Genomic DNA, 115343 nt, shown 5'->3' with positions numbered 1-115343 from the left:
TACGGAGGTAATGTCGCCAATTTGTTGGGTATGATTACTTAAATCAAGAATAGTTTGTGCAATAAGCTTCATCTTTTCTTCTGAAGCTTTAATCCCTTGAATACTTTGTTCTACTGACTCTGTGCCCAGCTTTCCTTGCTCATAAGTGTTTTTAGCAACTTCCCGCAGGGTTTGTGCTTTAGCCATGGTTTGTTTTGAGCTCTTATCTATTTCTTCCAATGACGCACTGATTTCATTTATAGCTGATGCTTGAGAGGTAATCCCTTCTGCTTGTTCATTTGCTGAAGTGAGTACGGTTCCAACCATAGTGACTATGTCATTGCTGACTTTACTAATTTTTTTGGTGATTGATGCCAACCCATCCGTCATTGAATTTAAATCTTTACCTAGATCTTGTAAGATGTCTTCTTTGTCTATTTCAAGACGCTCTCTAAGATCGCCTGCAGCAACTTTACTGCTATGCAGTCTAAATTTTTTCGATGAGCTGACCAATTTTTCAAATAACTCTCGAGATTCTTCTTCTTTTGTACGAAGAATTTCTTCATTCTTCTTAATCGCTTCTTGCATGGCTTTGAGTGATAAAAGCAATTTTCCTAATTGATCTGCAGATGGAATTTGGATCACGACATCCCGCTCCCCTAAAGCAATTCGTTCCGCTATATCAATTGCCTTATCTACTGGAATTGCGATAGCTCGTCGGGTTGTATAAGGTACAACAAGGGTTAGAACAACGGCTAAAATGAATAACCAATAGGCCGATTTTTTTAAGGAAATTAAGCTGTTATCTATTTTATTAACATTTTTCTCAATTTCACGTGCTAAGTCGCTGAACAATCCACCGGTTCTTTTGCCTGCCTCTTCAGAATAAGGACCATCAATAATATCGATCATTGATTTTTCAAGGGCTCTGGTCTTATTTCTACTGTTTTCTACATTATCTGGATTATTCGGATCTCGAGAAGCATTAAGTATTGAAGCTTGCGCTTGATAAAAAGGCACATACAATTCTTGAAGTTTGGCCCATTCATGCTGGAGCTTTGGATCATCTAATTGGCGCATCACCCGATCCCACTGGCCTCTAACATGATTGATTTCATTCCATAGGTGTGCGAAATAAACTTTATCTTTTGGGTCCCCGGTCATTGCCCAATGTTCAAGAATGTCTTGAGCTTGATAAATTTGACTGTCGAGGATTGGTGGTAAATTTTCACTATGAATTTTATCTGTCAATTCAATCACGCAATTTACTTTGGGTATTAAGAGCATAATTAATATCAATAAAGGCAAACTAAGCGCCATAAATCCTATAACTAATCGGGCACCTACTGTAATGACAAAGCCTCGTTTATTGTTCACATCCATGAACGACTCCTCTCTTCTATAAACTCTTTAAGAATAACAGTAATCATGATGCAATCAGAGAATATATCTCTAAGTTAGTAATCAGTTTTGCTTCCAATTGGGGACCCATCCGATATTAATGCAAGACTTCCCGTATAATGCCTCCAACCACCTCGGCGATTAGAAAGCATCCTGTTAATAAAAGAGCGAACCAAAGTAACCGCTCTTTTGAGGATTTTTTAAAATCAGGAAGTGCGTCCTTACTCATTGATTTCCCTCACCAAAATCACTCATTTAATTGAAATGAAACCCCGTGTAAAAAAATTGATGCAACAATAAGAAAAGTAATTAACGCAAGATAAAACTGCATGGTTTTTTTATTTTTTCTAAATAAGAGTAGGAAACCAATCAATACAACAATTGCGATACCTAAAGAACCTAAAAACCATGCATTGGCAGACATTCTTTATCCTTTTTGAGTTTTATATTATTCATTTTGATGCACATGCCCACCATCACCACCAAATCCGCCATCATAGCCAGGCTGGGCTTCAGAAGACACTTTGGGGGTTGTACAGGAGGTCAACCCATATCCTAAAAAAAGCAACCCAATCAATAAGAAAGTCCTAAATCCAATTGTGTTCATTGACCACTCCTTTTTTCACACCCAATACAATAAAACGAAGACTTTTGCCATCTTAACCTATTGAATCATAGAAAATAGCTCAATCCATATCTGTTCTCACTGATTACTTCCTAGCTTATATTGTCTTAAAAAATGATGCATTTTTAATTTGAAATTTTTTTAACTCATTTCCTGATATTCAGAATGCCCTTGATGCGAATTGAGCAACCGCAACCCATTGGCCACCACAATTAAACTCGCGCCCATATCCGCAAACACGGCCATCCAAAGGGTCGCTAATCCTCCCAGTGCCAAAACAAAAAACACCGCTTTTATTGCAATGGATAAACTAATATTTTGACGAAGGATACGCGCCGTCTTGCGGCTTAAATCAACATATAAGGGAAGCATCGCTAGATTATCATTCATTAACGCAACATCCGCCGTTTCTAAAGCGGTATCAGTACCTTTGCCCATGGCAAAACTAATCGTGGCTTTAGCAAGGGCTGGCGCATCATTGATTCCATCACCGACCATCCCCACAGCCTTATATTGGTCTAAAAGAAGATTCATCGCGTGCAATTTCTCCGTAGGTAAGACATTGGCTTTAACTTCATCAATACCCACTTCCTTGGCAATGGCCTTGGCTGTAATGGCATTATCGCCGGTTAATATCGCCGTTTTGAGTCCTTGCTGATGCAGCGTTGCAATCGCCCATTTGCTCGTAGGACGAAGCGTATCGGCCACCGCAAAAATCGCCAATACTGTAGCGCGATTACTTAATATCACGGTGGTTTTTCCTTCTTCTTCTAAACGTTTGAGTTCATGCTCGATTGCCGCACTACATACCTTATTGTCTTCAGCCAATTGATGGTTTCCCACATAATACAATTCTTGATGAATTAACCCCTGTACTCCTCGCCCTGGGAGTGCACAGAATTCTCCTACCGCAAGTAACTCGGTATCAGGTTGCTCTTGCTGCCAATAGGCAACTAAAGCATCGGCAACAGGATGTTCCGAATGACTATCAAGGCTTGCTGTAAGTAATAAGAGGTATTCTCTGGGTTGGTTTTGGTCATACACAATAAAATCGGTCACTACGGGTTTGCCTTCGGTCAATGTCCCTGTTTTATCTAAAGCGATTAACTTTAATCGATACCCTGTCTCTAAATAACTCCCACCCTTGATAAGGAGTCCATGTTTTGCTGCAGAAGCTAACCCGCTCACCACCGTAACGGGGGTTGAAATCACCAAGGCACAAGGACAGGCAATCACCAACAAAGTCAATGCCTTATAAATCCAATCATAAAAGGGGTAGCCAAGCATCAAAGGAGGAACAAGCGCAATAAAGACTGCAATTAAAACCATAGTTGGGGTGTAATATGTTGCAAACTGGTCGACAAACCGTTGTGTGGGAGCTCGTTCACTTTGCGCCTGCTCAATGGCTTTACCAATTTTAGCAAGCAACGTATCCCCTGAAGCTTTGCTGACTTTGGCGTCAAAAGTACCGTGTTCATTTAAAGTTCCTGCAAATACCGCGTCACCTACTTGCTTGCTCACCGGCATGGACTCCCCAGTAATCGGTGCTTGGTTCACCGTACTCTTTCCCGAAGCCAGTATCCCATCAAGCGGGATACGCTCACCGGGTTTTACTTTAAACACAGCACCGACGTGTACGCTTTCTACAGGCATGCTTTGCCATTGACCCTTCTCTGTTTTAATGCGAGCCACTTCGGGCGCAATTTGCATGAGACTGCGAATGGCAAGACGCGCCTTATCCAGAGAATAACGCTCGATTCGCTCAGCAAGAGCAAATAAAACCGTCACCATAGCCGCCTCTGGCCATTCACCGATTAACACAGCACCAGTGATTGCAATCGCCATCAAACTGTTCATATTCATGGCCTTAGTACGCAACGCAATCAACCCTTTTTTAAAGGTGGGTGGCCCACTCAACACCATAGCCAATAAGGCCAGAACTATGACCCAGACCGATTGTTCCTCTGCCAAGAAATAAGCCACCAATTCGGAAAAAAGCGCCAAGAAACCTGATAAAGCAAGAAGTGGCCAAGACAAATCAGCGCGGGGCTTTTCCTCTCCTTTTTCTGGATGGATACTGCCTTGAACCCGCACACTCATACCTAACGCTTCGATTTGTTTTTGCAACACATCACTCACAGCAAGGCGATGGTGTATGGTCACTTCTTCAGCAATGAAATTAAAATCCATCTGCTCCACTTCAGGAATCGCTTGTAATTGCCGTCTGATTAATTGCTCTTCAGCCGGACAATCCAGTCCCGCAACAAAAAAAGTGGTTAAGGTTAAGGGCGCTGTCATAATGAGTTCCCACATTGGCCACAAAATTTCGCCCCTGCAGCGATAGTAGCACCACAAGTGCATGGAGTATTCTCAAGGCCACTACCACATTGACCACAAAAACGCGCACCATATGCAAGAGAGGCATTACAGCGCGGACAGCTCAATCCTCCTGGCTCGGGATTGGTTGCATAATTGCCATGGCGGCTTTGTTGACCATGATGCGTAGTTCGGTATCCGCCATGATGACCGCTAAGGTAATTTCCAAAAACTCGTTTTAGAAAACTCATGTTAATTCCCCGTCTCTTCAGTAAAGTGTTTGAGCATGTCTGCAAGAATGCAGCGCACATGGGCGTCATAAATGCTGTAGTAAATATGTTTGCCTTCGCGATTGGCGATTAAAAGGCGGGCTGAGCGCAACAAACTCAAATGATGGCTGGTTAGTGGCACGGAAAGTTGCAGTTGCTCCGCCAACTCTGAAACTGATTTTGGACCTTCTAAGCAGACGATAAGAAGCTTGAGACGATTGGCTTCGCCCATCAAATGCAAGATATCGCTTAAGGTGATGATTTGGTCTTGGGTTAACATAGTCAATTAAATAGTTAAATAGGTATTTAACTATAAATATAGCGAAACACCCTATTTTGTCAAATGGAATGCTATTACTGGACTTTGGTGCGTTCACAGGAGCGTGTTTAATAAAAAACAATCCGTTTGACAACATGATTACTGACTTTCTTTGGACCCATTGTTAAGAAAACCTTTTTTGCGTCGCTTATGAAACAGATAATACAAGCCTGGCAACACTAAGAGGGTTAGAAAAGTTGACGAAATAATGCCACCAATGACCACAGTCGCCAAGGGTCGTTGTACCTCAGAGCCCGTACCCGTGGCTAAAGCCATGGGCACAAAACCTAAAGAAGCCACTAAAGCGGTCATCAATACCGGACGAAGCCTTCCCAGGGAACCTTGTAACACTGCATCCTTCAAGTACATTTTTTTCTGCTCGTGCAGTTTATTGATAAAGGTAATCATCACCAAGCCATTGAGGACGGCCACCCCGGAAAGCGCAATAAACCCGACCCCTGCTGAAATGGACAAGGGAATACCTCTTATCCATAACGCAAAAACACCGCCAGTTAACGCCAAAGGAATCCCGCTAAACACCAAGAGCGCATCGCGTACGCGACCAAAACTCATAAACAGCAATAAAAAAATGCCAAGCAAGGTGATGGGAATCACGATTTGCAAACGTTGTGATGCTGATTGCAACTGCTCAAATTGACCACCCCAAGTTACCCAGTAGCCACTGGGAATTGTAACATTTTGGTCGATGCGTTGCTTGGCCTCATTCACAAATGAGCTTAAATCCCGATTGCGGACGTTGGCAGTCACCACCACCCGCCGTTTACCACTTTCCCGGCTGATTTGATTGGGGCTTTCACTGCGCACCATTTTGGCCACTTCACTCAACGGAATAAAATGCCGTTCTCCATCTTTAGCCGGCGGCAATGGAATGAATACTTGACGCAGCACATTAGGATCGGTGCGTAAGCCTTCGGGCAAACGCACCACCAAATCAAAGCGCTTATCTCCTTCAAACAGCTCGCCTCCTTTTTTACCACCCGTGGCAATGACAATGGCATCTTGGACGGTACCAATTTGTAATCCATAACGCGCCAAAGTATCGCGATTGATTGCAACCGTTAAAAGCGGCAAACCACTGACTTGTTCCACTTTCACATCGGCAGCGCCAGGCACTTTTTGTAATTGCGCACTGATGGCCTCAGCGATTTCGCGTAAAGTATTCATGTCATCACCAAATACCTTCACCGCCACATCACTGCGCACTCCAGAAATGAGCTCATTAAAACGCATTTGAATGGGCTGGGTAAATTCATAATTATTTCCGGGAATTTGTTGTACGGCCCGTTCGATTTCTTGCACCAACTCCTGCTTGGTTTTTTTAGGATTCGGCCACTCCTTGCGCGGTTTTAAGATAATAAAGGTATCGGCCACATTAGGCGGCATAGGGTCGGTGGCTACTTCTGCAGTCCCAAGCTTGGCAAAAACGGTTTTTACCTCAGGAAATTGCATCACTCGTTTTTCAACCAAATCCTGCATGACAATGGCCTGTGTTAAACTCGTCCCGGGAATGCGCAGTACCTGCATGGCTATATCCCCTTCATCAAGGCTTGGAATAAATTCCCCACCCATACGAAACGCGATAAAAAGACTCATCATGACTAAAATCATTGCGGCACTGATTACCAATCGACGTGCATGAAAACAACGACGCAAAACCTTTGCATAACCCAAAGCAAGATAATGCACCAACCGGTTTTCTTTTTCCTGGAGATGTCCTCGCAAAAAAATCGCCACAGCCGCGGGAACAAAGGTCAGCGCAAAGAGCATGGAGGCAAGCAGCGCGATAATCACGGTCTGCGCCATCGGTAAAAACATTTTTCCTTCCACACCGGTTAAGGTTAAAATCGGCAAATAAACAACCGTAATGATAAATACCCCAAAGATACTGGGTCTGATGACTTCCGTGGTGGCATAGGCGATGACTTTCAAACGCTCTTCCAAATTTAAGACACGATGCAGGGCATGCTGTTGTTCCCCCAAATGCTTGATGCAGTTTTCAACAATAATCACTGCACCATCAACAATTAAACCAAAATCAAGTGCGCCCAAGCTCATCAAATTGGCGCTGATTTTATTCGTTACCATGCCAGTAATGGTCAGCAACATGGATAGTGGAATCACCATCGCCGTAATGAGCGCAGCACGAATGTTGCCTAAAAACAGAAACAAAATAACGCACACCAGGAGCGCGCCTTCTAAGAGATTGTTTTTGACCGTATTGATGGTAGCATTCACCAGCAAAGTTCGGTTATATACCGTGACCGCTTCCACTCCTTGAGGCAGGGTTTTATTGATTTCTTTCATTTGAGCAGCTACCCGCTCCGATACCGTGCGGCTGTTCTCACCCATCAGCATGAAGACTGTGCCGAGCACCACTTCGTTACTGTTTTCGGTTGCAGCGCCTGTGCGTAATTCTTTGCCCAAGGCGACCTCAGCCACATCACGAATACGAACTGGCGTTCCTTCAAAACTGGCAATGACAATGTTTTCGATATCGGCAATGTTATGCACCTGCCCTGGCACACGAATTAAATTTTGCTCGCCATTAGTTTCAATATAGCCCGCACCCACATTGGAATTATTCCGCGCCAATGCTTCAACCACATCATTTAAGCTTAAATGATAGCGCACGAGCTTGGAGGGCTCGGGCGTGATATGAAATTGTTTTTCATAACCACCAATGGTATTGACCTCAGCCACTCCTTCGACATTGCGTAATTGCGGTTTAATAATCCAATCCTGAATGGTACGCAGTTCGGTGGGATTATACCGTTGACTGGTAGGCACATTGGCTTTATTGGTCACCGTGTACATAAAAATCTCACCAAGGCCCGTTGAAATCGGCCCTAAGGTGGTTTCCACGCCTGGCGGGAGTTTGTCTTTGACTTCCTGCAAACGTTCATTAATGAGTTGGCGTGCAAAATAAATGTTGGTGCCATCTTTAAAAACCACCGTGACTTGCGACAGCCCATAGCGGGATAAAGAACGGGTATAATCCAAGCTGGGCAGCCCACTCATGGCCAATTCAATAGGAAAGGTAATGCGTTGCTCGACCTCAAAAGGAGAATAACCGGAAGCCTCCGTATTAATTTGCACTTGCACGTTGGTAATATCAGGAACCGCATCAATGGGCAAGCGCTGGAAATTATAGACACCAAGAATGGCTATCAGCAACGTGAACAAAAGGACAAACCAGCGATGTTTTAGGGAAAAACGAATAATTTGTTCCAGCATCATTTATCCTTAGTCCTCGTGGCTCGCGCCTTCTTTACCGAGCTCCGCCTTCAGAAAAAAGCTGTTCTTACTGACATAGAGTTGCCCCACATCAAGCCCTGAAACCACCTCCACCCATTGTTCATCCTTTTGGCCTAAAAGAACAGGTGTTGCCTCAAAATAATCACCTTGCTGAACAAAAACCACATCTTTTTTATCCATGCGCTGGATGGCAGATAAAAGTACGGCAACCGGAACCGTTTTTTTGTCAATGGTAATCGCTCCATTCACATACATCCCGGGCAACCAAACACGAGGTTCATTGGAAAGTACCGCACGGGCTAACGTGGTTTGACTGTCTTCAATGCCTAAAGGCGCAATGTAGTAAAGGGTGCTGGCGGACTTTGGTTTTCCCTCATCCCCAGTCACGACGACTTCCATGCCTTGTTTCACTAAGGGAACATCCTTGCGATACAAGGTGAAATCAGCCCATACAGTGGCTAAATTAGCTACCTCATAAATGGGTTTGGTATTTTGCGCAAGTTCTCCATTGGTCGCATATTTTTGCACAATGGTACCAGTAATGGGTGCAGTAATCATGTAGTTTTGTAAGCTTTCATTGCTCTCGATGGTCACTAAAGTCTCACCTTGAGTGACTTCATCGCCTAAATTTTTATTCATGGACTTAATGATGCCTGAATAACGCGCATAAATGGGGGCAAGCGTGTCGCGATTGGGAGCAATCTTCCCCACGACTTTAAGTTGGGTTTTAATCGTTTGGCTTTGGGCCGTAGCCGTTTGAATGTCGGCTGCCTTAAGAATGGCAGGCACGATTTTTACGCGTCCTTCATAGGTCGCATAATGCCAGGTATAGCGTTTACCCTCTAGTTCTAATTGAATCGTGACCTCAAAAGAATGAGGCTTGCGGATCACTTCCTTACTTTGTAAGAAATTCTCGACAGGAATAAAAGTCACCACCTCTTTTTTCTCATTAAATCGGGTTAATTGAACAGTTAAGCGTGCTTTCTCAGGTATGATGGGTTGGCCATTCGTGTAAAGATAGGCGCGAAAACGAGGCGGCATGCCGCGTTCAAAAATTAAAAGCTCAAGGGCGATACCGCCATCTTGAAACAAACGCCCACCCTGAGGCCCCTTTTCCATGGTTTCTTGATGATTGCCTTCTTCCGCTCCATGAGGCTCCTCATCGGCCCATAAAGAAAAAGAGCTTAACCCCAATAAAAGAATCAAAAGGTGTACGCAGTGAATAAATGACTTTGAAAAGGTCATGGACTCTCCTTAGTAGGATTTAACCCTAAAAGCCCGACAAGCTGAATTAAGGCCTTATGATAATCCGCATGGGCTTGTTGGTAATGGCGTTCTTCTTCATACAAAGCGTTTAACGCGGTGGATAACTCAATGTAGGTGTAGCGCCCCATTTGATATCCCTCTTGGGCGAGTTTGATTGACTTGCGTGCCAAGGGGAGCAAGGAATCCGTGATCAAAGTGGCTTCATAGCGACTTTGCTCGGCTTGTAAAAAAAACGTGTAGATGTTTTGACGTACATCAAGGCGTGTACCTTGCAGCTCGTGCGCTGTTTGCGTGTATTGCGCCTCAGCAGTCATGATTTTGCCCTGATTTCGATTATAAACAGGCACTTCGGCAAAAGCGGACGCGACTGCGGCATTGCTGTCATCATCAGAGAAATGACGGCCTCCCAATTGAATGTTTAAATCAGGCCACACCGACTTTTTCACGGCAGTAATGGTGGCGCGTTTGGCTTGGAGTTGTTGCTGCAGTTGCACTAACTGCGGGCTTTGCGGTAATTTTTTAAGTATCACGGCCCAGTTCAATGAAACACCCGGTAGACCTTTATCCACCAAAGGCTTATCAACTCTTAATCCATCGCCTAATAAGCGCGCCAGTTTGGCGCGCTGCAGTAACGCATCGCGTGCTGCTTTATTTTCCTGAATGCGCGCCTCGCCCAAACGCACCTGTGCCAATCGTAAATCCAATTCAGCGCCCGCACCTGCCTTAACCCGGCGCTCGATGGCAGTAACAATATCTTGATTGAGTCGAATGAGTTTCTGGGTGACGTGATGCCATTGGCCCGCATAGAGCGCATCCACATAAGCCACACCTACCGCGCGATAAAGGACTGTTTTTTGTACTTTAATTTGTGCAAGCGACGCTAAATAATCCGCATAAGTGGCTTTTTTCAAATACTGCAGTCGATGCCCTAAGGGAATGGGTTGAGTGACTGACGCCGTGGTTTCTGCGGCTTCATAACTGGAATAACTCCCCGAACCGCCAAAATTTTCCGCAGTCAACGTCAATTGAGGATTAGGGTAAAGGCCGCTTTGGATAAATAAGCCGCGTAGGGCTTCTGCCTTATCCTTTTCTGCTTGCAGTTCGGGGTTGTTGCGATAAGCAATATCTAAGGCTTGTTTGAACGTCAAAGGGGTAGCCGCAAGCACTTCGTTCATCACAAAGTTCATTGCACCACACACCATCAAATAAAATAAATAACGCATTCCCTACCTATCAAGTAATCCATGTCAAACCTTATTGTTCCAGTGTACCTTGATTTAGTGTCTTGATACATCCTATTGCCAAAAAATCAAGAAAAATCGAATGCTAATGCACTGAAATGCTCCATACATGCATTAATGATTGAATGCGCCTTCTTATAAGTTTAATGAATGTACTTTAATGATGTCCATGCCCGTGACCGTGAGGATGGTATCCGCCAAACACTCGCTTATGAGGCGGGTTGTCTTCTGAAGATCCCTTTGTATTAAAAGACGCGCACGAAGCAAACTAATAAAGTAAAGAGACTATGATTAGAGAATATGATTTTTTTCCTAAAATACACTTGTTCATCATTTCCCTTCCTTAAAAAATTTACTTATTTTTTTATTTTTTAGATTATTTTATACAAATTATTATAACTGAAATAAAAAAGGTAGAATCATCCTCTAATGAATACTCATGAAAGTACTGAGCTTGTTTATTTAGTACCAACCAGCGCTTCCGCACTCAGCATAATAATCTGAATTTCTTCCGTAATTTCCTCTTGACGCAATAAATTAAGGTATTCTTTTAATGAATTTTTTTTACTTTCTAAACGATCTAGTGAGCTATTCAACTGAAAAAGCCGTTGATGATTTTCTGCAAAAAACGATTGATAAAAAACCGAATAACACAGAGCTAATAAGTACTGATCCACAAATTCAGCTAAAAACTGCTCATGGGTTAAATTGAGTAGAGGGGGAATGAAACCATGATTTGCATCGTTGGCACAAAACTCTTTGAATGGTTGTACTATTTTAGCTTGAATTTGATTGTGTTCTTCCTCATTGAGGATAATGTCCCACTGCCAGGAATGCAAGGCGATATGTCTTTGGGAGGACACTTTCTCTAAGGTTTGTAACAGATTTAAAATCACTGCCGGAATTTCTTCAATGGCATTAGGTCCATCGAGTATTGCTATCACTCGAGCATCATTCTCCATTTTTAAAGCAAGTTTACGCCCCACCACAATGAGTACTGGATTAAATTCAGCATCGTGCTCTTTTAAAGTATCTAACTGATGCATCACATTATCATTAAAACTGCCACAAAAACCTCTTTCTGAGCCGATGAGAATATAAATCGCCGGATGAGCGCCTTGTTGATTTATGGGAAAAATCGGATAAAAGCTTAAAAAATCACGGTTTACTTCATGAAGTGTTTGCATGGCTTGCTCCTGCAGCGCAAGAACCTTGGTGATTTTATTCATTTCAATGAAACACAGATTTTTCATAGCGCTCATGATGTCACCAATTTCTTCTAGGGTATGAAAATGCTCTTTCAGTTTCGTTCGTTTCGTCATCAAATCATCCGTGGATTAAAGAATGAGCACTAAGCCTTACCCATTTAACCAACTCGTCACCGCACTCTTCCATTGTTCTCGTGAGCTTGCCAAAGATAAATCACTCTTTTTGAGTTCTTGTTCCATTTTTTTAAGCACTTGAGGAATCTCTGCTAAATCCAAGGAGTCCAATAAACCATCATTGTAGGCAATGAGCCAGGCTTGTTGAAATTCAATAGGCAATGGTGAGAGCCTGTCTTGCTTGAGGATTTCTCTTAAAATACGTCCCTTTTGAATCTGTTTTTGCATTTTGGCATCCAGTCGCGCGCCAAAGCGAGTGAAAATTTCCAAATCAAGAAATTGCATGTAATCCAGTTTCATTCTGCCTGCTTCTTTTTTAATTTGTGGATGCTGCGCCTTACCCCCGACTCGCGAAACCGATTTAGTGATATCAATTGCCGGGAGAAAGCCCGAAGAAAAGAGTTTTTCATCAAAGAAGATTTGTCCATCGGTGATGGAAATCAGGTTGGTCGGAATATAAGTTGCAATTTCCCCTTCTTTGGTTTCAATAATCGGCAAAGAGGTCATAGTGCCGCCACCCATCTCGGCAGATAAGCAGGTAGAACGCTCTAACAAGCGTGAGTGCAGATAAAAAATATCCGCAGGAAAGGCTTCGCGTCCAGGCGGCCTGCGCAATAAAAGGGAAAGCTCTCGATAACTGTTCGCATGAGCACTCAAATCATCATAAACCACCAAAGTATCCAAGCTCTTGTTCATCCAGTACTCAGCAATAGCACAGCCTGCAAAAGGAGCAAGATACAGAAGTCCCGGTAAGGCAGTTGCTTGGGCGACCACAACCGTTGTGTAGTCCAAAGCATTTGTTTCCTTTAATAATTGAATGGTATTACTCACTGTAGAGCGCTTTTGACCAATCAATACATAAACACAACGTACATTTTGATTTTTTTGGTTAATGACCACATCAATGGCCAGCGAGCTTTTGCCAAGTCCATTATCCCCGATAATGAGTTCCCGCTGTCCTTTGCCCATGGGAATTAAATTATCAATAATTTTATTGCCCGTATAAAAAGGACGACTCACAAAGTCGCGCTGGATGATGGGTGGAGATAAAATATCCAATAATCCTTGTTCCTCACATTGAGGAACTTCTCCGCCATCTAACGGATTGCCTAAAGGGTCAAGTACTCGCCCAAGTAATCTATCGCCTACAGGGAGACTCAAAGCCCGCTTCAAATGAAACATTGGGGTGCCTGCTTTTAATTTTTTGGTTTGCACTAACATAATTGCACCCACCAAATCTTCCATGAGATGAAAAACCATGGCAATGCAACAACCATCTACTGAAATTAAAATTTCATCGATGGCGGCGGTAGGTAGTCCCTTAATCCAGATAATGCCATCGCCGACCGAAACCACCTGGCCTTGCTCCGAGACTCTGATTTGAAATTGATAATTCTCAATGCGTTGCCGTGCTTTATCAATCAACGACGGGCGATTAGACAAGTCCATTTCTGCTCTCCGTAAAGAATTTGAGTTCATCGCGAAGATTCGCTTGCAAAACTACTGAACCCATTTGAACGATTAATCCTGCGAGCAACGTCGGATTTTCTGTAAAACTTACGGTAAGTTTTTGAGGTACTATGTGTTCCAAGGCTTGAGTGAGACGCTGCCGTTGCTGTTCCTTAATGGGAAAGGCACTTTGGATGCACACATTGTCTTCTTCAGAGACGTTATTCATCGATGACCATTGTTCGATTGGGAAATAAGCAAGGTCCTCAATGGTTTTTGCAATGATTTTCTCTTCGAGACGAGCATCCGCAAAGTCGATGATGAGTTTTGTTGTGAACTTCCCTGCCAAAAGCAAGGCTTCTTGTTCCTGTTTTTTCATAAGGGTGGCGACTCGTTGCCGCTCCTGCGCAAAAGCCTGCTCTTTTTCCTCACTCAATTGGTGTTCAAAACGAAGTTTCTCTTCCGATTGCCATTGCTCTAACTCCTCGCGCAACTTATTTTGCATCGCTGTCTTCTCTTGTTGCCAGTCGGCAAGACGATGTTCATAGGTTGTTTGTAACTGTGTTGCTTCATTGTGCAAGGTTTCAGCCGTTGCTAATTGGTCTTGCACTGTTTTTTTTCTCTCTGCAATCGTTTTTTGGATGGGTGCATACAAAAAGCGCTTTAAAATCCAAATCAGAATCAGAAAATTAATGACTTCTAATGAAAAAGTTGACCAAGACAGTTCCATTTATTTTATCCCTGCTGATTAACAAAATAAGACAATAATGGATTTCTAAAGAGAATAATCAACACAACCACCAAACAATAAATAGCGAGTGATTCAATCATGGCCAAACCAATAAATAAGGTTCGGGTGATGGATTTCTCCGCTTCAGGCTGTCTGGCTAACGCATCCAGTGCCTGACTAATCGCACGCCCCATGGCAAGCGCTGGACCTATGGTTCCGATAGCAATCGCAAGTGCCGCAATCACCGTGGATGCCAAACTAAACCAACTGATACCATTCATGATAACTCTCCTCGGCTTTTAAGTTCATGGGATTGAATTCCTCCAGCAATATAAATCAAAGCCAGCATCCCAAAGATGTAAGCTTGGATAATGGCTTCAATAATATGCAACATGAGGATGGGAATAGGGGCTAAAAATCCGGCAATCATCAGCACAATCAGGGCGGTTAATTGCAAGCTCATGACATTACCGAATAAGCGAACTGCCAAGGCCAGTGTTCGCGAGACTTCGCTGATTAAATGAAACGGCAATAAAAAAGGGGTAGGTTTTAAGTAATGCTTCAAATAGTTTCGCAGCCCTTCAGCACGAATGCCAAACCAATGCACCGATAAAAAAGTCAAAATCGCAAGGGAGGCCGTTACCGACAAATCAGCAGTCGGTGCATAAAATCCCGGAATCACCCCAATTAAGTTGGAAACAAGAATAAAAACCCACAAGGTGGCCACAAAAGGAAAGACCAAATCCACATGTGCTGGCAGGACTTCTTTAATTGCATCATACATGGTGCTCAAAATCCCTTCTAAAATAACCTGCAAAGTACCAGATTTTAAGGATAGCTTTCGCGTTGGAATCCAGGCAAAAAGAAATAAAGCCAGCATAATAAGCCAGGTAGTCAATAGACTTTGGCTGATGTTAAGCCACCCTAGTGAAAAGGCAAAGTGCGCTAAAAATCCTTCTGAGCCCACCGCTATTCCTTAATCATAAGATACACATTAACTGCCCCAACAATCACACCAACAATAATTAAATTGATGGTCCAACTGATAGAATACCCTTTTATTTTTTCATCAAGCCAAACTCCAAGATAAGCTCCGGCAATAATCGGTAATATAAAAACAAAGCCTAAGGTCCCTAAATAAACCGTTTGGGCTAATAAAGTGGATTTACTTTTTTTTGCCTGGTTCATTTTGTGAATACTTCGTTTCACCTGTTGCTCCAGTTCCTTCTTTGGGTCTTTAAATTCCATAACCATTCTGCCGTTTTAATTCCCATAAACGTTTTAACATTGCCTCATCCAAACGATGCAAACTGTCTTTAATGCTTAAAAGATTTTCTTCTTCACGTTGTAATTCTTTTTCAAGTGCACTTTGTATTGCTTGATACTCTTTATGACGCACATAATGCCGTGTCACAATATGAAGTTGATTGTTGTGAAAATAAACCACTGCCCCGGGTAGGGCTAAGTATTCCTTTTCATTCTTCTCATCACGAAACCAAGCCAAGCCAAACGTTAAGCAGGTCATCATGCGCGCATGATTGGCTAAAATCCCGAATTGCCCCGAAGCATCCTCACCCACAAAACTGACTGCCTTATCGATTTTTTCATATTGAGTTGCGCTTTGAAGATGAATTGTAAACAGCTCCATTTCAGTTATGAGCTCCCTTATTCATAGCGCCCATCATGTAACACTCCTCTTCTGAAAAGGCATCGTAATCGCCTTTGATGAAGGATTCACAATCGGTTAAGGTCTGCTCTAATGCAACCGATTGCCCTTCAATACCAGTTTGTTGTTTGGTTACATGAAAAGGTTGCGTCAGGTAACGTTGCAATTTGCGCGCTCTTAACACAATCGCGCGGTCTTGAGACGAAAGCTCTTCAATTCCCATCATGGAAATGATGTCTTCGAGTTCTTGATAACGTGCCAAATGCTCACGCACCGCTTGCGCAATCGCATAATGGCGCGCGCCTAAAATCATTTTATCCATAAATTTACTCTTGGAAGCAAGTGCATCGATGGCAGGATATATGCCTTTGCCTGCTTGTGCACGCGAGAGTACTACAATGGAATCTAAATGAGTCACAATGCCAGTCACAGCGGGATCGCTCATGTCATCGGCTGGTACATACACTGCTTGCACGGAAGTCACTGCACCCTTGGCGGTTGAGGTAATCCGCTCTTCGAGTTCAGCAATCTCCGTCATTAAGGTCGGTTGATAGCCCACACTCGCCGACATTCTGCCTAAAAGTCCTGAAATTTCACTGCCTGCTTGCACAAAACGATACACATTATCAATGAGAAAAAGCACTTCATGAGATAGTGTATCGCGCAAGTATTCGGCATACGTTAATGCCGATAATCCTGTGCGAAAGCGTACTCCGGGTGACTCATCCATTTGCCCAAATATCATTAAGGTCTTATCCATGACGCCTGCGGCTTGCATTTCGTGCCACAATTCATGACCTTCACGAATCCGCTCGCCAACCCCTGCAAAAACAGACGTTCCTTGGTGCAATTGAATGATGGCATGCATCAATTCCATCAGCAGGATGGTTTTTCCAACCCCTGCTCCACCAAACAGTCCGGTTTTACTGCCCCTGACGAAGGGACAAAGTAAATCGATGACCTTAATTCCCGTCTCAAGAATACCTTCCTGTGTCGTTGTCATGTCAATCGAGGTGGGCTTGTTGAGAATGTCACGATATTCTTTAGTTTCTAAGGGCGAACCTCCGTCCAAAGGTTCACCAAAAATGTTTAAGAGTCGCCCAAGACAATCGGGAGAAACCGGAATTTGTAACGGTGCACCTTGGTCATATACAGGCAATCCACGTTGTAGTCCTGTGGCACGATGTAAAGTGATGGCTCTAGCATGATGTTGGTCAAGATGCTGACACACTTCAAGCACATAACTGTCCGTATCAGTGTGGGTTTTAAGTGACTGATACAATGGCGGCAACACATCACAGTATATTTTTACAACAGGCCCATTGACTTCGACAATGCTGCCTACTGGTTTTTCATAGTCTTTGATAACCGTATTATCGTCCATAATCGTTCACTTTGGTTTATGTTGCACCATGTAAAACATCAACCTTACCCTTAATACAATTCCACGCAACAAAAAATAAGAGGTTTTAAAAATGATTGCCTTAAGACGATGGATTAGATTTAAAAATCCATCTCTAGTGACCTCCTCCGTGCCCTCCATGTCCTCCAGTTCCACTGGTGCCACCATAACCTTCTTCAGTTGTCGGTGAATTTTGTTGGGTTTTGTGACATGCGCTTAACAGAGCAGATAGACTGGCCAACATAACGAAGAGAAGTACAACTATCCTTGTATTGTTCATTAATAACCCCAAATTGTTAGAAAATGCTAGTGCGCCTAGCGATGCTTTTAAAACTCTATCATATATTTGAGACTTATCCCAACTGTTTAAAACACCCAGTCTTTGTATCACTTTTCCAAATGATCCAGCGCATAATGGTGCATCATCCAATTCCTGGATGATTCGCAGCAAGTATATCCTGTTGTTTTGCCAGGGTTAATTTTTAATGACAGCACAAGTGATTATGAATTAATATCACCCTGAGAGAATTACCCCAGCTATTTGGAACGTTTAGCGTCCGCCGGTCCCTCCAGGTCTTTTATTATGAACATTAAGATCATGAATATTAGGATTTTTAGTTTCTGAGCAAGAATTTGCCAATACCGTAGCTCCAAAGAGACAAAAAACTGCAATAATTGTTTTGAATAATTTAATCATAATCATTAGCTTCCATGTTAATCAATCTTTAATGAACAGACTTCAAATTAACCAGTACTCTCATTAAATTTATAAGTAAAAAAATGGTTTTAATTAGCATAGCTCAAAAAGATTTACTAAGCATGATATTGTCAAGTTGAGTCATTATCAAATCTATCTGTGTATGACATTAGGCCTTCTTTTATACCAAGTCTAGTACCGCCATAATTCGATGTAAGTCAAACACCTTTATCAACCCCACTATCAATATCAATCCCAGTGGCTTCAAACACATGACCGTGCAAAATGCGTGCGATTAGCCATGGAGTAATGATTGTTTCTTTTTGTAAAAATACTCCTCCTGGTCCACAATAGAATATATTGAATTATTTAAGATAGCGGTGAAACATGGATAAGCAAGATACTGAAGTGCCTTATCAAATTGGGCATGATTTTTTTTCATATCAGATGGATTATTGGCAACGTACTCTTTTATTATTTGATACCTTGCGTGAACGAGCCAACAACATGATGGCACATGAAAAACAAGGACTTCCACCGCTGCTCGATTTTAAATATGAATTGGTCATCGATGGAAGAACACTGGAACCCCACACCAATTATGCGTTAATTAAAATCCTTGAGGCAGGCGATGTGTGTTTTGAGAAATGCTTCGACCCTACTTTGTCTCCAGTGATCATCGTTGATCCCAGAGCAGGTCATGGACCGGGCATTGGTGGCTTCAAACGCGATTCAGAAGTAGGCATTGCCATGCACAGTGGCCATGCCGTCTATTTCGTTATTTTTTATCCTGAGCCCATCCCGCACCAAACACTTGCCGATGTCTTAACTACCTTGCGCCATTTTGTCGAAAAAGTTCAAGCTTGGCATGAAGGCAAATCACCGATTCTTTACGGCAATTGCCAAGCAGGATGGATGCTTGCTTTATTAGCCTCCGATTGTGTGGGCTCGGTTGGCTTGACAGTTATGAACGGCTCACCCGTTTCTTATTGGGCAAACAGCGAAGAAGAGGCCAATCCGATGCAACTTTTAGGCGGACTCTTAGGTGGTGTATGGTCTGCTCGTTTTCTCTCGGATTTAAAAGATGGGACCTTTGATGGGGCCTGGTTGGTCTCTAATTTCGAGCTTTTAAACCCGACCACAGCACTATGGGATAAGTATTATGGTTTATTTGATCACCTTGATGGGGAGCGAGAGCGATTTTTAGAATTTGAGCGTTGGTGGAATGGTTTTTATCAATTTAGCCAAGAAGAGATAACGGCAACAGTGAACAACTTATTTATTGGTGATCAATTAGAGCGTGGTGAAATGCGGATTCATCAAGGATGTGTTTATGACTTAAAACGCATTCAAAGCCCCATTGTGATTTTTGCTTCCCAAGGCGATCAAATCACCCCACCACGACAGGCTCTCCATTGGATAAGAACGATTTACCCCACAACTCAAGCCTTGAAGAAAGCAAAACAGCGCATTGTGTATCTCTTGCATCCCTCCATAGGGCATTTAGGGATTTTTGTATCCGCTAAAGTCGTTCGTCTGCAACATCGCGCCATTTTAGAGCATAGTGCTGCCATCAACCAATTAAAGCCAGGACTCTATGAAATGAGGATTGTGAATCCAACGGGCAATCCTGATTGCAGTAAAGAGCAATATCATGTTCGTTTTGAAGAACGTGACATTACCGAGCTCTGCACCAGTAACGCCACAAAACCGTTTGAAAAGGTTCGGCAAGTCTCTGAGGCCAATGATTTGCTGTACCAAACCCTGCTGCAGCCCCTTGTTCAAAGCATCAGTAATCCTTTTTTATCCTGGTGGCTTGAGAAAACTCATCCCATGCGATTAAGTCGCACCATTTTTTCTGAAAAAATAAATCCGCTCATGAAGATCATTGAATTATTAGGGCAATTCATTCAAGAAAATCGTCAGAAGATACCCGAAACCAATTCTTTTAAAAAAAGTGAACAGGTCCTGGCTGAAATGCTTAGAGGTTCATTGGAATCGGCCAGAACCATGCGTAATGAGTTTATGACGAATTATTTTGAAGTACTCTATAAAGACCCTGATTAAGTCATGGAAGGTTAATTGATAGAGCGTATGGCATCAAACTCATCATCTAAATCATCATTATTGTTCTGGTGCATGACGTCACGAAAGCGCACTTCATCGAGGTGAGTATCATCTCTTCTTGCTTTTTCTTCGCGCTCACGCTGTTCAAAATAATCCCTTATAGGTGTGTTCATCACAATTCCTTTTGCTTCTCTTCTCATTGAATGGGTAACAAAGTGGATGCATCTGCAAAAGATAAACCTGACCTCAATCTTCGAATTATGGTTTCAAATGCACCCAAACAACCTTAATGTAGGAAGATAAAACTCTCATTCGTTGATACCTTACCCTCCATATAATTCACTAAGAAACTCTATCGAGCACTTTGAGCAAGTCATCATCTAATTTTTCCTTCAAGAGAAATTATTCGTCTTTCATCATTTGGCATCCCATCATTCGATGATTCATCATCATTTTTTGACTGTCCATCATCATTTGCATCATCGTTTGCATCATCTTCATGCGTTTTTCCATCATTTCCTGATTGGTTGTTCCGCCCATGGTTTGCATCATCTCCATACCGTGTTGCATCATTGGCATTTGCGCTTGCAGCAAGGTTTTCTTCTCTTCTGGCGTCTTCGCATTCATCAATTTATCATGCATTTCCTGCAATTTTTTCATTTCATCTTGCATTTGTTGCATTTGAGTTGATTGCTGAGTGTTGTTTTGCATCGACTGACCAGACATGCTATTCATGTTCATATCATCCTCTGCATAGAGTGTGGGGGTAACTAAGCTCAACGCAGTAAGGATAGCAAACACATTAAGTTTCAACATAAAACCTCCTTGTCATTTTATTAGATGAGTAACCATACGTCAGAAAAAGTATATACCATTTTTCAATGTATTGTCTCATTTGGATTAGAATGGGGGCATAGCAATTACAAAAATTAAGAATTATACTCTGCTGATGTATGGTTTTCTTCCTCGAGGCATCGCTACAGAAAAGTGAACTCCAGAAGGACGAACCAAGATAATGAAATCCCTCAGAAACTCTTATACACCATGAGTAATGAGACGATAGGCAAGATGATTCCCAATTATGGAGCTCAATGGATATAATGGAACGCAACGGATGCTCAACGAAAGAAAATTGCTTGTAGCAATAGCTCAACGTGAAGAACGAGAACTAATTAAGCCGAGTCAATTGCATACGACTCTGCAAAGCCCATGCACATTCAGATACCGAGTCGTATTGAAGATTACTTCACTCATGATGGTGGCAATGGGAGGAACACCATTCGTACCCGCGCTCGCCCAAATGTCGCCTTCAGAACATGCAGCCCACCATCAAGGGAATAATAACGCGTCCACATTGCCCCCCATTTCAACTACGCCGACAACCTCGAATACCACCATACAACCCTCTGAGCATGCGGCGCATCATAAAGGTGGTGCTGGCGGAAATATGATGGCGCCGTCTTCCGCATCTCCTGGCCCCGCAGGCTGTTGCGGAGAGATGGCAACCGGTGGCAAGCCCTTTTATGCGTCGCTGATGGACTTTCCAGAACTCAGTGATGAAGCGCGAAAATACATTAGAAGTGAAGCCGTTGCTCGTCTCGGTTTAGGGGTACAAATCATTACCGCAATCCAGAATGCACTTCATCGTGCTTTATCAACGAATAACGCTACAGCGGCACAAATTGCTTTACGGCAGGTGCGTCAAGGTCTTTCCTACGCCGTAAGTGGAGCCAGTGCGTTACAAGCCTTAGATGAAGCGCAACCCCCACCTCAAATCGCCATCACTTGGTTTAAACGTGAAATGAACCTTGGCGATAACACAAATAATATGGGGAATGGTGGTTTTCGTGAGTTCTCTGCACTGCACTGGATTGTAATGCTCCTTTTGGTGGCAGCACTGATGATGGCTCTTCTTGTCCAGTGGGCACGACATCGTCGGATTAATTCCTTGATTCAGCGGCTCACACCTGTCGGTGAAACAGCAAAGCCTACTACGAGTAACAGTCCTAAGCCATCCGCATTCGAAGCGCCTCCACAAAAAACAGCACCTCGTGCTCCAATACGATGGTCAGGTATCTTACGCACCACAGCAATCTTCGATGAGGCACCCAACGTTAAAACGTTCCGCCTGATGGATCCCAATCTTGGCCAAATACCGTTCACGTTTTTGCCTGGGCAGTATGCCATCATCACGTCGGTCATTAATGGCCAAAAAGTACGCCGCTGCTATACGATCTCATCATCGCCAGCACAACACGACTACATAGAAATTACTGTGAAACGGGAGCAGTATGGATTGGAATCGCGCCATCTTCACGATGAGGTTCATACCGGTGATTTGCTCGAAATATCGGCACCAGCCGGTGAATTCTTCTTCACCGGTAAAGAGGCCGAAGGCATCGTTCTCATCGCCGGTGGTGTAGGCATCACACCGATGATGAGTGTTTTGCGCTATCTCACCGACCGCTCCTACCCTAAAGACATCCACCTGCTTTATGCCACCAATTCACCTACGGACATCATCTTTCGCGAAGAATGCACCTATCTTGCACGTCGTCATCCCAACGTCAGCGTGGACGTGATTGTGCGAGCTACTGATGGCGCAGACTGGACAGGCCCTATAGGCCTTATCACGTCCGATTTTATCGAAAAGGTGATTCCAGACATTGCCCACCACCGGATCCATCTTTGCGGTCCTGTGCCCATGATGGATGCGGTCAAGGCCGCCCTACTCCAACTAAAAATTCCATCTGAGCAAGTGAAAACAGAGCACTTTGCGCCACCTAAAGGAGGACCGGTATTCACGACGGAACCACCTGTCTTTTCTGCATCTAAGGCGTCAGAGGTTAAGCCAATGTCCCCACCCTCAGCACACGCAACCATCACCTTTTCAAAGTCCAACAAATCGGGAGCACTTACTGCCGATCAATCGGTACTTGAAGCGGCTGAGACACTTGGTGTCTTCATTGACTCTGAATGCCGAGAAGGCATTTGCGGGCGCTGTAAGGTACACCTTCTGGAAGGTGCGGTATCCATGGAGGTGGAAGATTCACTTTCCAAAGAAGAGAAAGCTGCTGGTATCATCCTAGCCTGTCAAGCCAAATCACCTGAAAATCTTGTGGTGGAGGCATAATCATGGCTACTGAAGCCGAAAAAGTCATCGTAGGCGGCCTTTTAAGCACATTAGCACTGATGAGTCCTGTTTTTCTTTTTCATGTTGCCCCAGAATTTCCGGGAAGCTTCACCGGTTTTTTATTCGGCACTGCTGCAGCCGCATTATTTGTGTTGCTCCTAATTTATTCCCTCGTCAAACGACAACCTTGGGTTAAGGAGCATGTTAAGCCCTTTCTTCCTCTGAGCACCCTTTTATCGTTCCACGTCTACGCAGGGACAATTGGCGCACTCCTAGCCCTAATTCACTCAGGGCATAAATTTCAAAGCCCTCTTGGGATTGTACTGATTATGCTGATGCTCACGGTAGTTGCCACGGGATTTGTGGGACGATACTACCTGGCACAAATTGGGCTTGAGTTAAGTGAGAAACAACAGAACCTCACCCTCTTGCGTGACCGTTATGATCGTCTCGTGTACACCACAAACAATTTCGACAATCAAGCTGTGGTTGATCCTTCCGGAGCCTCTTTGGGCCACTTGCTTGGCGCAATTTCAGATCTCGAGTTTTCCATTACAGGACAAGAAATGCTGAAAAAAGCATTTGGACGTTGGCTCGTGGTACACATTGCCACCGCCATGATGATGTATGCTGCCTTAGCCTTGCACATTTGGAGCGGCATCTATTACGGCCTACGGTGGCTCCAATGAAGTCTTTTGCTCTGTTAGGATTGTTCGTTGCAGTTCTTGTCATTCTCTTCGTGACCATTGCCCCTTCCAATCAATTCAATGGGAATCAACTCTCTGTCTGGAATGCCGCCGTCAATCCTGGCCCACTTTCAGCAGCACACGCCTTCTTAAGCAATAAATGCGAAAGTTGCCATGCTCCCAACCGAGGAATTGTGGCAGAGAAATGCATCACGTGCCACGCTTCATCACCCGAACTGTTGATGAATCCTGTCGATTCGTTCCATGCACATCTAAGCGATTGCCGCGGCTGTCATGCCGAACATCAAGGAAACAAGATACGCCCCATCCACATGGATCATGGGCGGCTCGTAAACATTTCTCTAAAATATGTATTGGAAAATGAAGGACCTGCGCAGACCGACTCCCCTCATCCCACCCGATTAGACTGTCATTCGTGCCATGTTTTTCAGGATAAGCACCAGGAATATTTTGGCAAAGAATGCGCTACCTGCCATTCAGAGAAGAGCTGGAAGATTCCCGGCTACTTACATCCTAGCCCCACATCCACCAATTGTGTCGAGTGCCATAAAGCGCCACCAAGTCATCGCATGGAACACTTTGGGATGGTGGATCAGTCGGTTACTGGGGAAAAGGAAGCACGTATTGACCAATGTTATCGGTGTCATCAAACGGACTCCTTCAACGATATAAAAGGCATTGGCTGGTTTAAGATGCACTGACTTTGAGTATCTCGTCTCTATTGATGGTCCATTGAATTTAAGAGACAATAGATAATTATAGGGAACCGAGAGGTATGACGCTTAAAACCTTCTCGAGAAATCAATAATAGGGAGATTCAACCATGATAGAAATCCTACCCAATTGGCATCCTATCTTTGTTCATTTTACCGTAGCTTTATTTACCACCGCTTTTGGTTTCTACCTACTTGCTTATTTGGCTACTTATATACGATTCATTCCCGCAAGAATGGCTTTAGAATTTGAAGTTGTGGGTCGTTGGTGTTTATGGAGTACTGCTATGGTGACTGTATTGACCGTCCTAGCAGGTCTTTATGCCTACAATACCGTCAAACATGATGAGGCAGGCCACATGGCCATGACCGATCATCGTAATTGGGCATTGTCTACGGCTGTTGTCATGTGGTTAGTTGCCATTTGGTCGGTATGGCGACACGCCAAGCAGAAGACATTGACCATCATTTTCCTAATAGCAATGCTTCTGGTGCAAGGTTTACTACTCGCTACAGCCTGGCGTGGCGGCGAGCTTGTTTATCGTCATGGGTTGGGCGTTATATCATTACCCAAGACAGAGGGAGAAAAGCATCACCATCATGGGGACAACCTCATGAACAATGTAGAAAATCCTCTGAAAACCTCTACTCCAAAATAGAAATGTAAACATAACCTAAGAATATGGGAGAATGGATTCGGTGAAAAAAATAATTACCTTACTTTTTAGTGTATTGTTTGTATCCCATGGGTTTGCGGCAAAGCGAGTAATCAATTTGGTTGTGGGATACAAAACAGTTCACTTTGCCGGGAAACCCCGAAAGGCTATTGCGGTGAATAATCAAATTCCCGCACCCACCTTGCATTTTAAAGAAGGGGATCAGGTTACCATCAACGTGACCAATCATCTTGATAAAGGAACATCAATCCACTGGCATGGCATTTTAGTTCCTTGGCAAATGGATGGGGTAGAAAACTTAAGTCAGAAATCAATTCCTCCTGGTGGCGTTTTCCATTATAAGTTCACTATGGAACAAGCCGGAACCTACTGGTATCATGCCCATGAAGGCCTACAAGAACAACAAGGTTTATATGGTGCTTTTCTCATCGACCCCCTCAAAGCACCTAATTATCATTATACTAAAGATTTTGTGGTTGTTTTATCTGACTGGATTAATACAAAACCAGAACAAGTCATGGCGAACCTCAAAAAAGCTGGAGATTACTACACGCCTCGTTTTCCCCTTCAACCTTCGCTGGTAAAATTTATTCATGATTATAAAAAAGGTTCGGCTGAAGAGCGGAAAAGTTTAATCGCAGATTACAAAATGATGCAACAAATGCGTATGAGTATTTATGACATTAGTGATGTCGCCTATGATGCATTTTTACTCAATGGCCAACCCAAAACCAACCCTTGGACTGCACTTGTAAAAAAAGGAGATGTCGTACGGTTACGTTTTATTGGGGCAGGCGGTGGCACCATTTTCCATGTGAAAATTCCTGGAACGACCATGCAAATGGTACATGTACAAGGCAATGATGTGAAACCTTATACAATCGAGGATTTTACAGTAGCACCAGGAGAAACCTATGACGTCTTGGTCAAAATCCAAAAAAATGCACCCTATATTATTTATGCCGAATCATTCGATACCGTAGGCGCTGCTTATGGAGCATTAGTCACTTCAGCCAATCAATTTGTTCTTTACCGTGAGGTCACTCCATTCCCTGAACCATTGCCTGTTACAAGAGAGATGATGGCATTGATGATGGGCAAGATGAACCAAGGCTCATTACCTAGGACAATGAATTCATCGGGTATGACAAAAACAACACTTCATGCTCATACTGCAAAGATGAATTCCAACATGAAGATGAATTCCAACATGAAGATGAATTCCAACATGAAGATGGATTCCAACATGAAGATGAATTCCAACATGAAGATGAATTCCAACATGAAGATGGATTCCAACATGAAGATGGATTCCAACATGAAGATGGATTCCAACATGAAGATGGATTCCAACATGAAGATGAATTCCAACATGAAGATGAATTCCAACATGAAGATGAATTCCAACATGAAGATGGATTCCAACATGAAGATGAATTCCAACATGAAGATGAATTCCAACATGAAGATGGATTCCAACATGAAGATGGATTCCAACATGAAGATGGATTCCAACATGAAGATGGATTCCAACATGAAGATGAATTCCAACATGAAGATGAATTCCAACATGAAGATGAATTCCAACATGAAGATGGATTCCAACATGAAGATGGATTCAGGCATGAAGATGGATTCAGGCATGAAGATGAATTCAGGCATGAAGATGAATTCAGGCATGAAGATGAATTCAGGCACGAAAATGGATTCAGGCATGAAAATGGATCATGCTCAGTCAATGAATATGAGTATGCCCACTGAACCATCCATTATAGGCGACAAACTGTCTCCTCCCAGCTCTTCTTATAAAACCTCAGTAGGAACAAAATACCAAACGATGGTCGCGACGATTAAAACCAATGATCCGAATAAACCTGTGTTCAAGGTGATCAATATGGATTTGTTTGGCTATATGGATCAATTTATTTGGTTTATTAATGGGGTGCCCGCTTATAAAGCACATCCCATCATTTTAGAACCTAATAAACGGTATCGTTTTGTTATCACCAATACATCAATGATGCATCATCCCATGCACATTCACGGCCATTGGTTTATTTTGCGTAAGGAGAATGATGCCTATGATCCCTTGCTGCATACGATTGATGTTCCACCTGGAGCCACCATGACTGCAGATGTGGACACGGATGCAAGCGGTCAATGGTTTTTTCATTGCCATTTCCTCTATCACATGGTGGCGGGCATGTCGCGAATGTTTCAGTATTCTACCTTAATTGAAATCACCAAAGGGGAAAGGAAACCGCAAGACATTGTGAAACAAACCCCCTATTATAATCGTCCCATTGTAAGAGTCGATGAAGCAAGACCCATCGATCTCTCTCTGGCTAAGCATCCCATGGTACATCCTGCAGGATTATGGATGGCTTCACTCATCGATGTAGGAGCAGATCCCTTCCATAATGCGCAACGCCTTAACTATAGAGGCTTATATGGACCAGATTACAATAAATTGGAATTATTCGTCAATGATGCCGAACTGTTTAAGGGAAGACTTGAAAATGCAGACATTGATATTTTTTACTGGCATTTAATCAGCCAATTTTGGGCGATTAAAGGCGGTGCCAATTACACCAATAAACCGGCGAATACACCTTATTGGCAACCAGGGATCGGCCTTGAAGGAATAATGCCTTTTTTTATTGATACCAATCTTAGAGGCTATTACTACAATGGTAGTGCGAAATTAGATCTTGAGTTATCACGCGATACGCAAATCACCAATAATTTTCTCATCAGAGCAGGAATACGAAGCATCATCGCTTCAAAAACGGTGACCCAAGCGGATATCGGCAGTGGATTGAACCAAATGCGTTATATTGTTCGACCTTATTACCGCTTAATGCCAGCCTTAGATCTTTTTGTTGAATACGAGCATGAGCATAGTTATGGAGCATTTAAGACCATTCAAGTCAATCAAGGAGAATCACCGACCCAAGACACGGTAACCTTTGGCCTTGTCTTGTTACTTTAATGAAGGAGAATGATAATAAAAAGTGACGCTTCACGATTCCCTTACTTTTTTCTGTTCCCCTGGCGAAGACAACTGTGCCCAAACCATTCACTAAACCTAAGTATCCAGCAGTGAATCGCATGAAACAATTGAGCCAATAAAGGCTGTATTTCTAAATAGACCCATTATGTATCGTTTCACCTAAACCCTATCAAGTTAGTACCTTGATGAGATCATGAACAGCCTTATGTTTCGATAACATTTTATCCAGCATGCATTCATTACTTACACTATACTGAATAAAAAAAGGAATCATCATGATGAAATTAACATTCCTAGGCGCCATAGAAACAGTAACCGGCTCTAAGTATCTGGTTGAAGCAGACCATAATAAAATCTTAGTAGATTGTGGGTTATTTCAAGGGTATAAGGAGCTTCGCCTTCGCAATTGGGCACCACTACCCATTCACCCCACATCCATTGATGCAGTACTTCTTACCCATGCACACATCGACCATACCGGCTATTTACCTTTACTGGTAAAAAACGGTTTTAGTGGTCCTATTTACTGCACACCCGGAACTAAAGATTTATGTGCTATTCTTTTACCCGACAGCGGCCATCTGCAAGAAGAAGATGCAAGACATGCCAACCAATACGGCTACTCCAAGCACCATCCTGCACACCCTCTTTATACGGTAGAAGATGCCGAATTGGCTTTAAAACAATTTCGCCCCAAATTCTATGACACCATTTTTGCGCCATTTAAAGATATAGAAGTCCAGTTCATTCGGGCAGGCCATATTATTGGTTCATCCTTTGTTCGCATAAAGAACCCTAATGCATCTCTTTTATTTACTGGCGATATGGGAAGACCTCATGACTCGGTCATGCAAGCACCAACCCTCATTGAAGACATTGATTATCTGGTGATTGAATCAACCTATGGCAATCGCCTCCATGACAAAACTCATCCAACAGAGCGCTTAAAAGAAATTATTAATAAAACGGTGCACCGCGGCGGCTCCATCATTATTCCAGCCTTTGCCGTAGCCCGCGCCCAAAGCATACTTCATTACATCGCTTTATTAAAACAAGCCCAATCCATCCCGGATATCCCTGTTTATCTCGATAGTCCCATGGCCATCAATGCGACCCATATTCTGTGCCATCATAAAGAAGACCACCGACTTTCTGAGCAAGAATGCAAAACCCTTTGCGGCACCGCAACGTACATCAGGACCCCTGAAGAATCCAAAGAACTCGATACGAATCGTTTTCCTAAAATCATCATTTCGGCCAGCGGTATGGCAACAGGTGGTCGCATTTTATTTCATTTAAAAACCTATGCTCCTCACCATGAAAATACCATCCTGTTTGCCGGATACCAAGCAGGAGGAACCCGTGGTGCGCGGATGATTCATGGGGAGGACGAAATTAAAATTCACGGGCAGATGGTGCCTGTTAAAGCACAAGTTGAATGCTTAAGCAACCTCTCGGCGCATGCCGATTATGAAGAACTGCTGCACTGGTTAAGCCATTTCCGTAAACCACCTAAGAAAGTATTTATTACCCATGGCGAGCCTGAAGCTGCAGCTTCCTTAAAGACAAAAATAGAACACCAATTGGGCTGGACTTGCATTGTCCCTCACTATCAACACACTGAGACGCTCACGTGAACAACAATCATGCGACCTTAACACTTGCCTATCTAGGTATCGGTTCATCAAAAACGGCCATTATTTACATGCGTGAAGACTGTCATATCTGTCGCTCAGAAGGGTTTGTGGCAGAGGCCCGCGTGCAAGTCACACTTAATAATCGAACCCTCATAGCAACCATCAATACCACCGAAGTGGCTTCCAATTTACTTAAACCCCATGAGGCCAGCCTCTCGCGCTACGCTTGGGATTTACTTGAAGCAAAAGCCGGTGATGCAATTTCCATTGCACACCCCAAACCACTGGATTCATTAAGTGCGATTCGCAGCAAACTTTATGGTCATGAATTAAAAACCCAAGAAATCAAGAACATTGTGGATGACGTGGTGACCGGCCAGCTTTCTGATATTCATATTGCCATGTTCCTTGCAGGCTCTGCAGGGAATCGATTAAATCAACAGGAAATTCTTGATTTAACAAACGCCATGGTGCACACAGGAAAACGGCTGCATTGGCCCTCTCAACTCATTGTAGATAAGCATTGTGTCGGTGGTTTACCGGGTAATCGCACCACCTTAATTGTGGTTCCCATTGTTGCAGCCTTTGGACTCATGATGCCTAAAACTTCATCCAGAGCCATTACTTCACCCGCGGGAACAGCCGATACCATGGAAGTGTTTGCACCTGTTAATCTAGACATTAAAACTATGCAATGGGTTGTTGAACAAGAACATGGGTGTATTGCTTGGGGAGGGGCGATTGCCTTAAGCCCTGCCGATGATTTACTCATTCGTGTTGAACGCTCGATGGACTTGGATAGTGAAGGACAAATGGTTGCCTCAATTCTCTCAAAAAAAATTGCGGCAGGCTCCACTCACATTGTCATTGATATCCCCATTGGCCCCACAGCAAAAGTAAGAACAATGGAACAGGCAAACGTTCTAAAGAACACGTTAGAACATATTGCCCAAGAATTTTCCATTGAACTGACCATTCTTTTTACTGATGGAACTCAACCAGTTGGTCGTGGCATCGGGCCTGCACTTGAAGCAAAAGATGTATTTGCTGTGCTTTCTTGTCACCCAGCGGCACCATACGATTTACGAGAACGCGCATTAACTCTGGCAGGGCATCTACTCGAATTTTCTCCCGAGGTGACACCAGGTTCAGGCAGACAAATCGCAGAATCCCTGTTGAATAGCGGAAAAGCTTTAAAAAAATTTGAGGCAATCTGCCGGGCACAAGGTGGATTTTTTGATATTCCCTCCGCACCACACACTAAAACCATTGTGTCGAAGCAAACAGGCAAAGTTATGAGTATTGATAATCGCTTAATTGCCCGTCTTGCAAAACTCGCAGGAGCCCCTAAATCAAAATCGGCCGGCGTCGAGTTATTAACACGATTAAACTCCTCTGTGGAGAAAGGTCAACCTTTATTCATTGTGCATGCTGAAACTCAAGGTGAGCTTGATTATGCTCTAGCGTTTCATCAACAAGGGCATTCGATTATCCACATTGAGGAAGCAAAATGAAACAACCCCACATTCTTTTTTCTTTATTTGGCAGAGACCATTTCGCTAAAACAATGCATCAACAGCTGGGTTATGAAATAGGTGAATTAACACTTCATCAATTTCCCGATGAAGAAACCGTGGTCAACATCAAGTCAACAGTGAACGACAAAGACGTCATCCTGATTGCTGATTTAACTCATCCGAATTGCAAAATACTTCCTCTTCTTTTTGTTGCTGAAACCGCCCGAGAACTGGGAGCTAAAAAAATAGGACTCATCGCACCCTACCTCGTTTACATGCGCCAAGATAAACGGTTTCAAGTCGGGGACAGTATTACTTCTCTTTATTTTGCCACTTTGATTTCACACTATTTTGATGGGATGATGACCATTGACCCACATCTTCATCGTTGGCATACCTTAAAGGATATTTATTCCATCCCCGCCATTGCACTGCACGCCACTGAGCCTATTGCTGCTTGGATTAAAGCCAATGCACCTGACGCCTTACTCATTGGTCCTGATGCTGAAAGCGCGCAATGGGTTTCAGACATTGCCCAGCGAATTAATGCCCCCTTTTTAGTCCTGGAAAAACAAAGAAAGGGAGATAATTTAGTGGAAATAACCATCCCCAAAATTGACTTATACCAAAACCATACCCCTATCTTGGTGGATGATATTATTTCAACAGCAGCTACCATGATTAAAACAGTCAATCATTTAAAATCACTCCAAATGAATCCTCCTATTTGTATTGGGGTGCATGCCCTGTTTGCAGGAAACGCTTACGAGGACTTACAACAAGCAGGAGTTAAGGAAATCATCACCTGCAATACCATTGCGCATGTCTCTAACGGGATTGATGTAACGAATTTGATGATTCAAGCAATGGATGGCTTATTTAAGGCTTAGGGAGTGGTACTATGTATCCCAAAGCGTCTCATCTGAAGCCATCTTTAAAAACTTCAATTAGCCATAGGGTCTTCTAAGCTACAGCAATCTAAGAACACCAAGAATTATCTTAGAAAAGCGATGAATTTGGTTATTCAAATAGAGAACATTCGAGTATAAAATAATTGAGTAAACCGAATTAATCATCTAATTTTAATAATCAACATAATGTAATGCAGAGTAGGAGACTTGAGTGAATAGTATCATCGATATGGCAATCAAACATTTGTCTCAACGTAACTGCAGTGAACAGGAATTAAGACGCCACCTAGAAAAAGACTTTTCCCATCTGGACGATTTAGATCTGTGCATCGAATCAGCGATTGTCCGTTTACGTGAATTGCATGTAATCAATGACAAACGATTAGCCGAATCGCTTACAGAACGGTATGCTCACAAGGGAAATCGCTATATCAGTCAGATTTTGCGGCAAAAAGGAATTATGGATGAACTCATTACCGAGGTATTAGCAAATCTTGGCGATGAATTTTCTCGTGCTCTGGATGAGGCGCGACAAAAAGGGCGTAGTCTTAATAGAGAAAGTGTTGAACAGGATAAAAACAAATTATTTCGCTTCTTGAGTGGCCGAGGATTTGCTCACGACACCATCAAGTCGGTTATCACACAATTGCAAGAAGAAGGATTTTTTAATTGTTCTGAAGAAGAGACTTATCATACAATAAGTTAATTAAAGCCGTAAGCATACTCTATCAAACAAACTATTGTTCAGCTTGATTTCAATGACAACAACACACTCATAGACGATGTAACAAACATCACGATTATTGATTTGGGTGAAATAGTAATCTCACATCCATTTTTTTTCACTACTAAACTTTTTGGAACAAATAAAAAAACATCATGGACTAACTGATAAAGATGGTACTTATCTGAGGGTTAAGGATGCTTGTTTTAAAAATTATATGAACTTTTTTGAATCCAAAAAGGATTTGTTAGATGCTTTTATGACGGTACAATTATTAAATTGCGTTTATGAGATACCGTACCAATATAGATTTATGTCGGCATGTGTCAAAGAGCAACTTATATCATTCCAGCATTGGAAACTCAGTAATTTATTAAAAGAGTTTATGGCCCGATGTATTGCGATTGCAGGGAATTGTAAGTTTGAATTACGAGGTGTAAGAAAAAACAACTTTATATCACTAATCACCTGGCTTGAGTCAATGTTGGTCTGTAATTTACACCGACCATATTGGGTCATCTCGCCAATTATTTATAAATCCCATTTCGAATCCTGGAAACTGCTCATTTCTTTCAAATAGCTCAAAGAGCTTTATTTTCCAATTAGATTCAGGTGCAATTTTTTCTAATAATTGATCTATGACAAAAGCGATTAATTGAAAACGATAGTTACCATCAATATGAGTTTTAATAGGAGCATTTTTAGGTATTAGCGGAGGAATAACGAGCCATCTATTCCATAATCTCGAATGATGAGCACATAGGTTCCTTGTATAGGTTAAACTTTTTATCCAAGATTCAATTACAGTTGTATGCTGACCTAAAAAAGAAGCAATTTCATTACGCACATCTTTCGATTGGATATTATTAAACATCTTAGAACAGACACCAAAGGAGAGTGCCTCAACCATCATCCAAATTGGTGGAAAATATGGCTTATCATAATTTTTATGATAATGTTGAATAAATAGTTCCTGCTTATTGGTACTAATTGTTTTTATCGCTTTTAGATAATCATCAAAAAAATCTCTTTCTTTATTTGCACCAGCTTTAGCCTTAAAGTGATTTCGCTCTACATACCAAAAAGGATTAAATCGGATACTTGTCACATTGGTTAATGCCGCTCGAAATGCCACCTCTATTTTTTCAATTGCATCAGCAACAAGTAACCTTAGCTCTCTGTCAAATTGATAAAGCTGCCAAACTTGTTCAAATGTGGCGTTTTCTTTAAATTGGCGCGGGCTATTTGCATTGTGAGATTGCTTAAAAGGCAAAAGATATGATGATAAGCGATAATAGCTTACTGTTTCTAATGCACGAACAGCATGTTTTTGATCCTCAATATGCAAACCCTGAGAAATTAAAAACTCTAACTGTTGACTAACAATAAGTGCAGGTTTCGTGTAACTCTTTTCAACCATAAAAAAATAACCCGTCGTGGTGCGCATCGTTGAGAGGCGTGACGGGCATGGTTAATTTATATTATAGCGCAACCACTCTCAAATTCAAATACGCATTTTGTATTTTTATTAGTTCAGGTAATGGGTGATTATACCATTCAGAGTCAGTCTAATCAAAATAATCGACAACAAGACAACCAAATTCTAATATGGCTATGTCACAAAGGGAAATATTGATTGGGACTGCCTGGCGCTGCCTGACACAACAGTGACGAAATCGTGCCATAACAGTGGCCGTTTATAGTGTGTTTGTGGCAGTTCTAGACAGTAATTCGATGATTTGATGCATCGTAAGTTGTTGATTTATAATGTTTCCTATTATTGAGTATCAGGCTTCGAACCAAGGTGTCGGGGGTTCGAGTCCCTCCGAGCGCGCCATATAACCGACTCTTCCCCATTTCCGGGGGCGCTAATCAAGAACACAAAACTTTAACCCTTAACCTGTAATTTTCAAAATTTCTAAACCCATAAACACTTCTTTGAATCAGTTTCATCCTACGATGAAACCCTCGTAGCCTGGTTGCTTGCAACCAGGATCTGGGCCTTGATGTAACTGAAGCAAGCAACTGGGCTACGCTCGCTAGTGACTGGCTTGACTGGTCTTAGTATTAAGCAATGCTTTTTTATTATAATTCCTTAAATGCCATTCTCTCTATTAAAAATAGCTTTTAAGATTGGAAATAATCACAATGTCAAATTTATCTTATTGATTAATAATATTAATTTTTTAAAAGACCCCTATTAGTTGGATATTGGATTTTATAAAAAATATCATCAAGATCAAAATTCCTATCTATAATTTAAACTAATGCAGGTTATTCCATTGGCTGCATCTGAAACGGAGTATTTTTTACACTATTTGAGGTAAAAAATAATGTTACCTTTACACTTACAACCCTATGCAATCATTGTTATTTTACTACTGTCCATGATTTTCTTTATATGGAATAAATGGTCATACACAATTACATCAATATTCGCTCTTTCTGCTGCTGTTATCCTTGGTCTCGTTCCAACCAATAAAGCCTTCTCAGGAATAAACAACCCAGCGGTAATCACATTAGCTAGTATTATGATATGTTCAAGTGTTATTGCTAAATCAAATATACTTAAAATCGCAATTAAGAAATTTGATATTTTTCCTCAATCATTATCACTACAAGTATTATATTTCAGCTTTTTTATTGCTTTTATGTCAGCATTTATAAACGATACAGGTGCATTAGGAATTATGTTACCTGTCAGTGTTTATGCTTCTCTTAAGTATAACCGCTCCCCTTCCTATATTTTAATGCCTATCGCAATGGCCTCACTGATGGGCGGTGCGGTAACTATAATTGGGACAACCTCTAACCTAATTATTTCAAATTACCGTACACAGGCTGTTGGTAAACCATTTACCATGTTTGATTTTAGCCATGTCGGTTTTTTTACTGCTCTTATAGGAGTCCTTTTTATTGGTTTTTTGGGTTGGCGTTTATTACCTAAAAAGAGATTAGAGAAAGGGTCAAACAAACCAATTTATACCATTGAAATTCGTATAGCTCCAAAATCAAAATGGGTAGGGCTTACTTTTAATAGCTTTAAAGAAGAAATCAAGGAATCAGCTGAGATCGTAGGGCTTATAAGAAGAAAAAGAAAATTAGAACCAACAAAAACCACCGAAATTAAATCTGGAGATCGAATTATTATCCAAACGACCCTAGAAAGTTTAGAAGAACTCTCGCATTCTTCGGATATAGTTATATCTAACTTTATAAAAAAAGGGAGAAAAAATAAATCAGAAGGTACTCTAGTTGAAGCCATTATACCCACCAAATCAAATCTTTTAGGCAAAAAAATTAAAGAAACTAATTTAAGAGCACTTTATAAAGTTTCTTTTATTGCGATTTCAAAAGAGGACGGCTCTGAAATTCATAGGATAAGAAACTTAATTATTGAAGCTGGTGATATGGTGCTATTACAGTGTAAAGATCAAAGCGTAATTGATGCACTTCCTTCTTATGGTTTGATTCCAATAGAGCAACCAGCTTTGCATTTAACTATAGGGCTTAAAAATTTTATTCCATTAATAATCTATGCCATTGCAATTTTATTAATCGGAGTTTTATCGATACCAATTCAAATTGGTTTTGCTGCTGCGGCAGTGCTTATGCTATTGATTGAAAAAAATGCACATACCTATGTACTAAAAGAGTTTGATTGGTCCGTTATTATTTTGCTAGTTACGATGATTCCCATTGGAGACGCATTAACACAAACTAACGGTGCTGCACTCTTGGCACAATTGATATCAAAGCTTGCTCTCCACCAATCTATTCTTTGGACAATTGCTCTCTTAATTCTAATTTCCATGATCGTAGCTAATTTTATTCATAATGTCGCTACGGCCGTTCTTATGGCTCCTATCGCTATCAGCCTGGGAACTATTTTAAAAATATCAGTAGATCCATTACTTATGGCTGTAGCCATTGGTGCATCAACTGCTTTAGTAACGCCTATTGGACACCATAATAATCTTTTAGTCATGGGACCTGGAAAGTACAAGTTTTCTGATTTTATGCGCTTGGGATTACCACTTCAAATAATAGTGCTGCTTTTAGCCACTCCGCTGATATATTGGATGTGGTATTTGAAATAAAAAAATGACTTGGCATTTGAGCTATTACATTAATATTCGTATATCTAAGTTTGTTTTTATTTAAAACAAACAAGTTGATTTTCTTCTGTGACCAAAACGTGTCTCAACTGTGTCGGCACTATGCTGTGATAGGCAGTTTCTGGTGAATTTGACGCGTCACAAGATATTGATTTATAACGATTTTAAAACAAAAGCATCAGGCTTCGAACCAAGGTGTCGGAGATTCGAATCCCTCCGAGGGCGGCATTTAAAAGGCTCCTCCCCAAATCCTTGGTAGGTAAAAACAAACTTGGGGTGAGTACCATACCTGGACTGTAGAACTTCAATAGCATGGTCATTGAGCGGAGCAGAAATAGCTTTCTCTCTGAGTTGAACCCTGCTGATACTCAGTGCACTGCAGATTTTTGCAATGGGATAATCATCCAAAAGCCCCTTGACTTGCTCCCATAGATAATCGGGAATTTTACCTTTCCTCAACCGGATGCTTCGCCAGTGAGAATGCTTCTTTGATCAACGTGAGGGTATCAATACCTGTACTTATAGATATAGCCTCTTTAAATTAATAAGGCTATAGGCTAACTAATCGTGCTGTCATTAGTCACGCACGCTTGCCAAAAGCTCAGTCAGCAAGCGGAATTTATTAAAAAATGTTCAAACGACGGGGGTTTTCATTCTGGCAACCAACAATTGGTCAGATGACCTGTCCATGCAACCTTTCTCTAATTAAAAATTAGGTTTATATACTTTTTATGGATTGTGGTTTTTCGCTTTCCTCTAGATCTAGCATCAGTTGATTGAGTTTCTTATCTGTCTCGCAGCGAAAGGTTTCTAACCCAACAATGAGCTGGTTATCGAAAAAATCTTCAACGATAAAGTTGTCCATGCGACTCATGTAACCACTAACAAAATGAGTGAACCCCAAACCTTGCGGTAGATATTGCTCTGGATCGAAGCTTGGGTCCTCTGTATCTAAGCTTAACTCTTCAATTAGCTTTTCTAAATCCAGCATATCAGGTTTGTCTGGTGATTCCTGGTAAAAGGGTATGGAATACTCATGCTCAGATTTTTCAGCAAATTGATGAGGATAAAGTGCTTTAGCTAACTCAAGATGCAGTAAGCCTTGCAAAAAGCCAATTACTTTGATAGAGAAAAAACTAACTTGATCATTGCACATTTCTTGATGGTCTTTAATATTTATAATGTCAGATTTGCCCAGAGCAATCCGATATGCTTCTTCCAAGAGAAGAGTAGGATCCATGGCATTTTCTAAGGAAACTGGTTTTTTAGATAGTATTATATCCTTTAGTTTGATAAGTTCTTCCGTAACATTTGCATCGTTGTATTGCATGTGGTTCGCTTCATGTTTACAGTGCTTGCATGTTTTTAGCGCATTAACTAACGGTTTAAACAACCCTTCGTGAATCATTTTTATAGTGAACGCTTGTTGTTTTTCTAAGGCGATATCAGCTTCTCTTAATTGTTTTGATGCTTCTTCTTTGCCATTGGCCTTGCTTATTGGGATGTTGTCAAAATAAGGAAGCAAGAACTCAACCATCTGAGGCTGACGTCTCACACGCGCTATTTTGAGAGGAGCGTCAGCATAGAACACTTGCCATGTCTTTTGGCTTTGTACGGCTTTGGATGTTACATTCACTTGCACATGTTGAGGCAACAACAAAGTAGGATTGGCATCTAAGATTCGTTTGGCGGACTCTATGTCATTGTCGATTACAGCTTGAACAAGATTAAGATAGCCAGCTTCATTAGACTCCGCTCTAAAAAGCCCCAATGACGTGCTGGTCAGTCCCCATTTTCGAGCGGACACCAATCAAGAGCACAAAACTTTAACCCTTAACCTGTAATTTCAGAGAGGAATTTATGATTTGAATTCAGCTCCATTTTGCGGTGCAAGGCAAATTAAATCTAAATTTTAAGCACTGTTCTACAGTTCTAGTATTGTTGTTGAATCACACAGTTAATAAATTTATCGTACAGATCGAGTAACATGCATAGTGGAATTCTTCTTATGAATTGAATTACTGAGGTAGAATTTCTGCATTCTACCTCAAGGATTTAGTTTGTATCTTAATTTCCAGGAGCCAAAATTATTTGCTTATCACTGTCAGATGATGCTCCATCTTGATGCGTCTCTTCATGGGGGATGTTCCTGTTGAATAACGAGTCAACCTTTCTCCTGAAAAAAACCACCTTGTTAACAAAACGCTGATAATCCTTACTTCTATCCTCCATGTATTCAGCCATGCGAATGGCACTGGTTACCTGGGCTTTAACTTTGGGATTGATGGCTTCACTGGCATTAACCTGCTTAAACACCTCAATGAGTTCTTCCATCGATAATTCTTTTTGGAAGTCTCGTAATGCCAAAAGTCCTTTACGTATTCGCATTAAATAGCGGGTTGGCTCACCCGCTTTAAGTGCCTTTCGAATATGCTCTGTTAACAGCTGATCAAAGTTGGTATGAAACAATCTATTTTTTAATGCCGCTCTGGGAAGGTCGGACAGAACCTTCGCTAATTGCTTTAACTCCACATCATTGGGCGGTTGCAACGACATTTCACCGAAATCATATAAACCCAACTGATGGTTCTGATGGCGTAATTGATTACCATGACGGTCGGAATCAAAACAATCACCCTGAAGAATGTTAATGAGCTCTACCGTGATGATTGCTTTAGCAATAGCTCGCCGAATTTCCTTGTCTTCCGGAGTTTGGTTAGGAAGCTCATTGAATTCGGTTCCATAAATACGCTCAATGAATCGATAGCCTTCGCCACTTTTAATCAAATGGGCCGGATTTAGGGTAAAAGTATGGGGTTTATCATCAACATTCACTGTAATAGAACCAGTGTATAGCTTGGTTGCAATCAGGTTTTGCTGCTCACTTAACTTCCTGTCCATTTCAATTTTCGACAATTCTTTGGCTTCCTGGATAATCGATAAAATGCTCTCCCGCATAGGCTCCATATCGACATGCGAGCAAAACTCAATGGTCTTTTGCAAATGCATAAAACCGTCTTGCGCATTTTTTGCTGCATTTTCACGCAACATCAATAGCACCACATCCTGTCCATTTTCTAACTCTGCTTCCAGAGCTAAATTATAAGAGGCCGAGCCTAAAAGAGCTCCGACACGTTTAATCATTTTGCGATCGTCACGGGAAACCACTTCGCGCAGGAGCCGCCATAATTGCCAACGATGGGGTGGATTGGCTCGTCCCTTCAAGTGATCCAGATCACGGCGAATAGCCTCAGGTGTATTCGGATGACTATGAACTGCCTGAGCCAGTTTCACATAGGCAGGCCCCATGTGCTCACAGAGCATGGCTAGTTTTTTACCTGCACTGGGTGATTCCCTAGCCCCACTCGACTGATTTGTGGCTACTAACATTCCTGCTAACAAATGGCTGCGAATGTATTTATCCGCTGAGTCCAGATAAGCTTTGAGCAAGGCATAAGCAAAATTTTCTTCTTTATCTGTTTCGGCATGCGGGAATAACTTATGGGCAACGTAGGAAAAGGCTTCTTGGTAGGCATCTTCCATCTCAGCAGCAGTTTTTACTTTGCTGGCAGGAATAAGCAAGTGATCCACAATAACCGCTCGCTCTTCCAGGCTTACATCCCAGAACTGCGCGTAAAAAGTTCTTAGCATGAGGGCAGTAGTCCCGGGCTTTTCATTTTCACTTTCATCCAAATTACCACTATAGCCTAACAGCTTTGCAAGGTCGTTTATTTTTTGATGGCTTAATAAATAACTGGAAAATCTATCTGTTGTTTGACAACTGATGGGAGAAGAAATAAATTCCAAAAACTCCTTTATGTCGTTTTTGTCTTCGCTTAGTTTTCGAGAAGCTGCGGCCAGACTACTAATCGAAAAATCGATTTTTTCCTGTTGATTAGTCGATAAATATTTATCAGGCTCCAACAAAATACCTAAATGTTCAGTCACTTCCCACTGTGACTCGATGCTATTGGCCAATCGTGAAAGCATTAATGTGACATCACGTTTTGCCATATTTTTATACAGATGATCAATCACAGCGATCATCTTTTCTCTGTATTTCTGAGATTGGTCATCCTGACCATATTTATTTCTTAGGTCTTTGACTAATTGCTCAATGGCTTCATTACGCAGAGAAATCGAGCTAATCGGGAGACTGATTGCATTTTCTACAAAAAGAAGTTCTTCCAATGCCTGGATGCGCTCATCGGCATCTGATATCTCTTTTATCCGTTGGATAACCAGCCGAGCAAAATGCTCTTGCACCTCTGGGGAGGGAAAGAGCAGTTGCGAATCAAACATCCGATAAATAAGGATTAAATCATTAGCTGTTAAATGGTTTGTCCCAATGGCTTCTTGTGGTAAATTCCAGAGGAATGATTTAAATGGGTAAGCACGTTCAACAGGATTAGACACAAACTGAATAGCAAGTTTGAGTAAGGCTATTGTCTCTTTGCTTAATACCTCATAACTTCCATATTTTTTAATATGTTCCTGAAGAAAGATAGCTGCAATAGAATAGACCAGCCCCCAATCCTCAATTGTTTTATTAGTTAAAGGAAGTAACTGCTCCAAACAATCAAGGCTGAATGAGTCAAACGGCAAGCGAAAAATATGAATAAATGCCTGAGGTGGAATTTCATACAAACTCATAGAGCTCGCTCTAAGAAATTTCAGTTGTTCTTCCGTGGTAAATAAATCAAATTTTTTGTCCTGAAATTGCTGATTAATAACAAATTGAACATAGGGAGCGTTATAATGTAAGGTCGATTTTACTTCATTTGAAGCCTGTAGCAAGTGCTCCAGATCTCGTTTATCTTCTCGTCCCAGAAAAAAGCTTTTCACAACGGCTTTCTCCTCTGGAGTCCCATTGATGGCTATATTGGTAAATTCAGTCAGCAAAAATTGAACGGCTAGATTGTCAACATTACGAGCCTTATCCTCTGAAGGTTTGAATAATACAGGCCAGTTCAAATCATAATATTGTTTCAATTTATCTTCAAAAGAGGCCTCACTAAAAAACATCTCGAAGTTGACGTTAAAGTTCTTAATCATCTTATCAGATAAAAATGTCAATATAGGGTCAATATAATAGCCATTGGAGGAATCAAGCTCTGGGGACAATGCAGTAATTGGTTTGGTCCCCTCATAATCAAGGACGAAAGACAATAGTTTTTTGTCAGGCAATAAAGACCATACGTTTTGATCACCAGTAACGCCAAGGCGCCATAATGTCTCGGCAATAATAGAACTCTCATCTTTTTGTGCCCATGCAAGATGACTCGACCAAGGCACCTCTGTAACATGATTCTGCGGTACAAAAGTATTCCACTTAATATGCTCACCAATAACTGAACCAAAAAATCGTTCGTTTCCGACTGGCATGCGCTGATGGATTTCCTCAAATTGATAGGTATGAACTCTTGCTCGTCTCTGGGGATGCTTAAGATGATCGGTGAGGTTTTCTTGTAGCACTTTGAGTGACTCTGCTGCCTCTTTCGCTTCCTCAAAGCTTTTTGCTTTAACAAACGCATCAAATGCATCGTTTAAGACCCTGAAAGGTCCAAGTGGAGGTAGTTGGACGTTACTCCTCAAATTGTTTCGATCAGTGAAATGTTGATGGACAAGAGCCAGATAAATTTGTTCAAAGGCAGGGATTCGCAACTTAAAAGCCCGTTCAATCAATTCTTCCGCTGTTTTTTTCACTTCCGCATCATTCAAATTAATATCCATCGCATACAAAATCTGGCAGAAATCCCGAACCCTAACTCCAACACTAGAGGTTATTTCATAGGGTAATAACTCAACGGTTAGCTCTGCTAATTTGGATTCTAAAAACTTGAGTTTCGCTACGGTACTCTTACATGCATCACATTCTTTTTTAAAGAAAATTTCTCGTTGAATCGGAGCGACCGCTTTTAAAATAGTATTTGGCAAAGACGTGTGTTGTTTTTCATTGCGTTCATTTTCTTTGATAGCCAACAAGGTCAACAAATTTTTAATACGTTGATGATAATCGGCCAATGCCTCATACTGATAATCATGAACCAAATAAGATTGATGGACATGACTAACATCCCATTTATGTTGCTCTTGAAAGTGAATGCTTTTTCTTAAGTAACTAATACCTGCTGGTATATTATGGCACCGTTCAATCGTTAGTTTATCGAGTTTGAATTGTTCACTGGCTGAAATTTTATAATAAATTCCAACACCTTCGTGTTTCATGTAAAGTAACTCATTGGCTAAAGCGAACTCTAATTCTTCAACTGTATAAACGCCATTTCGCATTTGCTTAAGAAAATCACTGTGAATGACAATGGCGGGTTTAGTAAGTCCGGCCAGCGTATTAACCAATTTATCGCCGGTTGTTGTAATAAAAATGTCAATGGATTCATCGAAATTAGGGGGGCGTAATTTATTAATCAACTCAGTCAGAAATATTTTGGTTTCTTCAAGTCCTACTTCATCCAACGAGTGCAACTGATGTTCTTCCATAAATAGTGGTCTTCGTTTTTCTATCTCGCTGTTCCCTGTCATCTGATAATATTTATTTGCATCTCGGATTGCAGAGCGTAGGGTATAATCATCATCAGTAAATTGGATGGCCTCCCATTTTGCCCCTTTGGGGTAGGAAATATAAAAATAAGGTAAAGAGTCATAGTCCTCGGTAAGACAAGCTATCCCATTCCATGGGTCTAAAAGGATCCCCTCCCATTGGCTGATGTCATTGAGAGGGCTATCGGGATTACGGTCAAGGACCAAAAAAGTATGGCCATCTGCCGGATTACCCTCATCATCAAAATAATCAATAGTAATTTTTTCAACGGTGGTATCACTATCAATTAAATACTCATCATACAATCTTTTAAGAGCAATAGTGGTATGTTCCTCACAAAAGCCTGCACTGATTTCTGGTCTATCAAAATATTCCGCGGTGGCAAATAGAGTTGATTTTTGAATTGCTTCTCTAACCTTTTTCTCACCCTTCCCTTGAAAAAGCAGAGCGTTTTCACGGTTAAATTGTTTTTGAAAGGCATCTCGATGTTCGGTCAATTCAAGAGTTTTTTTAAACCGATAAGCTAATTCTTTATCGTTAATAGTTAACTCTTCTCCTTGACATAAAATTTGGATGAAAGAATCAGCATTTTTTTCAAGATAGTCATCCATTTCAGTTACGTTAATATCACTGCTTCCTGTTCCCATAAGTTTTAGTGTTCTTGCAATTTGTTCACATAAAATAGAAGACTGTTTGAGAATAATTTGCTTGAAACTTTGCTTCTGATTAGGGGTCAGATTGTGCGGTGATTTTACCTGCTTCTCCAGACAAAATTCCTTAAAACGCTCATTAATAGACTCAAAAATATGGTACTCAATTTGCTTTTGTTTTACATAGCGTTCATGCGCCTCGGACTTCTTATCATGAACTTCCAGATACTCCATTTCGTATATGCACGACTCTAATTGCTCATCTTCTGGAGTTTTTGCCCTTCTGGCCTCTTCATAAGCTTTCATTTTGCTACGCTCAATCTGTTCAAACTCTTCATATCGATTCGCTGGCAAAGGAATTTTTTTATTAATTGAATCTTTAATCTCAATACATTTCTTTAATAATTTGATTCTCTGTTCTTTATCTTTCATGTGAGTCCCCGTTAATAGTTTGTTTACAAAAAAGTGATTTGTTAAAGTCTTGGGCACTTTGTGTGTAAATAAAAACCATTAATCAAATATCAAAAAAATATTAAGACCCATATAAAGGTATCGTTCGCCTTTTACACTGCGTTGCACTTTCATCTTATCAACCTAACTTACTGTAAGTTTAAAATCTTATTTGTACGATATGGATACAGTTGTTATTTTTATCTTCGATAATGAGAGTACGTAACACGCTATATGAAAAAATTGGCTTTGCAGAAACAGCGACCTCTTTAAAAAGATCACTCGCTATGCTGTCATAGTGATGTACGTGTCTCTCAACAGAATAAATTCCAGTTGAGACTTAGCTAATCTCAGACTAGAGAAAAGACTTGAAACTATGTGGATCGGGAGGAGTTGTAGCTATTCTAACGATGTCAATAACTTGAAAAGATGGAAATTGAAATAAATGTCTTCCTCGAGAAGAAAGAGTAATGCTGCTATCTATGTTTCGCTCATGAATTTTTCTAATTGGCGCTTCAATTTGAGGCTTCATACTAATAACTAGCTCAGGATTAGTAGTACTAACTCCTAAGTTGTTGGAAGCTGAATTTAAAGCCTGGAAAAATATAACATTCATGTAAAAAAACATATTTACGAACCACTTTGTCGAAGTATTACACAGTTAGAATAATTTAACAATCTGATTAAGGATTTTTTAAATTCATAATTAACCCAACACCGATAATGTTTTTTGTTAAATCCATTATGACCAAAATTATTCTGTGACCAAAGCGTGTCTCAACTGTGGCGGTACTACGCTGTAATAGGCAGTTTTAAGCCGTTTCTGGTGAATTAGACGCTTCACAAGATATTGATTTATATAAAATTTAAAAACAGAGCATCAGGCTTCGAACCAAGGTGTCGGGGGTTCGAGTCCCCCCGAGGGCGCCATCATGATATAGTGTATTAGCCAATTAGATGTTATAATTATTGAGTGGTGTATTTTAATTATACGCCCTATTATCTTCTTATTGCCTATCTAGGGAAATTCATTTTTATCCTGCAATTTCTTTTCATTACCTCATAGTCATTAGGAGCAATTAGCTATTTATATAGGATATCTATGAGCTACCAAACGTGTCATTATTGTTTAGAAATTAAAAGTGATTTTTCCTTAAGAGGTAAATCTCGAGCTAAAAATGGACAATTCCTTTGCTATCACCTTTGTCCATCATGTACCCAAAAATTCATTGGCATTAATAGTTTCTCTGACAAAGAAGGTCGTCAATTTTTTATAAACGCAGTAAAAGAAAATGCTCAAAAATCTCCCATATATGTTGATGAATGATTCCTTTACGGTTAAAGACTTAATACGTAAATAATTGACTCATGTAAGGACGCATCATCTACAAATAAAAAACATAGCGCAACAAAAATGAAAATAACTGCATACTAATAAGAACTGGTTCGAAATTCCTTTTCAATTAGATGCGTTTTGTTATTAGTAATTTGACCATTGTAATTACCAAATTCTCTCTCCTGCTGGCTTAGCATCCAAATAAAAAGAGAGTCTAAATTATTCCCAGAGCATTCTTTAATTTGAATGTCATCAAAATATATTCTCGCTGTGTAAGTAAACATTTTTTTCTCGATATTAAAGCGTGTAGGCGCACCATGTGTACGAGCGAAGAAAGGTATAATATGATTAAGCGAAGAAAAAAAGAAAATAAAATGTTTATACAATCCTTTAAAATATTATAGCATAAATAGGATGTTGAGCGCCTTAAACAATTGGCATGCTACAAATAGATTGACTTTTACCCTTAAAGAGTAGTAATCTAAAATCAGCTAGAAAATGTCTATTTTATACTCTCCAAATCGTCGTTTTATTCATTTAATCCCTCGTTCTGTAGTTTTTAATTCTTGACCGGTTTCCGGCTAAATTCGCCTATCCAGGCATTACAATAAATATAAGGATTACTTATGTCTAAAACAGTAAACGGGGTTGTTAAATGGTTTAACGAATCAAAAGGGTTTGGTTTTATTGAGCAAGATTCTGGGCCGGATGTATTTGCCCACTTTAAAGAAATTTTAAGTTCTGGCTTCAAAACCCTCACAGAAGGTCAGCGAGTACAATTCATTGTGACGCAAGGAGCAAAAGGTCTTCAAGCACAAAATATAATAGCTCTTTAATTTAAGTAGTTAGTATTATTTAACCACTATATCTCTTTGTAGTTGTAGTGGTTACTTGGAGGAAACAACAGTGAGGCAAAATAAAATTTATGTAGGCAACTTACCCTTTGGAGTGACTGAAGAGACATTACAAGCAGAATTTTCAAAATATGGTAAGGTAGACGAACTTCTTTTAATCAAAGACCGCTTTACTGGCCACATTAAAGGTTTTGGCTTTATAACCTTTAGCTCCCAACAAGAAGCTCAATCCTCTTTAGGTATGAATGGGAAAATCCTGGAAGGACGTCCATTAAAAGTAACTATGGCCCAAGAGAAACACACCTCACGCGGACGTCATCGATAATTTAAACTAGTTTTTATATAATATTTTACCCTGTAGACAGATTATCCTATACATTTTTACCTTTATATATCAAACCATTTTATCCATAAAGAGTGAGCTGCAGCATTTCTTGAACGAAAAAAAGAGAATTATTAAACTGTGACAAAAACACGACATCAGGTGAGACCACACCTTATACGTATCAATGGCAATTAAGCACCAATAGAGGAAAACGCTTCATGACTCAAACAAAAGACGCCGCTCAGCACCTATCATTCACTCAACTTCCTCTTCGCCAAGAATTAATAAAGAGCCTTGCTTCTTCAAATTATGAAAATATGACCTCCATTCAAATGCACAGCCTACCCATAATTCTTCGAAATGAAGATATTATTGCTCAAGCAAAAACAGGGAGTGGAAAAACCGCTGCTTTTGCTTTGTCTTTATTAAATAATTTAAAAGTTTCTTTTTTTGCAATTCAAGCATTAGTTCTTTGCCCCACCCGTGAACTGGCCGAGCAAGTAAGTCAAGTTATCCGCCGATTAGCCTGTTTGATACCCAATGTCAAAATTATTAATTTATCAGGTGGTATCCCAATGAAACCTCAGATTGATTCATTACGGCATGGAGCGCATATCATTGTAGGAACACCGGGGAGAGTTCTTAAGCATTTAAAAAACGCCTCTTTAGACTTATCTCAGGTAAAAACCTTGGTTTTAGATGAGGCAGACAGAATGCTGGATATGGGTTTTTTTGATAACATTAAAAACATTATTTCAATTTGTCCCAAACAAAGACAAACTCTTCTTTTTTCTGCGACCTATCCCGAAGAAATCAAACAGCTTTCAAAACAGTTTATGAAAGACCCCAAAGAAGTTTATGTAGAAACTCCTCCTGAAGAAACTGATATCGAACAATATTTTTATGAGGTCTCGAAACAAGCTCAGAAATATCCCTTATTAAAATCATTACTGTTGCACTATCGCCCTCTATCAACGTTAATTTTCTGTAATACCAGGCAACAAACAATGGAAGTAACAGACCAGCTTATCCACGAAGGCTTCAGTGCCATCGCTTTAAATGGAGATATGGAGCAAGTCGATCGTGATCTCGCTGTTTTGCGTTTTGCCAACCAAAGCTGCTCTATTCTTGTCGCCACGGATGTTGCGGCACGAGGACTTGATATCAAGGAGCTTTCTGCAGTGATTAATTTTGATCTCGCTTTTGATAATGACATCCATATTCATCGTATTGGTCGCACTGGACGAGCAGGAAGTAAAGGCATTGCCTTAAATATTACAACCCCAGCAGATGCACAACGAATTTGCATCATTGAAGACAATCTACAGCAGCCCATTCATTGGGGGAACATTGATGAGCTAAAAAACCACCCCACTACACCGTTAATACCAGAAATGGTTACACTTTGTCTTGGTTCCGGTAAAAAAGATAAAATTCGCCCCGGTGATATCCTTGGAGCATTAACCAAAGATGCAGGATTAGCAGGCAACACAATTGGTAAAATAAACATCACCCCCATGTACTCCTATGTTGCAATTCACCACAGCCAAGCAGATAAGGCGTACCAATATTTGCAAAGTGGGAAGTTAAAAGGACGCAAAATTAATGTGCATAAAATAAATGGATTTGTCTAAACCCTACGAAAAATTTACCGCAACAATTGGAAAAAAGAAGCAGTTGTTATTTGAAGGCTTAATAATACAAAACCTATGGATTTATAGGAGCTGTTGAAACGATAATATATAGAGATAAGACATTATTTTACATCAGGACATTACTCAAATGACAATACAAGCGGGTCTTCATGAACGACGAGCTCTTAAAATATCAATAGCTGCTACCTTTCTCTTAGCGGTGGTAGGTATTTTATTTGGGCTATTGTCGGGCTCATTGGCTATCGTATTTGACGGTATGTTTAATATGGTTGATACCGTTATGTCAATCCTGGCCTTTTTTGTTGCTCGTCTTCTAACCAGTAAAGGAAATCGAAAGTTTCAATATGGCTACTGGCATATTGAACCTATGGTTCTTGTTTTGAATGGTAGTATTCTAATACTTCTTTGTACTTATGCGATGATAAATGCGATAGGTAGTCGAGTTATGCTCGAATCTGGTGTATGGGAAAAATAAATTAGGTGGCGTATTCTGTTGATTGTTCCGCAAGAACATAATCAACAAAAGGAACTACGCCATGAAGAATTGTAAACTGAAAGAAGTCTCAACACCAGTTGAAAAAATTGCTGATCCCTTAACTGAATTATTGAGAAATGGAGCCCGTGATTTGATTAGGCAAGCAGTAGAAGCGGAGCTCAGTGCTATGTTGTCTGAATATGAGGATTATAAATTACTCGACGGTAGACAGGCTATCGTTCGCAACGGTTATTTGCCAGAAAGAACCATTCAGACAGGCGTTGGTGATGTCAGCATCAAAGTACCCAAAGTGCGGGACCGGGGAGGCTCTGGTATTCATTTTCAAAGCCATTTGTTACCTCCCTATTTAAGACGTACAAAGAGTATTGAGGAATTGATTCCCTGGCTTTATTTAAAAGGATTATCAACGGGTGATTACTCCGAGGCTTTAGGTTCTCTGTTGGGTGAGCATGCAAAAGGCTTATCTGCAAATACGGTGTGTCGATTAAAAAGCCAATGGCTTGATGAGCATCAAAGCTGGCAGCGTCAGGATTTAAGTCACAAGCGTTATGTTTATTGGTGGGCAGATGGTATTTACAGTCAAGTGCGAATGGATGACCGCTTGTGTTTGCTGGTTATTATTGGCGTTACTGAGCACGGTCATAAAGAGCTAGTCGCTGTGAGTGATGGGTTCCGTGAGTCCTCAGCAAGCTGGGAGGAGCTGTTGACAAGCTTACGACAAAGGGGGCTTGCTCACACTCCAAAACTGGCTGCAGGGGATGGTGCATTGGGCTTTTGGAATGCTATTAGCAAAGTGTATCCCGATACCCGTCATCAACGATGTTGGGTGCATAAAACAGCCAATGTCCTGAATAAATTACCGAAATCGGTGCAGCCCAAGGTGAAAGCAGCATTGCATGAAATCTGGATGGCATCAACACGCAAAGAGGCTTATAAAGCGTTTGACAACACAGTGGAGTTATTCGCGCCTAAGTATCCAAAAGCAATGGAGTGCTTAAGTAAAGACCGTGAGGAATTACTCGCATTTTATGATTTTCCTGCGGAGCATTGGATTCATATCCGAACAACAAATCCAATTGAATCCGCTTTCGCTACAGTGCGCCTACGTACAAAAAAATCACGTAACTGTGGCTCAAGAGACAGCACGTTGGCAATGGTATTTAAATTGATGGAGTCAGCTCAGAAACGATGGATTAAAATTAGAGGGTTTAACCTATTAACTCTTGTTGTTAATAACGTGAAGTTTGAAGACGGAGTACAGGTTGGTGAACAATCAGACAGAAACGCCGCCTAATGCTGTACACCACTTTTGACAATAACTCTAGGTAGTCTAATATCCGGTGGACATGAGCTGAATTTTGATTGGGCATTTGTGTTCGCACTTTTGGTATTTTTTTTATCAACAGGCATGTATTTTTATTTAATTAAAAAAAACCGCAAAATTAAGTCTGAATTCTTGCGATTAGACATTCAAAGTTGGTTAATGTCTGCGTTGATTTCCTCGTCTCTCTTATTGGCTTTTGGCATCGCTGCTTTATTGGAGGGTGGAGCCTATGCATACTTTACTCCCTACATTGATCCCCTTATTTTAGCGATTCTTACTTCTTGTTTGATTTTTGTTCCTATGACCGCAGTGCGCGATGCCATGCGAGATATATTTCGCATGGCCCCCTTGGAGCTTGATGAAAAAATAAGAGAGTTTTTAGATGAGCTTACCAAATTGCGTAATTTCCAAACCTATACAAGCTACGTTGCAAAAATAGGGCGTGCACAATTTATTGAAATACATATCGTAGTACCCAAGAATTTTCCAATTTCAAGCATTGAAACCTTGGATGAAATTCGTAATGAAATTGCGTTGGCTATTGGTGAAGACACACCACATCGTTGGCTAACCATCGCCTTTACTGCAAATGAAAATTGGATTTAGCGGTGAAGTGCGAGGTAAATCATGCCAACGAAAATTATTAATCTCGGCCCATTTCAATGCTTTTTTGCTACGCATGATTATTACAGCGCTAGTATTGCTAATCTTCAGGTGTAAATGGGGCTTTTTGACATCTTTATCTTCACCTAAGATCCCAAAAAGCCTTCAAATAAAATGATTGCTTGAGTCATACAGAGTAATTTATTCACTCCATCGCTTTTGATTCTCTTTTCTAACTTAGCGTGTAAGTTTCTTTTCTGAGGTACCATAGCACTTGTCATTTTCAATGGTTTTGCAAAAATCTAAATGCCCATTCCATCGTTCTTACCTCTTAAAGTGTAAATTATCCGTTTGATTCAGATTGAATAGGATCTATAACCCAAACATTCATGCGTGCTTGAGTTATTTGATCATTTCGCTCGATGCTTCAACGCGTTTCGTACACCAGCTCCATATTCTTTATCGACTTGATCAAATAATTTAATTTGCCGCTCGATAATGAAATCAGGAACGCTCTGCATGCTTTCGGCTATGTTTGCATAGAGTCTTTGCTTTTGTTCGTGATTAAACAAATGGAATAATTTTTTGGGCTGGCTAAAATCATCAGTATCCTGGTGTCGATCATATCGATCTACATCTCCGTTGATAGGCAAAGGAGGCTCGTTGTATTTAGGATCTTCCTTTGGCCCCGCAAAACTGTTCGGCTCGTAATAAGCTTCGGAGTACTCTGTATTGTTATCGTAAAAGCGTAATGAACCATCCTTGTGATAATGGTGTACAGGACATTTGGGGGCATTAACCGGTAATGATTCGTAATGGGTCCCTATTCGATAACGGTGTGCATCTGCATATGAAAAAATACGCGCCTGCAACATTTTATCTGGAGAAAACCCAATTCCGGGAACAATATTGGAGGGCGAAAATGCAAGTTGTTCGATTTCAGCAAAATAATTATCAGGATTTCGATTCAGCTCTAAAACTCCCACGTCCATTAAAGGAAAATCACGCTGTGACCAAACTTTGGTAAGATCAAAGGGATTGTATTCTAAGCTATTCGCCTGCTCTTCAGTCATAATTTGCACACAAAACCGCCATCTTGGATAATCACCTTGGGTGATGGCTTGGAATAAATCTTCCTGAGTCGACTCCCTTGTACGACCTATCACTTCAGCGGCTTGTTCATTTGTCCAATGTCTATGCCCTTGCATTGTTTTACAATGAAATTTAACCCAAAATCGCTCATTCTTCTTATTGATAAAACTAAAAGTATGAGAACCAAAACCATCCATAAAGCGAACAGATTGAGGTAACCCTCTATCTGAAAATAAAATGGTAATTTGGTGAAGACTTTCAGGCGATAAGGACCAGAAATCCCACATTGCTGTAGGTGAACGAAGATTCGTTTTGGGGTGTCTTTTTTGTGTATGAATAAAATCTGGAAATTTATAAGGATCACGAATAAAGAATACTGGAGTATTATTACCTACGAGATCCCAATTACCTTGCTTTGTATAAAACTTTACTGAAAATCCACGTACATCTCGCTCAGCATCTGCAGCCCCCATTTCACCAGCCACTGTTGAAAAGCGTGTAATTAATTCTGTTTTCTTTCCTATTTCAGAAAATAAATCAGCTTTTGTGTAGGCAGTAATATCATGGGTCACTGTGAAAACGCCATGTGCTCCCCAACCCTTAGCATGAACCACACGCTCGGGTATTCGCTCTCGATTTTGGTGCGCCAATTTTTCAATTAATTGGTAATCTTGAAGTAATAGAGGCCCTCTGGCTCCAGCAGTTAAAGCATTTTGATTATCACCAATCGGGTTACCACCGGTAGTGGTCAAAGTGAGCTTGGTCATGTATGAGTCCTTATCTGATTATCGCGTTCGTCCGCAGGTATTAATTATTTTAATTGTAAATCCACTCTAACTAATCGTTCACTATTGTGAGTGCACTTTTTTATTTTTTAATCGATTTCAATAATATTATTGAGCATGATTGCATGCAGAGAAATAGTTTTCCCCATAACAGTTACAATATTCCATAAGCACGGCATTCTGCAATTGATTTCGCTTTGCTGCACAAATAATTATAGGGCATATTTACCTACCGATAACTCCTTGAGAAAAATACCCTTGCCAAAGTTTCTTCATTCACATAAATTACCAAACAACCTGATGAAAAAGGAATTTTTTTTGAAAAAAAGGATTGCAGTAATTGGCTCAGGAATTTCTGGTTTAACGAGTTCCTATCTTTTAAGCAAAAACCATGATGTTTCCTTATTTGAAGCCAACGATTATCTTGGTGGTCATACACATACTCTATCTGTCGAAACTCAAGAAACTGTATACTCGATTGATACAGGATTTATCGTTTTTAACAAAAAAACATACCCCAACTTTTGTAAATTACTTGAAGAGTTAAATGTAACAACTCAAACCAGTGAAATGAGTTTTAGTTATCGCGCCGATCATAGGGGACTTGAGTACAGCGGTCATAATTTAAATACTCTTTTTTCAGATCGTCGAAACCTATTTAAATTAGACTTTTATCACCTAATCAAAGACATCATTATATTTAATGCTGATGCAAAAAAATTCTTGCTTCGAACCAATGATCTGGAAATAACCATCAATGACTTCATTATGGAAAACAAATACTCAGAGCAATTTAAAGAATGTTATCTCATTCCAATGATGGCTGCTATTTGGTCGAAAAATAAAGAAGATACCCTAAATTGTTCCGCTTTCTTTATCTTACAATTTTATAACAATCACGGACTTCTTGATTTGTTTAACCGACCTATGTGGTATGTTATTAAACACGGTTCAAAAAACTACATTACACCGATGCTTGAGCGGCTAAAAGATCAAGTGTACTTAAACTCCAAAGTAGAGCGAATAATACGAGAAGCTAATAAGATTAAGCTAATCGTGAACTCTCAAGAGCACGTCTTTGATGCGGTCGTATGTGCTACTCATAGTGATCAAGCGTTAACTATGCTCGAGGAACCTACCCCTGAAGAAATCAATATTTTATCGGCAATAAAATATACTGAAAATGAAGTAGTTCTTCATAAAGACAAAAATGTAATGCCAAAAAATAAAAGGGCTTGGGCAAGTTGGAATTACCTCGATAACCAAAGCGCAGCGCCTACACTTACTTATTACATGAATCGATTGCAATCAATTCATTCCAACCATGATTTTTTTGTATCAGTTAATCTTTCGAATGAAATTGCGGAAAATCAAATAATCCAATCATTCAACTATGCGCATCCCTGTTTGACTGTGTCTGCTTTAAAAGCTCAAAAGCAAATTAATTTGATTAATGGGATGAAGAATACATACTATGTTGGAAGTTATTGGGGTTATGGCTTTCATGAGGATGGCGTCAATAGTGCGATCAATACCTGTAAGCTGCTAGGAGCCTAGATGATGGGCCATCTCATTTTTACAGGACATGTACGACATCGCCGCTTTGTTCCAAAAAAGCATCAGTTTTCATATAAGTTATTTATGTTCTACTTTGATTTAGCGCAGATAAATAATACCTTCAAAGACATCAAACAGGTTTCCATAGAGAAGTTTAATTGGTTTTCATTTAAACGCAAAAATTATCTTAATGAATCGACTATCCCACTTGATGAATACGCTCGTCAATTGGTGATGAATCGGCATGGAACTTACCCAAAAGGAAAAATCTATTTATTATCCCAACTGAGTTGTTTAGGATATTGCTTTAACCCTATCAGTATTTATTTTATTTTTGATGAGACAAATCAAAATTTGGATTATTTAATTTTGGAGGTCACCAATACCCCTTGGGGAGAACGGCATAATTATGTGTTGAAGTATTCAGCCAAACCTAAAAATGAAATTTATTCGTATCAATTTCAAAAAGAGCTGCATGTCTCCCCCTTTATGTCCATGAATTATTTCTATCATCTTAATTTGAAACTAAATAAAGAAAAAATCGTGATTCATATGGAAAATCATATTGAAGGAAAGAAAGATTTTGATGCAACATTAATTTTAAAGGCCCAAGATAATTGCTCCATTAAAAAAGTATTTTGGCATTATCCTTTAATCACTTACAAAGTTTCAGCAGCGATTTATTGGCAAGCATTAAAATTATGGATTAAGGGTGTTCCATTTCATGCACACCCAAGTTCCAATAAAAGGACATCGAATGGACCAAAATAATCATTTATCTACTCAGCGGAAAAGACTTTCCCAAAAAATTTTTTTCAAGTTATTAAATGGCATCACCCACGGATCCATCAAAGTCGATGACGTGAATGGTAGCTATTTTTTTGGTAATGAAAAAGAGAAAAATAATTCAATTGCCACCATCACCATAAACCACCCCAAAGCCTATAAATCAATTCTCATGGACGGCTCTGTTGGTGCTGGAGCAAGTTACATTGATGGTGATTGGGATACAGATGATCTACAAAAATTAATTGCGATGATTATTAAAAATGATGCCCTCTTCAATCAGATTGAAAGTCCTATCGCCCGTTTTTTTAGTTTCATGAGAACAATAAACTACAAATTAAAAATTAACTCGATTCGTCGCGCTAAGGAGAATATTCTAGCTCATTACGATTTAGGAAATGATTTTTTTAAATTAATTCTCGACCCATCGATGATGTATTCATGCGCTCTTTATAAACCATCGGATATCAGTTTGGAGCAAGCATCTCAGAATAAAATTCGAGCCATTTGTAACGCATTGCAACTAAAACCCAGTGACCATATTTTGGAAATAGGTAGCGGATGGGGCGGATTTGCATGTTTTGCCGCTAAAGAATATGGATGTAAGGTCACGACGACGACGATTTCAGAAAAGCAATACCTCTATGTCAATGAAAAAATAAATCAATTGGGCTTAAATCATCAGATTAAATTATTAAAAGAAGACTACAGAAAACTTTCCGGACAATATGATAAAGTCGTTTCAATCGAGATGATTGAGGCCGTTGGACATAAATATTTTGATACATTTTTTCAGCAATGCCATCAGCTATTGAAACCTGGAGGCTTATTTTTCTTACAGGCAATTGTAATTAATGATCAAGCCTATGAAGCCGCAAAAAATGAGGTTGATTTTATTAAGAAATACATTTTCCCTGGGGGTTGCCTGCCCTCTGTGTATTCCATAAGTAAATCAATTGCCAACAAAACAACACTGCAATTGCTTTCATTTGAAGACATAGGCCACCATTATGTCTCTACCTTGAATGATTGGCGTAAAAACCTATTAAGCAATAAAAAGGAAATTTTAGCACAAGGATTTACTGAATCTTTTATTCGTACTTGGGAGTTCTATTTTTGTTATTGTGCTGCTGGTTTTCAGACCAATTACATCAGCGATATTCATGCCTTGTGGCGAAAAAGACAATGAATACATTACATTACCTCATTCACACGACTGCTTATTATGTTGCTTGGTTCGCTTGCATCACACTAGCTGCTCGAGGATATGCATGGATAAGCGCTCTTATTGTGGTTGCTTGTGTTATGTTGCAGTTGTACTGGCAACATCAAACGGGAAGAACGCTAGAAGGGCTATGGCTCTTATTATTAATAGTCATCTCTATAAGTACTCTAATTGATAGTGCCCTGGTTTATAAAGGACTAGTAATTTATTCAGCAAACCCTTTTTCCCCCTATTTTACTTCTCCTTGGATGATAACAATATGGATAAGTTTTACGGTTGTTTTATATGCCACATTAAGTAACCTATTTGATCACCTATTTTTGCTCGGCTTTTTGTCATGCGTAGGTTTTGCAGCGGCATTTCGAATTGGTGCAAGCTTAGGGGCTGCTTTTTTTCCTTATGGCAGCAATACGACTTGCCTTTTCATCGGGGCAGTTTGGGCAATTGTATTGCCATTTTGCGTCTACTGTTATCATAAGATAAAGGATGATGATTAATGTATTCCCTCGGCACTGTAGTGATTTATCTTTTTTTACAAATGAGTTTTATGTGGGGTTTGTATCGTATTCTAAAGAATCCTTCTGTTGTTGATGTCTCATGGTCGTTAGGATTAATGGTTTCAGGTTTAATCTATTTAGGCTTAACCCCATTAAGTTTTCGTACTGTGATTATTGGCTTTCTTCTCATTTTATGGGCTTTACGCCTTGCATTTTATCTATGGTACACACGAATAAGAAAAGGACATGTAGATAAGCGCTATATAGAACTCAGTGCCAATTGGAAAATTAGCCCCTCTCTTGGTTTTTTTATTAACTTTCAACTCCAAGGACTGCTCATCCTAATCATTTCAAGTGTATTTTTACTGATTAGCAAATCAGGACTGACTCATATGACCATGATAGATATTCTTGCATTTTGCATTATTACAGTGGGAATAATGGGAGAGACTATAGCCGATTTACAACTGCAACGTTTTAAAATACGACATAAAGGGGAAGTATGTAATAAAGGTTTATGGAATTATTCACGTCATCCTAATTACTTTTTTGATTGGTTAAGCTGGATGGGGTTCGCTTTATTTGCGATACAGTCCAACAAAGGATACCTATGCTTACTGTCCCCTTTGATGCTTTATGTTATTTTTACACGTATGACAGGCCCCATGACCGAAAGAGGCTCCATAAAATCACGAGGACAAAAGTACATTCATTACCAAAAGCAAACGTCAATGTTTTTTCCCTGGTTTAAGAAAAAAAGCGGTTCTGAATGAAGACCGCAAATAAACTACTCAGCCCACATAAGACCATTCCCCAAATAAAATCGATTAATGTGATTTTCCAAGGCCAGTTCGCAAGAATTGAGTAGTTGGTGAAATCATAGATCCCATAGGTTACAAATCCAAGGATTACTCCACCAGCGAGTGCCAGCATGTAATTTCCTTGTGCGCCGGGCAAGACAAAATAAACAATCCCTAAGGCGATGCACACATAAACAACTGCTGCTGCCCACCAAATAGGAGCCATGTCTGCACCCGATTTTCGTAACATCATACCGATGTTTTGGGCATAAACCGATTTCGCAATGATACCCAACCAAATCATATCCAACACAAAGATACACACCATTGTTAAGAAAAAGAGTACTATAAGTTTCATTGTCATTCCCCTATGGATAACTACTTTTTAGCTAAATTCTGCTCTAATAAAGATTTGGGCACCGGTTTAACATCCCAGACAATACCCATGAGTTCTAAAAGTTTGATTAGGTAATAAGTAATGTCAATTTCCCAAAATCGAAATCCCTGACGCGCTGATGCGGGATAATGATGATGGTTATTATGCCAACCTTCACCAAGCGTAATGAGAGCAAAAAACAGATTGTTTTTACTGTTATCCGACGTTTCATAACGTCTTGTACCATAGACATGACACAGGGAATTAATGATTACGGTTGTATTAAATAATGCTACCAAGGAAACGCTGAAGCCCCAAACCAACATTTCACCAATACCAGTATTCCATTGAGGCGCATAAGTCTGAAGAATCCAACCGATCATGAAAAGAGCAAGAAACAATAATGTTGGCATTAGATTGTCATAACGCTCAAGAAAAACGAGTTCTGGATATTGCTCCAAATCTCTAACTCGCTCCGGATTATAATGGTAATGTTTTTTGGTAAGAAACCAACCTACATGACTCCACCAAAAACCGTGCTGTACTGGGGAATGAGCATCCTCCGGAGTATCAGACACCATATGATGTTGCCTATGATGTGCTGCCCACCAAAGAGGGCCGCGTTGGGCTGAGGTTCCTGCAAGGGCTGCAAAAATAAATTGCCAAAAGCGATTGGTTTTGAATGCCTTATGAGAGAAGTATCGATGATAGAAAGCACCAATCGTAAACAAACGAAAAAAATACAGAATCACTGCGACACTCAAGGCAATCCAACTGAAACGTACATAGAAAACCAATAGACAGCTGAGGTTAATCATAAGGAAGGGAATCGCTCGAATCCAATCAATGGTATTGCTTAATGGCTCATCAGGATTGTAGTTATTTTCGCTGACAATCCAACTGTGTATCAAACTTCCTAAAGACTTCATCAAATTAATCCCTAATTCTTTCCCAAATCGAAACCATTCGTCTACTTAATAACTAATTACTTTTGCTGCGCTTTGTCTTTGAATAAAGAGGTATGTAATCAAAACTTTGTGGCCGACTTTCTGAACCACATTCATCGTAAGTATTATCAGCACATAGAAAAAATTCTTCTGCCCCATATTCTGCAGCGCGAGACATTGCCTCGTCAATAGAATTAAAATGCCATAGCTCTTTTCCTTTATGAATAAATTCATCAGAATCTTTAGCGATAATTTCAACGATATATTCATGAAGCTCAATTGGTGAGTAAATCAAAGCGATTGCCTTAGAATCACTCTTAACCTGATTAATTAATCCTTCGCGCGTTTGATTTGCCATAATTCTATTCCTCATAAACGGTATTAGCTAAATTATAGCTGCCATTTTGCAGATGTATTGATCGCCTAATGGTAATGCTCCTCTGTTTTACCTCTAAAAAGAGAATAGGCATATAAGGTGTATGCCAGCAGTATGGGTAACATAATAACGACACCGACTAATATGAATGTAAGTGTCGACGATGGGGCTGCTGCTTCCCAAATAGTGATCTGATGTGGAATCAAATAAGGATAAACACTAATCGCTATGCCAATATAAGAACACAAAAAAATGATGATGCTGTAAATAAAAGGCTTGCGTTCATTGTTTGAATTCAAAGATAAGTTTCTCCAGGTAAGATAAATCGCACATGCAGTAATTAGAGGGAGCGGACTTAGCCATAAAAAATTGGGAAATTGGTACCAGCGATAAAAGATTTCAGTGCTGTGCAATGGTGTCCAGATGCTAACAAAGACTAAAAAGAAACTCACAGCAACCAGTAACCCTCGGGCATAGTGAACCATTTTACTTTGAAGTTTGTCCCCACTTTTGATAATCATCCATGTTGCGCCAAGAAGTCCATAACCACATATTAGGGCAACCCCGGTAAATAGGCTAAAAGGAGTTAACCAACTGGACTGAGTAATTGCCATAGTCTGCGGATTGATTGAAAACCCTTGGACAAAACATCCTAAGATGACTCCTTGAAAAAAAGCTGCGGCAATCGAACCAATCGCAAATAGCCAATTCCATATAGGTTTGGACTTATATGCTTTAAAGCGAAACTCAAAGCTAACGCCGCGAAAAATCAGCGCAATCAACATGAACATGATAGGAATATAAAGAACGGGCAAAAGAGCCCCATAAACCTGAGGAAATCCTCCATACAATATGGCACCGCCAAAAACAAGCCAGGTTTCATTGCCATCCCATACTGGCGCGATTGAATTCATCATCTTATCTCTTTCGCTTTCACTGCTGGTAAATGGGAATAAAACTCCAATCCCTAAGTCAAAACCATCTAAGATGACATACATAATGACAATAAAAGCAAGTAATACAGCAAATATAAATGGAAGCATTATTTTTTCTCCACATTTAAATCAGTCATGTATTGAAATGCATGATGTTCGACCTGTTCTTCCTCAATGACTTCAGGACCTAAACGAATCATTTTCAGTAGATAGTACAAATAAAACCCAAAGACAACGCCATAAGCAAGAACAAGCAGAATAAAAGAGATAATCACATCTTCGACACTGATTGCAGAGACGGCATCATGAGTTTTTAATAACCCATATACTACCCAAGGCTGTCTTCCAATTTCAGCTGTCAGCCATCCGGAAATACTGGCTATAAAACCGAGCGGTGTTAGTACAAAACACCAATAGTGAAACCATTTTGCCACATAAACTTTGTTTTTATAACGAAGAAACACTCCAACAACAGCTGTTGCGAACATCAGAAGTCCGATGCCGACCATGATTCTAAATGAGAAAAATACTGGCGCAACTCTTGGTTGTTGGTTGGGTGGCACAGAGTCTAAACCAACCATCTCTCCATCCCAATGATGAGTATTGATAAAACTTGCAAGTTTAGGAATTTCAATAGCATAGTTATTTTGTTGTTCTGCCTGAGAAGGCCAAGCAAACAATACTAAAGGAGCCCCTTTTTGAGTATGCCAAAGCCCCTCCATCGCCGCTGTTTTAAGCGGTTGATATTCTTTAACCTTGAGGCCCACAACATCACCAACACCAATTTGGACAGGAACAAGAATCAAAGCGGCCCAAAGTGCAAAAGACATCGTTTTCTTTGCTGCTTCCACTGATTTTTTGCGAAGCAAATAATAAGAAGCTACACCCATGATCACAAAGGAAGTTGTCACATAAGAGGCCAGAATCATATGGATGAAGCGAGATATAAAAGATGGGTTCATCACCACGGCCCACCAACTAGCAACTACATACTTCCCACCAATTAACTCATACCCGCTAGGCGTTTGCATCCACGAATTTGCAGACATAATCCAAAATGCAGATATGGTTGTGCCAATGGCAACGAGAAAGGTTGCAATAAAATGCAGTAGCGGTGGTACTCTTTTCCAACCAAAGAGCATGACGCCTAAAAAACCTGCTTCAAGAAAAAAGGCGGTTAGAGTTTCATAGGCGAATAATGCACCCAAAACATTGCCGAACTGGGTAATAAACGGGCCAAAATTTGTTCCGATTTGATAAGCCAGGACAATGCCTGAAACAACGCCCATTCCAAAAGTAAGTGCAAAAATCTTGGTCCAAAATTTGCAAATTTCAAGGTAAACTGTTTTTTTAGTTTTAAGCCAAAAGAATTCCATAATGACCAAAAATAAGGCCAACCCCAAATTCAATGTTGGAAATAAAATATGAAATCCGATGCTAAAACCAAATTGGGCACGTGAGAGAATTTCCACAAGCATTTGAACACTCCACTCATTACTGTAAGAGTTTTGTAATGCAGCCGCTTAAATTAAATCAAGAAGAGTAACTAACTGATGACACAATCAATCTGCATCTAACCATGCAGCCTAACTGCATTACTGCTCTAATAGTATATTATTGTTCAAGTATAATAAATTATCAAATGCATACTCTTTATTAATTAAAATAATCATAAATAAGCTTAGCTTGACAAGAAACGTCATTTTCAATCAACAAATAATATTGAACTTTTAAGTTTCATCCAGCATAGTGATTTTAATTCACTTTTTTGTGAATTTTACTTCAAAAAATCCAATTAAACACTTTGCTTCAGAAAATTAAAAACTGAATTTCGCATGTTCATTTCAGACTACATTTCCATTCATCTAATGAATTTGAGCTAAGTAAATATATGCTAAAATGAAATTGTAAAGAACAGCCAGGATAAATAATGATCGGCAAAAAAGAAATTCTTTTAAAATTATCAGATTATCAAAAATCGGTATTGAACCTAAAACAAAAATGTGACCAGCTCAACCTTCATTTTGAAATGAATACAGAGCGCTTCTTTGAAACCCCCATCCCCTTTGATGTTTTTTTCGCTAATAAAATAAATGAAACTTTAGAGTTGTATACGAAACTCAATGACCTGAAACTCGATCACAATAGCCTATTACGAGAAGCACGCAACAGGCCTGCCAGAATAAAGACAGGGAATGTTAAAATACAAATTTCCCAACAATTGGAATTAATCAATACCACTCAAGGACAATTGGAAGCTAAGGTACAACAGCTAGTTGATATTTATACGCAAAACAGACATTTTATCTTTGGTCAGATAACTGCTCTGGATCACATTCAAAATATTATTAATTCTCTGGATAAAATGCTGGTATTTTTTAAGAATCATTCGGATAAAAAAGATTTAATAGAAAAATTAACTGCTGTAGTAAGCGATAGCAAGCTGGCTCAAACCTTTTGTAGGGAAAATAATTTTCAGTTTCAGGTAATTGATAAATTATCGCAAGAACTCTCAAAATTGCGCCTTGAAAATGAGTCTTTGAAACTTCAGGTAGATCAATTTCTTGGGAAAAAGGAACAATCTGATAAAGAGAACCGAAAAGAAATTAATTTCTTTTCCAAAGCACCCTAAACGTTTTAGACTCTTACTGACTTTATGGCTTAATTATTAATGCAAATTACTTTCATTAACCACGCCTACAGTTTTGCTTAATCCAGAAAATATTTCATTAAATTTAGTGACACCATGCAGAGTAATTAAGGTAATTGCTGGAAAAGCTAAGGAAAACACCCTCATTTCATCTTTATATCCAAAACAGATAAATAAAGGTATAAGAGGTAAAAAAGCAGCCCAGAAGTAATTACGATATCTTTGTGGCGACTCATTCCAGGCGTGTTTAAAAAAAATAAAGAAAGGTACAGCAATTAATGGATTTTGCAGACTTGGAGTATGCACTCCTTTGGCGATTACATTATAAAACTTAAAGAAATTGGCTGGTTTCGTCCAGAACGAAATATTTTCACGAAAGTGATATTCAACGAAATTTCCAATATTAGCCTCATAACCACTCATGATATAAAAACGACTGGCGAAACAAATAAGCAACTGCAATGCCAAATCGATGATCCGTGTTGGTAAAGTAACCTGTTTTGGATGAAGAAAAAAAAGGGCAAGTGGTACCAAAAAAAATGTTTCTTTATTAAAGGAAAACACCGCAATACATACCGTATACATAATTCTCTGTTGCTTCAGTACGAAATAACAGGCACAAAATATACCGAGCAATTCTATAAAATCATAATAATAACCATAAGTTTGAAAGGTCAAAGGATATAACAAGCTAAAGCTAATCATACAAACCAAAGCTTCACCAAAATTCAAATGATGCATGCGTCCTAAGAGGTAAACAATAAAAAGAATTCCTGTGGTCGCTAAAACAATTATCAAATACATAAGATTATATGTTATCGCAATCACAGGGGTCCAGGAGCCCATAGACAGTGTTGAAAAATAATGTGATCGGAGTGAATCTTTTCTATTAATTGATTGAAATAACTGTTTTTGAGTATCCAAACTCAATTGCTCAGTAAACCATTTTATCCCTTTCGGTAAAAGAGAGCGATAGACAAACGGCTTATGAGCATCTCCATTCATCATCAGTGTAAGACTATTTCTGGTGTCATTTTCTTTAAATCCAACTTCTAATAAAAAACTATTTGTAATGTTTCCGCTACATATTAGTATCAATAAAACTAGAATTGAAAATCTACAAAATCTTAGATAAAAGTAGTCATTGAGCAAAATATTTCTTCTCCATAAGTGAGTGATAAGGGGTAACAAGGCTTATCACAAAACTAAAGCACCCTCTTTAAAAAAATGGTGATACCCAATCGAAAAATCATCAAGCATCCCGGCCATTTCGGAGCCATACTTTAAATGAAAATTCCTGGCCTGAAAATCAAAAGTATCAGACTCGATAAGATTTAACCTGCCAACCCTAGGAATAAAAGTAATATTGTGGGATAATTATTGACCAATTTAAGTAATATTCGTCTGATTGTATGAAAATAAAAGCATTTGTTTTAATGATCTCTATTTTTTTCCCTGTCGTTTTATTCGCTGGTACATCGACTTGTCCTTTATCAAACGGAATCAATGTACATACCAAAACGCGAACTTTAGCTATTTGTAAACACGGCACTGTAATTAAGACCTTTAAAGTCGCTCTCGGATATAAAGGCGTCGGTAAAAAGAAAGCGGGTGATAATAAAACTCCAATTGGATTATATGGGTTAGCTCATCCAAGAAAATCCAATCAATTTAAAGTCTTCATTCCAATTCTCTATCCGACTGCAAAGCAATCAGCTGCAGGATATACAGGTAGAGATGTAGGAATCCATGGGCCCACTCAGTCTTCTGGATGGTTTAATTGGTTAAACAACTTACCCTACTCAACGCGTGGATGCATTGCTGTTGGCAAAAATACCCATATCGAGTATGTGGCTAATTGGGTAAAAGCCAATCCTGGGGCTAAGGTTTTAATTATCTAAGTCGAGATGAAATTTTATATCGTACCGATCTGATTATTTATATTTGATACAAAAGCCAGTCAGAATGACAGAGGAAGTAAACCTGGAGAGCATCTTAAAATATAAATATCAGATTACTGAGGGAACAATTTACGTCACTACCCTCGCGATAAACTTTTCCATTGAAAAAAAGAAGCAGATTAATTTATAGTTGGCCAAACATATTTTTTGGTTCCCGACTCTATGCTTACCGTTAAACAATTAAAAGAACTGCTTCGTGTTTATCAAAATCAAAAGTCAATTTTTTCTTCTGACCTGGATGCGAAAACAGTGAATATTATGCAGCAGGAGTCTGCATTTACCTTTTCCTTTTTTACTCAATTAATCCAGGGTCGGGATGATAATTCTTCTCTTGATAAAGACGCCATAATCTTCAGAAACTATTTTAAAAAGCGCTGGGAACTGCTGAAAAAATCGAATCTAGCCTATACCCGTCATCCATTTTTACCTGCTAACCAGTTCTGTCTCAAAATAGCAGAAGCAATTGCGGATCCTAAAGAAGCAATATGTCAGATTTTAATGCCTGGTCTTGTTGGTTTGAATCGAGAAAGTGGGAATCTCAAATTTGAAACAGAACAAGATGGACATTTTGAACTTGAAAATTATATTACCAATCAGGCTCATAACAAACTGATTCCTATAGCAGAAATCTTTCAAACGGCAAAAGTGGATAGCAATCTCGTGATTGCTGATTTCCAACCCTCAGCAAACCAAGTGGTCTATAAATTGGGCGGTAGAGATATGCTCAATCTAGAACAGGTTGCTGGCAAGGCCAGTGAAACATTTATTCAAGTATTAAAGAAACAACACAACCAAAAATATGATAATAATTCAATCGGTTTTGCGCTACATCAATTAGCTTTGGAGCTTGGAAAAGCGTCCGTTGCTGATTCAGGCAGTGAGGAGTGGGCAGATAACGAGGTTGTCGCCGGAGCAATTAAAACTTTTTATGAACTTTGGCGCAAGCTCCCCCAGGAGCTCAGTTTACCCGCAAATACAGCTTTAGCTGACAAACCGCTAATTAGGCAACTCAACCTTAAAAGTTATGGCCGTGCCGATCTGACTCTCGAGAGTTATTTATTGGCTTTATTTGTTCGCCATAAAGATTGTGTTCTCACAGATGAAGAGTTTAAGCGACAACAGCAAGAAAACATTTTTCCTTGCGCTCATCAAATATCCAATTGCCTCTTTGAATTCCTTAATCAATATCCAGATCTCTATAAAGTTCCCATCGATGCTGAAGCAAATCAAGCAAAAGAGGACTTACCGCCCCTAACTTCATTGTTAGATGAGGTATTAGAAGCCTTAACACATCGTCCCCAAATGTTGGATGGTGATGATGAGGGATTGCTTGATCAAGTGATTCAATTAATCCGAAAAAGTTCAAAATATCATGATCTAGAAGCAGCCACTTTTATAGAACCGTTGATTCAAAGTTTTCAGGATTTCATCAATTTGGCAGATCATCCCAAACTTTTTAAGGAAGTCGCAGCCTGTGTCCAGCCTCGTTTTGCTGAGCTAAACTCTGTCGCGAAAATCCATGGGCTTATCCATCTGTTCTCAAAAGAACAGCAACAACTCATTGTTGATGCTCAATTTAAAGCACTTATCCAAGAATACAATACTAAGGAGAAATATCAAAAATTATTCGCCAAACTTGTAGAGCCAGCAAAAAGTAGTTTGAGAAAAAAATATGCACAACAACTCGCCACTTCAATTACTTCCTGCCAGGACTTTTTGCTGTTAGGAAAAAGAGTAAGCCCTGAGTTACTTGATGAAGTGTTTGCATCTCTAGAAGATAAATATCCAGTACTGCTTAACAACTATGATAATACATGCCAGATTCTTCAAGCACTTTTTTACTACAGCAACCAACAAAAAAAAGTTCTAGCGTTTGTTAAACCTAATTTATATCAGTGGTTAAATCCCGATAATTACACTTCATTCCATCAATTTTTACTAAGCTATGACGCAGCAGCACTACATCGGATGATGGCCGACGAGATAAGCAGTCGCATCACCTCCTTTAAGGAATGGACTGCATACTATGTTGCCTGGAACAACCATGATGCGATTCAATCTGCTCTATTAGAACAGTTTTTTTTGCAGTTTAAAGATGAAATTAAAGAGGGCAATGCGCTACTTTCTCTATTACAAAAAACGGGACACAATTCTAAATTAAAAGTGCTCGAGAAATTTCTCTATCTTATTAACTCAAAAGATCTTTTGGAGCAATGCTTGGCTTTGATGCCCATTAATACACACGAACGCCTTTTATCAAAAGTTCCTTTTGATTCTTTTGTTTCTACAATTTCGGAACTGCAGGAAATTGCTGATTTGTTCCAATCTGACAAACTACGTCACATTATTTTTGACCAATTCCATCCAGAAAAATTAGATTGCACAAAAGAAGAGTTTGCATTATTGACTCAATACAAATTCGAACTCAAAATGTTAGAAGAGCTCTCTGAACGCTTTGATCCACAAGCAGCAGTGACTGATTTAAAACATTACATCGAGAGTAAATCCGGTTATAGTCATTCATTTTTTAGGCCAAACTCGAATAATAGAGTAGAAATGGCGATGCACTTAATCAATCGATTACAAAATGATAGTTTAAGTAAGTTAGAAAAATTGAATGCATTAAGAGAGGCTCAGCAAAAAATTGCAAATGAATATAATCCGTTTTCACAGTGGAGTTCGGCTTCAAACAGTCAATTATACTCCATTATTAGTGATAGCTTGAATAAAGAGGTCGAAAGCCAGGAGCATTCCTCGAATACTGATCAATCCTTTAGTAGTTTGAGTTTATGAGTGCAGTCATTTAAAAATCATTGACTGCGAAAAAAGCCAAACCAATCAGCTCGATTACCAAGGAGCCAAGAGGATTTTGATGTTTAAATTAGGCTAAAATTTATATATGCCGTGTTAGATTCTGGACTATGTATGGTATTAACGGTAAGCGACTTAGAAAAAGATATCTATATGGATAAAAAAGGACCACTAGCCGAACGTCAAAGTTAATTTATCAAGTTATGTGCTTATAATAAGTGATCAAAAACCAAGTTCAGAAATTTTTATAAATTGTAATTTAATAACTGAGTATCAAGATTGCTAGTCCAACTCAATAAAATTGGATGGCTCCCTCTCAATAAAATGTTTAATTAATTGTTGCCAAAAAGGACGATATAAAATATTAAATAAAGGATGTGAATCATCCACTGGAAAACAAGGTCCATGATTTGCTTCCAATAACCAAAGTTTATTTCCCTCTGCTTCAACCATAAAATCAAAGCCAAAGCACGCAATTCGCGGCTGGCTATCTTGCCAAATAGAGGTAAATTGATTTTTCAATGCATTTACTAAAAGTTGGCAGATAGAAATAATAGTCATCTTATAAGGTTGAAAAATGGCGATTTCATCGCTTAGGCGTTGCACCACATTTAGTCGCTCCTCACTCAGATGTTCATTGGTAAGATGAGCCTCCAGTTGATTGAAGTTATCTTCTTGATACGGTTTTAAAGCAATATTCACATAGCCACTCGGAAAAAGTGCTGAGCCTGCATGTGTCGATAAGACCAACAATACTCGAATAGAAAACTTATGCCCCAAAGTGGGCCCTTGAATCAGTTGCGGCTTAACAATATAACGTTGCAAAACTTGGGCCCCTCCCATTCGCTGATGGGAAAGAAAATGTGCCTCAATGGCATTAAGATCATGAAAGATATGAATATGTTGTCCATTATTTAACATGGACGGTTTTAATATCCAAGGCGTGTTGGCAGACCCTGAGTTACTGATATTAGCCAAAACAGAAGGCCAAGTGTCATCATCGATGAAAAAGGTCTCTGGCATCAAATATTCGAGATGGTTTGCTTGTAAAAATGCCGCAAGCAGATGCTTATACTCTAAGGTTTGACTAATCAGCGGTGAAAAATGGAGCCATTTCTCATTCACTGACGCCAGCGCAGAAAACTTACTGGGCTTCCATCCTTCGGCCTTCAAGAATCGAGCTAAATTAGCATGTGTTGGTGTTTTATCTTCTACTAAATGAAATTTTCTCATAACCTTTCATATTAATTGTTTCAATTCTGTATTTAAAACAAGTATAGCCTTCATTAAATGACCCCGTAGTCACGTGAGGTATTCACACCGCACCATTAACATCAATACATCCCTTTGATGACTGGTCAAATAGCCTATATAATCTTTGTTACACAACTCAAAATCAATGGCTAAACGAGACTCAACCATTGCTATGGCTAAGGATACCCATGTTTCGATCCGCTTTAATAATTGCACTAATCACTTTTAGCATCATCACCCATGCAACCCTCCCTGCAGATCCAATTCAACATTGTTTAGATGTTAGAAGACTTGTGGATTTTACCTCAAGACAGAAAATGGCTGCCAAAGAGCCCGGTGTGTTGCGGTTTAAATTTCATAAAATTTCAGCTTCAGAACTGCCGTTAGATAACTCAGTGGGCAATATGGATGAAGTAATTAAAGCCTTAAATAATCAGATTGAAAACTGCAATAAGTACCATGGTGAATTTCAAACAGTGACTATTGCTGGCCATCAGTTTAAGCGACAAGAATGGTGCCTCGAAGCCAACAAAAAAATGCTCAGTCTTGCAAAAGCTGCCCAAGGCAATTTTCAAAAATATTTAGCGAGTATCAAAAGCGAATTTGACTGGTATAAAAGCGATGGTTGGCCTGAAAATCATGCAGGTTTTAAAAAAGGTGAATTTCAATTTACTGCCTATTATGCGCCAGCCGCTGTTGAGGCTCGCACCAAACGTGGAGGAGGATTTTTATATCCTATCTACAGTAACCCAGGTGTTGTCAATGCAGCTTCAGAATGCAAGAAATTTAATTTGAAAGCTCCTCTTTGCGGAGTTGACCCGCTTACCAAGATACCGCGTGGATTTTGTCTGAAAAATGCCGATGGCACGTACTCTATAGCACCAGACCGCGAAGAAATTGATCATGGAGCTTTAAATCCAAAATATATAATTGGTTATGTTAAAGACCCAAATGACCCTTCTTTTTTAATGCTTCAAGGATCTGGTTCATTAATTCTCGATGGCAAAGTATTTCGTATTAATTACGATGGCGCCAATGGCAGGCCGCGCACCATGCTGGGTCGCATAGTTCAATGTGCACAAGACCCAACCTGTGGTGGTAACCTGGATGCAATGGAACGTTGCGCTAAAGATCCTAAATGTCATGATGAAGCAAAGTTACGCTGCAACCTATCTAAAGAGATTAAACTAAGCGGCGCATCAGAAAAGCGAATTCGCCAATATCTCGATAACCCTCTAAACCGCGATAAAGCTGCTGACTTGCGAAATCGCGATCAAAGCTTTGTATTTTTTACTAAAGAAGCTGGAGGCCCATATGGTTCTGAAAATATTTCGCTCACCCCACATGCTTCATGCGCAACAGATCACCGCGTAATTCCTGTTGGTGTGAGTTTTATCTATAACTGCAAAAAATCTACTTCATGGTGTGTAGCCCAAGACACAGGCGGTGCCATTGTGGGCGCACATGTTGATGTTTATAAGGGTGAAGGCAATCAAGCCGGTATGGAAGCTAATGCGCTAAATCACTCAGGATCATTATTTGTGGCACTGCCAAAAAAATGAATAGAACCTCCAGCTACCAAAATCTCATCCGCCACAGCTTTCAGGAAGCACAAGGAGAGCGGGATTAAAACACGAGCCCACGCGGCCAAGCCGCTGGGGACAACAATGTGATCAAAAGCTAACTGCTCACAACCAAGCCACTTCCTGTAACAGGTTACCTATTATACATTGATCAATTGCTCAATAAATGATAACATTGAACCAATTATGAATAAATAGATCATTATTTAATTAACTCCACCTTCAGAACAGAGCCTGGTTACATTTGCTATATTTGCACAAAAAAGCAGAAATACAAACAGGTTCTAAGTATCGTAGCGAATATTTAGTATAGGAAAACTTGTCAATGCGCCTAAATCTCTCAAACAAACAAACCGCTCAAATAATCTCTGAACTCAAACAATTAATAGGCTCTGGAATCACCCATCTTGATCTGAAATTGAATCATCTTGGAAAAAAAACAGTAGCAGAGTTGATAGCGATATTAAGTACTCTCAAAGGTTCTGGAATCACTCATCTGGAGTTAGGAGGAAATGGCCTTGGGGAACAAACAGGGCCAGACCTGGTCGCCATATTGAGTATCCTCAAAGATTCCGGGGTCACCCATCTTGAGTTAGGGGGAAATAGCCTTTGGCAAAAGACAACACCAGAACTGGTTGCCCTATTGAACGCCCTCAGAAACTCTGGAGTTTCCCACCTTGATTTGTTTGCGAATGGCCTTGGGAAAAAAACCGAAGCAGAGTTAGTAGCCCTATTAAGCACCTTCAAAGATTCTGGAATCACTCATCTTAGTTTGCGCGCGAATGGTCTTGGGGAAAAGACAGGGATAGGACTGGTAACCCTATTGAGCACCCTCAAAGACTCTGGAATCACCCATCTTGATTTGAGTGACAATGACCTTGGGCAAAAATCAGCAGCAGAACTGGCAGCCCTATTAGACACCCTAAAAGATTCAGGAATCTCCCATCTTAATTTAGGCTGGAATGGCCTTGGGCGAAAGACAGCAGCAGAACTGGCGCTTATTGTTAAAGCAATACCTCAAAATATTACAACCGTGTCTTTAGCAACTGAAGAGCTAAAGAAAATGAGTACAGAACAACTACAAGCCATTCAAACTCGCTTCCCGAAAGCAAAGCAAATTATTTTATTTGATGAAGAGAATCAGAAACTCAATCCCTTTTTAAGTAGAGCGGATGCTAATCTTTATGCTCGTCTAGGATTTAAGGCCACTACTCCATCTTTATTTAATACCGCCTCCTTCTTTGTCGCCATAAATAAAGATAAATTTGGATCTAAAATTGAAGGCACACTCCCTAATGAGGCCATAGAAGGTGTGAATCGTTTTAGAGATTAAGCAAGCGCAAGGCAGACGCCACCTACATTAGGTAAAACAACAGGCACAATAACGTCCTGTTAGTCTTACTGAAAAAACACCTTGGAAAAAGATGAGTCACCTGCTTAACCCCTAAATTGTACATGGTGTTTGACAGACTATAAACAGACTTATCCACAGAAAATGTGAATAACTTATATAGTACTATTCGGATTTAAAAATAGAATAAAGCAGACTCTGTAAGGGCTTTTTATAAACTGTTAATTACTGGTTCACTATTGATTGAAATAAATATCCACAGACTTGGATTATTTTGAAAGGGAATTAGGCGTAGCTATCTTATACAAATAAAAATTAAAAAAACAGTCTTGACTCAAACTATTTTTCTTTTTTATTTGATTTTAGTAATTCATAAACCGTACGTTTAAATAATTTATTTGTTCAAAGAATAAAATTGTATTGGGTGATTCGCTTCGTTGGCTATGACAAACTAATAATCATTAAACCCTGTGAAAGAAACTTCAGAACAAATCGTTAACAACTCTTCAGGCTGTTTTGCAAGGTATGTAGGCTGATGCTTTAATAAAGTTTTCTCTGAATTGTAACCCCAGGTTACAGCGATTGATTTTATATTATTTCTCTTTGCTGCCTCAATATCTCGGGTTTCATCTCCAATATAAAATACTTTGCTTTTATCAATTTTGTATTTTTTGAGCGTTTTTTTCAGTAAATGACGTTTAGAAAAACAATTCGATTCATCATGGATAAAATTAAAAAAGTGGTGAATTTGATGCATGTCTAGCCATAAAAGAACATTTTCAACTGAATTAGAAGTCAAGATGCCGAGTGAGTATCCCGACTTATAAAAAGTCTCCAAGATTGTAGGAATATTAGCTATCGGCTTCATATTCACCATTTGTTCGTGTAAAAGATACCTAATCTGTCGTATTAAAGAAGGTATTTTATAAAAAGAAATCCCTAAAAAATTGATTAATTCTCTTGATGAAAGCTCTCGAAGGGAATCAATTTCATGCTCTTTAATCTTTCTGAAGTTGAATTGCTCAGCCAATAAGTTGGTGTTTTCAATCACGCAGTCAAAACTATCTACTAGCGTACCATCAAAATCAAAAAGTAAATGCATAAGTAAAATGTCCTGATGTGGGCGATAATTTGTAATTCATACAAAATAATAATAGATCTAATCATACCTATTAAGCAAACTGATGAATTGAGGCTTACCTTCTCGTGCAGCCAAAAAAACCAACGTAGATTTAGACCTTTCTACGTTGGTTTGACAATCACTATACTCTGACGAAAAGACTTAGCGATAATGTCAATAAAGTCATCACTGGCTCATTTGCGGTGGTGCCGCAATTCCTATAAACACGACCATCCCATCCCCTCCCGGATTAAAGTAATTGTCACTAAAAGGAAGTGGTTTCCAATTATTTGCAGCCCAAACATTTCCTGCTTGATCTGAAATGGCGTGAGTGAGACGCATTAAAGGATTAAAACTGGGTGGTCCACCTGCGCCATTAAGCGGAGTACCATCGGCGAGCAATACTTGGCTCCCTGCACTGGGTAAGGTATACCCGGTTGAAGGAGATATCGCATCACCTGTAGTTAATCCTGTTGGGCACTTAGCTGTGTTAATACCACAAAGTTTGGAAATTGAAAATTGAGGGGGAAAGCCAATGCCCTCAAAATTAGCCACCCAGATATTATCGTCACCATCCACAGTAACCCCCCAAGGTCCAGACACACCACCTTCGCCGTTATATGCAACAAAGGTTCCGTTGGGGGCAATTTTATAGATTGTGGAGTCATTTACAGATGCCACCCAAGCATTACCTTGCGAATCTAAAGAAACCTCCCTTGTTGAGCTACCGGCGGGTAATTGAACATCTAAAGTTTTGATGAGTTGGGTTCCGGAAATCACATATTTATTAATTACCGAACCTGGGTTGCCAGCAGAAGTTTTGCTGTTACTCACCCATGCAGAACCATCTTGAGCAATAGCTATGTCAAAAGGTCCACTGTTTGCAGGTTCTTGATAATAAATGGCAGAATTAGGATCGCCATTTAAATAAACAACAATCCTGTCATTACCATAGCTGGCCATCCAAATGTTGTTATTTTTATCTGAAACAGTACCTTGAACTCTATATAAAGCCGATATATAGCCTAGAGGGCCTGAAATTGGAATACCCGTTGAAGAAAATTGAGATACGCTCCCCTCGCCTCCTGGAGGCAAACAGGTATCACAACTCCCCCATCCAAAATTGCCTGTCCATATCGATCCACGCGTATCAATTGTAATTCCAAAAGCATTCCCTAAAAGACCACCGCCAAATAGTGGCGATGTGGGGGTATCATTTATTCCGTCCGCAGGTTGGCCGTTTGGCTTTAAAACAATAAGCCAGTTGGATGAATTGGGAGTGCCTTGAATCACATTATTCGTAATCCAGGCGTACCCGTTTTTATCAAAAACCGTTTTGGCTGGCCCACCAAAAGGAGCTGACAAACTGCCTGAATTATTAAATTTTACCGCTAAAGTCCACGCATCAGGTTTGGTTTTTAAAGAAGGTTGATAAGTAGCAAATTGATTCGATTGGACATAGATACCTAGTACATTATTCGCCGGATTATGCGCTATATTTACCAATGCATCTAAGGTATTTGTAGGTGCAAAACCATTGACTGTGGTTAATCCAAAAAGAACAGTACATGCACCTGGCGAATTTTGAACACAAGAGGCAATTAAATTAGATAAATTATTGAGGGAGCGCATTGTATTTGTTTGATCTGCATTGGGTGACGCAGTAATCACTTGCGATAGAGTACCTTGAATCGGTGAAACTAAATTATCATTCATGCCTGAGGCAATTTTTAATCCTAATGAGCTACCACTAATCTGCCCATTATTAAAAAATTGTGCCATTGAAAAAGCTGCGCCTACCGTCGTCAATTCGTTAATTGTAATCGCTGGAAGCAGATTTTTACCTATTACAGTCACCAGCTTGGTGTTATTTCCCTGGCGGGCAACTGCATAAAATGAAGCTGTTTGGGGTATTTGTTCAGGTGGAATATAAATAAAAAATTGTCCTGATCCATTGGTTGTCGCATTAGCAATCGGTATTGCAGACGCTGAACTGGCAGTGTAAATAGTAACATTTGCATTCGCGAGAGGAATTGCAGAAACATTCCCTGATTGCACCACCCCTTTTATTGTAGGTTCGAAGGCCCTAACATTTAAAGGTTCATTCGTCCCTGCGCATGCTGGAACATTAGGACTACAAACAAAAAGATGATTATGAGGATTAGGATCATGTGGATTAACAGCACCTGAAACCTTAAGTTCTAATGTACAGCTCCCTCCTGGCAACAAGGTAAAATTTGCACCACATAAATCAGAATAAGTTGTATCGTTGAGTACTTGGGTAACGTTAGGTGGTAAATATTTAACAAATCCCCCTGGTAGCGTACGACGCGTAGCATTCGTTACGGTATAAAATGCTGTTGCAGTATTTCCTAAAACAAGTTGAGTAGGTAACACCGTACCTGCTTTGGGTACAACATTGTAGGCAACCCCATAGCTCATCGTGCTTAACGAAGTGGCACTAATAAACAGAAATAAAGAGGACATCCTTTTATTCTTTTTCATTTTTCCTATTTCCTAAATTAAATAGCTTAGTTGTACTATGGCTTCCTGCATATAAAGATGGGGTAGTGTCAAAGTACTTGTGAAAGGTATTACATCAAGCATTCCTTCATCCAAATTCGCCTCACCTAAGCCCACATAACGATAACCGAACCCTAAGCGCCAGTTTTTACCTAGATCCATATCAATGCCAAGACCAAGACTATAAGCAAAATTCGTTGTTTTATGATCCTCAAATTCTGGGGTAAACGTTAGAAACGGGGGCACGCTGGTCTGATAATTTGAAGCATTATTGAACGCAGCTCCAAGACCTAAAGAGACATAGGGATGAAAAATCTGTTTAACAGAATGTAATAACTTGCCTTCAAAAAAAAGTTGGCTGCTTTTTATTTTATAATTGTAGGTAAACTCATCCGCTGATTGCTCATCTACCCCTTGTATTAAAATACCGCTACTAGAAAAATTATTAGGCCTATAATAACTTATACCAAGCTGCAAAGCCCACAGTGAATTAATTGGAACTTCAGTTCCAATAGACCCTCCCCATAACATCCGATTTGAATGGTCATGGCTGGGGGTATATTGATACGTTGTGAAATCACCTTCCATGTTTAAAGTTTGTGAATGTCCTGTCTTGGCAACTGCAACACCACCTGAGAGAGTAATAAATGGATGAAACCAATTTAAGTCTCTTTGGTTCGCTTGGTGATTTATTTTAGCTGGTTCAGCATAGCTTGCATTGGCAGTCACAATCACTGAACTAAAAATTATAAATAAAGAACGCATGGAAAAAGATGGTGGGAAATAATCCGTTTTTGTTCGTTTAAACATAAAATATTCTTCCTTTTCTCCCTTAAGTAAAAGGGGATTAAAATCCTTTCTGGCTAAGTCAATTAATAATCACTTTAATTTGGCCCACAAGATAGCTGATTTCGGTCTTTTTCTCAATGACAGAAAACCTAAATCCAGCTATTCTAGATCGCGCCCTGCTTTGTCGATCAAAAAAGATTAGTTTTACAAAAAGGGAGTTGTTTGTTTCTCTACAATTTATATTTATTTTAAAAGGAATTAACGTGACTCTTAAATCAATTTTATTCACAGCTGCCCTCATAATTTCATCTCAAGTGCATGCAGATAATTTATTTAAATTGACTCAAAAGCCTTTGACGATTAATCAATGCCCCATCACAGCGACAGGAAATGCACTCGATCTTGCTCTGCTCAACCCTGGTTATTTTGTTGTATCAAGTGGCAAAAAAAACAGTGAACTACTGTTTACACGTTTTGGCAGACTCTATTTAGACGCTGATGATTACCTTCGCACAGAATGGGGTGACTACCTTCTTGGAATAACAAAAAAATCAGCTCTCAAGCATTTAAGTAAAATCAAAATCCCCACAAAAAATTTAGCGCCTAAAGCCACCAGTAAAATAAAAATGGGGGCCAATCTTCCTGCTATGGCCAGTGAGGGTGATAGTTTTGTAGCCAGTTTAATGATTTTCGATTCTCTATCTAATACCGATGAATTAACGATTAAATTAACAAAAACTGGAGTTGGCATGTGGAAGGCCGAAGTATTTGCTGGCAAAGTAATGCTGGATGAAGGCACATTACGGTTTAATGCAAACGGTACGTTAACAAAACAACAGGGATTACACCATGTTCAATGGCCAACAGACTCTGGTATTCAACAATTAAAAATTGATTTTAAAGAGAGTACCCAATATGCAATCCCATTTTCTTTATTTTTTATGCATCAAGATGGTTATGGCGTGGGATTATTCACCACGGTTATGATTACAATAAATGGCGAAATTGATTTGCTCTACACCAATGGACAATCTAAAGCGTTGAAGAACCAGATAGCCGTCGCATTGTTTACCAACCCAAGCTATCTAGAAAATGTGATAAGCCATTTATACAGACCCACTGAAAAGTCAGGTCAACCAAGACTGTATTGGAAAAATAGTGAGCATGCTGTATTAAGTGGCTATCTTGAAGAAGAGCCTTGTATTGCTCATTAGATTTTTATTTGCTTTCTGACACTTACTGTTTGCATTCGCGAAAAAAATATTCGATACAACAAGATTGTCAGGAAGCACTCTCTGCGAGCTATGCTCCTCTATTAAGGGGCTAAAAATAAGAATCATAAACTCCTTCAAAAGGTTAAGACATGGATCCAGTGACGCATGCGGTTTTAGGGGCAGCCTGTTCTCAAGCAATTTTGTACAGCAAGGACAAACACAATGCCTGGCTTGTCGGTGGCTTGGCAGCCATGGCACCTGATTTGGATATATTCATTCAAGAATCAGGCAATCCAATGCTGTTTTTTCTCTATCACCGTCACTTCACACACTCCCTAAGTTTTATCCCCGTAGGTGCTTTAATCATTACTTTAACTTTGTTGATTTTTAAACGCTTTCGTACCCAGTGGAAATTTACCTTTTTAGCCGCTTTAATCGGTTACTCAACTCATGGCCTGTTAGACGCCTGTACTACTTATGGAACGGTTTTATTTTGGCCATTTTCTGATACTAGAGTGAGTTGGGATATTGTATCTATTGTTGATCCCTTTGTGACCATCCCCCTGGGTTTAGGAGTAATCGCAGCTCTGGTCTTTGATCAAAGAAAACCTGTCCTTATTGCTTTAGTCCTAATCAGTTCATTTCTGCTATTCAATATCGAGCAACATTATCGAGCAATGACGGCAGTTCGAGATGAGCTTGCCCAATTAGGAGTAAGTACAGACAAGGCACGTGTGTTTCCCATGTTACTCAGTTCCACACAGTGGAGAGGAATTGCATTAAATAAAAATCGTTTGTACCTCATTAATGTTTCAACCCCACTTTTAAAAGAATCAAGAAGCCAACTTGTGACACGTTATCGTGCGTTTTCTTATCAAAAATTACCTGAATATGTGAAAAACTCATCTTCATTAATGAGGGATTTTATTATTTTTAACTGGTTTACAGACAACTATCTCATCACCGTTAATAATAAACCGTTATTATTAGCTGATGGACGTTTTTTAGTAGACAACAATGCGACCATAGCTTTATGGAGCATTCTGTTTGTAGCGAATCAACCACACGTGAACGAGTTTCATTTTTTGCGCATAGCCAATTACAAACACAATTCTTGACGATCATGAGGTCTGTAACATTAATGAGTACCTAATCAAAAGCATTTGTTTAAAACTTATGTTCAGATATAATTTGAAAAAATGCTCTGGAATATCAAGAACCAATTTTTTTAACAAAAAACGATTACCATTTTATTAATTCACTAACATTATGTTTCATATCGCCCTTTACCAACCTGAAATCCCTCCAAATACAGGAAACATCATTCGACTATGTGCCAACACTGGGGCAAAATTGCATTTGATACATCCTCTTGGATTTTCATTACAAGAAAAAGCACTGAGACGTGCTGGCTTGGATTATCATGAATGGGCCTCTATTGACCAATATGAAAGTTGGGAAAAATTTATTCAACAACACCATCAAAAGACTATCTATACCTTTAGCGCTCGAGCCACACAATGTTACTCAACCGTTCAATATACCGTAGATGATCTGTTTTTATTCGGTCCAGAATCCAGAGGATTGCCTCAAGAAATTTTACAGAAATTCAGGTCGCTCTCTATCCCTATGCGTGAGAATAATCGAAGTTTAAATCTCTCGAACGCTGTTGCAGTCATTTTATATGAAGCTTGGAGACAATTGGGTTTTAACAAATGACAGAAGCTTCCTTATATACTCTGTTCATTTCAAGCAGTTAGAAGAGGTTTGGAAGCGAGTAACTTTTTAAAATACAGTTACCCGCACCCACAACTCATTTCACATTCTCATACTTGGGGAAGAAGGATAATTATTTTTCAGATTTTCCTCTCTGGTGTTGAGCTCTTGTTCTTTACAATCCACGCATTTACCACAGCAACAACGGATGGTTCGCGAGGCAACTAAAGGTGTTGTTCCTCCTGCCCCCATGCCTAAACAATAAGCGAAGTACCAAGGTATGGGCGTGAAACAGGAAACGAGAATCCCACCAATTAAACCGAAAGTAAAACCGCATCCTATGGCTAGTCGTTCTTCCTTAGTGATGCATGACTTTTTAAGTGGAACATCCCAGGTTTGTCTTATGTCATTTTTTTGAGTTGTAACAACGTTTCTAAGTTCCGCAATTGCGTTTTCTTCCTTGCGACGCTTTTGGCGAGCAATTTCGGCTTCTTTGTGTTGGAGGTGACCTATAAATTGGGCATGTATTTGTGAGTAGGTTCCTTTATATTCTTTATCACATATTTTAACGTAGATTTGCTTTGGATAATTAGAAACCAGCTTTTTGAACGTTGAATTAGTCATAGCGAGATGATTCAGCGACTTAACATCAAGAAAAAGCAATATCAGGTACATTACGTCATTAGGAACCTGAGAAAAATTTCCTGTATTTGTGGCAATTTTCTGTACTTCTTTTTTTTTAAACACAACTCCTCCACTAAAACGATTAAAAAATGGAATGTCGTACTCCAGCTCCGCTGATATTATCTAATACTATTGAATATTCAAGAAGTTATTTCATATCGCTCTTATATCCCTTTTTTCTGTGTTGAATGCTGAGTTCATTATCCCTGAAAAAAATGAATTGAACGCATATTCGATAAATTGAAATTAAATTCATTTTCATTGACAATAAAACCATGGATCTGTATATTCATAAAATGGATACATAGTGGATTCAAATTCAAATGAGCCGATTTTCAAACCTATTCTTATTAGCGATATGTATTTTTTTATCTTCTTGTAAAACGAAAAACAATGAGAATAGTCTGCATTTTGCCACATCAGCAGAATATCCACCTTTTGAATATAGCGACCATGGGGAAATAAAAGGATTTGATATTGATTTGGCGAAACTTATTGCTAAAGAACTTGGAAAAAAAGCTGTTTTTGACAACATGCAATTCAGCACTGTTCTTCCTGCAATCAGTTCTGGGCAAGATGATATTGCCATAGCTACAATCACGATTACTGATGCGAGAAAAGTCAATTTTGATTTCTCTGACCCCTATTACTTTGAAGGAATGGCCTCGGTATATCATTCCAGTCAACCCATCACCACACCCAGTCAACTTACAGGAAAAAAAGTAGCAGTACAGCTTGGTAGTACGATGGAGATATGGCTACGAGAAAATTACCCTCAGGTGGAGCTCACCACATTTGATAATAATAACCAAGCGATTGAAGCACTACTTGCAAATCATGTTGATGTCGTTTTATTGGATGGTGCCCAAGGTAAAATCTATAGCAAAAAACATTTGGAACTCTCTTCTTCGCTAATTGCTAAAGCAGACTATGGATACGCATTAGCACTGAAAAAAGGTTCTCCATTAACGTCAAAGATTAATAAAGCCCTGCAAAAACTGAATGCCAGTGGAGAAATTCAAAAACTAGAAAAAATCTGGTTCAAGGATTCATTATAAACATTAATTCAAAATCTAACAGAAACCATATTCTGATTTAATTTAGGAGGCTCAACATGTCCCTTTACACTCCAGTTAAAAAAACGCTTGTTGAAGAAACTCATTCTCAACCGATTAGCGAAGTAACCACCAATACCTTCGTGATCAATTTACAACAAGCACTATTTGATCTTGAGACAGGTACCTATCAAGACAAAGGACATAGCCCAGGACCATCAGAGGTAAAGAAGACATCCTCTCCCCCAAAAATCAAGCACTTTCTTACCGGAGCCGAATTAAGTACAGAAGAATTAAAGCATGTCTTAGAGAAAGCAAAGGCCTTGAAGCAAACCCCCTCGTTCTACAGTCAGGCTCTGGCTGATAAAAGCCTTGCCATGATTTTTGAAAAACCTTCTTTTCGAACTCGCCTAAGCTTTGCAATGGCAATTCAAAGTATGGGTGGAATAGCCATTGAAAGTGTAAGTAATACGAGAAAGCAAGAAACCCCTGCGGATATGGCTAGAGTTCTAAATGGTTATGCAAATTTTGTTATGGTAAGAACTCATGCGGATGAAATATTACAAGAAATGGCCGCTTATGCGAAAGTTCCTGTAATCAATGGCCTTTCCGCCTTACATCATCCGTGTCAGATTTTAGCTGATTTATTAAGTCTATGGGAGCAATTTGGCTCTTTGGAAGGACTGACTGTTGCCTATATTGGTGATGGAAATAATATTTTGCATAGTTTGATGCTGCTTGCGCCGCAATTAGGAATAACAATTAATTACTGTTGCCCCGCATCCCATCAACCTAATGCTTCAATTGTCCAACAGGCACAGGACATAAAGCCAGATAAGATTTATCATTTTTCCAAACCTGAAGATGCGGTTAAAAATGCCCATGCGGTATACACTGATGTTTGGACTAGCATGGGTTTTGAAGAACAGGAAAATCATGAAGCCTTCCAGGGATTCCAGGTCAATGAATCCTTAATGTCATATGCAAAACCAGAAGCCGTATTTATGCATTGCATGCCCATGGAACGAGGAAAAGAAGTATCCGAAACCTTGCCTGACAGTCCAGCTTCAATCATCTTCACTCAAAGTGAAAACAGAATGCATGTACAGAAAGCCTTACTTTTATTCTTAAATCTATAAAAAAAAAGTTCTGGATCAGTTATGGCTAAAAACCTTCTGTAGGTGCAGCCTTTGATCCACCTGTTAACGAATTCAATCTGGTCCATCTTTTTTTGTGTTTTTTAAAAAAAAGAAATTCATACAAACCATGATTTATTCAGCTCAGTCCTTCGTTGTAAATCCTTACAGCATTATATATAGTAATACAGGATTATCAGTGATAGGCTAGTACTACATTTGCTCGTTTGCTTATCATGTCACCATTGAGTTCTGCGCTGAAAAGCCAGATAAGCTCAAAACAAACTCACCTCAAATTGCCTTTTATTTGAAAATAGTTAAAACCAAAGCCATAAATTAATATTCGTTCAATATCCGGAGAATTTAAATGCCTGGCCCTTATAATACCCAAATCATAGTGAATGTGTTGCGCTCCTTAACACAACTTGTATCCCAACACCCAGGATTGTTAAAAACTTCTGGAGTTTTTCGAGTTGCAGGAGCAAAGGAAGAAACAGAAAAGTTACTTGAGCAACTGATCAGCGAACAATTTGATGGAGCTATTCTAAGTAACTATGTGATGAAAGAGGATAAAGTAAACAGTGAGCATCTACATAATAGTTTGGGAATGATTCCCGCTGTTCTTAAAAACCGTCCCTTATTAGACTCCAAAGATAATCTACAGATCAGTTTCTCTAAAAAATTAAAGTTATTACTGGGTGTTCAACTGAAAAAAGATATTACAAAAGCAGCAAATCAATTACTCGATGAGTTCATTAGTGACCTTTTACTGTCAAAACGAATAGATCATCAGCGTGCAGGAGAAATCATTTATCATTACTGCTATTTAATGCATCAGGCTGGCAGATTCCAAGAAACTAATCGTATGACGTACCATAATCTCGCCATTATTATGGCTCCCCGATTGACTCAAGATTTAGATCTCTTTCCAGCTACAGATCTTTTGGGTTTGAGCGGTTTTTTAAGTCAATTAACTCCCGTATTGGAAAATTACATCAGCGATGACAACTGGAATAAAGATTTTAAAGAACGTCATGCTGATAAACTGGAACATTTAGCAAATACAAGCCATGTAATACGCGAAAAACTGGAACATATGAGAGAATCCTCTAAAACAGTGGTACTTGTTTCTATGAAAAACTTAGTGACCCAGGCAACGAGCCTTAAAAACCAAATCAATTCGATTGAAAAACAATTACAAGATGATTCCGTGAAAAGAAAAGTGAAGAAAGCATTAAATAAAGAACTCGAGCAGTTAAAAGAAGAGCAGAGCGAACTGAGCTTGAAAGTTTCTGAATTAGTCCACAAAATTCCTGCCTTAAATCGTGGCTATCAACAAATACAAGAAGAAATCGATCTCATGTCTCTTTCTGAAAATGGAGAAAAGGCAGAGAAAGATCCGCATGGGAAGCAAGAACGCAGTTCCAATCTAGTCCAATTTGGCATTTTTGAATCGAAAAACGCCACTACTACACCTACTTCTTTATTTCCGGCTCCCGAAGCAATAGAGGCATTTAAAGTACAAGGAAAGGTTGAAGACGATCAGCACTTAGGAGGTCCCAATTAGACTCACCTTTATCTTCTCAAGTGTTGCTTCCGCATCGCTTGAGAGCGCTTTCTTAAGGTGAATGCCTCCTTAAAGCGTGAAGTGAGTATTGCTCTCTCTACTGCTTTTTTGTCAATTTTTCGAGCACTTATCACTGTACACTCTCCCGTAGTTCTTTATTTTGATGAATAATTTTAGATGTCTTTTTATTACTTAATAAATTCTTAATAAATTTGCTTTACTATGAGTTTGCCTTCGCAGGAGGGATGTGAAGAATATTGAATTATTTATATTTTTATTTATTCTTCATAGTTGCCAAATTGGCATCTTCAAATATTATTTAACCAAAAGGAAAATCGTATATGCGTAAATTATTGGTGTCATGTTTGTTTGCTCTATTGACAATGTCGTATGCAACTCTTGCTAACAGTTATGGTGTTCATGAAGATCATCCTTATGATTTTGTCGTTACCAAGGATGTTTATAAGTTTTCAGAAGTTTATCAAATTAAATCTCCCCAAAGAGAAACCTATCCGGGGTCAATAAAAAAGAGCGCATTTCGTATTCGTACAAACTATGATTTATCCAATAAAGATGGATGGCAAGCGACCGGTATCACGCGAATCATTTCTTTAGGTTCTTTATATCCTTGGGCTAAAGAGATTGATATTTATGATACTCGTGGCGTACAAATTGGTTTTATTGACGGGAATTTAGCAACACTGGAATCTGCAAAATTCACCATATATGACTATGATGAGTCAGGGAAAGCTACTGAAATTGGTTATGCTTATGCAAATCCCAGCTTTGACCGATTCGTCATTTTAGCATCAACGAGCGGTCCTCATCCTATTGCCGAACTCAATCGCAATTTTGGCGATAAAACTTGGAGTGTTTCAGTTCATTATCCTGAAAAAATAGATGATCGCATTGTTCGTATTTTTGCCGGTTTTGTAATTGATTACGAAGATAAATTTTTAGCAGGTCCAGATGAATCAGATGATGACGAGTTCATTAATCAAGAAAGATCAGTAAACTAAGGTTGCAGTCACTATCTGAGCGAGTATGAAAACGTTCCTCAGGGATATTTGGGCTTAGTTTAAAAATCGATAGGGATGTCGATTTTTTTCATAAGAATTTTGGCAACAAATCAGTTAACAATAATTTGAAAGTGAGACTTAATCTTGGGTACACTATTGTTAAAGGATACTACTCTTTTATCTCATTGTTGTTTTTTACTGTGTTTTTCTTGGCGTTTTTCAACATCTTCCCCAGACTCATCGGTTGCAGAACGTTCGTGTTTTTTAGATTGACTTGATACAGGCTCCGGCGTTTTGCTTTTACTCTGAAAAAACTCCATCCAATTAGAATAAAATCCTGGTTTTTGTGGAGAGGTTACTTTTATCCGGACACTTGGGCCCCATAAAGATCCTACATAGCTACTATCAGAGAGCATTGCAAATTCATCTAGAGTAAAAGGGCTATTACCACCCACTTCTCCATAACTTTCGGCTTTCGTAGAAAAATGTTCCATGCACCGCTCATATATTATTTCACTGGGAATATTAAGCTGTGAATAATGCGTTTTATTCATTGAGGCTATTTTTTCTTTAGATCGTAAAACCATTTCATACGCAGCTTTGTAATGACTATCCAACAAATAGGTTTGGAGATGAGGTAATCCTAGTTCTTTACCAAAACAAAGCAATAAGGAATTTAAAACAAAAGGAGAACGACAACTAAAACTAAATTGTTTTGAATCTAATGGATCATTGGAAGCGCGCATAGAATCCTCTACAGAATCCAATGTCATTTCCCAAAGACTTTGACCATATTTTGTTTTTACTGAAACCAACACTTCGAGTAATTGCACAAAGTTCAGTTTTTTTCCTGTTTTAAGATTCAAATCGATAACACCTTTTTCGATTGCGTGCGCAAATGCTTCAAGTAATAATCGATGGGAATAAGAACCATGTAACAGCACACGATCAATTTGCTTATTTTCAGTAAAAAGTTGGCCGCTTGAGATGACTCGGTCCGCTATCATGCTACTGACAAAACCAATAAATTTAACCACATAACCATTTTTATTTACATCACGGGAATTCTCATGCTTCAATAATAGCGTATCCAACATCCTTGCCTTTTTTAAAGGTTGATAGGCATCTGGAGCACCTGGAATGAAGTTGCCTCTTCCTGCAATCAAATAAGGAGGACTATAAGTTCCTTGTGATGGAAAAATTTGACTTTCTTGCATTAATTTTCCCAGTTCAGCATCTAAATCTTTGAGATGATCTACCACTTTCAATGGATCATAAGCAAAGCCCATTAATTGGTTGGCAATGTTTGCTATCTCTTCAGCAGACATATCTTTTAATAAAGGTTCAGGGATATTTAAATCCTCCACCTTGACTTTTGGCGGTGGGTTTTTTGGAGCTTGAATCGTAATCTGTTCTTGCTCCATCCTAAAATCTGGCTTTACCATACATTTATCAAAAAAATCTGCGCTTCTATATTTGGGATCTTGAGTTAATTTTTTTACCGCCATGGTTACAGTAATACCATTTGAATTGATTTCAGGCGAATATTTCCCATCAAAAGACATCATGACCTCGCTTTGTATAATAATCATATTAAGTATAGAATATGGTCATTTAATATGCAGATGCTTTCTCTGAGCGTTAAAAAGAATTTCCACAAGAAGTAATTAAGATGATTAATAAAGAAAAATGGGAGAAATTAGCTGAGTTCATGGTGAAACTTCATATCAATGAATCCGAGCTGATTGAGAAATTTATTATTGGTAGTGGTAAGGGGGGACAGAAACTCCATAAAACTGCCTCAACAGTATATTTGAAGCATACTCCTTCAGGATTGGAAATAAAATGCCAAGATTCAAGAAGTCGTGAAGATAATCGATATTTTGCCAGAATACGGCTTTGTGAAAAATTGCATTCGATATTGAGTGATGAGAAAACAAAAGAACAGCAAAAAATTGAAAAATTAAAACGTCAAAAGAAAAGGCGTTCAAGACGAGCGAAACAAAAGATTTTAGATGAAAAATCCAGGCAAAGTGAAACTAAAATGCTGAGGAAAAAACCTGATTCCCATGAATAAAATGATTTAAGAAATGAAAAAAATGCAGATCGTAAAAGCACTACCATTTAATCTGATAATATTCCCCTTCCACGAGCTGTGTAGTAGGTTTTTCTATTCTCTTTGAAATTTCATGATTTTTAATTAAAAACTTCAGATTTTCGTCAAGCACTTGATGTTTTTTTTCAAAATGTTCATGCTGCCCCTTATAGCTACCAAGCAGTTCTTTAAGTTTACTGTCATAGCTCTCCTTTAATACAGATAAAACTTGATCATGAGCTCGGGTATCTTCTGATTTTCCTTTAAAAAAGGCTAAGCTACTTTGTGGAACAAAATTTTTAGGACTCTTGATTAGATTCTTTTTAATTTGCAGGTATAAATCATTCAGTTGAGTCATTGCAATTAAAGGATTTTCATCGAGCGTTTTCCCCAATTTTTTCTTAAATGTTTTAGGATGATTTAAAATAGAGTTTGCATCAGACTCCTGAAGCAAGGTTGATGCAGAGGAAATATTGGGTTGGGCCCCTGCTTTTATCAATTTTACGCATAACTGATAAAAATGTTTCGATAGAGCAATATCTAACATGGTTTTGCCATGCATATCTTCTGTATTTAAATCAACTTGTTCCTTTAAAAGATAATTACTTAACGCCATAAAGTTGATTTCAGCATCCTCCGAATATCGAAATACTTCAGCAAGTCCATGATGCAATGGATTCCTCCCGGCAGGATTTCTTTTATGAAGTAAAGTAGGATCTCTAGATACAATTTCATGTATCATAGGCAAAGGAGAACGACCTATTGTTGCATGCAAAATATTATTTCCATCTGTATCTACGTAGTCAACCTTTGCACCCATTTTCAATAATAATTGCATCGATTTAACATCCCTCAATACCATAGCATTGTAGAGAGGAGGACAATGATTATCATTTAGTTGATTCACCAATCTTTTATCTTGCTTCAATAGAACTTTTATCAGTTCTTCTCTGTTTTTTTCTTGAGTATAAAAAACATAATGAAGCGCTGTATATCCTCGTCCATCGGTTTTACTTGTATCAGCACCTTTTTCTAATAAATAATTAACTAGTCTTATATCCCCTCTTTGAACAGCCAACATTAATGGTGTTCCCTTATCATCAGTTATCGGAGTATTAATGTCTATTCCAGTACCCTTAGTCTGCAAAAATTGCTTGACTATACTTCTACTTCCTACACTCAGAGCAATATAGAAAATTTCTTTACTTGTAAGAAGCTCTTTGTTTTTTTTAATAATTTTTTTTAATGCCTCTTTATCATTCCGCACCAATACTTCATCTAAAAGATCTTTGGTGATCTCTGCCCCAGAATCTAATAGTTTCTCAAATACCTCTTGTTTGTGATTCTTATAGGCTAAAAATATAGGTGAAGAACCCCTGTTATCGGTTTGATTGATTTGAATCTCATCTGTGGATGTTAAGGCAACAACCAGCTCGGGATTTCCGTACTCCGCTGCATAATGGAATGCCGTTTTTCCCTGATTGTCTTTAGCGTTCAATACGGCAAGAGCATTATTCTGGGATAGTATAACCGTTAATATTTTCCCCATTATCTGCATATTTCCAGATTCAGCAGCATAATGAAGGGCTGTTTTGCCATCGTAATCTTGAATTGATAAATCGGCTTTATTAGCAATTAATGCATCGATCATCCCGATGTTCTGCATCATCACTGCTAAATGAATAGGGGCTTTACCTACATAAATTGGAGGTGCACCCTGCTTGATGCATTCATTTATCTGAGCTTCATCAGAATCAAATACCAGCTCTTTGATATCACGTGGATCGCTCAAATAAATTGCCCCTCGATGAAGGGGATATTTCTTTTTTAATGGCTCAAGACACTCTCGCGTGTTGTCGTATAGCCTTCCAATGTCTAAAAATGAAAAATCTATATCTCGAATCTCCTGGTAAGAAGGACTATCAAGCATATCCATAAACTTTGCCTTATCCTCCAAAGTTTCACTATATCCATATAAAGAAATACCTTTTTTATTGTGCTCAAGAATCTCCACTGTATTTAAAATCGCTTCTTTAATAACGACTACTAACTGATCAGCACTATATAAATCAAAAACATTGGGCTCATAAAATGTCGCTGGGGGCAAACCCTGTTGCATTAAAAGAATATTTAATAAATTGTTTACAAAGGTTCTTCCATTGGCATCCTTAAAAGGATGCAAAACTTCATATTGCCGAATATGCTTAGCAATAACGTAAAGTTTTTCATCAAGGTTTTTTGCGGCTTTAATTTCCTTGTTATAAGATTGAGTGATTGCTTCCAGAAAAACATCAACTTTTTTTCTTACTGCTAGATAAAAGTGGTTTGTATTACTGTAGCCATGCGCACTCATATCTTCATATATTTTTTTAGCAAGCTCCGGTATTTTTTCAGGGGTCAAATCTTTAAAATAGTCCCAATCAAAGCTAGGACCAAACGGGCCTGGATTTCCAGGACCAAATGATGCACTACCATCAATAAGAAAAGATAGTTGGAGAAATTCTTCTATCCCTTCAATTGAGGCACGACATGCTGGAATACCAAATGATACAGGCTCATCTGTTCTGATTTCACCCGGGCTCTTATCTTCTAACGCCTCTACTTTCCGTCCACACTTTTTATGTATTTCTTTAATTAAATCGACACTTAACTCAAATGTCTCACCTTCTTTATAAACTTGCAGTGCAATGGAGCACAAACTCTCTAAAGCAGCATTAATTGAACCTCGTTCTCTTGATTCATAACCATGCCAGCCCTTTTCTTTTGACCAAAAGCGTCCATCAACCAATAATCTCCATATTTGTTCAGGGGGGTAGGATTTTAGAAAAAATAATCCAGGCAGGTTTGGCATAATTTTACTCATAAAGCATCATTATTATTTATAATAATAGCCCAAGGTGATTTAAATATATTCAAATAACTCATATTTTATGTCATAATGCCTGGCTTTATTTTGTTAATTTTTCTAAAGAAATGTTTTGAAAAATGACTAAATGCAATATAAAGACACGAGTTGATGAGATACTGTCATTCTGATAACAACTATCTCCAAAGATGGTTTATTATGATTTGAGCTACCCATATTGATTTATGTAGAGAATGTTATGAGAGATAAAATTATCACCAACAAGAAAGTTATTTATTCGTATTCAGTGGCACAAGATCGCTGTAAAAAATTGTCTGGCTTTTTATCAGAAAGATTTTATTCCATAAATCAAAGTCATAACAGTACTATTCTTATCGGCTCAAGCTTATCTCATCAGGATCACGATATAGAATCCGATAAGATTCTTGATAGTTCGGGCACATCCATTACTAAAGATAAGAATGGTGTTATTAACGGCGCACGCATTGCAGTTACCGACGGCTTGGGTGGAGGAGCTGGAGATCAACAAGAAGATGAGGAGATACATAGAGTATCTCTAGCAACGTGTGAAGCATTTTTGGATAGTGATGAAAATATAGATACGGCTCTCGTCTCAATTGGCAAATTAACTTCTGTAAGGGATAGAACTAATAAAGAGCGTGCGCATGCATCTATGGCAGCATTTACCTATAAACACGAGCAAGGAAAAAACTATTCTGGTGAATTTGCAAATATTGGCGATGGATTAATTATTGTTTTAGATAAGCAATTTCATATCAAACACACTCTAAATGCACGCCATGTTTATCGGGGATTTAATGCATGGTCTCCATCATCTGTACAAATGTTTGCATCACCTTCTAATAAAGATCGCGCTCTAATTCACAAAAATCTTGAATTAACCGAAGGTGATATTGTCATTTCGATGACGGATGGCATATGGGGAGAGCTGGCCTCCCATTTGACCTCTGAAACAGAAAAATACCGTGATATCAATATTGCTGCCCATCCATTTGAAGCCTTATTTGACCAATTAGGTGATACTCCATACCCTTCTTCATTTGATATAGCTCACATCATTACCAATCACGCGATGTCCCAAAGCTTACAACGCAGACAAACTTTAGTGGAATTACTTCTTGAACTCGAACAACAAAACTTTCAAGAAAAATCGATAACAACCATCAGTGAAGTATTCGCTTACTTAGATAAAACAAGTAATCCAAAAACAGCTGATACTTTAAAAAGCATTTTGTTTAAGCATGGTTTAAATGATGGAATAGTTTATTTTGAAAATATTGAGATTCCCCTCGCTGTAGTGATGCGCGATTTAAAAAGTCGTACTGTTGGGGATTGTGCAACAATCAATGTGGTTCGAATTCCTTATCATTTAGATGAGCTCATACGATGTTTTATAAATCATCCTGAAAAACGACAGGCATTATCGCCACAACTTGAAACGACGATCCAATCCGAGGCAGAGATAGAAGAGGCATTTAAGCGTCTTTCTCTTGAAGTCATACAATCTGAAGTTGATTCCAGGCTTTCTGATGTGCATTTTCAACCGGCATTTAAAAAAGAAACTCTTGATAGAACCCATAATCTCCTAACACAGTATGTTCGACTATCTGGTCTCTTAGACCAGAAAATGGATTATCATAAATTGTTATCTAATTTAAATGCATACCTCACTAAAGAACCCTCTCTAGAAAAAAATGATATTGAATTGTTACTATCAATGCTAGACAGCAAAATCAAACCTAAAAAAGGAATTTTTCATACATTACTTGGGGAAAATCACAACAAACTCTATAAATCATTTTATAAACAAATCGAACTACACTTTTTAAGCAATGAATCAAACAATACGCATCAATTGAATTAGATGTAGTCTTGGTGAAGTGACTCAGTGTTTTATAAAACTCTTCTCATCAGTAAATTAAAGTATCAATTTCGTCCAGGATGGGCCAAATACACCCTTGGGGTGCATGAGGCCTAAACAGAGGCGTTACATCTTATGCAACATAAGTCAGGTTAAACATGACCCCATTCGTATAGAAGTGATTTAGGCTTATACCATCCCCCATTGTTTGACCGGGTGCACGCCCCAAACGACTTTTACCCCAATCAGCAAATTCATACCCCACACCAACTTGCCAATTCTGATTCAATGCTTTTTGTACTCCCGCCCCCACTGTATAAGTAAAGGCTGTTTGGGTATGGGATGTAAAATCAGGATTTTCTATAGCCTCAAAAATTTTGGGCTCATTGTTAAATGCATGAGCGTCATTAAAACCAACACCAATACTGCCACTCACCCAAGGCATCACGATAAACCCCATATCTGCCAATAACTTTCCTTTTAAAGCAATATGAGAATGCTGGATTTTATAACTGTAGGTGTAGTTGTCAAATTCTGGATCAGCATCATCCCAAATGTCCCCTGAAAGACGAGCATTAGTGGTTGCAGCAACTGCGAGGCCTAATTGTCCCAAAAGTGTAGGAGTAATTGACCGTTGCAAGCCTAAAAACACTTCAAAATTTGCAAGAGCGTTGTTGGTATCGTCAGCATCATAAGTTTTTTCAATGTCAGGGGCCAAAAAAAAGGTTTGGGTCTCACCTCCAGTCGGCCATACTGGACCAATACTTAAAGCAGCAACGTAGTTAAAACGGGAAATGGGTTCACCCATAGTTCCCGCTACACCACTACTAGTTAAAAGGCACGCTAATAATCCTAATAAATAAGACTGATTTGTCATCTCAACTCCTTGTATGCTTAAAATGATTGATTGAATGCATAGTACGTTTTTATTTTTTTAAGGGAACTAAACAGGTATCAACAGTTACGCCCCCTGGTATATTTGCTGGATTGTATAGCGCAAGGTTATCCCCTATATCTGCATTGTTGTCAAAAAATTCATTCGAGGCAACACAAGAATGAGCGAGGTTCACAGGGAAGGGAGTTCCTACACTGCCTCCAACTAATATTGCCCCTCCTCGATTCTCTTCTTCCATTGGCTTTTTCAAGGCAGTATTTCCGGTAAAAAGATTATCAAAAATTTGAGTATTCCCAGAAAACTCCACTGCAATTGCACCACCTCCAGGTGCCATAGCGGTTACTGTAGAACTTCCGGAACTAAAAATATTGGCAACTAAGTTAAAGAAAAATAAAGGTGATACGGCACCTGCAGGAACTCCTATAATGGCATTATTTAGAAATTTGTTATTTGAAATTTGTGCTTGTGTCTGTATTGAAGAATTAAATATGGCATTCCCATAATTTGAGGCAAAGATTCCTCCACCTTCCAACTGTGCTTTATTATCGAGAAAGGTTGATCCTGTTACTGTTGTTGCAATCGAATCCAGGTAAATTGCTCCACCAACACCTCCAGTATTGTTGGTGAATTCAGAGTTCATAATCTTAGCTTTTGAACCTGGATTAGGCAGGATTCCAAAAACATTAATAGCACCTCCCCCAAATGCAGCGGCAACATTATTTGTAAACTTGGAATTCTCAACATTTAAAAAATAAGGGGTCCCGTCATCAAAAGGGATGTGATAAAAAATAGCGCCCCCACCAAAACCTGTAAGAGTTGTTAAATTTTGCATAAAAGTGGTATTGGAGACTGATAAATTGGTATTGATCACACCAACAGCACCCCCACTTGCATCTGGAACTGGACCATTTAGCACGTTATTTTTGAATTGACTTGCTGAAATAATGACATCACCTGCATCTTTACTACGAATTGCGCCACCATTGCGAAAAGCAATATTCTGTTCAAATTCGCTTGATGTGATAGTATAAGCAGCGTCAATTAGATTTTCCAAAGCTCCCCCACTTCCCCCTGGAAATAAAGCACTGTTATTAACAAATCTGGATTTTTTGATATTAATTGCAGTATCGGTATCTATTGCTGCTACAGCTCCCCCACCTGAAGCCAGGACAAGAAACTCTCCAGCAAGAATTTCCGATACTGTTGCATTAAGGCCATCACTGATATTTTGCTCAAAAACCACTTGATTGAGTTCAACTCTTGAGCCATAGCGTGCCAACAGCCCCCCGCCCGCAGCATGCTCATAGTCTAAACTCTCAAGTATATTATGGGCTCCCAAAACTCCATTATCTGGACCGTTTGCATAGCCCCCTCTAATAATGAGGCTGTCCAGTTTAACATTTTTAACTCCTGTGCCAGGAGGAACATCACTTCCGGCCATCAGCACATGCCAAACTCTATCATTGCTACTACTAGGTACATAGGGGGTAAGACAGGTTGACGTCATATCCCCACATAAAATTGTAGGATGAAGTGTTGCGTTTCTTTGTGCACGTTCCGATTCAACCCCGGAAAATCCTCCATATATTGCGGTATCACTCGGTAAATCAAAGGTTCTTAGCTTAGGGGTATTAATGCCATAAGCACCACCAATTATTCCTTGTGGCGCATATACTCGAGAAGGCTTATAAACTCCTTTCGCCAACCAAATTTCGACAGCACCTGGGTCTGCGTCAGCAGCTTCGAGTGCGGACTCTAAATTATTAAATGCATTGGCCCAGTTACTTCCATTCCCGTTAGTTGCTTTATTGCCGTTAACATACAATACCGTTGCATTTCCTTGAATAATATTCAAAATCTCTGGAGCATTGGGTTGATAACACTGCAAGCGATTGCCTTGATTACAAACGACTGGACCTCCAGATACGTTGCCCGTTAAGTCACTGCCATTCACTTGCAACGTTAAGGTGCATGATTGTTTAGAGCGTAATGTAAAAGGATTGTTGCAATTTCCAGAACCTGAGGTGATCTGGTTGATACCAACAATAGAATTCATGATTAAGGTATGTGTTTTTTTTGATTGATTGGTAATGGTGTATTTCACTAAAGCAGTACCTGTTGGACTCACAGTCAACTTAGGTGGAAAATTTACATCCGATGTAAATGTCCATAAAGGGTTAACAGTCGATACCGAATTGATAGGATCAGTACCGGCAAAGGCACTATAATTTAGAATATTTAACAATAAAATGAAAAAAAAAGGATATCTTTTCAATTAATGCTCCTTGCACCAAAAAGTTATCGATTATAATAAAAGAGTGGTTGAAATAAAGAATGGTCGGTAGTTGTTATAACACCCATGATCGTAAAACGGCTTGGAGCATCTAAGCATAAAATTTTATAAATATCAATAAACTAACATGGGTATTTTTTCATAAAGTTCATTGCAAAAAGTCCCGATTATTTTAAAGTAAGATGAAAATCTTCAGCCTCATCACGGGGAGAAAATCCGTCTCTATATTTAAAATGTTCACAAATGTGGATAACAATAATATAGGTTCCTTGTTTGGTTTTTTTTAAAATCCAAGTATGCGTTAAATCCGCGATGAGTTGTTGACTGTAAGCTGCCGGTGATTGCCAGATTCGTGCATACCAAACTCCTTTAGTACTTAAAGTAATTTGATCGTCTTGAGCTTCACTTTTAATGAGTTCACATTCAAATTTTTGATCGAAATAGATGAGTTTGCCTATCTGATGATCAGCAAAACCCGCAATCCCCTTAAAAACTATATCACTGCCACGCAAAGTAATAATTAAATTTTCTGGATCAACAATCGGTAAAAAATCGGAGATTGGCGCCCGTGAAGCATTTAAATGATTAAATTGCTCAACAACTTTAAACGCCTCTTTTTCATCATGCTTTGCTTTATTCATCAATTCATCACCTCTTTTGGTTTTATTGTAGAACAGCCATATAAAAAATTCATCATCTAATGAGCATGAGCTACAGCAAAAGCTTCTCGCTTCATACCCATATTGGGGTGAGATATTTATGATCCCATCAGACGATCAAGCGCCTGCACTAAAACTTTCATTAGCAAATCAAGCTGCTACGAATATGATTGCTCAAGGAATAACTCATATGGGCTATTGGCGTCTGCAACGGGATGACAGTAATTTGGACTATGGTAATTTATTTACAAAGCTACTCGGTTTATCCTAGGCTATCTTTTTTGAGGACAGTTAAAGCTGTCCTCATTTTTTATCATGAATAACGTATTACATCTTATGTGCGATATCCAAAATCATATAAGCACCTGCTGTCGACAGTGACTTGTGAACCAGTCGACAATTAAATCCTTTAAAAAAAGCCCCGATGCCATGATTCTTATAGATTTGTGATGCGATCTCCCCGATGGTTTGCTTGGTTTGATTAGTACAAGCCTGTTGGTTGCTCTTAATCACATCAAGGGGTGTCGTTGCAAAAGTTACCGGTGCTGAAGCAGCGGTTGCCCAAAAAATCGTTGACAGGAACGTTTGTTTTTCACGCCTGGTTTTAATTGCATTGTACGTCATAAATAAATAAAACCAACTTGGAAATGCTTTTGCCTGTGTAGCGCCACTTCCGACAAAAAAACCGGATAATCCTCTTTGCTGATAAATGCTTTTCATTGCTTGAATTGGAGTTACTGGTTTATTCTGACTTGCAATAGTTTTCATTTGTACTGTTTTAATATTCTCAAGCGGACTAACAACTAAGGTATCAAAAGTACTCGAAATGGAAGCTTTGACTAAACTTCCGACCAACATAGGAAATTGCAATTTATCAACCTCCTTTGGCATATGAGTAATCAGGAGAGGTCGGTATATTACTTTTCCTTGTTGACGAACAACGCAAGATAAAAAACCTGTGGAAAAATGGTTTAAATTTGCGCCTAAAAATTGTTTCGTTACTGAATAAGGACTTTGAGAAAGATTTGTTTGAATTGCAACTTTCAATCGTTCCGCTGGATGCCCTATTAACGTAGTAAATCCCGTATAACTCATACTAAAAGCATAAGCATCCCAAAGTGTCTTCTTTTCTTTTTTTTCTTGCCCCATAAAACACCCTTCTGCTAACAAAAAGGCGCAAATAATAACACATAGAGCATTTTAGAGGCATTTTATTTTTCATTTCCCAAATCTAATAGATAAATAGGAACTATTTTATTCTCTCTAATTCACTCTTTGAAAGATATAAATGTGGTAAATTCGGATGACATTATTTAGTATTGTTTGCTTGTTGAAAATTAAATTTATAAGAAACAACCTTTGTAAAAAAAATACGTTTCATAAATAAGAACATTTTCAATGTTTATTTCTTATTTTGAGTTTATTACTACTAAAAAAGGACATTAGAGTAAAATGAATCAATTCATAATGGCAAATATTTTATTTTTTATGTTGAATCAGGCCATTGCAGGGAATCCTATTCTTCATTCTTTAGATAAACCATTCCCAACACAAATTTCCACACTTGGTGGTAGTGTCACGGCTACGTATACTTTTACGAATAATCTTCCTTTTGCATTTAAAAAACCATTTCAGGTGACACCCATGCTTTGCGCCTCTGCAATTCAAGAATGCACTGCTCGTGAAGCCGAATTTAAATACCAGGATCAATGCACGGGTAAAAAATTACAACCTAAAGAAAGCTGTACCTACAGCATTACCTTAACACCAAATAGCATTGGCCGGAAAACCGTAATGGTCGCATACAGTGGGTATGACAATAATGTGGTGCACGTTCAACCTGCATTAACAACCCTTGCTACAAACAGTCCTGCGGGTCTTCTCGGCACCTCCAACTTTCCTTCAGCACAACCTTTGCCAAGCCAAGGATTTGCAAATACGAACTATACAGTAACCTTTACGTTTACCAATTATGATGCATCTACAGTCAGTTTTACTCAGAACATCACTCAAAATAACAATCCCAACCACCCTAATTTCTTAATAACGAGCAACAGCTGCATTCCATCAGGAACAACTGGAACTTTGGCAAGTGGGGGGCAATGCAGTATTACGGGTATTTTCAATGCCCCAACTAATGGCTCATTTAGCTTAGCAGCTCAATTAATTGGCAACCTAAGTTCCAATACACTCAGTACATCAACGAACATACAATCCGTTTCATTCAATCAACTCATCGGTGTTGATTATAATCCCAACCACTATACGAATAACTATCCCTTTAATTTTCATGATGTTTTTTATACTGGGACACTCAATAACCCTGCAGCAACTAATGTGTATGCAGAGCTACAACAATTGCAAAATGCAGGGTTTAGCACAGTGCGCTCCTATCAAACAGAGCCCTATAGTTGGATCGATATTATTAATCAAGCAAACGCTTTAGGAATGAAAGTAATTTATGAGGCAGTGATCCCGCAACTCCCTAGCGACACCAATTATCCAGGATGTCCATTAGGTGCTCAAAATTATATTCCGTGCGCACAAGCCACATTAAATGCGGTAATTCAAGCAGTTACTCCTGCCGTGTTCAACAATACAGTCATTCTGGTTTTTGCTGGCCATGAAAACTATTGTAATGCGGGCAATACCGTTCCACCATGCACCGGAACTTCCAATGTGACTTATTTAACGAGCGCGGTGTCGTCTTTACAAGCGACACTGACTGCACAAGGATTGACAACTCCAGTAAGTTCCGCAGTCCTTAGTGGAAGTTTAGTTACACCGAGTCCTGCAATTTCTGCAGATATGCAAACACTCATTAACTCTTATTCACCAACTGCTCCATTAGCATTCGACCCGTATCCCTTTCAATTTGGCGTATCCCCAGCAACAGCCGCAGTATGGACTCCTCCATTAAGTTCAACAGTTCAACCCACTAACTCACTCGCGTGGGATTACATTCAGGTCGTCGGTTCAACAACACCCCCTGCTTTACCGATGGCTAATCCTCAACCATTTTATACTGCTGGTCGTGTCTTGTTGTCCGCTGAAACAGGCTGGGCAACTGCAGGAACTACCACGGGATATGCATGTAACTCCCCAGGCCCATGCGCACCCTCCGTGGCTAATGCGTCAGCCTATTTCCAAACGCTTTATCAACTCGGTACCAGTAATTTTCTACAAACATCCGGATATAATATAGGGGTTCTTGCATTTGAGGCCTATGATGAACCAGCAAAAGCAGGTCCTACAGCAGAGCAAAATTATGGTCTTTTTGACTCGAGTTGTAATCAAAAAGGCGCAGGACTGGTTCCCAACAATACGATAGTGTCCGCTACCGGATGTCAGGGATTTACTAACGGTACTCTACTCTCCATTTTTGGGACTACCCCGCCGACTCAAGCCTCATTTACGGTGCAAATTACCTATCCATCAGGACAACATCCAACAATAAAGGCAACGATACCGGCTAATTCTGGCCTATCCCCCAATATCAGTTCTGTAACCCCATGGCCACAATTCTTGGTTTATCAAGGGGCTCAAATTACTGTTTCTTCAGCAACAAGTGGACAATCATGTACCACTACAGCCACCGCAGTTACTGCATCCCCATCTTCAATTACTTTTGGGCCAGTGACCTGTCAAAATCCTCCTCCCAGCAGCATGGGGTGTTTTGGCTTGGGTTGCCAATTATCGAATCCTTTTTAAAGTAGGGGTTAGAGAATTTTAAAAATTTAATTTAGAAAAAACATTTCAAAAGTGTCGGGCCAAGGCCCGACCCACCCATTATGACCCCACAAATCAGCTACGAAACGTAATAATTTATTTTTTTAACAGGCATATGACTCAAATCTCTTCGTGTGCTCGCTCATCATTTCTTACTCAAACAACGTGATCAAATAAAGTGCATTGTGATTATAAACTTGACCAAACCGTGTAAAATGATGTATTATTGTCCCACTTGATTAAATAACAAGCATTTATAGGTGAGATACAACATGCAAATGAAACTTTTTAAACAACAACCTTTTCCTAAAACCAGTCTAGAAGCTTTTGATATATTAAGCTCCACGGATGATCTAGCTGATATACAGAGTATTTTTTTTAATTTTATGCAATTAGTTAATATTAGGAATAGTGTATTGACTTCTCATGCTCTTCCAAACTCAAAAATAGCCAATAATCAAGCATTTATCATGGATTTAGAGACTCGCATCAATAGATTGCAAAGAGCTGTGGCCGAAGATAAACCTTATCCATCTTTATATGGCGACGTTTGTAAAGTAAAAGAAGGTCTAGGAGTAATTTTAGGATATTATCAATCTGAGATTAAAAAAGGTCAGCCAATTGTAGGAAGGTTCCTAAGAGATGCTCAAAGTCGTTCTAGCCAAATTACAGCTTTAGCCTCTGAAGTTGCCAGAAATGAGCACCCTAATCTTGATAAAATTGACTCAAGGATGCTAACTAAATACACAATTAACTATTGTGCAACGGATATTATGCAAGATGATGTCGCAACGATTGCAGAGATTGTTCAAAAACCTTATTTAGCTGATCATAGCGATGATCCAAAATTTTCCTATGTTTAGTACCAGGTAATCAGTGAGAAGTATCAAAATATCTTTTTGGTACTTCTTAAACCTAGGAAGGATTGGGTGCTATCATTAAGTCTTTCGTAAAACAGCCAGGTACAAATTGAGTATGCTTAAAAAAAATTTGCTATTTTTTCTTTGTTTCGCTCTCTTCTTTCCCTTAAAGTTTGCCAACGCTACTCCAGAAGCAGTAAAACAAAAAATTAATCATGCAGTTACTGTTTTTATGCAGCATAACCATGTCCCTGGATTAGCATTAGCAGTACTCAAAGACGGTAAACCGTTTCTTATAAAAGGATATGGCTATGCCAATATCGAAACTAAAGATCCGGTTAACACCAAGACCTTATTTGGCATCGGCTCCGTTTCCAAAGTGATCACTGCTTTTGCGGTTATGACTTTAGTACAGGAAGGGAAAGTGAATCTAAATCATTCCGTATTAGACTATGTGCCCAAAGCCCCACAGAAATGGCGCAATGTGACTATCCGACAATTACTGTCACACTCTAGCGGTATTCCCCAGCATCGTGGCCCCCATCTACCCTGGATTAAAGTTTGGAACAACCTGGCTAAAAAGCCCATGCAGTTTCAACCAGGATCGGCAATTACTTATAATAATTTTGCCTTTGCTGTATTGGGGCGAGTCATTGAAAATGTAAGCCATCAAACGTTAATCAATTACTTATCCAATACACTTTTTAACCCTTTGGGAATGAACGATACGGGCTTGCCTAATTCACTTTTTCCTCCAAATTTAGCCACCGGATATCAATCAGGAGCTGGCAAAATGATTCCCAGTCCGAATCAAAAACCATGGCAACAGATGGGGGGGTCAGGTGGGATCGTATCGAACATCAGTGATATGGCAAAATGGGACAATGCGATGTCTGCAGGAAAAATATTAACCCCAGCGGCATACCGGCAAATGTGGACACCCATTTTTTTGAACGATGGTCAACCTGCAGGCTATAAAAATTGGGCTTGGTCTTTAGGATGGCAAATTGCCACTATTGATGGCAAACGGATTGCATTTAAAAATGGTGCGATAAGAGGATATAGTAGTTGGATGGAGCGTCATCTTGATGATAAGGTAAGTATTATCATTCTCACCAATACCAATCATGTCCCTTTAAGACGCCTTGCTAAGCGCATTTTCATTCAGGTTATGCATGGTTCAAAATAGGGTCTACCTGCTCCTTTATGTTAAGGAGCGCGACAGCAACTAAAAAGTTTTTCCTCCAAATCCGTAGTGCCTATTCGGTGTTTTAATATCATTCATTTGTTTCAATTCAGTCAGTTGTTGCATTGCCTGCGTTCTTTGTAAACTATAATCAATTGTCGTATAACGTACCTGATTTGCAGCCCCTACTTTCAATAATTGTGCGTCACAAAAATTTAAATTCTGCATAATATCACCATGAAGGGTGATTTTTTTATCTATAGAGGCACTACTCAATTCCTCTTCTGCGATTTTTCTGGTGCATTTAATGGCGCAGATAATGGAGCTGGGCAACACTTGAAAAGCTATTGCTTCATATGCATGAAGTGGCCAACCCGCACTTAGCGTCATTGAGGACTTAAAAAAATCATTAATATTTCTTGTTTGCACCGTTTGCAGTTCGTTCAAATCAACCACAATTTCTTTATTGTCAGTTGGAGTATCTTCCGTTCGTGACAAAAGCACTTCTCCATTACCCAATCCGACATATTCTATTTGGGTAAAATCTGGAAGCGCAATAGCATAGATATAGGTCTCTTCATTATTGAGCGGAAAAATAGCTGCGCTTTCAATTTTAGTACTCATGCAAATGCATACCGCAGGATCAGCATCAACAGCTTTATCATCAATTCCTCGATCATTAATGTATCCTCGAGACTTAATTGCCTCTTTCCACCAATCGTTACCATAAGCTTTGATTCTTGGAACGAAGCCTTCTTTAAAAATGAGTTCGGGTGGTCTGCTATCTGAACGAAAGTAAATTCGTCCATGTACCTCAGGAGGTGCGCTTTTCTTATTCAATATCTCAGTAAATAACATGATGATTTCTATGCCCAAATAATTATTTTATCTTTTCATGATTTCAAAATATGTAATGTATTGCTACCCCTATATTGATAGTTGCAATATATATTTACTTATTGAATAAAAAAATATCTTAGCTACAATAGTCTTTTTTTTCAGGCAATCATCATGGGATTTTATTTTAATACATTCAGACAAGAACAAGGCGATGCAGCTTACAACGAACAAAAATATGAAGAGGCATACAAGCACTATTCAGAAGCATTAAAAACTTTGCAACTTCATGCTGCTTCTAATGGTTCTCGACATAACGATTTTTATGATGCTCTAGTTTATGTACTTTCCGAAATAGTGCATACCAAACTTATGCTCATACGTCGTGAAGTAGACAAGTTGAACTTCGATGCTGTCGCTCATTATTGGGATGATATTCCAAGTATGTTGCATGAAATGGAATTGGTTTATAAAGAACATCTTACAGGATTATCTCAGTCCAATAGTAATAAAGATCACGTAGTAACGCGCGTTAATGAATTGCTTGCAACAGTTTGCGAGGAAGTAAGTGATGCGTTAGTCGATCAACTCGATGAACAAAACCAAAAGACGCTTATTGACTCCCAAGGTGTACTATCAAAAGCGGTTCAGTGGATGAATAGAGCGATTGATTTTCAGATAAAAATAGAAGGAAATCCTAACCTCTCAAGTAGTTTAGGCTATTTAAATTTACTTGAACAGCAATATAAAGAAACCGGAAATAGAGATAGCCTGCGAATGATGTCCGAATATATTGATAGGCATAAACTCTTGGCGTTGACCATTGAATCAGCCTTGGAGAGACTCGAGCTGCTTAGTTACGTTGCAACAATAGCTCTTGCTAATGGCCAAAATGTCGATGCCCTGACCCACGAGTGTCAAACCCTTTATACCAAACTCGAAGAGGAAGAAAAAGAAAATCCCATTTTGGATGACTTGCGTGCTTTAATTCAATTAATCCCTCAAGAGGAAGAAGAAAACGAATATGATGATAAATTGAATGCCTCTGAGAATGAAGAGACAAGCATGGATCAATCACTGGGTGATTTAAGCAAAGACGGATTTAACACTGAGGATTCTTTTACAGACCTCGGAAATGATATGCTTGTTGACTCCGAGCCTCATCAGGATGAGGATACCCCTCCTCCTCTATCAAGTGACTTGGGATCTTCCAATCCATTAATGATGGAAAATGATTCAACAATACCGCTCATTCTGACTCAACCTTATGGTTTCGTCGTACAACAGGGATTTTTTTCTCCTCCTTCATCCCCCTCTCAACAAGTAGGGGATGAAATGCCTCATAGCCGCGCCCTGCAATTGGCATTTAAAAAAATAGTAACTCACTCGAACCAACCGAAATTTTTAGCGAACTTAGTGTCTCTTATAGCAGATTTCTTTTGTAGATATAAGGCTGATGGAATTCAAAAACAAAATGCGATTATATTAGCTTTCGATCTCTATCAACACGTAATTAAAATAGATCCTAATCATCATAGAGCGATTGAAAAATTAAAGGAATTATCCTCTCAGCACCAACCGTTGATTGGTTCATATCAGCACTATAGTGAACCCCAAAGTCCTATACCAGCAACGGTCCAATTATCAGGGGCAAAAAATCGTTTTTACCAGGCAATAGAAGAATTAACTATTCAATTAGAATGTCTTTTAATGAATGATAAAGATAAAATTCAAGAAGCGATAAACAACTTAATTCACTTTATCGGAGAAAAATTAACCAATGGAGCAATTACCAGAGGGCCAAGTCCGGAAATAAAAGAGCTTCTAATTCAAACTTATTGGGAGGAGCTTCAGGAATTAGTACCTAATACTATGAGTATGCGTAGGATTCGCTAATTTTTAAAACCTTATGCTCAAAACTGGAAAACACAAAATTAGGTATTATGACTGTAAGCTATTACTCTATCTTTGCCTGCCAGTTTTGCAGCATAAAGTGCAAGATCAGCAGCCTTTATTATTTCATCAATAGAAGCCCCATGTTTTAGTGCTTCTGCAACACCAATTGAAATAGTAATGTGATTCAAGGGATTGCCTTTAAAGTAAATTGATATATTTTTTATCTTTTCACGAAGCTCTTCCATTTTACTCACTGCATTGTTTAAGGTAGTGTTCAACAAGACGATAACAAACTCTTCTCCACCGAAACGTACAGAAATGTCACTTTCACGGAAACTGTCTTTTAATAACTTTCCGATGGCTTTGAGTATCTCATCCCCCGCTAAATGACTGTAAGTATCATTAAATTTCTTGAAATTATCGATATCCAACATCGCAACGCATAATGTCTTTTTTTCCCGAGCAATTCGAATTAATTCCCGTGACAAAATGTCATTTAAATAACGTCGATTGTATAAATTGGTTAATGGGTCATGTAAGGACAACTCGCTCAATGATACGCGCAGGTTAATATTAGCAATGGCAAGCTTCACAATATTTCCAAAGGAATTGGCCATGTCTTGTTGATGTCGTGTTAACTTTCTATCTTTTGGTGCGAGGAGATGGATAACACCTATCAACTCATTTTGTACCATAAGCGGTAACGCCATATATCCACCTTGAGGAGGCGTATTATAATGGGCACAAGGTACTGATTTATTGGGATCATCCACTACATTAGTGGCTGCCTCGCGAATTGAAAAGCAATCCATAGGCAGGAATATATCAGGTAATAATTGTTCTTTTCCCCACTGAACTACTGTTTCCATTTGCTTGATCGTTTTATTATAAATTGATAACCCCCCACTTAAGTCTGGAAATAAATCTTGAGCAATTAAATGGATTCGGGGGTAAGCTTCTTCTGTGGTAATGCAAATTTGTAGTGAGCGATTCAATTTATTTAATAAACTTTCATCATGCTCCAGCAGCTTCAATTCATTTAACATTTCCATCGTTTTTTCATTTAACTGTCGCATTTTTTCTTCATTTTGTATGCGATCACTTACATCCTTCATTTGCATAATAAAATTAATTGGCTCTCCCTGTTCATCACGGATTAGACTCGAGCTAACCATCCCCCAGATAATACTTCCGTCCTTTCGAATATAACGTTTTTCCATATGTGAAATACGCAATTCACCCTGAAGAAGTTTATTCATGGCATCTCGAGTCATCAATCTATCATCAGGATAGGTGATTTCCACCATGCTTTTGTTCAGTAATTCTTCATCACTGTAACCCAAGGTTTCTTGCAGCGTACGATTTGCATGAATACATTTTCCTTCGGGTGAAACAATGGCCATACCGATTGGTGCATTTTCAATAGTATTGCGAAAGCTTTCTTCACTACGTCTTAAATCGGACAAAAGATTTGAACTGTATATTTCCAGATAAAGTGATTTTAATAAAAATTGACTTAATTGTGCTGTTGCATAAATGAGTGTAAGCACAAAAAGCAAGATCGCTAAAAGTAAAATCAATGATAGTGAGGGTGCAATGGATACCGATAAAAAAATCAAGAGCACCCAAAGTGGTATCATAAAAGCAATGTATGCGTTATGCATGGTTAGGAGCTTTGCCGCTGGTGCTCCAAGAAGACCAATGAGATAAACAAAAATTGCCATGCGATGCAGCGGATCATCGACATAGATAAATAAAGCTCCTCCTAAAGACCATAACACTCCCGACTGAAAATTATTCACTACAAAGTACTTTTTCCAAAAGGCTGGATGAAATAAACCATCCTGCCTTTTTCGACGATAATATTGATATAAAAATAAACTTCTCAATACATGATTAAAGAGGAACATCACCAAGACCCATGTCACGATTAGAAGTTTGTTATTCACTTGCTGCCAAATAATTGCGGCAAAAAAAAGGGTGGCAAAAAAATCTGCAATAATTAACACATAAAATTTATTATAGGACGCGGCTATAAGCTTATTTTCTATTTGATCGCTCTTAATGCCCGGGAAGTCCATATTGTCCTAAATTATTTATCAATTATTAAGATCATAGTATTTATTTACAAAATATCCAAAAATGCTCCCGAGCTTTCTTTACAATTTTGATATAAAATTGACGATTATGAAATAATATCTTATTTTAAAAAAGGCAGACTATTCGTACTTATGTAGGTATAGAAATTTATTATCCATATTACAAGGAGCGTCCAATGTTAATTAAACTGATGCTTGGAGTTCGTCAATTTCAAGACGAGTCGTTTAAACAAATGAAGGATATTTTTCAGCGATTGAGTTCAGGACAAGACCCGGAAATTCTATTTATTACTTGTTCTGATTCACGCCTGTTGCCAAATCTTTTGACACAATCAAAACCTGGTGATTTATTTTTCATCCGTAATGTAGGGAATATTATTCCCCCCCCTCATGTTCCTTCAAGTGAAGCAGCAGCACTGATGTTTGCCTTAAGTGAGCTTCATAGCATTAAAGACATTATTATTTGTGGCCACTCACATTGTGGCGCCATGAAAGGTCTTTTAGCTCCTAATCCAGACGCAAATCATCCTGCAGTGGCCTCATGGCTTACTCATTCACATTCTGTCTTAGAAAAAATCAATGACTCGAAAGAATCTTATAACGATAATTTCGCTTTAAAAGTACGACACGCCACTATGCTCAATGTTTTGGCTCAGATGGATCATTTAAAATCATATCCACTCATAGCTGAAAAACTGAGGCGTAAAGAACTCACTATTCATGGCTGGTTCTATGAGTTTGAGACTGGTGAAGTACTGGTTTACGAACCCAAATGTAATGAATTTTTTCCACTAGAAAAAGCATTAACTTTTGCTGTCTCGGCGCGAAGGGATAAAATTATTGAGCAGGTAGTCATGAGCCATTTGGAGCCTTTAACTAAACCTCAGACTGCTGAAGAATATAAGAAGTTAATGCACCTCTTTTCGCACCTTGAGAACGATTTAAAACCTATCTGGCAAGCAATAAAAAAAGAACTTATCCAAAAATTATGGGAAGAATTAGGAGGATTGTATTCCAGTATAGAGGATCCCCGATTCAACGATATGCTAGAAGAAGGCTGTCAATTTAAGTTACCTCATCTAAAAGATTTTCAAAAAAATATTATAGACTCGGCAGGCTATCAGCACTATATGAGACAGATAATGCGCCATTCATTCTTTATGCAATCAACTCCTTTTATACAATCAATTCCAAATGAAATTTCAGAATCAATTTGTAATTCGTTTACTTTTAATCATTAAACATACAGACCAGAATAACCTGGTCTTTAGTGCTGATAGAATTTTTACAGAGTCATATCCAAATTCTTAATGCCTGTTTCTTAAATGGAAAATATTCATTTATTTTACAAAACAAATTTTTTAGGCTACATAATATTAAAAGGAATTTAAATTGAATACTTATGAAAAAATGGACTGGTTTCTTTGTGTTACTGGTAGTACTTACTCTAGTGGCTTATTATGCCATTGGCCTCACAATTAAAAGTACTTTAAATAAAAATATAAATTCGATACCTAAATCTTCCGCATTTAATGTCCGTCTTCACGAATACCACAGCGGATGGTTTTCTTCTCATGCGATTATATCAATCAAGATGCATATTCCTGCGCAAACTACAACGGATAAAAATGGTGTCGCCAAAACAGAACCACCCGTTGATTTTGATACCGATATACCCATTCTCATCAAGCATGGACCTTTTATAGTTACAAACTATGGAATACGTTTTGGAATGGGGATAATTACGACTCAACCTGAAACGCATTATGAAGCATTTATTAATTACCTCAATAGAACCATATTTAGGTACACACTCCCCTCTTTAGCCATAGAAGGCAAAATTGGGCAAAATGAAGGCGATTTTCAACTCTCTTGGGAGGGATTAACTTCCTTACTTAGTGTTTCTTCTAATCTTGATCGTATTGAGGGTAATTTAGAATTATTAGGATTAAGTGGATCCGCCAATAACCCTGCGAACTCAGAGAGTAATGTGATCTTTAAAGTCGGTGGAATTACCTATGATTTTAATTTAAAACGTTACCAAGAATGGTTGTGGTTAGGCCATTCGCGCTTTGATATTCCTACTATATCAATCAATCTAGCTGGCACCCCGTTATTTGAACTCACCGGATTTAACTTTCTAGCGCGCTCTGATGTGAGTCATGAAGCATTAAACATTGATTTTAGACTGTCATTACAGAAATTATTTGCTAATAATCAAAACTATGGACCAGGAATGATGCATTTAAGTATTAGAAATCTGGATCCCATTGCTGCCGCAAAAATCAATCAGCAAGAATTCAGCATGATGCAAAATAATAGTGATCCCAATATGATCTCGCTTGCATTCCTGAATGAATTACCTCAGCTGCTTGCTAAAGGAGCAGTCATAGAGCTTTCTCAAATGACTTTGAATTTACCGGATGGGAAAATTGCAGGAAATTTTAAAATAACTCTGCCAAAAAATGAGAGCAATGATTTATCGCAGATCATGCAAAAACTACAAGGTGAAGGCTCCTTTAAAGCCCCAATGGCGACGGTAAAAACACTGCTGATCGCTTCGCTTAAAAACGAATCGTCCCCCAATGATACTCAAGCTAATCCGGTGACCTCACCAGTATCTACAACGAGTCCGACACAAATTTTAACAAATCCTGATAACGATGCGGATAAAAAAGCAGATAAAATATTGCAGGATTTAGTGAGTAAAGGTTTTTTAAAGATTGAAGGTACTGATTATGCCTTCACCTTTAAATTAGAAAACCAAAACATTATCGTGAATGGAAAGGTTTTTAACCCCGATCAGCTTAAATAATTTAATTTCCTTATCAAACTGTAAAATCATTTTAACAATATAGAAAAGCCCATATCTCGGATTGATATGGGCTTAGAATTTTTTACATCGTTAACGATGGGGTAGCCGTTGTAGCGCCTGAAGAAAGACGACTCTCCCGCTCCATATACTTGTCCATAAGCTCGGTCAAAAAACCAATTTTCTCCGCCATAGAAAGATCTGATGACAACACGCCTTGAGTAATACCCTGAAATATTTGACTCAGCGGGGATGATTTATATTCCAGATCTAATTTTTTACTTCTTGACAGAGATTCTTTATAAAGAGCAAGGCCAACTCCTGCAGTTAGTGCAGAAGAGATGTCATCTCTAGTTCCTTTTGGCAATAGACGTTCCAGGTTTTTTTCTTTTCCATTAGAAAGCTCCATCACTATAACCCCTTCATCTCTGGAGCTCGATAATGTCGAATGATTTACCGAGGATTGAGGATTAGAGCTGTGTTTCTTAGGAGAGAAAAAAGTAACCAGGTTGCTTAACTTCTCGGTCTTAACCGGTATTACAACCGGCTGAAATTTTTCAACGTTCTGAGATTCTTGTGGTGGCGCAACATCCTCAACATCCTCAACCTCATCAACTTCGTCAATTGCTTCAGCTTTCTCAACCTTTCCGAGATTGATTATTTTTTCGTCATTTTTTGTTTTTTTATCTTTTTTAGGTTTTTGAGTTTTTTCATTTTTTTCAGCTTTTTCACTTGTAACAGTTAAATCATGGCTTCTTTTAAAATTCACTTCCAGCCAATTGACAAGTAAAGAAGGTTTCGCAACGTGAATGCTGTGTTTATCATGGAAACACTCTTCTTGAATATTCCGGCCCTTTTCAATATGTGGCACATGATTTTCAACAACAAAGAATTCTTTTGTTGCTTTAAATGGAGGTAGAATGTTACCTGGGTAAGTAATGAAATTATAACCGAGGGAGGCCGCTAACAACATAATAGAAGGGCTTTCTTCAGTAAGATAGCTTCGAGAGCGAGCACGCCACAGTTCAAGTTCATCACTTTCTCCTTCTTCGAGATGACGCTTAGCAAAGTCACTCGCAGCTTGCTCAATAGGTAACTTAAGACCATCTATGGAGCTATAAAGAGGCAGGATTTCAGTTAATGATTTCTTAAAGTCATTTTGAGACTCCCAGGTATGCCAACGCATAATCTCAAAATTTTTTCCTTGTTTTAACGCCAGGTCATTGATAATCGCAATTTGTTCATCCGTCGATTTACTAGAATATTCGCGTTTAAAATCTTCTGGAGTAATATTCAAAGGAGCTAAAAAAGCACCTAAATTTCTTTCAAAATACGACTCACCCAACTCTCGGGCTTGCAGTTTCAGCACATCCCCCCCATCATCAGATGTTTTCTTGAGATTATGCCAGTATATTTCATCAGCAATTAAGAACGTTGTCTTACCTTGTGTACCCGAGTGACCATTAGGCGTTTGATGCATCGCTACTGATTCATTCACAATAGCCGCCAAATACTCGCCTGTACAAAACTCATTTCCTTTAATACTTAAAAGAACTAAGTTTTTTGTAGTCTTTAATGTGGGGAAAAAACTTTTACAATTATTTTTTTTATCGATTGAATCAAAACTAGCAGTAACAATCTTACCGTCTTTTGGACCTCTAACTTTTGGCATCTAAATATTCCTTAGCGCTTATTTCTATCACATCAGTACGCTAACCATTTCATGAACCGACTTAAATAAATTTTATATTCGATACTACCGCGTACTATAATTAATCTGGTTTTCTAAACTCTAATAATCTTGAATTATTCGACTAAAAATATAGCCATAGTATAATTCATTTTGAAAAAAAAATAACCATTTCTTCGGCAAATAGTTTATAATAGTCTCATTAACATTTTATTAAGAACAGAATATTTTGAGGACTTTTTTTCAGCGTGTTGTAAATTAGTCTATTAACATCTGTCCAAGCAGTTTAGGTAAAAACAATTTTACTTAATAATGACCCTGATTTTCATTGTTAAGTTCATTTGAAAATGGTGAAAAATGGATTCTGAAAAGATACACGAATTACAAAAGATTATTAATCAAAAGAATGAGGAAATTACTCAATTAAATCTTTCTTTAGAAGAAGAAAGATTAATATTTAAAAATGAATTACAGGCAGTTCATGATTATTATGAAAATATTATTGCTTTAATGCCAGGACACGTTTATTGGTTAGATAAGAATAATGTATTTTTAGGTTGTAACGATGCGCAAGCGGCCAGCGCAAGGCTGCAGTCAAGAAAAGATATTGTCGGGAAAACTAATTATGATATGCCATGGAAAGATCAGGCTGAAGAATTAAATAGACTCAATACATTAGTCATGGAAACAGGCATACCTCATACTGCGGAAGAATATGCAGTCATGGCAAATGGAATGGGCATTTACTATTCGCAAAAAGTTCCTTTACGCAATCAAAAAAATGAAATTATTGGCGTTTTAGGTATTTCCCTGGACATCACAGAACGCAAAAAAATGGAAGTTGCTTTACGTCGTGCAAAAGAAAACGCTGAAGTAGCCAATCAGGCTAAAACCGAGTTTATTGAAAATATGAGCCATGATATTCATACTCCATTAAGTGGTATTGTCGGGATGTCAAGACTTTTAGAGGAGAAAGCAGAAGATCCTGAAAGAAAACAATATGCACGTTGGATTCATGAAAGCGGTGAGAAATTATTGGATTTACTTAATGGTGTTATGGAAATCGTTAAAGCAGATAATCTCCGAGAACAGGATGTCCAAGAAGAATTATTCGAATTACGCAAGCACATCAAGGATATCGCACATCTCGTTCAACCAACCCTGGAAATGAAAAAGATTCAACTCAACATTGAGATTGATGATACAGTACCCAATGCAGTAATTACGGATGGAACAAAATTACATCGAGTTTTGTTAAATCTTGTTGGAAATGCAATTAGGTTCACAGACACCGGTACGGTCACAATTAAGGTAGAAACCCTTTCCCATGAAAACAGCTATACGCAACTTCGATTTAGTGTGATCGATACAGGAATCGGTATACCGCAAGAACTAAAGAGCAAAATCTTTGATCGGTTCTTTCGTGCCATCCCTTCTTATAAAAGCCAGCACAGCGGTTATGGCGTTGGACTTCATGTGGCACAAAAGTACTTAAGTCTATTGGGTGGCGAAATACATTTAGAAACCGAAGTTGGAAAAGGCTCTACTTTCTATTTTACCCTGACCATGAAAGTGGGGTACGATGAGTTCAATCCTTCATATAATCAAACTCAAACGCCTGCGCGACAAGGAGCAACTGCAGCGGATTCTCCACTGATTCTTCTCGTAGAAGATAATATTATTTCCCTTCATATGATTGAAAATGTTGTAGAACAGGCTGGGTATCAATTTTACTCAGCGATTGATGGCGAGCATGCTCTAGAGTTGTTAGAAGCAAATAATTTTGACTTAATTATTACTGATGTAGGGATATCAAGTAATTCAGATAAAAATCTGGTTCAGTGCATTCGCGATCTGGAAAAACAAACACAGAAAAATCCCATACCGATTATTGGCTTAACAACAAGTACCTCAGATGAGGTAGTATCAAAAAATTTGGGTATAGGGATGACTAAAGTGTTGACCAAGCCCATTCATTTAAAAGCACTACAAGAGGTAGTTAATGCACTTGATTTATCCTCAAAAGAAAAATGATTTTTTCCAATCCAATGAAGCGGAACCCAGGTCTCCAATGCTCTTGTTCTCACTTCTGATAAGCTCGCCTGGGATACGTCGTCCTAAATGAGATAGAGATAATAGTATGCCCTATTGAGGAGCTCCTTCGTCGTAAGCTCCTCAGGATGACGTGAAAGCCCTGACCAGTACGTTCCTCCGCACTCACTTCACCGAATTATTTCATCGAGTTTCAAAATAATTCGTGTCAAATGGATAACAAACCCAAGTCAAGGTGGAGCCATTGTAATTCACCTCAAGTGTTGAAGTATCTAAAGAAGTTAAGGAAGGTTGTTTGTCTATATAACAGACTCGCTTCGCCCCCTCTACAGTTACATAGTAATAAGATGTTGTTGTTTTATAATCAGCCGGGACATAATAAACATCTCCTTGTTTTTCCAATATAATGGGTTGTCCTGTAATCAAAATTTTGTCAGCGTAAGAACTTACATTGAGTATCATCAACGAAAAAAATGCTAATAATAATTTTTTCATAATAATTTCACTCCCTGAAAAGATGCGCGATTATGGTTAAGTATAGAACAAAAACCCTACTTAATTTATTTTTTCACTACATCTTAATCACTGCACGAAATCGTACTTTATTTGCCATCATATCGGCAAAAGCTGTTTCCGCTTGTTTCAGTGAATATTGTTGAATCATAGGACGAATTCCCGTCAGCGCACAAAACTGCAATGTCTCTTCTATATCGATTGCGCTTCCAGAAGGCCAACCTTTAATCGAGCGATTCGCAGAAATAAGTTGAGTCGATATGACCTCAATTGGATCATGAGAAGCGCCTACAATAACCAGCTCACCTTTATTACTAAGCGCGTCAATTAAGGGCGATATTGATTTACCACTTGGTGCTGTTGCTAAAATTACCTGGGCACCACCCAATTTTTTTAATTCACGAGTAACATCTTGGTTGTCAGAATCTATATAAATGTGAGCGCCTAACTTTTTAGCGAGGGACTCTTTGTCTGCTCCCTTAGACAGAGCAACCGTTTTAAATCCCATTTTATTAGCAAATTGAATTGCTAAATGACCTAATCCGCCTATACCCTGTATTGCCACTAAATCACCTGCACGAGCAACACTATGTCTTAATGCATTAAAAGTAGTAATACCTGCACACATTAATGGCGCAGCATCAGCAAATGAGAGCTCATCAGGGATTGCAGCAAGCGCTTCAACCGGCGCGATCATATATTGTGCATAACCACCGTCATAATGTAATCCTGTAATTTGATGATTTTCACATAAGATAAAATCCCCGTGACGACAGGGAAGGCATTGACCACAACGCGCCCCCGCCCAACCTACGCCAACACGTTGACCCGATCGCCATTGGGTAACATGAGGTCCAATCTCATCAATTACACCTGCGATTTCATGACCAGGAATTCTTGGGAATTGAAGATTAGGCCATAAATTTTCCTTCACAAATACATCGGAATGACACACTCCGCATGCTTCAACCTTGATACGAACTTGATTTGTTGCAGGCATCATTATGTCTCGTTCAACCGCTTCCCATTCACCGGATTTATTGACCTGTACGACGTTCATCTTGTTCATTGTTCATTTCCTTATGTCATCAATAACAGAACGAATTAATTGATTGATTAAAAATCCCTATCCTCAATTGTAGACAATCCCCACAAAATTTCATGAATCATGAGGATTATGAAAAAAGATGTTTCCTAATGTTGTTAGGGTGTTTTGTGCGGCAAGAAAGATTATAATCGCTTGAAAAGAGTTTGAGTTTTGTACTGCATACCATTTAATTTTAAAAGGAATCTTATGAATACTTTGGATTGGTTAAAAAAACTGACCGCGTTTGATACCACCTCACGCAACTCCAATTTATCATTAATTGAAACTCTAGCCAATGCATTGAATGATCATCAGATTAATCCCATTTTAATTCATGATGACAAAGGACTAAAAGCAAATTTACTTGCATCCATCCCAAATCGCTATGGTCGACTCGATGGAGGACTTATTTTATCTGGACATACAGATACGGTACCTGTTGATGGGCAAACGTGGGATAGCGACCCCTTTCAGGCAACGGTAAAAGACGAAAAAGTCTACGGCCGCGGGGCTTGTGATATGAAAGGTTTTATTGCCGTAGTCATGAATCTCATCCCGAAATTTAAAGCATTAAATCTTGAATTCCCAATACACTT

91 protein-coding genes and 3 pseudogenes (2 of these 94 running past the window's edge) are annotated in these 115343 nt (G+C 39.0%); 45 read left to right on the top strand and 49 right to left on the bottom strand.

All coding sequences use genetic code 11. The annotated features are described in order from the left end of the window. From ACF8MK_RS11010 to ACF8MK_RS10915, 20 genes are all read right to left on the bottom strand, one after another. Window positions 1–1362, bottom strand: the 5' portion of a protein-coding gene (locus ACF8MK_RS11010; RefSeq protein WP_392536699.1) for a methyl-accepting chemotaxis protein. Its footprint begins 495 nt before the window's first position; the window shows 1362 of its 1857 coding nt (coding positions 1–1362); it begins with the start codon at window positions 1360–1362; its stop codon lies beyond the left edge, outside the window. A 115-nt stretch (window positions 1363–1477) separates the two neighbouring features. Beyond that, a complete protein-coding gene (locus ACF8MK_RS11005; RefSeq protein ID WP_392536698.1) occupies window positions 1478–1609 on the bottom strand; it encodes a hypothetical protein in 132 nt (43 codons plus the stop codon). Between the two features lie 18 nt (window positions 1610–1627). Further along, window positions 1628–1804 carry a hypothetical protein gene (locus ACF8MK_RS11000; RefSeq protein WP_392536697.1) on the bottom strand — a complete coding sequence of 59 codons (177 nt, stop codon included), beginning with the start codon at window positions 1802–1804 and terminating at the stop codon, window positions 1628–1630. Between the two features lie 24 nt (window positions 1805–1828). After that, complete coding sequence (locus tag ACF8MK_RS10995) at window positions 1829–1987, bottom strand: hypothetical protein (protein ID WP_392536696.1); 159 nt, start codon at window positions 1985–1987, stop codon at window positions 1829–1831. A 159-nt stretch (window positions 1988–2146) separates the two neighbouring features. Beyond that, entirely contained in the window at window positions 2147–4303 is a 2157-nt protein-coding gene (locus ACF8MK_RS10990; protein WP_392536695.1) for a heavy metal translocating P-type ATPase, read from the bottom strand. Then, window positions 4300–4572, bottom strand: coding sequence for a zinc ribbon domain-containing protein (locus ACF8MK_RS10985; protein WP_392536694.1), 273 nt, complete (start codon window positions 4570–4572; stop codon window positions 4300–4302). Before ACF8MK_RS10985 ends, ACF8MK_RS10990 begins: the two co-directional genes overlap by 4 nt. Before the next feature lies 1 nt (window position 4573). Continuing rightward, window positions 4574–4870, bottom strand: a complete 297-nt coding sequence (locus ACF8MK_RS10980; RefSeq protein WP_392536693.1) for an ArsR/SmtB family transcription factor — start codon at window positions 4868–4870, stop codon at window positions 4574–4576. A gap of 138 nt (window positions 4871–5008) precedes the next feature. After that, a complete protein-coding gene (locus tag ACF8MK_RS10975) occupies window positions 5009–8164 on the bottom strand; it encodes an efflux RND transporter permease subunit (RefSeq protein WP_392538953.1) in 3156 nt (1051 codons plus the stop codon). A gap of 9 nt (window positions 8165–8173) precedes the next feature. Continuing rightward, entirely contained in the window at window positions 8174–9430 is a 1257-nt protein-coding gene (locus ACF8MK_RS10970; RefSeq protein ID WP_392536692.1) for an efflux RND transporter periplasmic adaptor subunit, read from the bottom strand. Then, window positions 9427–10674 (bottom strand): TolC family protein, encoded by a 1248-nt coding sequence (locus tag ACF8MK_RS10965; RefSeq protein WP_392536691.1) that lies wholly within the window; start codon window positions 10672–10674, stop codon window positions 9427–9429. The genes ACF8MK_RS10970 and ACF8MK_RS10965 overlap by 4 nt, the downstream gene beginning before the upstream one ends. A gap of 476 nt (window positions 10675–11150) precedes the next feature. Further along, window positions 11151–12014: a F0F1 ATP synthase subunit gamma gene (locus tag ACF8MK_RS10960; protein WP_392536690.1), complete on the bottom strand. Its 864-nt coding sequence runs from the start codon at window positions 12012–12014 to the stop codon at window positions 11151–11153. 36 nt (window positions 12015–12050) lie between these two features. Then, window positions 12051–13523, bottom strand: a complete 1473-nt coding sequence (locus ACF8MK_RS10955; RefSeq protein WP_392536689.1) for a F0F1 ATP synthase subunit alpha — start codon at window positions 13521–13523, stop codon at window positions 12051–12053. Continuing rightward, window positions 13510–14253, bottom strand: a complete 744-nt coding sequence (locus tag ACF8MK_RS10950) for a F0F1 ATP synthase subunit delta (RefSeq protein WP_392536688.1) — start codon at window positions 14251–14253, stop codon at window positions 13510–13512. Before ACF8MK_RS10950 ends, ACF8MK_RS10955 begins: the two co-directional genes overlap by 14 nt. A gap of 5 nt (window positions 14254–14258) precedes the next feature. After that, window positions 14259–14534 carry a F0F1 ATP synthase subunit C gene (locus ACF8MK_RS10945; RefSeq protein WP_392536687.1) on the bottom strand — a complete coding sequence of 92 codons (276 nt, stop codon included), beginning with the start codon at window positions 14532–14534 and terminating at the stop codon, window positions 14259–14261. Further along, entirely contained in the window at window positions 14531–15220 is a 690-nt protein-coding gene (locus ACF8MK_RS10940; RefSeq protein ID WP_392536686.1) for a F0F1 ATP synthase subunit A, read from the bottom strand. The genes ACF8MK_RS10945 and ACF8MK_RS10940 overlap by 4 nt, the downstream gene beginning before the upstream one ends. Before the next feature lie 2 nt (window positions 15221–15222). Next, window positions 15223–15501: an AtpZ/AtpI family protein gene (locus tag ACF8MK_RS10935; RefSeq protein WP_392536685.1), complete on the bottom strand. Its 279-nt coding sequence runs from the start codon at window positions 15499–15501 to the stop codon at window positions 15223–15225. After that, window positions 15491–15901, bottom strand: coding sequence for a F0F1 ATP synthase subunit epsilon (locus ACF8MK_RS10930; RefSeq protein ID WP_392536684.1), 411 nt, complete (start codon window positions 15899–15901; stop codon window positions 15491–15493). Before ACF8MK_RS10930 ends, ACF8MK_RS10935 begins: the two co-directional genes overlap by 11 nt. Before the next feature lies 1 nt (window position 15902). Beyond that, the gene (atpD, locus tag ACF8MK_RS10925; protein WP_392536683.1) at window positions 15903–17303 is read right to left on the bottom strand and encodes a F0F1 ATP synthase subunit beta; all 1401 of its coding nucleotides are present in this window, start codon (window positions 17301–17303) and stop codon (window positions 15903–15905) included. Window positions 17304–17436: 133 nt separating this feature from the next. After that, on the bottom strand, window positions 17437–17772 hold the full coding sequence (locus ACF8MK_RS10920) for a hypothetical protein (RefSeq protein ID WP_392536682.1): 336 nt from the start codon (window positions 17770–17772) through the stop codon (window positions 17437–17439). Window positions 17773–17871: 99 nt separating this feature from the next. After that, window positions 17872–18018, bottom strand: a complete 147-nt coding sequence (locus ACF8MK_RS10915; protein WP_392536681.1) for a hypothetical protein — start codon at window positions 18016–18018, stop codon at window positions 17872–17874. A 387-nt stretch (window positions 18019–18405) separates the two neighbouring features. Between ACF8MK_RS10915 and ACF8MK_RS10910 the strand changes: the two genes are divergently transcribed. Beyond that, window positions 18406–20085, top strand: a complete 1680-nt coding sequence (locus ACF8MK_RS10910; protein WP_392536680.1) for a DUF3141 domain-containing protein — start codon at window positions 18406–18408, stop codon at window positions 20083–20085. Between the two features lie 11 nt (window positions 20086–20096). On the opposite strand, the gene ACF8MK_RS10905 is transcribed toward ACF8MK_RS10910, so the two are convergent. Continuing rightward, window positions 20097–20258 (bottom strand): hypothetical protein, encoded by a 162-nt coding sequence (locus tag ACF8MK_RS10905; protein WP_392536679.1) that lies wholly within the window; start codon window positions 20256–20258, stop codon window positions 20097–20099. 229 nt (window positions 20259–20487) lie between these two features. Next, a complete protein-coding gene (locus ACF8MK_RS10900; RefSeq protein WP_392536678.1) occupies window positions 20488–20901 on the bottom strand; it encodes a type IV secretion protein Dot in 414 nt (137 codons plus the stop codon). A gap of 265 nt (window positions 20902–21166) precedes the next feature. Here ACF8MK_RS10900 and ACF8MK_RS10895 point away from each other — a divergent pair, with 265 nt between their 5' ends. From ACF8MK_RS10895 to ACF8MK_RS10855, 9 genes are all read left to right on the top strand, one after another. After that, a complete protein-coding gene (locus ACF8MK_RS10895; protein WP_392536677.1) occupies window positions 21167–23218 on the top strand; it encodes an FAD-binding oxidoreductase in 2052 nt (683 codons plus the stop codon). 2 nt (window positions 23219–23220) lie between these two features. Beyond that, window positions 23221–23907 carry an iron reductase gene (locus ACF8MK_RS10890; RefSeq protein ID WP_392536676.1) on the top strand — a complete coding sequence of 229 codons (687 nt, stop codon included), beginning with the start codon at window positions 23221–23223 and terminating at the stop codon, window positions 23905–23907. After that, window positions 23904–24626, top strand: a complete 723-nt coding sequence (locus ACF8MK_RS10885; protein WP_392538952.1) for a class III cytochrome C family protein — start codon at window positions 23904–23906, stop codon at window positions 24624–24626. Before ACF8MK_RS10890 ends, ACF8MK_RS10885 begins: the two co-directional genes overlap by 4 nt. 122 nt (window positions 24627–24748) lie before the next feature. Further along, window positions 24749–25297: a DUF2231 domain-containing protein gene (locus ACF8MK_RS10880; protein WP_392536675.1), complete on the top strand. Its 549-nt coding sequence runs from the start codon at window positions 24749–24751 to the stop codon at window positions 25295–25297. Window positions 25298–25328: 31 nt separating this feature from the next. After that, window positions 25329–28307, top strand: coding sequence for a multicopper oxidase domain-containing protein (locus tag ACF8MK_RS10875; RefSeq protein WP_392536674.1), 2979 nt, complete (start codon window positions 25329–25331; stop codon window positions 28305–28307). Window positions 28308–28606: 299 nt separating this feature from the next. Beyond that, on the top strand, window positions 28607–29965 hold the full coding sequence (locus ACF8MK_RS10870) for an MBL fold metallo-hydrolase RNA specificity domain-containing protein (protein WP_392538951.1): 1359 nt from the start codon (window positions 28607–28609) through the stop codon (window positions 29963–29965). Window positions 29966–30033: 68 nt separating this feature from the next. After that, a complete protein-coding gene (locus tag ACF8MK_RS10865) occupies window positions 30034–31479 on the top strand; it encodes a thymidine phosphorylase family protein (RefSeq protein ID WP_392538950.1) in 1446 nt (481 codons plus the stop codon). Beyond that, on the top strand, window positions 31476–32372 hold the full coding sequence (locus ACF8MK_RS10860; protein WP_392536673.1) for a ribose-phosphate pyrophosphokinase: 897 nt from the start codon (window positions 31476–31478) through the stop codon (window positions 32370–32372). The genes ACF8MK_RS10865 and ACF8MK_RS10860 overlap by 4 nt, the downstream gene beginning before the upstream one ends. 232 nt (window positions 32373–32604) lie before the next feature. After that, window positions 32605–33099, top strand: a complete 495-nt coding sequence (locus ACF8MK_RS10855) for a regulatory protein RecX (protein ID WP_392536672.1) — start codon at window positions 32605–32607, stop codon at window positions 33097–33099. A gap of 514 nt (window positions 33100–33613) precedes the next feature. On the opposite strand, the gene ACF8MK_RS10850 is transcribed toward ACF8MK_RS10855, so the two are convergent. Together ACF8MK_RS10850 and ACF8MK_RS10845 are read right to left on the bottom strand one after the other, a co-directional pair. Then, entirely contained in the window at window positions 33614–34537 is a 924-nt protein-coding gene (locus tag ACF8MK_RS10850) for an Abi family protein (protein WP_392536671.1), read from the bottom strand. A gap of 452 nt (window positions 34538–34989) precedes the next feature. Further along, window positions 34990–35085 (bottom strand): annotated as a pseudogene (locus ACF8MK_RS10845) (transposase); the annotation flags it as partial. A gap of 365 nt (window positions 35086–35450) precedes the next feature. Here ACF8MK_RS10845 and ACF8MK_RS10840 point away from each other — a divergent pair. Next, complete coding sequence (locus ACF8MK_RS10840) at window positions 35451–37217, top strand: SLC13 family permease (RefSeq protein ID WP_392536670.1); 1767 nt, start codon at window positions 35451–35453, stop codon at window positions 37215–37217. 736 nt (window positions 37218–37953) lie between these two features. On the opposite strand, the gene ACF8MK_RS10835 is transcribed toward ACF8MK_RS10840, so the two are convergent. Together ACF8MK_RS10835 and ACF8MK_RS10830 are read right to left on the bottom strand one after the other, a co-directional pair. Then, window positions 37954–39042: a hypothetical protein gene (locus ACF8MK_RS10835; RefSeq protein ID WP_392536669.1), complete on the bottom strand. Its 1089-nt coding sequence runs from the start codon at window positions 39040–39042 to the stop codon at window positions 37954–37956. A gap of 260 nt (window positions 39043–39302) precedes the next feature. Continuing rightward, a complete protein-coding gene (locus ACF8MK_RS10830) occupies window positions 39303–44876 on the bottom strand; it encodes an ABC transporter (protein ID WP_392536668.1) in 5574 nt (1857 codons plus the stop codon). A gap of 1980 nt (window positions 44877–46856) precedes the next feature. On the opposite strand from ACF8MK_RS10830, the gene ACF8MK_RS10825 reads away from it, so the two are divergent. The 6 genes and pseudogenes from ACF8MK_RS10825 to ACF8MK_RS10800 form a co-directional block, all read left to right on the top strand. Then, window positions 46857–47066 (top strand): cold-shock protein, encoded by a 210-nt coding sequence (locus ACF8MK_RS10825; RefSeq protein ID WP_058498931.1) that lies wholly within the window; start codon window positions 46857–46859, stop codon window positions 47064–47066. A 70-nt stretch (window positions 47067–47136) separates the two neighbouring features. After that, the gene (locus ACF8MK_RS10820) at window positions 47137–47409 is read left to right on the top strand and encodes an RNA recognition motif domain-containing protein (protein ID WP_392536667.1); all 273 of its coding nucleotides are present in this window, start codon (window positions 47137–47139) and stop codon (window positions 47407–47409) included. 218 nt (window positions 47410–47627) lie between these two features. After that, window positions 47628–49043, top strand: coding sequence for an ATP-dependent RNA helicase DbpA (gene dbpA / locus ACF8MK_RS10815; protein WP_392536666.1), 1416 nt, complete (start codon window positions 47628–47630; stop codon window positions 49041–49043). A 148-nt stretch (window positions 49044–49191) separates the two neighbouring features. Beyond that, a pseudogene (locus tag ACF8MK_RS10810) lies at window positions 49192–49503 on the top strand (cation transporter); the annotation flags it as partial. Window positions 49504–49600: 97 nt separating this feature from the next. Further along, window positions 49601–50854, top strand: a complete 1254-nt coding sequence (locus ACF8MK_RS10805; protein ID WP_392536665.1) for an IS256 family transposase — start codon at window positions 49601–49603, stop codon at window positions 50852–50854. Between the two features lie 24 nt (window positions 50855–50878). Continuing rightward, a pseudogene (locus tag ACF8MK_RS10800) lies at window positions 50879–51490 on the top strand (cation transporter); the annotation flags it as partial. A gap of 407 nt (window positions 51491–51897) precedes the next feature. Here ACF8MK_RS10800 and ACF8MK_RS10795 read toward each other — a convergent pair. Further along, window positions 51898–53346, bottom strand: coding sequence for a catalase (locus ACF8MK_RS10795; RefSeq protein ID WP_392536664.1), 1449 nt, complete (start codon window positions 53344–53346; stop codon window positions 51898–51900). 336 nt (window positions 53347–53682) lie between these two features. Between ACF8MK_RS10795 and ACF8MK_RS10790 the strand changes: the two genes are divergently transcribed. From ACF8MK_RS10790 to ACF8MK_RS10770, 5 genes are read left to right on the top strand one after another with little or no spacing between them, the layout of a single operon-like run. Then, on the top strand, window positions 53683–54921 hold the full coding sequence (locus ACF8MK_RS10790) for an NAD(P)/FAD-dependent oxidoreductase (protein ID WP_392536663.1): 1239 nt from the start codon (window positions 53683–53685) through the stop codon (window positions 54919–54921). Then, entirely contained in the window at window positions 54922–55692 is a 771-nt protein-coding gene (locus tag ACF8MK_RS10785; protein ID WP_392536662.1) for a DUF1365 domain-containing protein, read from the top strand. It begins immediately after the preceding gene. Then, window positions 55679–56896, top strand: coding sequence for a class I SAM-dependent methyltransferase (locus tag ACF8MK_RS10780; RefSeq protein WP_392536661.1), 1218 nt, complete (start codon window positions 55679–55681; stop codon window positions 56894–56896). Before ACF8MK_RS10785 ends, ACF8MK_RS10780 begins: the two co-directional genes overlap by 14 nt. After that, entirely contained in the window at window positions 56893–57429 is a 537-nt protein-coding gene (locus tag ACF8MK_RS10775; protein WP_392536660.1) for a DUF2878 family protein, read from the top strand. The genes ACF8MK_RS10780 and ACF8MK_RS10775 overlap by 4 nt, the downstream gene beginning before the upstream one ends. Next, window positions 57429–58202, top strand: a complete 774-nt coding sequence (locus ACF8MK_RS10770; protein WP_392536659.1) for a DUF1295 domain-containing protein — start codon at window positions 57429–57431, stop codon at window positions 58200–58202. Before ACF8MK_RS10775 ends, ACF8MK_RS10770 begins: the two co-directional genes overlap by 1 nt. On the opposite strand, the gene ACF8MK_RS10765 is transcribed toward ACF8MK_RS10770, so the two are convergent. The 5 genes from ACF8MK_RS10765 to ACF8MK_RS10745 all read right to left on the bottom strand — a co-directional run bounded on the left by ACF8MK_RS10765 (window position 58177) and on the right by ACF8MK_RS10745 (window position 62341). Next, window positions 58177–58587 carry a DUF2177 family protein gene (locus tag ACF8MK_RS10765; protein WP_392536658.1) on the bottom strand — a complete coding sequence of 137 codons (411 nt, stop codon included), beginning with the start codon at window positions 58585–58587 and terminating at the stop codon, window positions 58177–58179. The genes ACF8MK_RS10770 and ACF8MK_RS10765 overlap by 26 nt on opposite strands. A gap of 20 nt (window positions 58588–58607) precedes the next feature. Further along, window positions 58608–59534 (bottom strand): acyl-CoA desaturase, encoded by a 927-nt coding sequence (locus ACF8MK_RS10760; protein ID WP_392536657.1) that lies wholly within the window; start codon window positions 59532–59534, stop codon window positions 58608–58610. Window positions 59535–59586: 52 nt separating this feature from the next. Further along, window positions 59587–59910, bottom strand: a complete 324-nt coding sequence (locus ACF8MK_RS10755; RefSeq protein WP_392536656.1) for a hypothetical protein — start codon at window positions 59908–59910, stop codon at window positions 59587–59589. Between the two features lie 65 nt (window positions 59911–59975). After that, window positions 59976–60971, bottom strand: a complete 996-nt coding sequence (gene cydB, locus ACF8MK_RS10750; RefSeq protein WP_392536655.1) for a cytochrome d ubiquinol oxidase subunit II — start codon at window positions 60969–60971, stop codon at window positions 59976–59978. Further along, entirely contained in the window at window positions 60971–62341 is a 1371-nt protein-coding gene (locus tag ACF8MK_RS10745) for a cytochrome ubiquinol oxidase subunit I (RefSeq protein WP_392536654.1), read from the bottom strand. Before ACF8MK_RS10745 ends, cydB begins: the two co-directional genes overlap by 1 nt. Window positions 62342–62793: 452 nt before the next feature. On the opposite strand from ACF8MK_RS10745, the gene ACF8MK_RS10740 reads away from it, so the two are divergent. Continuing rightward, window positions 62794–63495, top strand: a complete 702-nt coding sequence (locus ACF8MK_RS10740) for a hypothetical protein (RefSeq protein ID WP_392536653.1) — start codon at window positions 62794–62796, stop codon at window positions 63493–63495. 36 nt (window positions 63496–63531) lie between these two features. Here ACF8MK_RS10740 and ACF8MK_RS10735 read toward each other — a convergent pair whose 3' ends face one another. Then, the gene (locus ACF8MK_RS10735; RefSeq protein WP_392536652.1) at window positions 63532–64521 is read right to left on the bottom strand and encodes a hypothetical protein; all 990 of its coding nucleotides are present in this window, start codon (window positions 64519–64521) and stop codon (window positions 63532–63534) included. A 404-nt stretch (window positions 64522–64925) separates the two neighbouring features. Here ACF8MK_RS10735 and ACF8MK_RS10730 point away from each other — a divergent pair, with 404 nt between their 5' ends. Beyond that, window positions 64926–65414, top strand: a complete 489-nt coding sequence (locus tag ACF8MK_RS10730; protein WP_392536651.1) for a L,D-transpeptidase family protein — start codon at window positions 64926–64928, stop codon at window positions 65412–65414. A gap of 222 nt (window positions 65415–65636) precedes the next feature. Continuing rightward, entirely contained in the window at window positions 65637–68267 is a 2631-nt protein-coding gene (locus tag ACF8MK_RS10725; RefSeq protein WP_392536650.1) for a hypothetical protein, read from the top strand. Window positions 68268–68567: 300 nt separating this feature from the next. Here the strand turns inward: ACF8MK_RS10725 and ACF8MK_RS10720 are convergent, their stop codons facing one another. Then, window positions 68568–69518, bottom strand: coding sequence for a tubulin-tyrosine ligase (locus tag ACF8MK_RS10720; RefSeq protein ID WP_392536649.1), 951 nt, complete (start codon window positions 69516–69518; stop codon window positions 68568–68570). A 209-nt stretch (window positions 69519–69727) separates the two neighbouring features. On the opposite strand from ACF8MK_RS10720, the gene ACF8MK_RS10715 reads away from it, so the two are divergent. Together ACF8MK_RS10715 and ACF8MK_RS10710 are read left to right on the top strand one after the other, a co-directional pair. Continuing rightward, window positions 69728–71101, top strand: a complete 1374-nt coding sequence (locus ACF8MK_RS10715; RefSeq protein WP_392536648.1) for an MltA domain-containing protein — start codon at window positions 69728–69730, stop codon at window positions 71099–71101. A 346-nt stretch (window positions 71102–71447) separates the two neighbouring features. After that, window positions 71448–72455, top strand: a complete 1008-nt coding sequence (locus ACF8MK_RS10710; protein ID WP_392536647.1) for a hypothetical protein — start codon at window positions 71448–71450, stop codon at window positions 72453–72455. Between the two features lie 469 nt (window positions 72456–72924). On the opposite strand, the gene ACF8MK_RS10705 is transcribed toward ACF8MK_RS10710, so the two are convergent. The 3 genes from ACF8MK_RS10705 to ACF8MK_RS10695 form a co-directional block, all read right to left on the bottom strand. Then, the gene (locus ACF8MK_RS10705) at window positions 72925–73575 is read right to left on the bottom strand and encodes an HAD-IA family hydrolase (protein ID WP_392536646.1); all 651 of its coding nucleotides are present in this window, start codon (window positions 73573–73575) and stop codon (window positions 72925–72927) included. Window positions 73576–73779: 204 nt separating this feature from the next. Further along, on the bottom strand, window positions 73780–76098 hold the full coding sequence (locus ACF8MK_RS10700; RefSeq protein WP_392536645.1) for a hypothetical protein: 2319 nt from the start codon (window positions 76096–76098) through the stop codon (window positions 73780–73782). 12 nt (window positions 76099–76110) lie between these two features. Further along, window positions 76111–76926 carry an outer membrane protein gene (locus tag ACF8MK_RS10695; RefSeq protein WP_392536644.1) on the bottom strand — a complete coding sequence of 272 codons (816 nt, stop codon included), beginning with the start codon at window positions 76924–76926 and terminating at the stop codon, window positions 76111–76113. 242 nt (window positions 76927–77168) lie between these two features. On the opposite strand from ACF8MK_RS10695, the gene ACF8MK_RS10690 reads away from it, so the two are divergent. The 3 genes from ACF8MK_RS10690 (at window position 77169) to trmL (ending at window position 79838) form a co-directional block, all read left to right on the top strand. Further along, window positions 77169–78119 carry a flagellar hook-basal body complex protein gene (locus ACF8MK_RS10690; protein ID WP_392536643.1) on the top strand — a complete coding sequence of 317 codons (951 nt, stop codon included), beginning with the start codon at window positions 77169–77171 and terminating at the stop codon, window positions 78117–78119. A gap of 149 nt (window positions 78120–78268) precedes the next feature. Then, window positions 78269–79237 (top strand): metal-dependent hydrolase, encoded by a 969-nt coding sequence (locus ACF8MK_RS10685; protein ID WP_392536642.1) that lies wholly within the window; start codon window positions 78269–78271, stop codon window positions 79235–79237. A gap of 151 nt (window positions 79238–79388) precedes the next feature. Beyond that, window positions 79389–79838 carry a tRNA (uridine(34)/cytosine(34)/5-carboxymethylaminomethyluridine(34)-2'-O)-methyltransferase TrmL gene (gene trmL, locus ACF8MK_RS10680; RefSeq protein ID WP_392536641.1) on the top strand — a complete coding sequence of 150 codons (450 nt, stop codon included), beginning with the start codon at window positions 79389–79391 and terminating at the stop codon, window positions 79836–79838. 99 nt (window positions 79839–79937) lie between these two features. On the opposite strand, the gene ACF8MK_RS10675 is transcribed toward trmL, so the two are convergent. Then, the gene (locus ACF8MK_RS10675; protein WP_392536640.1) at window positions 79938–80582 is read right to left on the bottom strand and encodes an F-box protein; all 645 of its coding nucleotides are present in this window, start codon (window positions 80580–80582) and stop codon (window positions 79938–79940) included. A 260-nt stretch (window positions 80583–80842) separates the two neighbouring features. On the opposite strand from ACF8MK_RS10675, the gene ACF8MK_RS10670 reads away from it, so the two are divergent. The 4 genes from ACF8MK_RS10670 to ACF8MK_RS10655 all read left to right on the top strand — a co-directional run bounded on the left by ACF8MK_RS10670 (window position 80843) and on the right by ACF8MK_RS10655 (window position 85296). Continuing rightward, window positions 80843–81577 (top strand): substrate-binding periplasmic protein, encoded by a 735-nt coding sequence (locus tag ACF8MK_RS10670; RefSeq protein WP_392536639.1) that lies wholly within the window; start codon window positions 80843–80845, stop codon window positions 81575–81577. 56 nt (window positions 81578–81633) lie between these two features. Then, the gene (argF, locus tag ACF8MK_RS10665) at window positions 81634–82713 is read left to right on the top strand and encodes an ornithine carbamoyltransferase (protein ID WP_392536638.1); all 1080 of its coding nucleotides are present in this window, start codon (window positions 81634–81636) and stop codon (window positions 82711–82713) included. A 364-nt stretch (window positions 82714–83077) separates the two neighbouring features. Next, complete coding sequence (locus tag ACF8MK_RS10660) at window positions 83078–84277, top strand: GTPase (RefSeq protein ID WP_392536637.1); 1200 nt, start codon at window positions 83078–83080, stop codon at window positions 84275–84277. Between the two features lie 341 nt (window positions 84278–84618). Beyond that, window positions 84619–85296, top strand: a complete 678-nt coding sequence (locus tag ACF8MK_RS10655) for a hypothetical protein (protein ID WP_265702784.1) — start codon at window positions 84619–84621, stop codon at window positions 85294–85296. Window positions 85297–85478: 182 nt separating this feature from the next. On the opposite strand, the gene ACF8MK_RS10650 is transcribed toward ACF8MK_RS10655, so the two are convergent. Beyond that, window positions 85479–86864, bottom strand: a complete 1386-nt coding sequence (locus tag ACF8MK_RS10650) for a hypothetical protein (protein WP_392536636.1) — start codon at window positions 86862–86864, stop codon at window positions 85479–85481. A gap of 104 nt (window positions 86865–86968) precedes the next feature. On the opposite strand from ACF8MK_RS10650, the gene ACF8MK_RS10645 reads away from it, so the two are divergent. Next, complete coding sequence (locus tag ACF8MK_RS10645) at window positions 86969–87373, top strand: peptide chain release factor family protein (protein WP_392536635.1); 405 nt, start codon at window positions 86969–86971, stop codon at window positions 87371–87373. A gap of 40 nt (window positions 87374–87413) precedes the next feature. Here ACF8MK_RS10645 and ankX read toward each other — a convergent pair whose 3' ends face one another. Continuing rightward, window positions 87414–90254 (bottom strand): Dot/Icm T4SS effector AnkN/AnkX/LegA8, encoded by a 2841-nt coding sequence (gene ankX / locus ACF8MK_RS10640; protein WP_392536634.1) that lies wholly within the window; start codon window positions 90252–90254, stop codon window positions 87414–87416. 241 nt (window positions 90255–90495) lie between these two features. On the opposite strand from ankX, the gene ACF8MK_RS10635 reads away from it, so the two are divergent. Next, window positions 90496–92142: a phosphocholine hydrolase Lem3 gene (locus ACF8MK_RS10635; protein WP_392536633.1), complete on the top strand. Its 1647-nt coding sequence runs from the start codon at window positions 90496–90498 to the stop codon at window positions 92140–92142. Between the two features lie 130 nt (window positions 92143–92272). On the opposite strand, the gene ACF8MK_RS10630 is transcribed toward ACF8MK_RS10635, so the two are convergent. The 3 genes from ACF8MK_RS10630 to ACF8MK_RS10620 all read right to left on the bottom strand — a co-directional run bounded on the left by ACF8MK_RS10630 (window position 92273) and on the right by ACF8MK_RS10620 (window position 95968). Then, window positions 92273–93016 carry an outer membrane protein gene (locus ACF8MK_RS10630; RefSeq protein ID WP_392536632.1) on the bottom strand — a complete coding sequence of 248 codons (744 nt, stop codon included), beginning with the start codon at window positions 93014–93016 and terminating at the stop codon, window positions 92273–92275. A gap of 49 nt (window positions 93017–93065) precedes the next feature. Then, complete coding sequence (locus ACF8MK_RS10625) at window positions 93066–95309, bottom strand: hypothetical protein (protein ID WP_392536631.1); 2244 nt, start codon at window positions 95307–95309, stop codon at window positions 93066–93068. 185 nt (window positions 95310–95494) lie between these two features. Then, window positions 95495–95968 carry a hypothetical protein gene (locus ACF8MK_RS10620; protein WP_392536630.1) on the bottom strand — a complete coding sequence of 158 codons (474 nt, stop codon included), beginning with the start codon at window positions 95966–95968 and terminating at the stop codon, window positions 95495–95497. 118 nt (window positions 95969–96086) lie between these two features. On the opposite strand from ACF8MK_RS10620, the gene ACF8MK_RS10615 reads away from it, so the two are divergent. After that, on the top strand, window positions 96087–96257 hold the full coding sequence (locus tag ACF8MK_RS10615) for a hypothetical protein (protein WP_392536629.1): 171 nt from the start codon (window positions 96087–96089) through the stop codon (window positions 96255–96257). 56 nt (window positions 96258–96313) lie between these two features. Here the strand turns inward: ACF8MK_RS10615 and ACF8MK_RS10610 are convergent, their stop codons facing one another. Further along, window positions 96314–97135 carry an MC/SLC25 family protein gene (locus ACF8MK_RS10610; protein ID WP_392536628.1) on the bottom strand — a complete coding sequence of 274 codons (822 nt, stop codon included), beginning with the start codon at window positions 97133–97135 and terminating at the stop codon, window positions 96314–96316. A gap of 303 nt (window positions 97136–97438) precedes the next feature. Between ACF8MK_RS10610 and ACF8MK_RS10605 the strand changes: the two genes are divergently transcribed. The 3 genes from ACF8MK_RS10605 to ACF8MK_RS10595 all read left to right on the top strand — a co-directional run bounded on the left by ACF8MK_RS10605 (window position 97439) and on the right by ACF8MK_RS10595 (window position 101764). After that, complete coding sequence (locus ACF8MK_RS10605; protein ID WP_392536627.1) at window positions 97439–99697, top strand: hypothetical protein; 2259 nt, start codon at window positions 97439–97441, stop codon at window positions 99695–99697. Window positions 99698–99987: 290 nt separating this feature from the next. Further along, the gene (locus ACF8MK_RS10600) at window positions 99988–100578 is read left to right on the top strand and encodes a hypothetical protein (RefSeq protein WP_392536626.1); all 591 of its coding nucleotides are present in this window, start codon (window positions 99988–99990) and stop codon (window positions 100576–100578) included. A 112-nt stretch (window positions 100579–100690) separates the two neighbouring features. After that, complete coding sequence (locus ACF8MK_RS10595; RefSeq protein ID WP_392536625.1) at window positions 100691–101764, top strand: serine hydrolase domain-containing protein; 1074 nt, start codon at window positions 100691–100693, stop codon at window positions 101762–101764. Window positions 101765–101803: 39 nt separating this feature from the next. Here ACF8MK_RS10595 and ACF8MK_RS10590 read toward each other — a convergent pair whose 3' ends face one another. Then, window positions 101804–102619, bottom strand: coding sequence for a hypothetical protein (locus tag ACF8MK_RS10590; protein WP_392536624.1), 816 nt, complete (start codon window positions 102617–102619; stop codon window positions 101804–101806). A 153-nt stretch (window positions 102620–102772) separates the two neighbouring features. Here ACF8MK_RS10590 and ACF8MK_RS10585 point away from each other — a divergent pair, with 153 nt between their 5' ends. After that, window positions 102773–104494 carry a hypothetical protein gene (locus tag ACF8MK_RS10585; RefSeq protein ID WP_392536623.1) on the top strand — a complete coding sequence of 574 codons (1722 nt, stop codon included), beginning with the start codon at window positions 102773–102775 and terminating at the stop codon, window positions 104492–104494. Window positions 104495–104532: 38 nt separating this feature from the next. Here ACF8MK_RS10585 and ACF8MK_RS10580 read toward each other — a convergent pair whose 3' ends face one another. Continuing rightward, on the bottom strand, window positions 104533–106503 hold the full coding sequence (locus tag ACF8MK_RS10580) for a diguanylate cyclase (RefSeq protein WP_392536622.1): 1971 nt from the start codon (window positions 106501–106503) through the stop codon (window positions 104533–104535). A gap of 266 nt (window positions 106504–106769) precedes the next feature. Here ACF8MK_RS10580 and ACF8MK_RS10575 point away from each other — a divergent pair, with 266 nt between their 5' ends. Next, window positions 106770–107834 carry a carbonic anhydrase gene (locus tag ACF8MK_RS10575; RefSeq protein WP_392536621.1) on the top strand — a complete coding sequence of 355 codons (1065 nt, stop codon included), beginning with the start codon at window positions 106770–106772 and terminating at the stop codon, window positions 107832–107834. Window positions 107835–107995: 161 nt separating this feature from the next. Next, window positions 107996–109408 carry a YdgA family protein gene (locus ACF8MK_RS10570; protein WP_392536620.1) on the top strand — a complete coding sequence of 471 codons (1413 nt, stop codon included), beginning with the start codon at window positions 107996–107998 and terminating at the stop codon, window positions 109406–109408. 82 nt (window positions 109409–109490) lie between these two features. Here ACF8MK_RS10570 and ACF8MK_RS10565 read toward each other — a convergent pair whose 3' ends face one another. Next, the gene (locus ACF8MK_RS10565) at window positions 109491–111077 is read right to left on the bottom strand and encodes a hypothetical protein (protein WP_392536619.1); all 1587 of its coding nucleotides are present in this window, start codon (window positions 111075–111077) and stop codon (window positions 109491–109493) included. Between the two features lie 375 nt (window positions 111078–111452). On the opposite strand from ACF8MK_RS10565, the gene ACF8MK_RS10560 reads away from it, so the two are divergent. Next, entirely contained in the window at window positions 111453–113129 is a 1677-nt protein-coding gene (locus ACF8MK_RS10560) for an ATP-binding protein (RefSeq protein WP_392536618.1), read from the top strand. A gap of 201 nt (window positions 113130–113330) precedes the next feature. Here the strand turns inward: ACF8MK_RS10560 and ACF8MK_RS10555 are convergent, their stop codons facing one another. Then, a complete protein-coding gene (locus ACF8MK_RS10555) occupies window positions 113331–113642 on the bottom strand; it encodes a hypothetical protein (protein ID WP_265702756.1) in 312 nt (103 codons plus the stop codon). 76 nt (window positions 113643–113718) lie between these two features. Next, complete coding sequence (locus tag ACF8MK_RS10550) at window positions 113719–114729, bottom strand: alcohol dehydrogenase (protein WP_392536617.1); 1011 nt, start codon at window positions 114727–114729, stop codon at window positions 113719–113721. 225 nt (window positions 114730–114954) lie between these two features. On the opposite strand from ACF8MK_RS10550, the gene argE reads away from it, so the two are divergent. Next, window positions 114955–115343 carry the 5' portion of an acetylornithine deacetylase gene (gene argE, locus ACF8MK_RS10545; RefSeq protein WP_392536616.1) on the top strand. 781 nt of this gene lie beyond the right edge of the window, so only the first 389 of its 1170 coding nucleotides appear in the window; the start codon lies at window positions 114955–114957; its stop codon lies beyond the right edge, outside the window.

The sequence above is a fragment of the Legionella sp. 227 genome (genome assembly GCF_043161935.1).
GTDB lineage: Bacteria > Pseudomonadota > Gammaproteobacteria > Legionellales > Legionellaceae > Legionella > Legionella sheltonii.
This window is presented reverse-complemented; position numbering and strand designations above follow the sequence as displayed.

Coding starts and splice junctions, on each gene's coding strand:
- ACF8MK_RS10760 (WP_392536657.1), bottom strand. CDS start 59,534: ATGAAGTCTTTAGGAAGTTTGATACACAGTTGGATTGTCAGCGAAAAT.
- ACF8MK_RS10745 (WP_392536654.1), bottom strand. CDS start 62,341: ATGCTTGTGGAAATTCTCTCACGTGCCCAATTTGGTTTTAGCATCGGA.
- ACF8MK_RS10705 (WP_392536646.1), bottom strand. CDS start 73,575: ATGCATTTACTTTTTGATTTTGATGGTACGCTAGTAGATAGTTTTGAC.
- ACF8MK_RS10600 (WP_392536626.1), top strand. CDS start 99,988: ATGCAAATGAAACTTTTTAAACAACAACCTTTTCCTAAAACCAGTCTA.
- ACF8MK_RS10610 (WP_392536628.1), bottom strand. CDS start 97,135: ATGGGGCAAGAAAAAAAAGAAAAGAAGACACTTTGGGATGCTTATGCT.
- ACF8MK_RS10755 (WP_392536656.1), bottom strand. CDS start 59,910: ATGGCAAATCAAACGCGCGAAGGATTAATTAATCAGGTTAAGAGTGAT.
- ACF8MK_RS10595 (WP_392536625.1), top strand. CDS start 100,691: ATGCTTAAAAAAAATTTGCTATTTTTTCTTTGTTTCGCTCTCTTCTTT.
- ACF8MK_RS10565 (WP_392536619.1), bottom strand. CDS start 111,077: ATGCCAAAAGTTAGAGGTCCAAAAGACGGTAAGATTGTTACTGCTAGT.
- ACF8MK_RS10770 (WP_392536659.1), top strand. CDS start 57,429: ATGTATTCCCTCGGCACTGTAGTGATTTATCTTTTTTTACAAATGAGT.
- ACF8MK_RS10995 (WP_392536696.1), bottom strand. CDS start 1,987: ATGAACACAATTGGATTTAGGACTTTCTTATTGATTGGGTTGCTTTTT.
- ACF8MK_RS10850 (WP_392536671.1), bottom strand. CDS start 34,537: ATGGTTGAAAAGAGTTACACGAAACCTGCACTTATTGTTAGTCAACAG.
- ACF8MK_RS10660 (WP_392536637.1), top strand. CDS start 83,078: ATGCCTGGCCCTTATAATACCCAAATCATAGTGAATGTGTTGCGCTCC.
- ACF8MK_RS11000 (WP_392536697.1), bottom strand. CDS start 1,804: ATGTCTGCCAATGCATGGTTTTTAGGTTCTTTAGGTATCGCAATTGTT.
- ACF8MK_RS10615 (WP_392536629.1), top strand. CDS start 96,087: ATGATCCCATCAGACGATCAAGCGCCTGCACTAAAACTTTCATTAGCA.
- ACF8MK_RS11005 (WP_392536698.1), bottom strand. CDS start 1,609: ATGAGTAAGGACGCACTTCCTGATTTTAAAAAATCCTCAAAAGAGCGG.
- ACF8MK_RS10875 (WP_392536674.1), top strand. CDS start 25,329: ATGGATTCGGTGAAAAAAATAATTACCTTACTTTTTAGTGTATTGTTT.
- ACF8MK_RS10645 (WP_392536635.1), top strand. CDS start 86,969: ATGATTAATAAAGAAAAATGGGAGAAATTAGCTGAGTTCATGGTGAAA.
- ACF8MK_RS10950 (WP_392536688.1), bottom strand. CDS start 14,253: ATGGAACTGTCTTGGTCAACTTTTTCATTAGAAGTCATTAATTTTCTG.
- ACF8MK_RS10740 (WP_392536653.1), top strand. CDS start 62,794: ATGATCGGCAAAAAAGAAATTCTTTTAAAATTATCAGATTATCAAAAA.
- ACF8MK_RS10695 (WP_392536644.1), bottom strand. CDS start 76,926: ATGTTTAAACGAACAAAAACGGATTATTTCCCACCATCTTTTTCCATG.
- ACF8MK_RS10785 (WP_392536662.1), top strand. CDS start 54,922: ATGATGGGCCATCTCATTTTTACAGGACATGTACGACATCGCCGCTTT.
- ACF8MK_RS10620 (WP_392536630.1), bottom strand. CDS start 95,968: ATGAATAAAGCAAAGCATGATGAAAAAGAGGCGTTTAAAGTTGTTGAG.
- ACF8MK_RS10890 (WP_392536676.1), top strand. CDS start 23,221: ATGGCTACTGAAGCCGAAAAAGTCATCGTAGGCGGCCTTTTAAGCACA.
- ACF8MK_RS10870 (WP_392538951.1), top strand. CDS start 28,607: ATGAAATTAACATTCCTAGGCGCCATAGAAACAGTAACCGGCTCTAAG.
- ACF8MK_RS10685 (WP_392536642.1), top strand. CDS start 78,269: ATGGATCCAGTGACGCATGCGGTTTTAGGGGCAGCCTGTTCTCAAGCA.
- ACF8MK_RS10720 (WP_392536649.1), bottom strand. CDS start 69,518: ATGAGAAAATTTCATTTAGTAGAAGATAAAACACCAACACATGCTAAT.
- ACF8MK_RS10795 (WP_392536664.1), bottom strand. CDS start 53,346: ATGACCAAGCTCACTTTGACCACTACCGGTGGTAACCCGATTGGTGAT.
- ACF8MK_RS10635 (WP_392536633.1), top strand. CDS start 90,496: ATGAGAGATAAAATTATCACCAACAAGAAAGTTATTTATTCGTATTCA.
- ACF8MK_RS10575 (WP_392536621.1), top strand. CDS start 106,770: ATGTTAATTAAACTGATGCTTGGAGTTCGTCAATTTCAAGACGAGTCG.
- ACF8MK_RS10935 (WP_392536685.1), bottom strand. CDS start 15,501: ATGGAATTTAAAGACCCAAAGAAGGAACTGGAGCAACAGGTGAAACGA.
- ACF8MK_RS10700 (WP_392536645.1), bottom strand. CDS start 76,098: ATGAAAAAGAATAAAAGGATGTCCTCTTTATTTCTGTTTATTAGTGCC.
- dbpA (WP_392536666.1), top strand. CDS start 47,628: ATGACTCAAACAAAAGACGCCGCTCAGCACCTATCATTCACTCAACTT.
- ACF8MK_RS10910 (WP_392536680.1), top strand. CDS start 18,406: ATGGATAAGCAAGATACTGAAGTGCCTTATCAAATTGGGCATGATTTT.
- ACF8MK_RS10860 (WP_392536673.1), top strand. CDS start 31,476: ATGAAACAACCCCACATTCTTTTTTCTTTATTTGGCAGAGACCATTTC.
- ACF8MK_RS10670 (WP_392536639.1), top strand. CDS start 80,843: ATGAGCCGATTTTCAAACCTATTCTTATTAGCGATATGTATTTTTTTA.
- ACF8MK_RS10590 (WP_392536624.1), bottom strand. CDS start 102,619: ATGTTATTTACTGAGATATTGAATAAGAAAAGCGCACCTCCTGAGGTA.
- ACF8MK_RS10655 (WP_265702784.1), top strand. CDS start 84,619: ATGCGTAAATTATTGGTGTCATGTTTGTTTGCTCTATTGACAATGTCG.
- argF (WP_392536638.1), top strand. CDS start 81,634: ATGTCCCTTTACACTCCAGTTAAAAAAACGCTTGTTGAAGAAACTCAT.
- ACF8MK_RS10840 (WP_392536670.1), top strand. CDS start 35,451: ATGTTACCTTTACACTTACAACCCTATGCAATCATTGTTATTTTACTA.
- ACF8MK_RS10865 (WP_392538950.1), top strand. CDS start 30,034: ATGCGTGAAGACTGTCATATCTGTCGCTCAGAAGGGTTTGTGGCAGAG.
- ACF8MK_RS10735 (WP_392536652.1), bottom strand. CDS start 64,521: ATGATGAATGGAGATGCTCATAAGCCGTTTGTCTATCGCTCTCTTTTA.
- ACF8MK_RS10900 (WP_392536678.1), bottom strand. CDS start 20,901: ATGTTGAAACTTAATGTGTTTGCTATCCTTACTGCGTTGAGCTTAGTT.
- ankX (WP_392536634.1), bottom strand. CDS start 90,254: ATGAGTAAAATTATGCCAAACCTGCCTGGATTATTTTTTCTAAAATCC.
- ACF8MK_RS10555 (WP_265702756.1), bottom strand. CDS start 113,642: ATGAAAAAATTATTATTAGCATTTTTTTCGTTGATGATACTCAATGTA.
- ACF8MK_RS10965 (WP_392536691.1), bottom strand. CDS start 10,674: ATGCGTTATTTATTTTATTTGATGGTGTGTGGTGCAATGAACTTTGTG.
- ACF8MK_RS10765 (WP_392536658.1), bottom strand. CDS start 58,587: ATGAAACTTATAGTACTCTTTTTCTTAACAATGGTGTGTATCTTTGTG.
- ACF8MK_RS10825 (WP_058498931.1), top strand. CDS start 46,857: ATGTCTAAAACAGTAAACGGGGTTGTTAAATGGTTTAACGAATCAAAA.
- ACF8MK_RS10550 (WP_392536617.1), bottom strand. CDS start 114,729: ATGAACAAGATGAACGTCGTACAGGTCAATAAATCCGGTGAATGGGAA.
- ACF8MK_RS10805 (WP_392536665.1), top strand. CDS start 49,601: ATGAAGAATTGTAAACTGAAAGAAGTCTCAACACCAGTTGAAAAAATT.
- ACF8MK_RS10710 (WP_392536647.1), top strand. CDS start 71,448: ATGCGCCTAAATCTCTCAAACAAACAAACCGCTCAAATAATCTCTGAA.
- ACF8MK_RS10630 (WP_392536632.1), bottom strand. CDS start 93,016: ATGACAAATCAGTCTTATTTATTAGGATTATTAGCGTGCCTTTTAACT.
- ACF8MK_RS10830 (WP_392536668.1), bottom strand. CDS start 44,876: ATGAAAGATAAAGAACAGAGAATCAAATTATTAAAGAAATGTATTGAG.
- ACF8MK_RS10715 (WP_392536648.1), top strand. CDS start 69,728: ATGTTTCGATCCGCTTTAATAATTGCACTAATCACTTTTAGCATCATC.
- cydB (WP_392536655.1), bottom strand. CDS start 60,971: ATGCTTCCATTTATATTTGCTGTATTACTTGCTTTTATTGTCATTATG.
- ACF8MK_RS10975 (WP_392538953.1), bottom strand. CDS start 8,164: ATGCTGGAACAAATTATTCGTTTTTCCCTAAAACATCGCTGGTTTGTC.
- ACF8MK_RS10585 (WP_392536623.1), top strand. CDS start 102,773: ATGGGATTTTATTTTAATACATTCAGACAAGAACAAGGCGATGCAGCT.
- ACF8MK_RS10605 (WP_392536627.1), top strand. CDS start 97,439: ATGAATCAATTCATAATGGCAAATATTTTATTTTTTATGTTGAATCAG.
- ACF8MK_RS10915 (WP_392536681.1), bottom strand. CDS start 18,018: ATGATTAAATTATTCAAAACAATTATTGCAGTTTTTTGTCTCTTTGGA.
- ACF8MK_RS10985 (WP_392536694.1), bottom strand. CDS start 4,572: ATGAGTTTTCTAAAACGAGTTTTTGGAAATTACCTTAGCGGTCATCAT.
- ACF8MK_RS10930 (WP_392536684.1), bottom strand. CDS start 15,901: ATGGAGCTGTTTACAATTCATCTTCAAAGCGCAACTCAATATGAAAAA.
- ACF8MK_RS10725 (WP_392536650.1), top strand. CDS start 65,637: ATGCTTACCGTTAAACAATTAAAAGAACTGCTTCGTGTTTATCAAAAT.
- ACF8MK_RS10885 (WP_392538952.1), top strand. CDS start 23,904: ATGAAGTCTTTTGCTCTGTTAGGATTGTTCGTTGCAGTTCTTGTCATT.
- ACF8MK_RS10970 (WP_392536692.1), bottom strand. CDS start 9,430: ATGACCTTTTCAAAGTCATTTATTCACTGCGTACACCTTTTGATTCTT.
- ACF8MK_RS10780 (WP_392536661.1), top strand. CDS start 55,679: ATGGACCAAAATAATCATTTATCTACTCAGCGGAAAAGACTTTCCCAA.
- ACF8MK_RS10905 (WP_392536679.1), bottom strand. CDS start 20,258: ATGAACACACCTATAAGGGATTATTTTGAACAGCGTGAGCGCGAAGAA.
- ACF8MK_RS10560 (WP_392536618.1), top strand. CDS start 111,453: ATGGATTCTGAAAAGATACACGAATTACAAAAGATTATTAATCAAAAG.
- ACF8MK_RS10960 (WP_392536690.1), bottom strand. CDS start 12,014: ATGACGAAACGAACGAAACTGAAAGAGCATTTTCATACCCTAGAAGAA.
- ACF8MK_RS10775 (WP_392536660.1), top strand. CDS start 56,893: ATGAATACATTACATTACCTCATTCACACGACTGCTTATTATGTTGCT.
- ACF8MK_RS10980 (WP_392536693.1), bottom strand. CDS start 4,870: ATGTTAACCCAAGACCAAATCATCACCTTAAGCGATATCTTGCATTTG.
- ACF8MK_RS10895 (WP_392536677.1), top strand. CDS start 21,167: ATGGAGCTCAATGGATATAATGGAACGCAACGGATGCTCAACGAAAGA.
- ACF8MK_RS10730 (WP_392536651.1), top strand. CDS start 64,926: ATGAAAATAAAAGCATTTGTTTTAATGATCTCTATTTTTTTCCCTGTC.
- ACF8MK_RS10955 (WP_392536689.1), bottom strand. CDS start 13,523: ATGGACTTGTCTAATCGCCCGTCGTTGATTGATAAAGCACGGCAACGC.
- ACF8MK_RS10880 (WP_392536675.1), top strand. CDS start 24,749: ATGATAGAAATCCTACCCAATTGGCATCCTATCTTTGTTCATTTTACC.
- ACF8MK_RS10570 (WP_392536620.1), top strand. CDS start 107,996: ATGAAAAAATGGACTGGTTTCTTTGTGTTACTGGTAGTACTTACTCTA.
- ACF8MK_RS10945 (WP_392536687.1), bottom strand. CDS start 14,534: ATGAATGGTATCAGTTGGTTTAGTTTGGCATCCACGGTGATTGCGGCA.
- atpD (WP_392536683.1), bottom strand. CDS start 17,303: ATGGACGATAATACGGTTATCAAAGACTATGAAAAACCAGTAGGCAGC.
- trmL (WP_392536641.1), top strand. CDS start 79,389: ATGTTTCATATCGCCCTTTACCAACCTGAAATCCCTCCAAATACAGGA.
- ACF8MK_RS10650 (WP_392536636.1), bottom strand. CDS start 86,864: ATGATGTCTTTTGATGGGAAATATTCGCCTGAAATCAATTCAAATGGT.
- ACF8MK_RS10990 (WP_392536695.1), bottom strand. CDS start 4,303: ATGACAGCGCCCTTAACCTTAACCACTTTTTTTGTTGCGGGACTGGAT.